We start from the raw sequence: 115,343 nt of genomic DNA, 5'->3' as shown, positions 1-115,343 counted from the left end.
AAGGCGAAGTGGCCTTCGAGAACGTGACCTTCGCTTATAAGAAAGAAGAGAATGTGTTGAAAAACATTTCATTTCAAGCAGCGCAGGGGGATACGGTAGCACTGGTCGGGCATACCGGTTCCGGTAAAAGCTCCATTCTCAATCTGCTGTTTCGGTTCTATGATATTCAGCATGGGCGGATTACGGTCGATGGCAAGGATATTAAGGAAATTCCAAAGCAGCAGCTGCGCCAGCATATGGGCATTGTGCTGCAGGATCCGTTCCTGTTCACGGGCACCATCGCCTCGAATATCAGCTTGAATAATCCGGCAATCAGCCGGCAGCAGGTGGAGCAGGCGCTGCGTGATGTGGGCGCGTATAACATGTTCATGAGCATGCCGGACGGCATCGATGCGCCGGTCATTGAGAAAGGAAGCACGCTGTCGTCAGGGCAGCGGCAGTTAATCTCATTTGCGCGGGCGCTCGCGTATGATCCGGCCATTCTCATTCTTGACGAGGCAACGGCGAGCATTGATACGGAGACGGAAGCGATCATTCAGGCGGCGCTTGATGTGCTGAAGCAAGGGCGCACGACATTTGTCATTGCGCACCGGCTGTCGACGATCCGCCAGGCGGATCAGATTCTTGTGCTCGACCGCGGACAAATTGTAGAGCGGGGCAACCATGAGCAGCTGATGGAGCTGCGCGGCAAATATTTCGGGATGTATCAGCTGCAGCAGGGGACGATGCAGACGGTCTCCTGATGAAGGGAAATGGCCCGCTTGGCAGACGTGATGTCCGCCAGGCGGGTTTTTATAATTATTATGTAATAATACCTGACATAATTATTGACAACTTTCCTTTATTCACACTATACTACGATTAACGTTAGATTACTTGACAGGAAAATAGGGGTTCTCATCAGCAATCGATTGAGAACAATAAAAGCTGTCTAGGGTTCCGTTGACGGCAGTGAGGCGAGTTGTAACAGGAGGCTTGCCCATTGCAATCAGGTCTGGTCCAAGAGACGGCGTACAGGAGGCGTCAGCAGCAGCGGCGTGAACTGTATCACACGGAAGGATAAAAGCCTGGGAGATTACTCCCCGGCTTTTTGTTTTTTAAATTAGATTCGGGAGGGTTACATGATGAACAACATATGGAGTACAACGATCCGTCCAGGCGGCAAATGGTCAGGGCAGATTGGCAGGGGCAAGCTGCTTCGTTTTACAGCGCTCGGTGAAGGGGCCAATATCGCGATGCTGATGTACAACGCCAAGGATTTGACCGAGCGCTACAATATGCCGGATACGCTCAAGGCACAGCATACCTCGCATCTGACGAAAGGGAATGTGCTGATGAGCGACAACGGCCGTGCGCTCGCAAGTTTCGTAGAGGACAGCCTTGGCTGGCATGATCCGATCTGTGGCAGCACGACCCGCGCTGCCACAGACGCTAAATATGGCAAAACGAGCTATCAGGAGCTGCGGAACGATTGGCTGCACAGCGGCGAAGAAAATTTTACGGTGGAGCTCGTAAGGAACGGCTTGGGGAAACGTGATTTAATGCCAGCTGTTAATTTATTTTCCAAAGTGTTTTGCGATGATGCAGGGAATATGCATTTTGATCCGGCGCATTGCCCGGAGGGCGCAACCGTTACGCTGCGCACAGAGATGGATGTACTGCTGGTGTTGTCCAACACGCCGCATCCGCTTGATCCCAGGACAGTCTATCCATCGGTGCCGTTCAAGCTCGAGATACTGTCCGCAGCGCCAGTAGATGCGCTGGATTATTGCGTGAACTACCGGCCGGAGAACCGGCGCGCTTTCGAGAATACATGGGAGTACCACACTCTGTTGGGGATCTGAAAGAAAAGAATCAGTGAATGAGGGAAGATTTAATGCATTTCTTTGGTATTGCTTAGTATTACTTTATATTACCTTGAGGAGGGTGCATGATGGCTGTATTTAATCGGATTGAAAGTCCCCGCAGTATAGAGGATGCCATATATGACGTGATCATTCCCGCAGGAGACGGCTGGATCTATGATCTGGAGCCGGGCCAGGTGCTTCGCATTATCGATGTCGAAGGCAACCAAGCCGCGGACACGCTGTTCTACGATGCGGACAATCCGGAAGACCACTATAGCGCAGTTGCAACGATCACCGGCCAAAGCAACATTTACCTGACAACCGGATCGGTGCTGCGGTCTGAGTCGGGCAAAGAGCTGCTGACCATTGTTGCCGATACATGCGGACGCCATGATACAGTGGGCGGATCCTGCTCGGCGCAAAGCAATACCGTGCGGTATTCGCATGACAAGCTGCATATGCACAACTGCCGCGACACGTTCATGCTGCAGCTGGCCAAGCGAGAGGGCGTTTATTCGAAAAGAGACTTGGCGCCCAACATTAACTTTTTCATGAATGTGCCGGTCACATCTGACGGGGGGTTAACGTTTGCCGATGGGGTATCCGCGCCAGGCTGTTATGTGGAGCTGCAGTCGAAAGCCCGCACAACGGTGCTGATCAGCAACTGCCCACAGCTGAACAATCCTTGTAACGCTTATAACCCGACACCGATCCGGCTGCTTATTTGGGAGAAATAGATTCCGGAGAGATCACGAGACGAGGAGAGATTCGTATGTTTAACAAAGTACTGATCGCTAACCGGGGCGCAATCGCCGTCCGTATCGAGCGTACGCTGCGCAAGCTCGGCATCGCATCTGTAGCAGTCTATACACAAGCCGACCAAGACAGCCTCCATGTGGACCATGCGGATGAAGCGGTCCTGATCGGTGACGGCCCTGCTAAAGAAAGCTATCTCAATGCGGAATTAATCCTTCGGACGGCGATTGAGACCGGGGCGCAAGCGATTCATCCCGGTTACGGCTTCTTGAGCGAGAATGCGGATTTCGCGCGCGCCTGCCGCGAGAGCGGCATTGTGTTCATCGGGCCAACGCCGGAGCAGATGGAAATGTTCGGCTTGAAGCATGCGGCAAGGGAGCTTGCAGAGAAAGCGGGCGTGCCTCTGCTGCCGGGAACGGCTCTGATTACCGAGCTTGAGGAGGCCTTTAACGAGGCAGCCGCGATCGGCTATCCCGTCATTCTGAAAAGCACGGCAGGAGGCGGCGGCATCGGCATGCGTGTCTGTGAAGACGAGCGCACGCTGCGTTCCGCCTATGACGGCGTACGCCATCTTGCCGAGACGAACTTCAAGAACGGCAGTCTGTTCCTAGAGAAATACATCGCAAAGGCGCGCCATGTCGAGGTGCAGATCTTTGGTAACGGATATGGTGAAGTGGTTGCTTTAGGAGAGCGGGATTGTTCGATCCAACGCCGCAATCAGAAGGTCATTGAAGAGAGCCCTGCGCCTAACCTGCCCGCTGAAGTGCGTGCGGAAATGCTGGAATCCGCGAAGCGGCTGGCTGCCGAGGCGGGCTACCGCAGCGCGGGCACGGTGGAATATTTGTATGACCCGGAATCCTGCGCATTTTATTTTCTGGAGGTCAATACGAGACTTCAAGTCGAGCACGGTGTAACCGAAGAGGTGCTGGGCATTGATCTCGTGGAATGGATGGTGCGCGAAGCGGCGGGTGAACTGCGCGGACTGGACGCGCTTGTGCGGGAGCCGAAGGGGCACAGCATCCAAGCGCGCATCTATGCGGAGGACTGCCTGCAGAACTTCCGTCCGAGCGCGGGGCAGCTGGACCGCGCGGTATTCTCGGATCAGGCGCGAATCGAAACCTGGGTGCGGGACGGCATTACGGTAACGACGCTCTATGATCCGATGCTCGCAAAAATTATCGTGCATGCGGACAACCGAACCGATGCCATAGATCAATTGATTCATGCGCTTGAGCAGACGCGTTTGTACGGGATTACAACGAACCTGCACTATTTGCAGGCGCTGCTTGATGGAGAGAATTGCCGGGAAGGCAATGTATATACGCAATTGTTAAACGGCTTCGAACCTGCTGAGCATGCGCTGGAGGTGCTTGACGGCGGCGTGCAGACAACGGTACAGGACTGGCCCGGCCGAATCGGACATTGGGATGTGGGCGTTCCGCCGTGCGGCCCGATGGATCCGCTGGCGTTCCGGACGGGCAACAAGCTGCTTGGCAACGAAGACAGCGCATCCGGCCTTGAGCTGACATTGCGCGGCGGCTCCTACCGTCTTCGCGATGATATGTGGATCTGCATCACCGGCGCGGATATGCAGGCCGCACTGGATGATGTCTTGGTCGACCGGTATACGCCGATCTTCGCAAGCAGGGGCCAGGTATTGAGCTTCGGCGAAGCGAAGGAAGGGATGCGCGCTTACCTGCTTGTGGCAGGCGGATTTGACATGCCGCATATTCTTGGGAGCTCGGCTACCTTTACGCTGGGCGGATTTGGCGGCCATGGCGGGCGTGCGCTGCGGACCGGTGATGTGCTTGCGGTAAACAAAGGGCGGGTTGCTCCCGGCGTGACCGGGCTGGCACAGGCACAGAGACCCGCAATGTCCCGTACATGGACAATCGGCGTCATTCCAGGCCCGCATTGTACAGAGGAGTTTTTACAGCCGGACTATTTAACCCAACTGACGGATACGAGCTGGGAAGTGCATTACAACAGCTCGCGTACGGGCGTTCGCTTGATTGGCCCTGCACCGCACTGGACGCGTGAGGATGGCGGGGAAGCGGGTTTGCATCCTTCAAATATCCATGACAATGCTTATGCCATCGGCACGCTTGACCTGACAGGAGATATGCCGATTCTGCTTGGACCGGACGGTCCGAGCCTGGGCGGATTCGTATGCCCGGTAACAACGGCATCTGCGGAGTTTTGGAAGCTCGGCCAGCTGCATTCCGGCGATACGGTGCGCTTCCAGCTGCTTACTCTGCAGGAAGCGGACGAATTGCGCCGTATGCAGGAACAATTTCTTTCCTCGCTTGGCGAAGCCGGGCAAGCGGAGCATGCAGCGATGCAGCTTCCGTCATCGGATACGAAGCTGACACCGGATTATCCTTTGCTCGTTCGAGAGGAGCATAATCGCAGATTTCCAATTACAATACGGTGCAGCGGAGATGAAAATTTATTGGTGGAGTACGGCGCCATGGAGCTGGACCTGCTTCTTCGCTTTCAGGTCCAAGCGCTCATGCAAGCGATTGAGGAGAAGGGTGACATTCCTGTCCTGGATTTAACGCCAGGTATCCGCTCTCTGCAGGTCCATATTGATCGAACGCAAATTGCGATGCAGGAGGCATGCCGGAGAATTCTGGCATTGGACAGCCAATTGCCGCCTTTGGAATCCATCCGGGTGCCTTCAAGGGTTGTCCGTCTGCCGCTGTCATGGGACGATCCGGCGACACAGCTAGCCATCGAGCGCTATCAGCAGAATGTCCGCCCAGACGCCCCGTGGTGCCCGAGCAATCTGGAGTTTATTAGAAGGGTCAACGGGCTGAGCAGTATTGATGACGTGCAGCAGATCGTATTCAATGCCAGCTACCTGGTGCTTGGCTTGGGCGATGTATATCTGGGTGCTCCTGTGGCGACTCCGATTGATCCAAGGCACCGGCTGGTGACGACAAAATACAATCCTGCCCGCACATGGACACCTGAGAATGCGGTCGGCATTGGCGGTGCCTATATGTGCATCTATGGAATGGAAGGGCCAGGCGGGTACCAGTTTGTCGGCCGCACGATCCAGATGTGGAATCGGCTGCGTTCGACGGAGAGTTTCAAACCCGGCCAACCATGGCTACTGCGCTTTTTCGACCAAATTCAGTTTTATCCGGTGGATGCGGACGAGCTGCTGAAGCTGCGCGAAGATTTCCTTAGGGGCCGATTCGAGGCCGATATTACGGAAACGACCTTCGACCTGGGCGAGTATTTGCAATTCCTTGCATCCATTGAAGACAGCGCGGAGGACTTCCGAAACCAGCAGCAGGAGGCATTCCGGGCTGAGCGGGATAGCTGGAAAAAGCTTGGGCTTGCCGAGTATGTATCGGAGCATGAAGCCGGAAAAGCGGCAGAAGAGGATGAACTGCCTGAGGGCGTGGATGCTGTGCGCTGTTCCATGCCGGGCAGCGTATGGAAAGTGCTTGTAAGCCCGGGTCAACAGGTGAAGAAGGGTGAGCCGCTTATTATTGTGGAGAGCATGAAGATGGAATTTTCAGAGCCGGCCCCATGCGAAGGCATCGTTGCTTCGGTGTATGTAAAACCAGGGGATGGCGTACACACAAGCCAGTTGATCGTCGGCATTACGAAATCACAAGAAAGGGAATTGTCACGCGTATGAGAACCGTCCATTATCCGAGAACCTTGCTGACAAAGCTCTGAAGTGACTTCTCATACAAGAAGCGAGAAGATCGCCTTACCCGGCCTGCTTGGCCGGGTGGTTGGCGATCTTCTTTCTGTTCTAACATACCCCGCCCCAAACAAGTTCCAATTCTCATCACTCGGGTTTATCGACAAGCTCTTATAGAGGGTTAGGATTCCTGCGGGAGAACCATCTGCTCCGGCCGCACGACCCGGTCGAACTGCTCCTCCGTCAGCAGACCGCTCTTAAGCGCAGCTTCCTTCAGCGTTATACCTTCCTTGTGGGCCGTTTTTGCAACTGCGGCGGCATTCTCATAGCCGATATGAGGATTTAATGCGGTCACAAGCATCAGGGAACGGTTCAGATTGTCCTGAATAACGGACAAATTCGGCTCAATGCCAACCGCACAGTTGTCATTGAAGGAATGAATCGCATCAGCGAGCAGCCTTGCCGAGTGCAGGAAGTTGTAGATGATGACGGGTTTGAACACATTCAGCTCAAAATTGCCCTGACTGGCGGCAAAGCCAATCGCCGCGTCATTGCCCATCACCTGACAGACCACCATCGTCAGTGCCTCGCTTTGCGTCGGGTTGACCTTGCCCGGCATGATCGAGCTGCCCGGTTCATTGGCCGGAATGGTGAGCTCGCCGATCCCGCAGCGCGGACCGCTGGCAAGCCAGCGGACGTCGTTGGCAATTTTCATCAGGTCTGCTGCGAGCGCTTTGAGTGCTCCATGCACGTATACGAGCTCATCATGGCTGGTCAGGGCGTGAAATTTGTTGGCGGCGGAGGTGAAGGGCTTTCCGGTCTGCGCAGTGATTTCTTCTGCGATCATCTCACCGAACCGCGGAGGGGCATTGATGCCTGTTCCGACAGCTGTTCCGCCGATGGCAAGCTCTCTTAATGCGTCCGAGCTGCTGCGAATCATCGTCTCCGTCTTCTCCAGCATCCGGTGCCAGCCGCTGATCTCCTGGCCCAGCGTTAACGGAGTGGCATCCTGCAGATGCGTTCTGCCGATCTTGATGATATCTTGAAAATGACTGCTCTTCTCCAGCAGCGTGCTCTTCAATACGGCTATCGCAGGGAGGAGCTGGTCTTCAACTGCGGTCAGGGCAGCCATGTGCATCGCCGTTGGAAACGTGTCGTTGGAGCTTTGCGATTTGTTTACATCGTCATTGGGGTGGACCCGCTCCTGGCTCCCCTGCTCTTCCAGCAGATGATTGGCACGCGAAGCGACCACCTCGTTGACATTCATATTCGATTGGGTGCCGCTTCCCGTTTGCCATACGACGAGCGGGAAGTGCGCATTCCATTTTCCGGTCATGATCTCGTCGCAGGCCTTGACGATGGCGCCTGTCTTGTCTTCACTGAGCTTTCCGAGCTTTTGATTCACAATAGCTGCGCTGCGTTTAAGCAGGGCGAACATGCGGATGACGGAGATTGGCATCCGGTCCTCGCCGATTCGGAAGTTTTCCAAGCTCCGCTGCGTTTGCGCGGCCCACAATTTATCTGCCGGTACCTTTATTTCGCCAAGCGTGTCTTTTTCGATCCGATAATCCATGACTCATTCCTCCTTTTCAGACCTTAATTATGCTTATGATAAGAGATTACCCTAACTTGCGGCGGGCACCCCATGTATTGAATTTTTTCCCTGTGAGCATGGGTTAAATTTCCCCGAAAGCATTCGTTTCATACGGAGTCATCTTCCATCATTTGGTATAAAGGTTTATACTTAAGCGTGGAGATTGCAATCATGCCACTATTCGGAGGCTTATTCATGCTAAAAGTATTTTCTTATCTCAAGTCCTATAAGCTGTCAATTGTAATAGCGCTTTCACTGATGCTGACTGAACTGGTCGTGGAGCTGTGGCATCCGCTTTTAATGGCTCATATCATTGATGATGGAATTATCGGGGAAGATCTTTCTGCCGTGCTGCGGTGGGGTGGTATCATGGTTGTGCTGGCGCTGATCGGATTTGCCGCAGGGATCGTCAACTCCTTTTTTGCCGCGCATGTTAGCCAGAGCTTTGGTTTTGACCTTCGCAAACATGTGTTCGGGAAGATCCAGACGTTTTCATTCGCTAACTTCAATAAATTTCCGGCTTCCACGCTTATTACGAGATTAACAAGCGACGTCAACCAGCTTCAGAACATTATCTTTATGGGCCTGCGCATCTTGATGAGAGCTCCATTGCTTATGCTTGGCGGGTTGGTCATGGCTTTGATTGTCAATGCGAAGCTGGCACTGGTATTGGTGCTGGTGACGCCGGTTTTGCTTGTATTTTTGCTGTGGATCATGAACAAAGGCTTCACCTTGTTCCGCCTCGTACAGGAGAGGCTGGATACAACTAACGGAGTACTTCGGGAAAGCCTGATCGGAATGAGGCTTATTAAGGCGTTTGTGCGTTTCGGGCATGAGGTCAGGCGATTTACAAAGGCTAACGACGATCTGATGGACCGCATGATCGCCGCCCTGCGGCTTGTCGAGCTGACGCTGCCTTTGCTGCTGCTTGTGATGAATTTAAGCATTTTATATATTCTATGGTCTGGCAATAGGGCGATCGGTTCAGACAGTGCGGAAGTTGGCGAGATCGTCGCGATCGTCAATTATACGCTGAGGATTACGGGGGCGTTCTCCGTTGTTTCATTAATCTTGACCAGCGTCTCCAGAGCCAAGGCTTCCGGCCAACGGCTCGCGGCCGTACTGGATACGAAGGTGGATATCGTCGACTCGGACGAAGTTAACGGGGACCTTTGCGTGAAAACAGGCAAATTATCATTTGAGAACGTATCGTTCTGCTATCCGGATACAGATACGCCTGTTCTGGGATCCGTCTCTTTTACGGTACAGCCAGGTGAGACATTGGCGATTATGGGGGCCACCGGCGCAGGAAAATCAACGCTGTTCCAGCTCATCCCCCGGCTATATGATGTGAACGGCGGTACTATTAAGCTGGATGATGCGGATATTCGTTATTTCCCGCTGGAGTCGCTGCGCATGGGTATCGGATTCGTGCCTCAGGAAGCGCTGCTGTTCACAGGTACAGTGCGAGAAAACATTCGCTGGGGAAATGAACGGGCTTCGGAGGACGAAATGATCGAGGCCGCAAGGCGTGCGCAAATCCACGAGACGATTATGAAGCTGCCGAAGCAGTACGATACGGTGATCGGGCAGAAGGGGGTCAACCTCTCGGGCGGACAAAAGCAGCGTCTCTCCGTGGCAAGGGCACTCATCCGTAAGCCGAATTTGCTTCTGCTTGACGATAGCACAAGCGCTCTGGATGCGAAGACGGAAGCAAACCTGCTGGCTGCGCTGAAAGAGCACCAATGCACGACCTTAATTATTACGCAAAAGATCAGCACCGCGATGGAGGCGGACAAAATCATTCTGCTGGAAGAGGGGCGTGTGCTGGCGGAGGGCGGCCATGAGCAGCTGCTGCACAGCTCCCCGCTGTACAGGCAGATTGTACAATCGCAGCTAGGAGAGGGGGTGGCTATCTGATGCGGGGATCAAAGGGAAAATCCTCGGTCAAGGATTGGAAGCGGACGCTCGTTAAACTGTGGGCTTATTTATCAGTTCACAAACGGCTGCTTACAGCCGTGCTCGTTATGGTGGTCATCAGCTCATCGTTGGGGCTGCTGGGGCCTTATTTGTTAGGCCGCGCCATTGATGTCTATTTAGTCCCCCGCAACAGCAGTGGGCTGCTCTCTTTTATTTTTCTTATTGCCGGGAGCTATCTGCTGTACTCGTTATCGACGTGGCTGCAGAGCTACTGGATGATCGGGGTGGCTCAGCGGACGGTAGCGACGATGCGGGAGGATCTGTTCCGTCAATTGCACAAGCTGCCGATCTCCTATTTCACCAAACGGCAGCATGGCGAGCTGATGAGCCGGCTGACCAATGATATGGACAATGTGAGCCAGACGCTGAACAGCTCATTCATTCAATTGTTCTCCAGTGTGCTGACATTTATCGGGATGCTGGCGATGATGATATGGCTCAGCCCTTGGTTGACGCTGATTACGCTATCGATCGTACCGCTCATGTACTTCGGCATGAAGTGGATTACCGCACGTACCGGCCGGTTCTTTAAGGAGCAGCAGCGGAATCTGGGCGATCTGAACGGCTTTGTCGAGGAGACGTTGTCCGGACAGCGGGTCGTGAAGACGTTCTCTCAGGAGAAGCGCGTGATTGCTGAATTCGAAGCCAAGAACGAGCGGCTCAAGACGGCCGGATATTGGGCGCAAACGTATACCGGATTTATTCCCAAGCTTATGAATGTGCTGAATAACATGTGCTTTGCCGTGATTGCAGGGGCAGGCGGGATCCTGGCGCTCAATGACATGGTGTCGATCGGCGTCATTGTTACCTTCTCCGAATATGCCAGACAATTCACACGCCCGCTCAATGACCTGGCGAACCAGTTCAATACGTTTCTATCCGCCGTTGCAGGTGCGGAGCGGGTATTCGAAGTGCTGGAGGAAGAGGAAGAGGCGGGGGATGAACAGCGCGCTGTCGAGCTGAAAACGGTAAAAGGGGAGATCGAGTTCTCGGGCGTCTTTTTCTCCTATGAACAGGATGTCCAGACGCTCTCCGGCATTGATCTGCGCGTGTCTCCGGGTCAGACGCTGGCGCTTGTCGGGCCGACCGGAGCAGGCAAATCTACGGTTGTCCAGCTGTTGTCGCGCTTCTACGAGCCGAGCGGCGGCCAGATTCGGGTTGATGGACAGGACATTTGCCGGATCAAACGGCACAGCCTCCGCCAGCATATGGGGTTTGTGCTGCAGGATACCTTTCTTTTTCAGGATACGATCCGGGAAAACATCCGGTACGGCAAGCTGGAGGCTTCGGACGAGGAAGTGGAACAAGCGGCCCGATTGGCCAACGCACATGCCTTTATTATGAAGCTGCCTAAACAGTACGACACCGTCCTTAGCCAGGACGGCGGCGGTATCAGCCAAGGGCAGAAGCAGCTTCTGTCAATCGCACGCGCGATTCTGGCGGACCCTTCCATTCTGATTCTCGATGAGGCGACGAGCAGTATCGATACGATTACTGAGATTAAAATTCAGGAGGCGCTGTACCGCTTGATGAAAGGCCGGACGAATATCGTTATTGCCCACCGGCTCAACACGATCCGGAGAGCTGACCAGATTATCGTGCTGGAGGACGGCAAAATCATTGAGCGCGGCACGCATGAATCGCTGCTTAGGCAGCGGGGCTTCTACCACGGATTGTATGATTCCAAGAGCAGCCGCAGCAAGAAAGGGCAGTTAGGTTAACGGAGCTCCTGCCGACTATTTTTGTTCCTTAAGCTTCTCCGAGGTTGTAAGCCGGGAATTAAATCAGTATAATAACAATGGCAAACATATGTTTGCTTTCCTGCTATTGCCTGATATGATTCCCAGTCACTCTCACTTACTACTTTAACAGTCATCGGAGGAGCTATGAAAGGTTCTACACATTTCGCCATTGGCGTTATCATCGGAGGAGCAGCAGCAGCCGTTTATCCATTCAGCCTCACGAATGCGGCCATGTATATGTCGGTAGCAGGCTTTTCTGCTCTGGCTGCGGATCTGGATGGCCCAAGCCTGCTAAGCAGCGGATTAGGAAAGGTTTCCAAGCTGCTTCGGGAGCTGGGGTTATGGATAGGCATCCTTATGCTTGCAAGTATCGGTTATTTTTATTTTACAGAGGGCAATGTATACCCTGAGCTCACAAGCATCGCAGTCATGATCGCGATCCTGGGCATGGTGACGAAAGAAGGCGTCGTCCGCAATGCGCTGGTCAGCGTGATCGGCATCGGTTTCCTATACACGGGACTGCAGTCGGGACTGAACTGGTTGATGGGCTTTGGGCTGTTTGTCGCTTGGGTCCCTTGGTTAAAGCACAGAGGAATGTCCCACACGATCTGGGCGGTTATATTATGGGGGGCCATCGGAGCGGGATTGGAGAATCATCTGCGAATCGAGGGGATTATGATGGTCGCAACCGCCGGTTACGCATCGCATCTCCTTGCCGATACCTTAACGCCAAGCGGGATCAAATGGTTCTACCCCTTGTATAAAAAGTCGATCAAGTTAAACTAATATCCCTTTCGCATGGTTTATTCTGTATTGGCATCCAACCGGGCAGCCACAGGAGAGCATCATGCACAATATGATGCTCGCTTGCCAGGAAATTCACAACTTCCGCTCCAGGCGGTATTACGGCAAATTACTGGCGGACCCTGATGAGGTGCTGCGATGGAAACCAAATTAAACGGGCTTTTATCCATAGTCGGTTGGAATCGGGACGTTGTCCGGATTTCGATCGATTTTTTATTTTTAGGTAAGTATTGACAAAGTAGAATAAACCTATTACACTATGTTTGTAACTATATAAATTAAAGAACATAATATTAAGTTAGTTAATGGGAGGACTTTATAATGTCTAAAGCAAAATGGGTAGTAGACCCAAGCCACAGCAGTGTTGATTTCACAATCAAACACATGATGATCGCAAAAGTAAAAGGTACGTTCCACAATTTCGAAGCAGAAATCGATGCAGATCCAACTGATCTGACAACTGCTGACATTTCGTTCAGCATTGATCTTGCAAGTGTTGACACGCGTAACAACGATCGTGACGGACATCTGAGATCCGCTGATTTCTTTGATGTAGAGAACAAACCAAAAATGACATTCAAATCCACCAGCATCTCCAAAAAAGGTGATGGCGAATATACCGTAACCGGCGATTTGAACCTGAACGGCGTTACGCGTTCCGAGTCGTTCTCTGTTTCCTTTGAAGGAGCAGGCAAAGACCCATGGGGTAATGAAAAAGTTGGATTCAGCGGTAACGGCGCGATCAAACGCAGCGATTACGGCTTGACATACAACGCTGTATTGGAAACTGGCGGCGTATTGATCGGAGACGAAGTAAAAGTGTCCATCGAGATCGAAGCATCCAAACAAGCCTAAGGCTTTAACATAAAATAAGCCGATGAGATCTATCCGCCACAAGCGGACTTATCTCATCGGCTTATTTTTTTCTTCATCTGCCGTATTAGATCTCCAATTCAGCGAATTTGCGCTGAAACTCTTGTCTCATTGCCTGTTTTCTCTGCTCATCGAGCAGGGCCGCATCCACTCCGTTTAGGATGATCGCAGCAATTTCCTGCAATGTGAAATTGAATTTCTCCATTAACACATGGTATTCCTTCGTAATCGTCGTACCGGATACTGTAGGGTTATCCGTATTCACGGTGATCAGATACCCTTGATCGTAATAATCCCGGATCGGGTAAGCGTCCCAGCTGCTGACCGCTTTCGTCTGGATATTGCTGATCGGACACATCTCCAGCACGATCCCTTGCCGGCGCACCAGCTCCATAACCTCAGCGCTTTCTCTCATGCGGACGCCATGGCCGATCCGAGTCGCTCCCAGTTTTGTTATGGCTTCTTGAATGTTGCCCGGTCCTGCTGCTTCACCCGCATGAATCGTGACCGGGATGCCCCGCTCCTGAGCCAATTCGAACACTTGGCGGAAAAGCTCTGCCGGATAATTGGCTTCATCCCCGGCCAGATCGACTGCAGCCAATCCCTTGCCTGTGAATTGCGATGCAGCTTCAATGACCTCCAGGTTTTCCTGGATGCCCTGATGCCGCATGCAGATGGCGATCGCTTGGGCAATGACACCGAAATCTTTTTCTCCCCGCTGCAGCCCTTTAATAACATGGGCAATGACCTCTGATGCGGATAAGCCGCCGATCCGATGCAGCTGGGGTCCAAACCGAACCTCAACGTATTTGCAATTCTGCTCCGCGCATTGCTCCACGACTTCATAAGCGACACGTTCAAGCGCTTCGGGCGTCTGCAGCAATGGCAGCACAAAATCGAATTTGCTCAAATACGTGACCAAGCTGTCACAATCGTCATCAACCTGCATATACGGCAGCAGTCCCTCCGGATCGGCGGCAGGCAGGGAGACGCCTTGCTCATTGGCAAGCTCCAGCAGCGTCCCCGGTTTGACGCAGCCGTCCAGATGCAGGTGAAGATCAACCTTCGGCAGCTGCAGCAGCAGCGCCTCCTCATTTCGATTTAAAGACATATCCGCGAATCACTCCTCTGTCCAGGTGGCATCTAACCTAACCTTCATGCCTGTTGTGATAAAGATAGCCTGCCGGGTACCCCGTGTCAATCATGGTGGAGGTATATCTTTCCTTCATTTTGTGGATATTACCATCGAGAATATTTCTAACGAGGTGACAGCGATGAAAGATGAAAAGATGAATCAGGTGTCTCAGGATGGCCGGGGCGTGAATGATAAGCGGATGACGCAGGGGGAACAGGCGGATACGCTGACGAACCGGCAGGGACATCCGGTTACAGACAACCAGAACCTTAGAACTGTAGGCAACCGGGGACCTTCGGTACTGGAGAATTATGATTTTCTGGAGAAAATTACTCATTTTGACAGAGAGCGGATTCCCGAACGGGTTGTTCATGCCCGCGGTGCCGGCGCTCATGGTTATTTCGAAGCGTATGGCAAGGTTGGAAATGATCCGGTGTCAAAGTATACACGTGCCAAGCTGTTCCAGGAAGCAGGCAAACGAACGCCGGTATTTACCCGTTTTTCTTCGGTTATTCACGGCAGCCATTCGCCGGAGACGCTGCGGGATCCGCGCGGTTTTGCCACTAAATTTTACACTGAGGATGGCAACTGGGATCTGGTAGGCAACAATCTGAAGATATTCTTCATCCGAGACGCATTGAAATTTCCGGATTTGATTCATGCCTTTAAGCCCGATCCGGTCACGAATATCCAAGATCCTGAGCGGATCTTTGATTTTGTCTCAAGCTCACCGGAAACGACGCATATGATCACGTTTTTGTTCTCCCCGTGGGGCATTCCGGCGAGCTACCGGCAAATGCAGGGCTCGGGCGTGAATACATACAAGTGGGTGAACCAGGACGGCGCGGCGGTATTGGTGAAGTATCACTGGCAGCCGAAGCAGGGCGTGAAGAATCTGACGCAGAAGGAAGCGGAAGAAGTTCAGGGCAAAAACTTCAACCATGCAACCCAGGATTTGTATGAAGCGATCGAGCGGGGAGAATATCCGGAATGGGAGTTGTGCGTCCAGATGATGAGCGATGATGACCATCCCGAGCTGGATTTTGATCCGCTGGACGCGACGAAGCTGTGGCCGGAGGAGCAGTTCCCATTTCTGCCTGTCGGCAAAATGGTGCTGAACCGCAATCCGCAAAATTATTATGCCGAGGTGGAGCAGGCGGCGTTCGGAACGGGTGTATTGGTAGACGGCTTGGATTTCTCCGATGACAAGCTGCTGCAGGGGCGTACTTTCTCCTATTCCGATACCCAGCGCTACCGCGTAGGGCCGAACTACCTGCAGCTGCCGATTAACGCTCCGCACAAACATGTGGCGACGAACCAGGAAGGCGGACAAATGCTGTACCAGGTAGACCGCATCAATGCGCACATCAACTACGAGCCTTCCACGATCGGCGGCCTGAGGGAAGCGAGCAATCCGGGCGTCGAGCATACGCCGCATGTAGAAGGAAATATCGTGCGGCAGTCGATCGACCGGACCAATGATTTCAAACAAGCCGGCGGCCGTTACCGCGCGCTGGAAGGCTGGGAGCGCGATGAGCTCATCTCCAACCTCGTCGGCGCACTGAGCCAGTGCCGCAAGCAAATCCAGGATATTATGATCGAGCGGTTCACCCAGTGCGATCCCGACTACGGGAAGCGGGTGGCGGAAGGCCTGAAAACGGCGGGAAGCAACGAAAATGGCCGGATCGGCAATCCGATCGGGTTCGACCGGGCAGGGGCTGCTGTGCGTGAGGCACAGCAGCAGGGGCATGAGTCCGAGCCTTATTGAGGCGAAACGGAAACAGAGAGGACAGGAAGCCAGCCTTATTACCTCGATCGCGATCTGGGTGATCGGGCAAATCTCATACAATGGATGATTTCGAGCTTCTTGTGGGATATTACCCTTGATAGAACTGTTTAGGGGTGATAGGTTTGAAACGATTTATGGGCAGTCTGCTCATTTTGACACTCGCAGCATTATTGCTATTCGCGGGTGTTGCCGTTGCCGGGGATACCCCGTTTCATTTCGGCTTCAAGAAAAGCCGCAACGGCGCGCCGGCGTCCATCGATGAGGAAGGCTTCAAATCGATTCTTGAGAAGCACGGCGGTATTTTCAAGGAGAGCACGGAACGGAAAGTGCTGTATCTAACCTTTGATAACGGCTATGAGAACGGATATACGACGCTGATTCTGGATGTGCTGCAGGAGCGGCAGGTACCGGCGACCTTTTTTGTAACCGGGCATTATATTAAGGACCAGCCTGAGCTGCTGCGGCGGATGACGCGCGAAGGGCATCTGATCGGCAACCATTCGTGGAGCCATCCGGATATGACGACGATTTCGAACGAACAAATCAAAGTGGAGCTCGACAAGGTAAAACAGGCGGTTACCCAGGTAACCGGCCAGCAGACGATGCCCTTCCTGCGCCCGCCGCGCGGCATTTTCAGCGAGCGTACATTAGCGGCCAGCCATGAGCTGGGCTATACGAACGTGTTCTGGTCGATCGCATACAAGGATTGGGAAACAAGCAGCCAGAAGGGCTGGAAGTATGCCTATGATAACGTCATTACCCAGTTGCATCCCGGCGCGGTGATCCTGCTTCATTCCGTGTCCAAGGACAATGCGGAGGCGCTGGGGCATATCATCGAGGAAGCCCGGAGGCAGGGTTACGAGTTCAAAAGCTTGACGCAATTCGGGAAAGCGCAATAAGACGCGGGTAGAGTGCGCGCCGGCGGAAAGCTGCAATAAGAGGCGTGAACGATGCGGGTTGGAAGGCTGCTTCCGCCGTCACATTTCAGTGACAGGCGGAGGCGGTCTTTTTTTTGCAGCGGTGGAAGAAGGAATACGCGCAGAGGAGAAGGAATGGATACAAGTCTAATCCATACTCGGTGCGGGGAGGGGCTTACTCTTGGCGAAGGAAAAGGAGCGGCAAAAGCTGGCAGAGGAGAATCTGCACAGGAGAAGGGAAAAAAAGGGGAAGCTGCTGCTGCTGACGATTGCAGGGGCGCTTCTTGCCGTTCAATTGGTTTCCATATTTATTTCGGGGCAAATGGTTTCGTTTGCGCTGCATTTAATATTGATCATCCTGATGCACCAAGGCTACGCATGGGCCAAGTATGTGCTTGCTTCCCTTATGGTGCTGTCGGTGTGGGTAGGCGTCCTTGGATTAACGGGCTATCTCCCTCTGTCGATGCCTTATCCAGCCGCGTCTTATGCGATTCTTGCCTTCTATGCGGCCATAGCCGCTGTACTGTTTTTTTCCAAAAGCGTATCGGCATATATGCGGTCGAAGCGAAATAAGACGAAGGAAGGCGCCCGCGCATAAAGCGGGCGTTTTTGTGCGCTTGGATAGTACTCTCTCCAAGCTTATTCATCCCGAAAGGACGCTGTCTCTCGATAGAGGGTGTCAGCCGTTTCTTCCTGCGGGAAGAGGCAGGCTGCCGGTGAGTATGCGTTCTTAATTTTGTGCAAACGTAGATTAGCATCGTGTATGTTGAAGAAAGCGCTTCTTTCATATAATGAGAACACAACACGTCATCATCACTTACCATCAATTACGAGGAGGCAAGGATAGACAATGCGTCAAAACGAGCCAATTTTGTTAACAGATGAACAGATGAGGACCTTCACTACACAGGGATTTCTGATTCTGAATACGGATTTTTCGGAAGAATTCCACCGCCAGCTCGTAGACCAGCTGAATGAGGTATACGAAAAGGAGGGCAATCCCGGCAACAATCTGCTGCCGCGCATTCGCGAGATCCAGCAAGTGTTCGACCATCCGGCGATAACCGGAGCGCTGACGAGCGTGCTCGGGCCCAACTATATGCTGCATGCGCACCGGCATGGACATTACAATGCGTCGCCCAAAGCGGGCGCCTGGCATAAAGACAGCTATTGGGGGTACAAGCGGATGCGCAATCATCACCCGTGGTGGGCGATGATCATGTATTTTCCGCAGGATACGCCTGTGGAGCTGGGGCCGACAGGGGTTTATCCGGGTACGCAAAATTATGAAACGCGCGTTTTCGAAGCCGAAGATCCGCAGGAGGAAGCGCTGGCCAGCGGCAAGGCGGGCACTTTTGCGCTCATTCATTATGATATCTGGCACCGTTCCACCCCGAATGTGCTGGGGCAGCACCGGTATATGCTGAAGTTTGAATTTATGCGCACCGAAGCGCCGCAATCGCCTTCCTGGAACATCCGGGAGCCGGAGTGGAAGCTGCCGGTCACGTGCAATACGCCGATTGCGCAGCATCCAATCCAGTGGGAGGAAACCTGGAACTGGCTGAGCGGCAAGCTTGGCAGTATCGCAGGGACGGCGCCGGCGGATCAGGAGAAGATCGCGGCGCTTGCAAGCGGCATGGCCGACTCCTTCGAGCCTTCCGCCCAGAATGCCGCGTATGAACTGGCGGCAATGGGAGCGCAGGGGGTAGAAGCGCTGCTGCAGGGACTTCATAGTGAGAACAAAGCTGTCTCGCGAGTGGCGGCTTACGGTTTATCGGTCAGCGGTGCGGATGCGGTAGCGGGCTTGGCCGCTGCGCTGGACAGTGAACGAGAGAAGACGGTTGTTCACGCCGTGTTTGCGCTGGGAGAGCTGCGACAGCTGGCAGCGGTGGCGGTGCCGAGACTTGTACAACTGCTTGACCATTCCTCTGCGGTGATCCGCCAAGCGGTTACAGAGTCGCTCTCCATGATTGCCACACCTGCTGAAGAGGTGGTGTCCGGTCTGATCCGCTGCCTGCAGGATGAGGATACACAGGTGCGGTTTATGGCAGGGCTCTCCTTGGCCCGCATGGGGGCTGCAGCCGATGCAGCTGTGCCGCAGCTGGAAGCGGCGCTGGAGGATGAGAACCGTTACGTGCGCGCGCATGCTGCCGAAGCACTGCATTATATCGGTACGGCGCGTGCCAAGGATGTGCTTATCGAGCACTTGCTCCGTACCCGCTGGTGTCCGACCACCACACCTGACAATGCTTTTTATCCATAATGTAAATAAAACCAGGCTGCCGGGGCAGCCTGGTTGCTGTATTTCATCCTAGCTATTCATGATGAATTACATTTTGCTCAGTGTTTCCGTCAATACAGGCACGATCTGCGATTTACGCGATACAACGCCTTTGAGGATCGCTTTGTTATCAGCGAGCTTCACGTTATAAGCTTGCTCTACCGCATTGGCAGCGCGACCCAGCGACAATGCAACGGAATCGTTGTTAAGAATATCAGTTACAACAAGCAAGAACAGATCCAGCCCTTTTTCAGAAATAATTGTAGAAAGTGCTGCCTCCAATTCTGCTTGACGGGAGATGACGTCGTTGGTATCCACCGCGTTTACTTGCGCGATTTCAACCTTGTAATTGCCCATTTGGAATTCTTTTGCATCCAGTGAGATCAATTGTGCGATGGTTTTGTCGCTCAGGTCCGCACCGGCTTTCAGCATCTCGAGGCCGTAAGTTTCGGCATTCACGCCTGCGATTTCAGCCAATTCGCGTGCTGCAGCTACGTCTTGTTCTGTGCAGGTAGGCGATTTGAACAGCAGGGAGTCGGAGATGATCGCGGAGAGCATCAATCCTGCAATGTTCTTTTCAATCGTTACGCCATTTTCTTTGTACATTTTATTAAGTATCGTTGCCGTGCAGCCAACTGGCTCCGCACGATAGTACAGCGGATGGGCAGTTTCAAAATTAGCGATCCGGTGGTGGTCGATAACTTCCAGCACGCGAACTTGATCGATATCCGATGCGCTTTGTTGGCGTTCATTGTGGTCAACCAGGATGACATTGTTTACTTCATTGGCAACTGTCTCAACCAAGCGGGGAGCTTCCACATTGAACTGGTTCAACGCGTACTGCGTCTCGCCGTTAACTTCGCCTAAACGGACAGCCTCAACGTTTGCGCCCAGCTTTGTTTTAAGGTCAGCATACACAATTGCGGAAGTGATTGTGTCGGTGTCGGGGTTTTTGTGCCCGAAAATCAGTGTTTTTTCCATCGTATTAACTCCTTAGTGTTTTTTTATTAGCGAGAAATTCGCCAGCAGATTTATATCCCTCTCCAGATTATATCGCTTAATGTGTCATATTCCAATCTCTTTACAGAGAATATTGAAACAGAATATCGAACATGCCGCTCCTTACCTCCGGAGCCCGCCAGCCTTGGGTACCATTTCCCGGTACGCGGTCGGCGAGAAGCCGGTATGTTCCTTGAACATACGCGAGAAATAGGGAAGCTCCATGCCTAAGGCGTCAGCGATAGCTGACATATTTAAATCCGTCATAATTACCAGGTGTTTGGCTTTTTCGAGCCGCATCCGGTTGATATATTGAATCGGGGAATATCCTGTAAATCCCTTGAACACCTGGATGAAATAATTAGGGTGAAAATGTGCAATTTGTGCAAGCTCATCAACCGATACATTATCGGATAAATGAGTCTCGATATAATGTAACACATGGCTCATTTTCTCAAAGGAGGCCGAGGCGGCCAGGTTGAATTTAACCGAAGCGCTCTCCTCCAGAAACACGGCGATCATGTCGAACAATATTGAATTGACGCGGAACTCGCTCGATAGTGAGTCGGTATTCGCATACCGGATCAACTGCTCGAACTTCTGTTTCATGCCATCGGGATCGGAGGGAACGACATGCACAGGCATCTCGATAAGCTGAAACAAGTTGAGCTCGCCGATCTTCGCCAAGAAATGGCACCAATATTTCCCGAACGTATGATCATTGATGGTGTCGTAGGATTGAAGCGCTCCAGATGGGATCAGATAAAGCTCGCCGGGCTTCGGATAATACTCCTTATCTTTGATCTTTAAGTATCCTTCACCCTCAATAATGTAATAGAACTTATTATAATCGGGAATAAAATTGAGATTCCGCCAGGTTGTTGGCACTTTGGTATAGGCCACCGACATGAGGTCAAGCTGGGCCTTGGCAACATACTTCCTCCAGAATGTGAAAGAATCGTCTTTCATTCTATTCTCCCCTCATTACAGTTACAGCTATTCTAACACAAGCCATGGATGAGCAGCATATCGCTTTTAGTTGACAGCGCATAGGCACGGTCATATAATTAGGTTGCCTAACTAATTAATTATGTTGAGTTTAAATTTGCAGACTAGAGAAGCGGCATATGAGGTGATGGGAATGGCCGATAAAGAACAGCAAGAGGATCATGATAAGCAAGAAGAGCAAGGAAAACATGAGCACACAACTGCTCAGCAGCTGCTGCAGTCGTTTGTGCAATTTCGCAAGGTTAACTGGCGGCAGCATACGATCGAAGGATGCAGGCACAGTGATATCATGCTGATGCTCATGATCAAGAGGAACAGGAAGCCTGACTCCTCCGGGATGATGGTGTCGGAGATCAGCAGCCGTCTTAAGGTGACGAAGCCGACGATTACGCAGCAGATCAAGAATCTGGAGGCGGAGGGCCTCGTTGGGCGGACGATTGATCCGGCGGACCGAAGGGTCTATCGCATCCATCTGACGGAGAAGGGCGAGCGGATTACCCAGAGGTTCGAGGATGAGATTCTCGACTCCTTTAACGGATTGATCGGGTACTTGGGGGAAGAGGACAGCAAGCAGCTTGTGGAGCTGTTGACGAGAGCCTATCAATATTTTAAAAAGCAGCATGAAGAGCAGGAGTAAATCCCGATTATGGCAGAGGTGATGAAGGATGTTGAAGCTGTTCCGATTTTTAAATGTCTATAAGCTTGCGATTGCCATCGTATTACTGTTCACGTTCCTGCAGACGCTCTCGGAGCTGTACCTGCCTACCTTAATGGCGGATATCGTAGATATCGGGATCATACAGGGGGATGTGACGTATATATGGAAAATTGGCGGATTCATGCTGCTTGTAGCAGCAGGTGGCACGTTGGCCTCAGTGCTGGCGAGTTATCTGTCTTCAAAGGTTTCCGCAGGGTTCGGTCAGACCGTTCGCAAAAAAGTATTCGTTCATGTCGGGAACTTCTCGCTGCAGGAGTTCGACAAGATCGGCACGGCGTCGCTGATTAACCGGACAACAAACGATATTACGCAGGTACAGCAAGTATTGAACATGATGCTGCGGATGATGGTCATGGCGCCGATGATGTGTATCGGCGGGATCATCATGGCGATCTCTAAGGATGCCCAGCTCTCGTGGGTGATCGTTGGGGTCATTCCGGTTCTGAGCTTGGCGATTTTCGCCATTGTTGCAAAAGGCATGCCTTATTTCAAAGTTATGCAGGCTAAGTTGGATCGGTTAAACCTTGTCCTTCGGGAAGGCCTGAGCGGCATTCGCGTCATCCGTTCCTTTAACCGGACCGATCATGAAAGCAAACGTTTCGAGCAGGCCAATGAGGATCTGACCAATACGGCGATCAAAGTGAATAAAATCATGGCGGCGATGATGCCGGTTATGATGCTTGTGATGAATCTGGCTACGGTGGCGATCATTTGGTTCGGCGGCATTCGCATTGATAATGGCGACATGCAGGTGGGCTCGCTGATGGCTTTCATTCAATATGCCATGCAAATTATGTTCTCCCTGATCATGGTATCGTTTATGATCGTGATGATTCCCCGCGCCCAAGCCTCGGCTGTTCGGATTAATGAAGTGCTGGACATGGAGCCGGTCATCGAGGATCCTGCGGCGCCAAGAACGTCCGCTTCCGCCCGGGGAAAAGGGGTAGTCGAATTCGATCATGTCACCTTCAGTTATCCCGGTGCGGAAAAGCCGGCGCTTTCCTCGATCACCTTCAAAGCATCTCCCGGGGAAGTAACAGCTATTATCGGCGGAACCGGGTCGGGTAAGTCGGCGCTTGTCAGTTTGATTCCGCGCTTCTATGACATTGAGAGCGGAAGCGTCCGAATTGATGGTGTGGACGTGCGGGAGATGACACAGGAGCAGCTCCGGGCCAAGATCGGCTTCGTGCCGCAGAAGGCAGTGCTCTTTTCCGGTACGATTACCGACAATATTAAGTATGGTAAGGAAGACGCCACGGAGCAGGAAGTACGGCATGCGGCTGAGATCGCGCAGGCGACCGAATTTATTAGCGGAATGAAGGATGGCTTCGAGTCGATGATCGAGCAGGGCGGCAATAACGTCTCCGGAGGTCAAAAGCAGCGGTTGTCGATTGCCCGGGCTTTGGTACGAAGGCCGGAGATTTATATTTTTGACGACAGCTTCTCGGCGCTTGATTTCAAGACCGATGCGAAGCTGCGGGCGGCATTAAAGCAGGAAACAACGGCATCCACAGTGATCATCGTTGCCCAGCGTGTGAGCACGATTATGGATGCTGATCGGATCATCGTACTGGATGAGGGAGAAATTGCGGGTATTGGCACTCATCACGAGTTGATGGCGTCCAATCAAGTGTACCGCGAAATCGTATCCTCACAGCTCTCGGAGGAGGAGATCGCATGAGTCAGGAACGTACATCATCGCCGCGCTCCGGACAAGCATCGGGAGGGCCGGGTCCGATGGGCCGGGGCTTCGGACCGGGGCCCGGAATGGGCATGCCGGTGCAGAAGGCCAAAAATTTTAAAGTCACGTTAAAAAGGCTTACGGCGTATCTAAAGCCGTTCAGCGTGCAGTTAATTGCGGTATTTATCACTGCGGTGCTCAGCACGATCTTTATGATCGTCAGCCCAAAGCTGCTCGGTAATGCGACGACGGCTCTATTTGAAGGAATGATGACCAAGATGCCGGGCGGAACCGGTGCCGGCATCGATTTTGATTATATTTTGCATATCTTGATCGTATTAATCGGGTTATATGTGTTTAGTGCGGCGTTTGGTTATGTGCAGCAATATTTGATGGCAGGGGTCGCGCAGAAGACGGTCTATAAGCTCCGCGAGGAAGTGAACGCCAAGCTGGCGAAGCTGCCGCTCAAATTTTTCGACTCCCGAAGCAATGGTGATATATTAAGCCGCGCGGTGAACGACGTCGATAATATCAGCAACACTCTGCAGCAGAGCCTCACGCAGCTTATTACTTCGATTGTCACGCTCCTCGGGGTAACCATCATGATGCTGACGATCAGCCCGTTAATGACGCTGATTCTGATCTTGACGCTGCCGCTCAGCTTCGTCGTCATCAAGGCGATTGCCGGACGCTCGCAGCGATATTTCAAGGATCAGCAGAAATCGCTCGGCGAGTTGAACGGCCATGTCGAAGAAATGTATACCGGACACCGGATTGTGAAGGTATTCGGCCGTGAGAAGCAATCCGTCGACACCTTCAGCGGCATTAATGAGAAATTATATGAAGCCGGCTGGAGAGCGCAGTTTATCTCGGGCATTATCATGCCGCTTATGATGTTCATCGGCAATATTGGTTATGTGCTCATTTGTGTGGTTGGCGGTATTTTGGTAACACAGAATGCGATCCGCATCGGGGATATTCAAGCCTTTATCCAGTATGCGAGACAGTTCTCCCAGCCCATCACCCAGACCGCGAACATTGCCAACATCATTCAGTCCACGATCGCATCGGCCGAACGGGTCTTTGAGCTGCTGGATGAAGAGGAGGAGCAACCTGAGACTGCGGATGCAGCAGTTTTGGCATCACCGAGGGGCGTAGTCAAGTTCGAGCATGTGAAGTTTGGTTATAAGGAAGGCGAAACCTTAATTCAGGACATGAATATCGAAGTGAAAGCCGGACAAACGATTGCGATCGTTGGACCGACAGGCGCCGGCAAAACGACGTTGACCAATCTGTTGATGCGCTTCTATGAACTGAGCAGCGGCAAAATAACGATTGACGGCGTTGATATTACCGATATGCAGCGGGGCAGCCTGCGGGGGATGTTCGGCATGGTGCTGCAGGACACCTGGTTGTTTAACGGAACAATCCGGGACAATATTGGTTATGGCCGGGAAGACGCAACCGAAGAAGAGATCGTGCAAGCTGCGCAGGCAGCCCATGCCGATCATTTCATCCGTACGCTTCCTGACGGCTACGATACCGTATTGAACGAAGAGGCATCGAATATTTCCCAAGGACAGAAGCAGCTGCTTACGATTGCCCGTGCTATTCTAGCCAATCCTTCCATTCTCATTTTGGATGAAGCGACGAGCAGCGTGGATACGCGGACCGAGGTGAACATCCAAAACGCGATGAATGCACTGATGGAAGGCCGAACGAGCTTTGTCATTGCGCACCGGCTGTCTACGATTCGGGATGCCGACCTGATCCTGGTCATGAACAAAGGCGATGTCATTGAGAAGGGCAGCCACGAGGAACTGCTTGCGCAAAATGGCTTCTACGCCGATTTGTACAACAGCCAGTTTGCGATGGAAAGTACAAAAGCTGGATAGAAGCGGGGGAGTCTTCTCTCCCGCTTCACTAATGTTAGGGCGCCGTTATCGATGATAAACATCGCAAAGAAGGAGAATTGACATTGATAATCATTTTCACATAAACTTGAATAAGTAGAAGAATCATCTCAGCCTGTGGATCGCCCTGCTGCTGCCATATTGCGTGGCAACACGCGCGCATTGCGAAAATATGTACGGAATACTGGACAAAAAAGGAGAGAGAAGAAATGGAGTTAGCGCAGCTGCTGAAAGAAAGACGTTCCGTTCAACTGTTTGAAGACCGGCCTGTGTCTGTTAAACTGATCACGCAATTATTAGATACGTCCGTATGGGTGCCGAACCACAGAATGACTCAGCCCTGGCGTTTTGTGCTTGTCCATGGAGATGGCGTCAAACGAATCGCGCAGACGTGCCGCAGCATTGCAGGCAGGACGGGTGCGCTGGACGGCGAGAAGGCGTATAACAAAATGATCGGCGTTCCGGCACTTCTGACCGTTGCTATGCGGGAAAACCCGAATCTGGCGATCCGCGAGGAAGACTATGCTTCCACAAGCTGCATCATCCACAATTTTAGCCTGCTGGCCTGGGAGAAGGGGATCGGAACCGTATGGAAGACGCCGGGCCTGATGCATCAGCCGGAATACCGTGAAGCGTTCGGCATTCAGCCGGGCGAGAAGCTAGTCGGCACGCTGCATATCGGCTATCCCGCGAAAATTCCCGCCGCACAGCCGCGCATTCCCGCAGAGCAGCTTCTGACCATAATGGACAGCTGATTTTTCATTCTTCTCCTTTTAGGGTAATAGAGATTATGCTTGGATAAGCTGATGTCATATCTTGAAAAAGGAGTGGAATAATATGGAGCAAATGAAGAAGAAGGTGGCATTCTTGCTGGCGGATGAGTTCGAGGATTCCGAGATGTCCAATCCTTATGATGCGATAACGAAAAATGGCAACGAGGCCGTTATTATCAGCTTGGAGAAAGGCGAGGAACTGAAAGGCAAGAAGGGAACCATTTCGTACATCTCTCATTTGTCTGCGACAGAAGCCAATGCGGAGGATTATGCGGCGGTCATCATTCCCGGCGGAAAGTCGCCCTCCCACTTGAGGGAGAACAAACGGATGGTCGAATTTGTTCAGCAAGCGGATCGGGCCGGAATTACCATCTCGGCTATCTGCCATGGTCCGCAATTACTGGCCGAAGCGGGATTGCTGAAAGGACGGACGCTAACCTCTTACCCGGCTATTTCCGATGAAGTGGAAGCGGCGGGCGGGAAGTTTGTGGACGAGGAAGTCGTGGTGGACAATAATCTCATTACCTCGCGTACGCCGGACGATGAGCCCGCATTCATTGCAGAAACCATCAAGAAATTAGGCGTAAGCGCCTATTAATTCGCCTATAAAATAACGCCGGCCCGGGAAGTCGTTAGGACTTATCCGGGCCGGCGTTATTCATGGCTGGCTTCTGCGCCTGACAGCAAGAAGCATCAGAAATGAAACGATGATAATGGCAATGGTCCAAGCCCAGGCCATTGCCATATTACCTGAATCAACCGCGACATAGATAGCCGTCGGAATCGTCTGCGTGCGGCCTGGAATATTGCCGGCGATCATAAGCGTAGCGCCGAATTCACCCAAGCTGCGTGCGAACCCGAGGATATAAGCCGATGCAAGCGAATGAGCGGTCAGGGGGAGGGAAATATACCGGAATACCTGCCATTCGCTGGCGCCCTCCGATCTTCCCGCATCCTCCAGAGAACGGTCCACGCTATCAAACCCGACCCTCATTGTCTGATACACAAGCGGAAAAGCGACTACGATTGAAGCGATAACTGCCGCCCACCAAGTAAAAATAATCGGCGCGTCAAACAGCCACTCGATACCTTTTCCCGCCCAGCCCTGCCGCCCGAACAGCACCAGCAGCAGAAAACCGACGACCGTCGGAGGCAGTACGATAGGCAGCATGAAAACGGTCTCCAGTACAACTTTTCCCTTGAACTTCTTGGCGGACATGTATCGGGCGATCCATACGCCAAGCAAAGTAACGAAAATACTGGATACAAGGGACACTTGAATAGATAATCGAATAGGCGGCCAGAACGTTTCCCAATCCATATTCAGCATCATTATTCAGGCAGGGAGAAGCCGTAATCTTTGAATATACTCAAGGCCTCTTCACTCTGGAGATAGGTATAAAATAGCTCCGCTTCCTCTTGTTGCTTCGAGGCTTTGGTGATTGCTATAGGGTACTCGATCGGTTGGTAGCTGCCCGGGTCCACGGTGAAGGCGACTTTTGCCGATTTCGTAGAGAGCGCATCCGTTTGATAGACGAAGCCCGCGTCCGAATTGCCGGTCTCCACATAGTGGAGCACCTGCCGGACGTCTTTGGCTTGTACCAGCTTAGGCTGCAGCTTATCCCACAGTGCGGTGTAAATCATTGCTTCCTTCGCATATCCTCCGGCCGGCACGCTTTCCGGAATGCCGATCGCCACGCTCTTTACATCCTCTTTGAGCAAATCGGCCATAACTGCAATCACTGCTTGTCCGTCATTGGGAACGACCACAACCAGGCGGTTCATAAGCAGCGTTGTTTTCATCGCGGGATCGACGAGCCCTTTATCAACAAGTGCTTCCATATTGCTGACCCCGGCCGAGAGAAAGACGTCCACCGGCGCCCCCTGCTCGATTTGCTGCTGCAAAGCCCCGGATGAGCCAAAGTTGAAGGTAAGTTGCACAGAGGGATGTTTTGCTTCAAAGCCCGTTTGTATGTCCTTAAGCGCGCCTGTCAAACTCGCCGCAGCAGAAATGATAAGCTCGGCAGGGTCGTCGCCGGTTTGGATCTGTGAGCTTGCATTGCTTGGCGTGCCGCAGCCGCTGAGTAAGACCGTTAATAGGGCAATGATAATCAACAATGCCGCATGGAACCGAGTTGGTTTTAACATAACTTCACTCCTGGAAGTAGTGACTTAGGTTCAATTCATGATTACATATAATTATACAAATTTCCTATTGAAATTGTAACCCTTGTCAGCTGGCAATGACACTTGATTTGATGTGAATGATGACCGCTCTCATCCGCGCTACTGATGACGATGATGAGCCGGAATATTCAGATTTGAGCTGGATTGCAATGCTGTGTTATGCATTATTGCGGGTAGAGCTCAAATGCTCCGCCGTTCATTGCGCGCAGAACCCAAACTATAGTACATTATTGTCAGACTAGTCATAGGAGGCGCGATCATGAACTATAGAAAGCTTGGAAGCAGCGATTTATCCGTCAGTGAAATCAGCTTTGGCACTTGGGCGATTGGCGGATCATGGGGAACTGTAAATGACAAGGATTCATTGTATGCGCTTGAGCAGGCGATGGAAGCGGGCGTTAATTTCTTCGATACAGCCGATGTATATGGGGCAGGACATAGTGAAGAGCTGTTAGCGCAAGCGACCAAGGGGAAAGAGGATCAGATTCATATCGCGACGAAGTTTTGCCGCTCGGCAGATATTCACGATCCGGCTGTCTACTCGATGGACTCGGTTCGTGCATTCTGTGAAGCAAGTTTAAAGCGCTTGCAGCGTGAGCGGATTGACCTGTACCAGATTCACTGCCCGCCGATAGAGATTTTGCGTGATGGTGCGGTATTCGAGGTATTGGATAAACTGAAGGAAGAGGGTAAAATCCGGGAATACGGCGTCAGCGTGGAGTCGGTGCAGGAAGGCTTGCTCTGCTTGCAGTATCCGAATGTGAGGGCGCTGCAGGTCATCTATAATCTGTTCCGGCAGAAGCCGGCAGAGGAGCTGTTCCCGAAAGCGCATGCCCAGGGCGTGGGCATTCTCGTGCGGCTGCCGCTGGCGAGCGGCTTGCTGACGGGCAAGTTTACGGAGCAGTCCGCCTTTGAAGCCGAAGATCATCGTAACTTTAACCAGAACGGGGAAAGCTTCAACGTGGGCGAGACGTTCGCCGGCCTGCCGTTCAACAAAGGCGTCGAGCTGAGCCGCAGCCTGGGCTGGATTGCCGAAGGACGCACGAACATGACCCGCGCATCGCTGCGCTGGATTCTGGACAACCCGAATCTGACCTGCGTCATCCCGGGCTTCAAGAATGCGGCGCAAGTCGAGGACAACCTCGGTGCGCTGGCCGTCTCATCGTTTACGGACGAGGAGCATGCACGTTTGCGGAAGTTTTATGAGGACGAGGTGTTGGAACATATTCGCGGGTCTTATTAAGATTCGCCGGTTCAATTCTTAAGCCTTTCTCTATAGTTACTGAGGCTGTCCCAAAAGGGAACTTCAATGCGATATTGAAGCTTGATAGGTACCTCTAAAACGGTAAAAATGGCGTCACAGGTCTCTATCTGTGGCGCCATTTCTCGTCTTCGGTCAACTGCGGCCTTCTTCAGCAAATTGATAGTTCTCTTCACTACCATAGCCGGCATCCGCGATAATCGTGCTTGGCAGTATGCCCAGCGCGTGCTTTACTTTCTCCAGATGCGGCTTCAGGCATCTGGTGTCGGTTGGACGCTGGTGTAGTGTTTGGTTTTATGACAGAAACGGTTACGCCTAAACGAAGCAGTTCGAATGATTCTGGAGAAGCATCAGCGGTCGCCTTTGTTCCCGGATCCCCACTTCGGCCTATTCATTCAAGGGAATCCGGGAACAACAGCGATCGGAAGAACATTCGACTGCGCAGTGAATGCGGTACAACCAAAGTATCGCACACTCCCTTTTGTAAACAATTGACAAAGGCTAACGCCCCTGATATAGTTCCATTATAAAACTATTCAACTATAGAACGTTTTTACTGACGAACTATTTTTGCGAAGGAGGTTCTTATGGACAAGGTACTGCTCATAGACATCATCAGACGTTACGAACAGGCGAACTTTACGGTGAACCGCAGATTGAATGCGCTGATCCGTGAGTTGATGCAGGAAGAGCTGACAATCGATCAATACTCCACCATCCGTTATATCCGTGAACATGAGCGTGCGACCTCATCGGAGCTGGCGGATATTTTCTGCGTGGGCAAAAGCTCCATCACCGCGATTATTACCCGGTTATCGGATAAGGAATTAATTCGGCGGGTACCGGATGAAAAGGATCGCCGGGTTACGTATTTGATGCTGACGGAAGAGGGGAAGCGGCTCTCCGACACGATGGAAGAGAAAATGCAGGAGCTTCTGGCGAAGTATATCCGGCATTTTAGCGAGCAGGAGGGGCTGGCATTTATTGAGACGTATGAGAAATTGGCAAGAGTGCTTATGGAACCCGGAGAGGAGTAACAAAGAGAGATGAAGACCGTATTGAAATTCAAATGGGTGATATTGGCCTTGTGGCTGGTTGCTGTTGTCGGCTTGGTGTTTACTGCGCCCAATATGGCGGAGCTCGTGCGGGAGAAGGGGCAGATTAATGTTCCGGACGGCTATTCCTCGACGATTGCTGCGGAGTTATTAAATGAAATGAATGGACAGTCTGAGGAAGGAACCAATGAGGTGTCCTCGGTGCTTGTTTTTCACAATGAGAACGGATTAAGCGCCGCGGATCTGGCTGAGGCAGAGCGCGGCATCAATCTGTTGAAGAATGGGGAGGAAGCCTATGGCATTACCTCCGTTATGACCCATTTTGACATGAAGGAATTAGAGCATCAGATGGTGTCTGAGGACGGCAAAACGGTGCTTGCTCTGGTCAATATGGATGCAAACGGGCGCGAGCCGTCAGAAATGAGCGATTCGTTATACGAAGCGCTGTCTGACGTCCAAGTCGAGCATTACTATACCGGCAATTGGCTGATTAACGAGGATGTAATCAAGAGCTCGGAGGAAGGGCTAAAGAAGACCGAACTGATCACGCTCGTGTTTATTCTGGCCATCCTATTTATCGTATTCCGCTCGGCCGTTGCGCCGTTTATCCCGCTGCTGGCGGTGGGGATCAGTTATATTGCTTCACAGTCGGTGGTTGCTTATCTGGTTGAATATGCGGACTTCCCGTTATCGAACTTTACGCAAATCTTCATGGTGGCGATTATGTTCGGGATTGGTACGGACTACTGTATTCTGTTGATCAGCCGTTTCAAGGAAGAGCTTGTTCACAGCGGAGGCAATAAGACAGAAGCGGTGCTTGCCACCTACAGAACCGCAGGAAGGACGGTATTCTTCTCCGGACTTGCGGTGTTGGTAGGATTCGCGTCGATCGGTTTTTCGACCTTTGTGTTGTACCGTTCCGCGGTCGCCGTAGCCGTCGGCGTAGCGGTGCTGATGATCGCATTAGTAACCCTTGTTCCATTCTTCATGGCGGTGCTGGGTAAAGCGATCTTCTGGCCTGCGAAGGGTTCCTTGGAGCATAAACAGAGCAGGCTGTGGGGAGCGGTCGGCGAGTTCTCCTTAAGAAAGCCGATCTGGGCGCTTGTTATTCTGGCTGTTCTGATCGTGCCTTTCTTATCGGCTTACAAAGGCGCGATATCATTCAACTCATTGGATGAGATCGGAGATAAATACAATTCGGTTAAAGCGTTCCAGGTCATCTCAGACAGCTTCGGGCCAGGCGAATCGCTGCCATCCACGGTCGTCGTGAAGACCGACCAGCCGCTGGATACGCCTGAAGGCTTGGCTGCAATGGAACAGATCAGCCGGGAACTAGCCAATGTTGATGGCGTGAAAACTGTCCGCAGCGCTACGCGCCCTACCGGTGATGCGATGGAGGATTTCCAGGTGGCGCAGCAGGTGGAAACGCTGGGCAGCGGACTTGGAGAAGGGGAGGACGGTCTGGGCCAAATCGGACAGGGTCTCTCGGAAGCGAGCACCGCGCTCAGTCAGAACGCACCGAAGCTCAGTGAGGCTGTTAGCGGTGCAGATCAACTCATTGGCGGCACGAACGAACTGAAAGCGGGCGTTGTACAGCTGGGTGATGGATTGAAGCATATCGAGCAGGGGCTTCGGGACGGTTCAGTCGGCGCAAGTGAGCTCAGAGAAGGGCTGGAGCAGGCAAAAGCCAGTGCAGACCGGCTCGCCGCGGCATCGCAGGAGCTGCTGGCCGGCTACGAGCAGATGGGAACGGGCGTTGATGGCTTGATAGCAGGGTATAAAGACGTCGCTGACAGTCAATCCCAGCTGGCGGAGGGATTGTCAGGTGTTCAGCAAGGACTGGGCGATTTATCGGAGAAATATCCGGAGCTGCAAAATGATGAACAGTTCGCGGAGTTGCAAAATACCGTTTCCTTACTTCAAGGTCAGGCGGCTGGGCTGAGCGCGGGGCTGAAGCAATTGAACGGCCAGCTAGCCGGACTTGGCGAGGGGTTGGACCGGGCGAATACAGGACTTGAGCAAGCGGTGGGGGGCCAGAGGGCGCTGGCACAAGGCCTCGCATCCATCGCAGACGGCATCGGGCAGCTGCAAGCGGGCATCGAGCAGGCTGCTGACGGACAGGGGCAAATTGTGGGCCGTCTGCCTGAGCTAACCGGCGGCCTCGACCAATTAACGAGCGGCCAGCAGGCGTTGAAGGATGGCTTCTCACAGCTGAATGGCCAGTTGGGCGAGTTAACAGACGGCCTGAACCAGAGTGTTGACGGGTTGTCCGACTTGTCCGGCGGGCTTCAATCGGCGCAAGGTTACCTGACGGAATTATCGGATGCACCGAATCGCCAAATCAGCGGCTGGTTTATTCCGGAGGAGGCGATCCACAGCGAAGAGTTCCAATCGGCGCTCGATGTCTATATGTCTGATGATCGCCAGATTGCCAAATTCGATGTTGTCTTCGAAGGCAACCCGTATGAAGTGGAGACACTGGAGAAAACCGATGATCTGAAATCGGCCGTCGGACGCGCGTTGAAGGGTACCGAATTCGAAAATGCGACCTTCGCAGTAGATGGTGTATCGAGTATGAATAATGATCTGCGGACAATCTCGGCAGAGGATTACTCACGTACCGTGATGCTTATGATTATCGGTATCGCCCTTATCCTGATCGTGCTGTTCCGTTCGTTCGTGATGCCGATCTATCTGATCTTATCGCTGTTATTAACTTACTATACTTCTATGGCGATTACAGAGGTGCTGTTCGTACGCATTCTCGGCTACTCCGGGATTAGCTGGGCGGTTCCGTTCTTCGGCTTCGTCATCCTGGTTGCCCTGGGCATTGACTATAGTATTTTCCTTATGGACCGATTCAAGGAATACCGTCATTTGCGCCCTGCCGAGGCGATTCTATTATCGATGAAGAACATGGGTACCGTCATTATATCAGCGGCGGTGATCCTCGGTGGAACTTTCGCGGCGATGCTGCCATCAGGCGTCATGTCGCTGCTGCAGATTGCTACCATCGTACTCTGCGGGCTGTTCTTATACGCACTCTTTATGCTGCCGCTCTTCATCCCGGTAATGGTGCGCATATTCGGCGAGGCGAATTGGTGGCCGTTCATGCGTAAGGAGGAGGAGGAAGTGCCTGCGGCGGCATCTCCAGCGGACGCGCATTCGACTCCACGCAGCACAACCATGTAATAATAAAGATGAGAAGGCTCCTTTCGTGCTTGCAGGCACAGAAGGAGCCTTCTTTTTCCATCGGCAGGGGATAACTGGAATACCCGAGGATAGGTGAACCAGGCTGGACGGCCCTGCACTTCCCTAACCCTACTTCGTATCGTGATAGAAAGTAACGCGGTTTTTGCCATTATTTTTGGAGATATAAAGTGCGCTGTCCGCGAGGCGGATGACCCTCACAGGATCAGTTGCATCATCGGGCCATACGGCGCCGCCAATGCTGCAGCTGATCCGGATTTTTGTTTCGTCAATATAGAACGGCTGATTTATAGTTTCAATGATCCTTTCGGAGATTGCGTTGGCCTCGTCCGTAGGTTCGGCAGTGGACGCAGATAACACCAGGATAAACTCATCCCCGCCCAACCTGAAGATGGATTCCCCTTCGCACAGCCTTGTTTGCAAGCGCAGCGCAGCTTCTTTCAACAATAGGTCTCCCGCATGGTGGCCTAACGTATCGTTTACGCTCTTAAAACCGTCTAAGTCAAAATATAAGAAAACAAAGGTCTCGTTATGTTGTTCCGCCCTTTGCGTGATATCCATCAGAAAGTGATCCAGCGCAGTCCGGTTAGAGAGTCCGGTTAGTTTATCATGATGCGCGAGATCTTCCATCCTGCCCAGCCGGGTCTCCGTCTTGATAAGGGTTGCAAGCAGGTCGCGCAGCGACGTGGAGAGCACCTCGATATCTTTGATACCCTTAAAATAAGGCACTTCAACCTTTTCGCCGTTACGAAGGCGATCGGCCGTTATCGCGAATTGATGCAGCGGCTTGGCGATCTTCCCTGCTAACAGCCAGCCCAAGAAAGCAAAGATAAGGCTGGAGACGATTCCCAAGCAAAGGATGTACTGCCGCAATTCAACGGAAGAGGAAAATGCGGTCGCAGTCGGTTCCCGTACGAGAACGGTCCAGCCCAGTCCCGGGTAATCCGCATATCCTTTGCCGTAGGCATAACCGGTTAAATATTGCAGTCCGTCCGGCCACTGCTCAATTTCCCAGCCGTTTTTTTTCTCTCTAGCTTCAGAAATACTGTTCAAATTCAGCGATGCCCCGATCATATGATGCGGTCCAAGCAGCACGCGATTATCCTCAGCGCTAATGATGAAAATTTCAATTTGGTTCCTGTTTTTAATTTTCAAAGGTTTAATAATCGAATCCCGGATTCCCTGCGACCATTCCCAGCTTAAATGGGCGGCAAGTACCCCGATGAAGGCACCGTCGGCATTATGGATCGGTGTGCCGATGTCAACGAATTTCAGGGTTTCTCCGCTAGGATTAGGAAGAAGCTTGGCTAAAAGAACGGCGTCGTGCACGTCGCCAATAAAGGTGCTGTATTGGGCTTCCTTAAATACGGGGCGTTCAGAGATGTCGAAGCCTTCCAAGATGGTGCCGGTACCCGCTTCCACGATGCCGTCAGCATTGGTTAGGCCTATCCAGGAGAATGCGGGAAAGCTCGTTTTCAATTGCTCGAGCAGGTTTTGAATATCGGCCGGATCATGGGGATCGCGCAGAATTTCCAGCTTGCTCAGCACTTTGAGTTCACCGGAACGCGACCACATATAATGATCTAATTTATCGGCCATTTGATAAGCCAGGGCAGCATGGGAATTGCCGATTTCACTTTCGACTTTAGCCGTGGCCTGATTGCTGATATTAAAGCTTAAAAATGTAGTCAATATAATGATTAACAGCGCACTGGTGACAGCATAGTAGGTTCTCAGATGAATGGACATTGATGTGTACCCCTTCACATTTGTGAATGTTCTTACCGTGATTATACTTATTATTTCGACATTAAACGACAAAAAATTATGGTTTTTCGAAAATTTTGTCGAAAAATATATATAGATTCGGTAAACTCGCAGATAATGTGTAAGAACGAGAACATAGTTGGATTGAATTGGCGAATGGGAAGGGGTATACTGGGGTCACTTATGGATACGGAGGGGATACATATGACGATTCACATAGGCATTATCGGTTATGGGTTGTCCGGTTCTGTGTTTCATGCGCCGCTTATTGACAGTGTGGAGGAATTGCAGCTTAGGGCCATCGTTTCATCGAGTGCAGACAAGGTGCATCAGGATTATCCGCACACGGAAGTGATACCGGATGTGGATTCCCTGCTCGTCAAGCAGGACATCGATGTTGTCGTCGTAACCAGTCCGAACGCAACGCATTATGAGTATGCCAAGCAGGCGATTCTGGCTGGCAAGCATGTAGTCGTCGAGAAACCATTCACGGTCACGACAGCGGAAGCGGAGGACCTGATCGGATTGGCTGACCAGCAGGGCGTGGTGCTGTCGGTGTATCAGAATCGCCGTTGGGACGGGGATTTCTTGACGGTGCAGAGCCTGCTGGAAACGGGGATGCTGGGCAGGCTTTCCCTTTATGAATCCCATTTTGAACGCTATCGTCCACAGCTGCAGAATCGCTGGAAGGAGCATCAGCTCCCGGGCTCAGGCATTTTATATGATCTTGGTTCGCATCTGATTGACCAGGCTTTGACGTTGTTTGGAAAACCGGAATCGGTGTGGGCGGATTTGAGGATGGAGCGGGAAGGCACGCAGATTGTCGATTATTATCATCTTGTTCTCGGATTTGCGGGCGGCATGCGGGCCATACTTCACTCGGGTTCATTAGTTAAACAGCCCGGACCTCGGTTTCAACTGCACGGGGATCAAGGCAGCTTCATCAAATTCGGTCTGGATCCGCAGGAAGAGCAGCTTAAGCGGGGCGTTCGTCCTGGCGACCATGGCTATGGTGAGGACCAGCCTGCCGGGTTCGGGCAAATGACAACAGAAGCAGGCGGGCTGACCATGCGTTCTACAATTGAAACGCGGCGGGGCTGTTATGAGATGTACTACGGGCAGTTGGCCAAGGCGATCTCAGCAGGCGGCGAGGTGCCGGTCCCCGCAACCGATGCGCTTCATACGATGCGGATCATTGAAGCTGCCATCGAAAGCAGCCGGGAGCAGCGGACCATTACATTAGCTCTTTCTTAATCCATCTCATAGATCGTTCCGGAACGGCCGGCGAACAACTCGGTATAGACTTTCTCTGAGTAGGCATCGGTCATGCCCGATATATAATCGGCGACAAAACGGGGCCAGCTCCACTTGTTTTTGTGAAGCTCATAGTTCTCAATCCAATCGGGAGGAATGATGAGCCGTCCGTAATCCGGAACGATAAAGCTATCCCATAATCGGCGAATTCGAATCTCGCTGCGCATCTGCAGCCGTTGAACGCGGAAATCTTTAATCAGTGTGACCCATGCAAGCTTCTTTATGATCTCCATCGTCCGCAGCAGCTCATAGTCCTGTACGCCGTCGCGGACGAAGGTCACCCGCTTCCAATTCTTCCCCTTATCATCGATAATGCCGACCCTGCTGGCAAACAGGCTGACCCAGCGGGCTTTCATCTCCCTGCGTGTACGGGAGGCTTCTCTTTCGCAGGCCAGATATATTTCTTCCCATTGTTCATAATACGCCGCCAGTACACGCCGTACCATCGACGGAATATCGATCTCATCCCAATTCACATCGGAGTTGCCCTCATCGTTGATAATCTCCTGGACCAAATGCTCCACCAGACGGCTGTCCTCGAAGAAAGCCCGGTCCATGCGGATCTTCCCTGCCCGGATGCCATCTTCAATGTCGTGGGTCGAATAAGCGATATCATCACATAAATCCATGAGTTGGGTTTCCAGCGTTCCGCAGTCAGCCGGCATCTGCCATTTGAAGCGGAGCTGCTCGATATCTTCCCATTCCGACGGATAGACGCCTTTGAGCCGGCCGGGTTCGCCTAACCGGAACGGATATTTATTAATCGCCAGCAGTACGGCGGCGGTGAGATCCAGGCCGCTGCCGCTCCCGGCACGCTTCTCGAGAAACATCAGAATCCGGAAATTTTGGGCATTGCCCTCGTAAGGCAAGCCGCTGTGCTCAAGCAGCAGTCGATTCAACACTTCTTCGCCCTTATGTCCAAAAGGCGGATGCCCCAAATCGTGAGCCAGGGCTGCGCATTCCACCACGGCGGGGTCCATCATTAAACCGGGGTGCTCCCGTTTATTCAGAAACGGGTATTGGCGCGGCAGCTTACGTGCGACTTCGCGCGCAATTTGCGACACCTCGATCGAGTGGGTCAAGCGCGTCCGGTAATAGTCGCCGGTTCCGGCGCCGAATACCTGCGATTTGCCCTGCAGCCGGCGAAAGGCCGGAGACTGGATCAGACGCGCGTAGTCCCGTTCATATTCATCGCGTTCTTCACTATAGGTATGGCTGGAGGGCTCATCCAACCGCAGCTTTCGCAAGTCCATTATCCCTGGCCTCCTTCTATCGATAGTTTATGCTCATCCTGCTCCCGCGGGACTATGCTTCCTTGTAATTACTGCCAAGAATAACCTCTACTGTCGTGCCTTCACCCAATTGACTATAAAAATTCAGCTTCCCTTTATGATTAGCGACGATCTGCTGGCAGACCATAAGACCCAGCCCGGTTCCCGTTTCCTTATTCGTAAAGAACGGCTCGCCGATCCGCTGCAGCTCTTCCTCAGTCATGCCGACGCCTTGGTCGATGAATCGAATGACCACCTGTCCCTTGTCATCGCCCTTGGCAATCTCAATTCGGATCGTGCCGCCATCCTGCATGGCTTCCATTGCATTTTTCATGATGTTGAGGAATACCTGCTTAAGCTGGTTCGGCTCGCCCATCACCTGCGGCAGCTCAGCTTCAAAGGCTGTTTCAAATTCAATGCTGTTCAGATGGGCCTGTGAATCCAGCAAGACGATTAAGCTGTTCACCGTCTCCCGGATATCGATCGGCTGAATCGAGGTAACCTGCGGCTTGGCAAGGACAAGAAACTCACTGACGATGAAATTAATCCGGTCCAGCTCGGACAGCATGATATCCAGATGGCCCTCATTTAGTGTGCCCTTCGATTTGTTAAGCTGCACGAAGCCTTTCAATGTCTGCAGCGGATTTCGTATTTCATGGGCGACTCCGGCAGCCAATTGGCCCACGACTGAAAGCTTCTCCGAGCGGCGGAGCACCTCCTCGGTCTGCTTGCGCGCCGTTATATTCCGCGAGATGGAAGCGATGGCGATGATTTTCCCGCGACCGTCACGAATCGGGGAAATGGTAAGGCTGACGTCTATCATCCGGCCGTCCTTGGTCAGCCGTACGGTCTCGTAATCAGCTATCGCCTCACCCTCAAGCACCTGTTTTAACAGCTTGATGTAATCCGCTTCATATCCGGAAGGAATGTTATAGTATGGCGCACCGTCCAGCTCTTCCGCGGTCCACCCGTATATATCCTCAAATGCTTTGTTCGCCTGCGTAACATTGCCTTCCAGATCCGATACATGGATGGCATCGGAGGTGTGATTGATGAAGGACTCCAAATATTCCTTCGTGCTTCGCAGCTCCTCTGCGGAATCCTTCAGCCGGTTCATATAATGATCAAGATTGTCGGACATCGAGTTGACGCTTGTAGCGAGCAGGCCGAGTTCATCCTTTTTACCGCTGATGGGAATGTGAGTGCCGAAGTTGCCGGCAGCAATCTGATTGACGGTTACCAGCACCTGATTCAAGGAACGCATCAGAAAGCCGGATATAAAATAGCTGGCGACAAGTGTGACGGCAATCAAGCCTAACGAGATGAGCGTGTGAATAAGGAGCTGCCGGTTTAATCCCTGCTCCATGGCATCTTGGTCGATGGTGATGCCGATCACATAGTCACTGTTATTGCTTCCGCTCATCGGAATGAAGCTTTTCAGCACGTTCTGGCCGCTGATCGTCGCTTTTACCGTCGTCATTTCGCCTGTTCGCAGCGCATTGTTCATTTGCTCCAAGTCCGCTTCTTGATTCACATAGACATATTGGCCGAAGATGACGCCCCGTACATCCAAATTATGCACAACCATGCCCTGTTTTATCTTAAGAATCGGATCCTTGCCAAAAAAACGGGGATCAAAGCCCGTAATCTCCAGAACACCATCGTTATCTTTAATCATCTTGCTGAGCATGGCATTCGTTCCGATCTTTTGCTCAAATTGCAGCAGCATATCGGCATTAATATAAGGATTGATCATGTAATCCGTTGTTCCGTCGTAATAGTTGCCCCATTTGTTAATAATGTTCGGATTGGAAGTGGCAAAGTTGTAGGGACCGGACCAATAATTTGGGAGCTTCTGGCCTTGGGGGATTGTAACGGGAACGCCGTCGAACAATTGATTAAAGGCAGTGTACCAATAGTCCCATGATTTGGAGCTCATGTTAAGCTCATTCGGATCGGATGATTTTAAGACGATGATGTCGTTATCGATTCGTTTCCAGAGCGAGATATGGTCGATCGTCAGCTGTTTGCTGATTTGAGTAAGCTGATCGTTTGTCACATCCGCGATTTTTGGCGGGAGCTGTTCCGCGGTGGCGATTGCCGCCATGCGAAGCATGCTTCCGATCGAGTCCTCGATTAATTGCTTGGCCTGTTCGGAAACCTCGACGGTTGCTCCGATTTGCTTGGCAATGATTCGGGTTTGCTGCTCGGCATTCTCTAACAGTTCTTCTCTGGTCGTTATATAGTAAATGGATATATTTAGTGTTAGAACAACCGTTACGATGAGAGAGATGAACAGTGAAAGTTTCATTTTGATCGACATAAACCGGACCTCCGTTTTGTGCAAAGGCTACTATTGAATATTACACGCTACCATCCGAACCTGCAATTATAAGATAAAAATGCAATTTTTTATCTTTCTTTAAGGTTTTATTCTAGGCAGTCTGTTATAGTAAAAAAGTCGTTTCATAAAGATAGACAACAGGGAACAGAGAATATGAAGGGAAATTTGAAAGGGGTATAGAAATGAAGGATTCTGAAAACAATGGTACACATGATCAAATTGCTCAAGGGGAGCCGGTTAACGGGAACGGGACAACCGCAGGGGCTGCAGCTTCCACACCGTCAGGCCTCTTGAATACGAAAATATGGATCGGGATATCCTTTGTGCTGTGTGCGCTGCTCGTCGCGATGATCGCATTTGGCCCGGAGGGCAAAAAGGCTGAATCCAGCGAGGCGGTCGCCACCGTAAATGGTGTCGCGATCGGCAAAGACAAGCTGTATGACGCATTGGTCGGACAAGGCGGTACAGCCGCCCTGGAGAACCTGATAACAGAAGAGTTAATCCGCCAGGAAGCGGAGAAGGCGAACGTAACGGTCAGCGAAAGCGATATTGACGGCGAGATCGGGAAGATTAGGGTGGACTACCCAAGCGATGAAGAGTTCCAATCGGTTCTGCAGCAGAATGGGCTGACCGAAGAGGTGCTCCGGAAGCAGATCAAGATTCAGCTGGAAATGCGCAAAGTGCTGGAGCCGCAAATCCAAGTGACGGATGAAGAATTACAGCAGTATTACGATCAGCACAAAGATTCGCTCGGAACGCCTGAACAGGTGCAGGCCTCCCATATTCTCGTAGGGACACAGGAGGAAGCCGAGCAGATTTTGGAAGAGCTTAAGCAGGGCGCTGATTTTGCAGCATTGGCAAAAGAAAAATCGACAGATCCCGGCACCAAGGACAACGGCGGCGATCTCGGATACTTCGGGCGCGGTGCCATGGATCCGGCTTTCGAGGAAGCGGCGTTTGCGCTTGATAATAACGAGATAAGTGGAGTCGTCCAATCCAGCTTCGGTTATCATATTATTAAAACGGTGGACCATAAGGCCGCGGTCACGCCGACTTTTGAAGAGAAGAAGGATGAGATCCGCGAGGATCTGATCAATGAGAAGCTGTATAACCTATCCGGCACATGGCTGCAAGAGATTCGCACGGCAGCTAAGATCGATAATAAACTGCAGCCGGAACAAGATAACACAGAAGAAGCAGTCACGAACAATACAGTTCAATAATCTGCTTGATGCGGTTAAACGGCATTCATTTCGATAAGAAATGGATGCCGTTTTTTTTATTGTTGTTCCCAAGATTGGTTTACGGGTATAGTGTTAGAAAGAGACTAAAGAACTGGGGTGCTCCTTGCGTGATGGGTATGCTGCAGAATACGGTCATTATCCTCTATGTACTTAACATTTTCCTTGCAGGGACGGTCATTTTTCTGGAACGCCGCAATGTGGCGGCTACATGGGCTTGGCTGCTCGTATTGTTTTTCCTGCCCAGCGTAGGCTTTATCCTTTATCTCATCATTGGACAAAACCTGAGCAGGCGCAAAATCTATAAAATCAGAGTCGACAGGCTCAAGCATGTCCAGGATATTTTGCAAAATCAGTTCCAACTGATGGAGCAGCGCAAAATCGAGTTTAAGGATCCGGCCATCACGGAATACCACAATATGATCTTCATGAATCTGGTGGGCAGCAGCGCTCTGTATACGCAGGATAACGGGGTGGAGATTTTTACCGATGGAAACAGCAAGTTCGATTCGCTGCTGCAGGCGATTGAGGAGGCGGAGGATCATATTCATCTGCTCTATTTCATAGTGCGCAATGATACGCTTGGCAAGCGGTTGACCCAGGCGCTCACGAAAAAAGCCCGGGAAGGGGTAAAGGTGCGGTTTCTGTACGATCACGTTGGATCACGGGCGCTGCCTACGCGGTTCTTCCAGGAGCTGACCGCTGCAGGCGGGCAGGTAGCTGCCTTTTTCCCTTCACGGATCCCGCTGCTTAACCTTCGGCTAAATTACCGGAACCATCGGAAGCTTGCCATTATTGACGGCAGGTACGGGTACATTGGGGGATTTAATATTGGGGACGAATATCTAGGCTTGGCAGAGCGCTTCGGCGCATGGCGCGATACGCATCTAAAGCTGGAAGGCAGCGCGGTGCAGCAGATCCAGGTCCAATTCATCCTCGATTGGAACCTGTCATCGACTGCCGAGATTCCGCTGGATTTTAACTATTTTCCGATGGTGACCGGTTCCGGCAGCGTAGGCATGCAGATCGTATCCAGCGGCCCTGATTCGGAGTGGGAGCAGATTAAGAACGGATATCTGAAGATGATCTATGCGGCCAAGGAAAGCATCTATCTGCAGACGCCATATTTCATTCCCGATGAGAGCTTGTTAACCGCACTGAAGCTGGCTGCGGTGTCAGGGGTTGATGTCAAAGTCATGATGCCGAGCAGTCCGGATCATAAGCTGGTGTATTGGGCTTCCTCTTCTTATTTGGGCGAGCTGCTGGAAAGCGGGGCACAGGTGTTTCTTTACAATAAGGGATTCCTGCACGCAAAGACCATTGTTGTGGACGGTACGTTGGCATCGGTCGGCACATCGAATATCGACATCCGCAGCTTTCGCTTGAATTTTGAGATGAACGCTTTCGTATATGACACGGAGACGTCGACAAGATTGAAACGGATCTTTGAGCAGGATATTCAGGTCAGCACCGAGCTGACCCTGGAAGGCTACCTGAACCGACCGCTTCTGCTCAAATTCAAAGAATCGCTGGCACGGCTGCTGTCCCCGATCTTGTAGCGGGGTGCAGTAAAAAGACCTTTATTGCGCATAATCGCCTGAATAGTTGACGAGTACAGCATCGGCCACGCCTTCGAGCTCTGCCAGCTCGTTGACAAACGCCGTATTGTCATCGCGAAGGCGAAGCTCAACCGTCATTTCAATGTAACCTTTGCGGACTGTTTTGGACTTTAGCCGGTGCGGGGTTTTGCGCAGACGCTTCGCAACCTCTTCTTGAGCGGATTCGTTATAACGAATAATGAGCAAAAACGGCTGGTCTTTAATCTTGCGCCGCGATAACCAGACGAGCGCCAGTCCGACGGCAAGCGCTCCGATCAGCGCAACCGGATACAGCTTTGCGCCTACGGCAATACCGGATGAAATTGCCCAGAACATATACACAATATCGAGCGGATCCTTCACCGCGGTCCGGAACCGGACGATACTGAGCGCCCCGACCATCCCGAGGGATAAGACAATATTGGTGCTGATCGTCATAATCACGATCGTGGTGATCATTGTCATCAAAACGAACGTGACATTGTAATTGTAGCTGTATACCACACCGCGGAATGTATATTGATAGATATAGTAAATGAACATGCCGATAAAGAAGGATGTGGTTACACCGATAATCACATCAATATAAGATACATTCCGGAACGCTTCAAGATGGAGCACGCTCTGTTTGAACAAATCCTGAAAACTTAATGACAATTCCATCGGACTTCCCCTTTGCGATTATGGCTTGTGCTGCCGGATCGTTACTTCCCTACATAACAGATATTTGGAAATGGCCGCCCGGTTGTGTGCATCCGGGCGTATAATGCTTCTTATGAGATCAGGCAAAAACCGGTCGAACTTGATTTCCATAATGGTGACCGGCGTTTCAAGCGCTTCGACGAACACCAGTCCGGGATCAAATAATTGAAAGGTGTTAATGCCTGCCGACAAATATTTATCGAACGTGATCCGTACATTGCCAGGCTCATACACATAGGCTTCCCGCTGGTAGTCCACGATGACGGCAGGGCGAAAGTATCGCAGGGAAAGGGCATGATGAAAGTCGGCGATCAACTCCGACGGGTGGCCCTTCATCCAATCGTAATCGCCTGAGAGTATGCTTTCGTATTCCTCCCGGGTCAGCTTCGCATTGTCTTTGCACACATATTCCCCGAACTTGCTCTTGCGCTCGAGATTAATGACCCTGTCGCTGCCGTTATAACAGCGGATCCTGTATTTTTCCCTGCTGAATATACCATCGGCCTTATCGTGCAGGGCGTGATTATGGAGACCGTCAAAGTAGAGGCTGCGGATGCCGTAGCCGTTGTGGTCTATAGAATAGCTGTCTAATGTTAGGAGCGTCGAAACAACCTGCCTTAGTGCGGCATAATCATGCACATGCAGGTAATATTTCAACTCATGTCGAAGCTTGTTTCCTAAAAATTCCATACTATTCCACCTTAAAGCGGCTCACACCGTGGTAGTGATCGCCGGATTCATCCTCGTAAGAATCAAACGGAATCTGTTCATTGCCTTTGCTGTCTCTGATGAGAATTCGCCAGAAATAATCGCCGGGAGGCAGCGGATCGATATCATATGTCGTCCCCGTCAACCCTTCAGCCGACTGCAGGATATTCAGAAAAGCGGGGTCGCTGGCAATCGCCCAGTCATAATAGAGATCGTCCTTCTGAAAGTCATAGGATAGATCCCATTGAAATTGCAGGCGGCCGGAGGCGGCGGAAGGGACGCCAAGATAGATCGGCATCGGTTTCTCCAGCTGTTCGAAGAAGGACGCTTTGCGCGCGGCAGGAATACTCGCGAATGAGTCAAGCTCCTCGTCCAGCTGCGCAACCGGTTCGGTCAGGAAGTTGATGTCCGGCGCACGATTGAGGAACGGCGTTATGACTGCACGGTAGGAATCGACCATCCCTCGAATCCGCTCTTCATTTAATTGTTCGGCCAGCTCCACAATCTTGTTTCCGAGCAGCTCCACATTGTCTGGATTGCGTAAAAACCGTTTGTGCAGTGTAACTCCCCAGTAATTGCTAACCCCGTATTGCCATGGAGCGGTTCCCCGATCGATAAAAGGTACATCATCGTAAAAGCCCCAGCCTCCATCATAATCCCAAGGAAGAAAGAACCATTTCTCCGCATTAAGCGGGGAGTACAGAATGAAATTTTGGCTGTTGGTATCCATGTTATCCATCAATATGTTGCTGGCCAGCCACGTCAAATAGTTATCCAGATCGAAGTGCCGTTTGAATACCTCATCAAATGAGATCGTCTCATCGTTCACGTCATCCAGCATGCGCAGCAGCTTCTCATGGTCTTCGCGGCCGTCAATTTCGAGTACCGTCTCAAACGCTGCTTTGTCATAATCCGGATCGGATTGCAGCTTTAATTCATCCGGATAACGTAAAAATTCGAATTGGGCGGCTTTGTACATTTGTCCGTTCGGATCGAGCCAATGCGTCCTCAAGAACATTTTGTTCGGCTGTTCGACATGCGTATACAATCCGTAATCTTCGAAGGGTGCGGCATCATTGCCGCCTTCGGATAAGTCCCTGACATATAAATGGACAAACTGGGTGCGCAAGCTGGTCATATCAGACATGTTTTTGAATAGATCAAAGCTTATTTTGTTGCGGATCCGCGAGAAGTCATAAGGGTGTTTGTTCAAATTTAGAACCTGTTGGTCGCGCCATAGACCAGCTTGATCATCCAGTCTGATTTTGTAGGATTTCTGGGCAGCATACCGCGATGTATTGCCGCGCAGGCCGATCTTTGCATTGGGTGAGGTTGTGCCGTAGCCGAACTGTCCGTCCGCTGGTCCGCTTCCGTCTGGGACGCCTTCTTGTACGATCGCCCGCAGTTCATCGGAATTGCTGCGCTCTGTAATGCGGTTCAATGAATACCAGGTGACCCGCTCATTGGAGTCATTCTTATCCGGCAGCACGGTCACGTACAGCGTGATAAGCGAGTCATTGGTATCCCGTTCGTACAACCGTTTATCCTCGACCAGCTTGACTTCCGAGGACGGATCGGCTTCAGTTCCGATTTGCTCCTCCGGCCTCACCATTTCCAAGGGTGCATTTTCCTCCGCCTGGCAGGCGGTTAACAGCATAAACACAGCAAGAACCGAAGCCGATTTGGGCAGCCAGCGGCGCCAAAACCGTCTTTTCGGTTGAAGGGTGATCGGCTGCGCGCAAAAGGTGTAATAATCGATATTGCGTACGTAATAGAGCAGTCTGCCCAGCGCGCAAGCAAGAGTAATGAATCCGGCGATAAAGATTCCTAAGCCATGGTAGCCCGCATTCATCGTCCAGAGGGTAAGTCCGGCATTCAAGCCGACAAACAAGCCGCTGATCAGAATGACCCCCTTTCTGTCGTCGAAATACAGCATTAGCAGCAGCACGACAAATTGGATAATAAACAAATAATAGCCCAGCACAAGAATGTTAAACGTATCAAGCTGAGTCGGGGTAAAACCGATCGCAGGCAGCGCTTTGATGCCGATTGCAAGGGAGATTAAGCTGAACAACAGCTGCAGCTCCATGATAAAGCTGATTTCCTGCATGAGTGTACGCTGCATGTTCTGCTTGGCATTCATCACATCCTGCAGGGTGCCGTTGTTAAGAATATGGGCGTAGTAGTCACGGAATTTCTCGTAAAAGCTCGTTTCCACCGAGACAACAAACGTCACCAAGGTAGGGATAACGGTCAAATAAGCGTAAAACACCGGCAGATCATAGAAGGGCGAGATCGCATACCGGTCTGCAACAATGAAATCCAGCGGGCCGAACCAATAGATAAAGCTATGAATATAGACGCCGGCATAAAAGAACGTGCCGATAAAGAACAAGGCCGGGTACTTGCGGAAATAAGCGAAAAATTGAAAATATAATCGGGAATCCTTCGGCGGAAACATCTGCTCGAAATGCCTGCCTGACATGACAAGAATGAAGAAGAAGCCGATATTCATCGCCACAAGCACTGCGGTTGTTCCCTGGAGCGGCGAGTAATGGAGCAAGCCCCAGGCGCAGGTAAATGTAATGGTAATCCCAATCGTGAAATGCCTTACGATCCGCATATAATCCTTCAATGCGGACAGATAAACCGCTTGAATCCAGATGATAATCAGCTCGGCAAAAAACAGATATGCGGAAAGCTTGTAGCCAAGCCCGGCGGAAACCCCGCGTAAAAACAACCAAGCGACGAGCAATCCCATCGGGAGGCAGACAGAAAGAGCGCCGTAATAGGAGGATAGCAAGTGCTCATACTTCTTCAGAAACATCATGTCGGCAATAAAACGGGTCAGCACCATCGATAATCCTCCGGTCAACAGCACGGAGAAGATAAAGCTGTAAACGGCCGTGGCAAGGAACAATTCCCTCTCCAGAAAGGAAGAGCCGGCTGCGCTCATCATCCACTGCATTGCAACAATCAAAACCATGCATAACACCATCGGGCCAATTGTCGTAATCGAGGAATAGGCATAGGCTTTTGCTTGGCTGATCAGCCCTTGATCACGGAATAGCTTGCGAAGCTCAAATCCTACTCCTGCCATGCGTCTCCTCCTCATACGATTGATAAAGCCGACGATAGGCGGCGATGAACCCTTGTTTTGTATAATGCCGGCGCACACGAAGCCAACCGTTGCGTCCCATTTCTTGGCGCATGCTGCTGCTTTGGCACAATCGGATGACAGCGTCGGCAAGCTGATCGTAATGCATCACCGGAACGACAAAACCTGCGGGTCCGATCCCATCGTCAAGTCCATACAGCAGTTCACGGCAGCTTCCGACATCAGTGGTGACAAATGGCTTGCCGTATGCCATCCCTTCGAGGACGGCAAGCGGCTGCCCTTCGCTGATACTCGTCAGCATCATAATATCCATTCGTCCCAAGTAGTCGGCGGTCCGCACTTCCCCTGTAAAGATCACGTCATCGACCTGCAGCGAAGTAACAAGCTGCTGGCATTCCGCGGAATAATCAGCATCTTCTTCGGAAGGGCCCATAATATACATTTCTGCGTTGGGCACCTCTCTCTTGACGAGGGCGAAGGCATGAATCATCGTTTTAATATCCTTAATCGGGACGAGCCGGATAATTGCGCCTACTCTAATTTTACCATCGTCAGCGGGCGGCTGGGGCGGCTCTATTTCGTTCGCAACTTCGACCCCATTGGGGATAATGCTGATTTTATCCGGATCGCAGCCCAGCTCGATCTGAATCTCCCGATTACGGTTGAATAACGTGATGATCTGATCTGAAGCATCATAAGCACAGCCCGACAGCCGGTAAAAATACTCAATCCACAGGTCTTTGAAATAACCTTTCACCCATTCGGCTTTGATCAGCTCTTCCTCCCGTTCACGGGAATAGATCCCGTGCTCGGTCAGAATAAGCGGCTTTCCATACAGGTGCTTGGCAAGCGCTCCGATGACCCCCGCATAACCGGTCGTGACACAGTGGTATAAGTCTGCCTCCGGCACCTCGTGGCGAATAGAAAGGAAGAGCGGGAGGATCATCGAGCGCACTGTCCAGAACATCTCGGTAAACGGGACAAGCGTATATCGCTGCTTGCACAATTCGGTGAGGATATCGAAATAATCTTTACTCATCAAAAAGTCCGAGGCCACCCGGAATTTCTTCGTGCGGAGCAGGGCAAAGATTCCTTCCCAGTTCACTTTGCCGCCGTCACCGCCCAGCAGGGAGAAGAAAGCCCGCCTCTGTTCGGCAGTCAGGCGGAAGCGGGTGCCCCAATCTCCGGACTCGCGCAAATAAGCGTCGAGAAACGTTTCTTTCACGCCTGCGACATTGTCCGGAAGCTTATATTTGTATTGTCCACGCTGTTTCTCGTAAGCGCCGATTGTATACAGAATAAATTCGTGCTCCGGAAAACTGGTGATGATCGAATGAATCCAGCTGGATACGCCCCCCGTGATATAGGGATAGGAGCCTTCCGCAATCATGCATATTCGCATAGGTTTACCTGCCTAATCTGATTTCAAAACCAGCTTTGTGTACTTTTACGAGATAGGTGTCTTTATCTATTTTTTTGGCCTCACTATTTTTAGTCAAGCCGATTTTGCGTGATGTCCGGAGGATAAAATGAGCCTCCTCCTTGAACGGGGTAATCTGTCCGGTGATCGCATTGCCGTCCCGATTCAAATCCACGCGGCTTGTCAGAACGCTTTCGACCGCAATGGCCGCCTCGGCGGATGTAGAAGCCCGAAGCCATGGATACATCCTGTCTATACGTTTAAGCAATTGTAAAAAGCTGTCGTACAGCTGATCCCAGCTCAAATGGTTGCTTCGGATCTCATCCATAATGTCATCGGGATGAATGAAGTGGGAGAACACGCCGATTGAAGTAATCGTATTGGCTTCCGCCCAACGGTCAAACGGGCGCTCGAAATACCCGGACGTAATGCGGGGCATCTCCAGAATGCCGTCAGGAGCCACTTCAAACTCCTGTATATACGACATTCCGCTCTGATCTTCCCCGTAAAGCGAGGATATGACCGCAAGCGATGGCCAGCTCTTCTTTAGCGCCTCCCGTCCGACCTCGTCCAGCATATTGGAAGGAGGGACATAAGATAGAAGCTGATATCCTGATAAAGCTTCTCCGACATAACTGACGACCTCTTCGATGGAGGCGGCCATCGCTTCCATGCTGCTCCAAGTGTTATATCCGTAGTTGTCTGCAATATCCGGATTCGTCTGGAGGGATTGATGGTTGTAGCCGTGAATTCCGATTTCTCCGCCGCTCTTTAACACTTCGCGTCCATAAATGATTAATCCGTTTTGATCTTGATCGATCGGTTGGTCAAAGGGCGGTTCAACATGATCCGTATACGTCTGGATGACAACGGCGGTATATTTCAAGTCGGCTTGCCGGGCCAGCTTAATCATATCCGGCCACCAGATATCCCGGAAAAACCGTGAAATATCGCGTTTATACGTACGGTAGATGGATGGGTTCAAGCCCGTTGGAACCGGTGCAGGGAAATCATCAATGTACATCAGCTTTGCATTAAAGACCGGATAGATAAAATCAGGCTCCAGCAGACTGATCGCGCCGGCTACAATGCCGCGGTTATACTTTTCCGCCAGCATGGAGCCGTTAAATACCATAAACTTGCCGCCTCCATAAGCGTATTCCCACAGCAGAGGCGTCCTGTTGGCCGTTGAAGCGAGAAGCCGCGCCGTATTGTCCAGCTGTACATGATTGACGAAATTATTCATGAATGTTTCATCCAAGGCAAGCCCCGATTCGCCGATTAACACATTATCGTGGAGCATGATTCCCTGTTGAGCGGAGGCGTCCCCAATATCGTTGATCCCCAGCTTTCGATAGATGCGGTAGAACGCGTCCTCCAATTCGGGCCGGGACATCAGAAAGGCATAACCGCCGCTCTCCACATAGCGGGCCAGCTCGTCGATATTGCCCAGCTTGTTCAGCTCGCTCAGCGCAATAATGGCGGCCTGGCATCCCGGGAGTTCGATCCCTCTTGCGCTCATATCAAATACCCGGACAGGCTTCTTCATATATTGCAGCACACGCTCGGCATTATTTTTCAGGCGTGCGCTCTCTTCATTCGAGCTGTCAAAAGCGATGCAATAGGGGGCGCCTGATGGCTGTAGAGCCGCGGGCTCCACAAAGGCCGGCTTCCATCCGCTTTCGCGCTTGGCGCTTGCTGTACTGCCGTCTATTCTGAGAATCGATTGGGAGTGTGTAATCTGGATGGCGATGGCCAGCAACAGCACGCCGCTGAGAATAATATACACATTGTGTTTTAACCGTATTTTTGAAGCGGACTGCAGCTTTGAGTTTCGTTTCATATCGCTAAGTTCTCCTAAGACCAGAAGCGAAGAAGGGCTAGTGCCCGATGGGAGAGCCGGATTGGCGAGCGCTTTAACGCCTCCAGTGTGGCCTGAAGCTGGGCGTAGGAACGTATCGTGAAATATAATTTCATCAAAGCCAAGTAAGCCTCTTCCTGTCCGGGGAACCGCTCCAGATATAACCTGCCGGTCTGCTCAGCGCTCGCGTAATCTCCAAGTTCAAGATCGGTGTCCATTTTTTCTAAATAGGCACTCTCCCGCTCTGGTTCAACTTCGATTAATCGTTTCAAAACATTCGCGTACGTATGTTTGTGCTTGGTAAGCGTCCGCTCGTCAATAAAGCCGCTGCCCATATAAGCCTTCAGCACATCCGCATAAGCAAGCAATAAGTGGGGATTCATGGCATCCTCTTCGTATTTGACGGAGAGCTCCTGCATCGACAAAGTAAGCTTGCGTTTGATCTCCATGATGGCACTGACGGCATAATGCGATGTTTCCGTGTCTTCATTGCGGACAGCCTGCTGCAGCACCCCGATATATTCCATCGTATTCTGCTTCAGCAAATCAATGATCACTCTTCGCCTTGTTAAATAATCGTTAACAATAAGCGCTTCTTCCAGCGGTACGATATTCATTTCCTTCTCCGCCTCGGGAAGCTGGTAGATGCGGGTGAGCTTGACATTATACAGGTTGTGCTCGCCATAAACATCCAGAAGCTCGGAATCCGCTTTGGAATTCTTGCCGTACAGCCATTTCGGCCAGAATTGCGGCAGCAGCCAACCGGCGCCAGGCAAACAAATGACGAGCATGAGCCGCATGAACCATTCACGGCGATCACGGCGATGCCGTATCCAAAGAAGAATGGCACAGAGTACGCAGTAACCAAGGAAAATGAGCTCAAGCATATGAGACATCTTCTTTCATCACCTGCAAATGAATGCCAACCTTGGCGAATCTCTCGAGTACGAAGGACGCATCATTAATCGATGAATTGGACAGAAGGACTGTAATGTTTCCGTTATTATCCAGCCCGACATAGTCCGTCTCGCGCAAGGATCGTGAAACCACCTCGGACAGTTGCCCGGCTGCGGCATTCATGCCCGATCCTTGAAGCAGGACATAATCGATATCATGTTTTGCTTTGGCGACTTTTTTGCCGGCAAGAATGTGGGTGAATACATCGGTTGTCAGAATGGAGGTACCCTGGATGTAACGTTGACTGCTTGAAGCCTCAACATAGGAATAAGCGCGAGAGAGGGCAGATGAGACCAGATCGACGGTAACCTTGAACAGGTTCTGATAATAAAGAGTGAAATGCTCAAAGCTCATATCGTGCAGCGAGATCATTGCGACGGTCTCGCCGTTGCTGACTACAGGAGCGCATAAAAGAGGCGCGCCATGTTGCAGATTTTTATTGACAAACAGCTTTTTTTCATGCAGTACGGAATGCAGGTAAGGGGTGTCTTCGACCTTGATGGACTTAAAAGCCTCCAATTGTTCCCCCTTCGAATGGGCCACCAGCCTCAGGTAACTGTGGTAGCTGTTCACCGTGTAGATCGTGACTGAGGATGATTTCATAATCGACTCGACGACACTGACCGTTGCCGTAAATATATGATCGGGTTCCAGACTCTCCAGTTCCTTGGTCACGGCATAAATCTTGCCAAAGCTGTCGCCATTATTCATGATTTGCTGTTGGAGCTCATTCTTGATGAGCCGGGTTTCTTGATACACCTCACTGAGGAAGGAATGCTTCTCCTCGAGGGTGGCAAGCTGCGTCTCCCTGGTTCGAATGAGAGCTGTCTTGCGCTCGATGGTGTAGCCGACGATCAATGCGATAAACAAGTAGATCGACACTTGGAAGAAAAAGTCGGTATCATATAACAGTGAAACAACATCGCTTCCGTTGTGGAGTTGATAATATACATACAGCCCGGTAGACAGTGCAAAAGCGATGATGGCTTGGCGGTTGCCGTATAACATGCCGAGAATAATGATATAGATCAGCTTAAAATCCAGATAAGCGTAACTTGCGTCATATTCATTCATCGTGAGCCAAGCGACGAGCAGAAAGAGAATGAGATTCTCGAGATAAGGAACAATCGTCTTTATATATTTATGGATGGATGAAGTTCGTTTCGGTTGAACGGACGGAGCGGCGGCGTTAAGCGTCTCGCGCTGTTCGTGCCATTGGACCGTCCGCTGCAATCCTTCTTTGAGGTCAAACATAGGGACCCAATCCAGATGCTTTTTAATCAGGGTATTATCCAGCATAGAACGGTTGATATCGCCTGGTCTTTTTTCCTGGTATTGAATCGTTGGAGAGAAATTCAAATCGCTTAGATGTTGAACAAGGTCATTAATGCTGCTTTCTTTACCGGTCGACAGGTTATAGATTCCGGTTATGGTCGAATAGGAAGCGCGGTAGATCGCATCGGCTACATCCTGCACATAAATAAAATCGCGGGTTTGATTGCCGTCTCCATGGATTGTAAGGGGCTCTTTGCGCACAATCTTCTCCATGAAGGCGGACACGACGCCGCCATCGCCTCCCGTGCCTTGCCGGGGGCCATACACATTGGAGAAGCGGAAGATGATCGATTCCAGACCGTAGATTTCTTCCCATTTGCGGCAGTAGATTTCTCCTACCCACTTATTCATTCCATAAGGAGAGATTGGATTGCAGGGGGCTGTTTCCGGCAAAGGGCATTGATCAATCGGGCCGTAGACTGCCGCAGAGGATGCAAATATGAATTTTTTGACGCCGTATTTTCCGGACATGGATAACATATTAGACAAGCCAAGCACGTTGGATTCGGTATCTAACCGGGGATTTTCCATAGACGTGTGCACACTCACCTGGGCGGCAAGATGGATCACCGCATCAAACTGATTGGTTCGAAAGATTTCTTCGCATTTGCGGTCTTCAACAGAAAGGTTATAAGCCTTGTGCTTGAAGTCAATATATTCGGGTTTACCGGAAGGGCGATTATCGATAATATAAACATCGTAACCTTCTTTGAAAAACCGTTCAGCTACGAATGATCCTATGAAACCATAACCTCCTGTTACAAGCACTTTCATCTTTCTCAACCCCTGCCCGCTTGTATACTCTACTAGTAATGAGTATCGAATATAATCAATTATATAACTAATGTATATAAGTCTAAATACCTATTGTTTTTCGACAAAATACAACTTAGAACCGCTAAATATATTACAGAAGATTTATAATTTTGAATGGGGGTGTAATCATTGCTTAGACTAAATGTTATGCAGTCCTTCATCTTAATCATCATTCTGATTATCATGTCGATTGCTGTCTGGTTGTTCTATGAGAAATGGATGGATACCCCGGTTAATCGGGTCGTCTATACACCGGGCTATGTGGACGAAGTGTTGAATAATCCTTATATGGGATTTTCGGTGGATGCCCGTTATGACGACCCGGCCCAGCCGTTCAGGCTTGCACATGCCAATATGACTTGGCGGGAATTGGAGCCTCGTAAGGGAGAGTATGCATTCGATGAAGTGGAGGCCAAAAACCGGTTTGATCATTGGGAGCGGCAGGGCGTAAATCTGGTTCTTCGAATCATTTTGGATGATCCTGGTGATGAGGATCATACGGATATCCCTGATTGGTTATTTGATGAAATAGATGGACAAGGATACCGGTACGACATGGCCTATGGCAAAGGTTTTAGTCCCGATTACACGAACCCCGTATTGATCGAGCGGCATCAGAAGCTTATCGAAGCGTTAGCCGGGCGTTACGCCAATGATCCGTTCATTGCTTTCATCCAGCTCGGAAGCGTCGGACACTGGGGAGAGTGGCATACCTGGGATCGTGATCCGGACCGCATTCCGTTCCCCGGCCGCGTGATTACCGATCAATACGTCGAGCCATATCTCCGTTATTTCCCGGACACATTTTTGCTTATGCGCAGGCCTCATGATATTGCCCTGGAGCATGGGATGGGACTGTTCAATGATGCGTTCGGGGATGCTGAGCAAACGGTTGATGGATTCCTTGACTGGATCAACAACGGATATGCCTCTTGGCTTACTGACGAGGAGCAGCCAGCGATGCCGGATTATTGGGTGAAAGCACCCGGGGGCGGCGAGTTTGCGCATGAAACCAAATATGTCGAGAATGGTTACATAGATGAAACACTGCGTATGGCAGAGTTGACACACATCAGCTGGATCGGTCCCCAAGGGCCTTATCGCATGCCCGTCGATTCGGAGCTGCAGCCCAATATCGATCGGCTTTTGAAGACGATTGGGTATCGGTATGTTGTGTTGTCCGAATCGCATGAAATGCAAAGGCGTCCGGGCGATGTCATGTCGGTGGATCTTCGCATCGATAACCAAGGCGTCGCTCCGTTCTACTTCTCGTGGCCGGTGGAGCTCTCCTTAATTGATGGAGCTGGAAAGGTCGCCGGCAGCGCGAACGCAAACTTGGATATTCGCGAGTGGCTGCCCGGCAGCCATCAAGTGAATATTAAGGTCAAGGTGCCAGCCGATTTGACTCCGGGCGACTACCGGGTAGCGGTAGCGATTATCGATCCGGAAACCGGTATGCCCGGCATTGAATTTGCCAATGAAGGCAAGAGGCTGGACGGGAGATATGCCCTCGGAACCGTGCAGATTATCCTGTGATTTAACAGTTGAGCGCCTGATTACACATTATACATCTCCGCTCTGAAAAATTTCTGAATTAAAGGATTGCGAGCCCAGGGACAGATAGTGACCCGTTTAGTTCCGGATGGCATGGGGTAAGTAAGAACAGTGGCGCCCTAATGAAAATTCCAGAAATAAACAGCCTGTCTAGGAGGGATATCAATGGAACACGAAAAGAAAATTATCGGCGTTTTTCATACGGAGCAAGAAGCGGTAGATGCGATAGAAGGGTTGAAACGGCAAGGATACAACACCGAGGATATTTCGGTGATCGCAAAGGATAAAGAGGATGTCTCTTATGTAGAAGATGCGACAGGAACCAAAGCGCCGCAGGGTCTTGCGACAGGCGCAACCGCAGGCGGCGTGTTAGGCGGGATGACGGGTCTGCTGGCAAGCGTTGGCGCGCTCGCTATTCCCGCGATCGGTCCGATTCTTGCCGCGGGCCCGATTGTAGCGACGCTTACAGGCGTGGCAGTCGGAGCGGGAGCGGGAGGTCTTGTGGGCGGCCTGATCGGGGTAGGCATTCCCGAGGACGAAGCCAAACGGTATGGCGATTATGTCAATGAGGGCCGAATTCTTGTCATGGTAGATCCGAAGCTGGAGGGCCGCGCCCTGGTCTACGATACATTCCGTTCTAATAATTCGTTGAATGCCTCCTCATATGGAGATGATTACAGCACAGTAGCCGGACCAGAGAGAACGAAGTAAGGAGGGGATCGCGATGCCATGGAGCAAGCGGGACTATCCTGATTCGTTGAAAAACTTCGAGCCAAGGGTGCGGAATAAAGCGATTGAAATTGCCAATGCTTTATTGGACGATGGATCCGAGGAGGGTCGTGCTATTGCAATAGCGACTGCGCAAGCCAAGGAGTGGGCGGCTGACCACCCACAGCACACCAATGAAGATTCTTCCGGGTCTGGGCATGCCAATCTGCATGTCGTGCCGCATGAGAAGGAATGGGCAATCAAGGTGGAGGGCAAAACGGAGCCTGAGCAGATCTTGTCGACGAAAGCGGAAGCGGTAGAGCAAGCGCGCGCGCTTGCTTCAGACCGTAATTGCGCAGCGATCATTCACCGGCAGGATGGCACGGTCGAAGACGCACATAATTACCGGTAGTCGTTTCGTTTGGCATACGTTTAGGGGTGGACTTCCCGCTTGGGTCGGCTGCCCCTTTTTAGATGAGCGTGCCTAATTAAATATCGCATAAAACGAATAGTAGGAATTCCGCTTATCCAAGATAACCGGAATTCCTACTCTATCGTAAATGGACTATTCAATTGAGTACTGCACACTCCGATCCTTCGATGACATGCGTTGTTATTCAACACGCTTTGTTAAATCAACATCTTACATACCCGTCAAATCAACAAACTTTGTTAAATCAACATTCGCAAATGCTCTCTTATTTTCATGGCTCAGATTTTTCACCAAACCTGCCGACGATCAACTTGGGGTCCCCGCATATCTTATGTTAATAGGAGATTCAAGATATGCTTCGCTTACCTAGTCCAATGGTCTATCCCCTCTCCGTATTAGCTTGAGTTCATAATAACCTAATATTTAAATATTGTAAATATTCAGAATATTTAAATTTAACGGATTGTCCAGAGGTTTTCGCCTATTTTCTTCCTCTTTCCCGTTATTTCTCTCTATTCTTTGTTTTCTCGTTTATTATGCCAGCTTATTTGCATCAGCAGTTGTATTTCGGGGGCAAGCACGGCATACAAGGCAGTCGGCTGATGCAAAACGGTTTATATGAAATTGTTCGATATTTACAATGTTTTTCTATGTTTATACGAAATAATTTGCTGTGTTTTCGTTACAAAGACGAACAATTATAGTTTTTCCATTGACAATGTAATGAAATTGGCATAGTATTTTTAATGGAATAACAATTCATTTCGATCATTTGCCTATTCGTATATCCTTGGCGATAAGGGTCAAGGGTTTCTACTAAGGAACCGATAATTCCTGGCTACGAGAGGTGCGGGTTTGCCGCATCTTCGCACAGCCGGGGATTTTTTTTGCATAACATTCACCGCGAATGAATCTCCCGCCCCAAAGACGGCGTCAGCCGTTTCTGCTTGTGCGTAATGTGCGTGCCTGACTCGAACATTACATTTTGGAGGGACAACCAAAAATGAGTTCACGTTATGATGTCATTATTGTCGGAGCCGGTCCTGCAGGGATTTTCAGCGCATATGAATTAAGCAGGATGGCGCCTCATCTTAAGGTGCTGCTGGTAGATAAAGGACATGATATCCGCAGCCGCAGATGCCCCATTTTGGAAGAGAAAATCAAGCTTTGCCCGCCTCCCGCAGGCAAGAAAGACTTCGCGGGCTGCCTTCCCGCCTGCTCGATCACGAGCGGCTTCGGAGGCGCTGGGGCATACAGCGACGGGAAATTCAATATTACGACCGAGTTCGGCGGATGGCTGACGGATTATTTGCAGCCTTCGCAGGTGCTTGAACTGATCCGGTACGTGGACGACATCAACCTGCAGCACGGTGCCACGGACACGATCACAGATCCAACGACGCAAGCGGTTCGGAAGATTGAGAAAAATGCTTACGCAGCCGGGTTGAAGCTGCTTCGCGCACAGGTTCGTCATTTGGGGACGGAGCAGAACCTGGAAATTTTGAAATCGATTAACGACGAGCTTAGCACGCGTATCGATATGATGTATAAAACCGAGGTTGCGGATCTGCTGACGGTAAAAACGGACGGAGGCCACCGCGTCCAAGGCATCGAATTGAAAAACGGCGACCGGATCGAAGCCGGTCACGTGATCGTTGCGCCGGGCCGCGACGGTTCTGCTTGGCTATCCGATATTTTGCGCAAACGCCGCTTAAAAATGTACAATAACCAAGTTGACGTCGGGGTGCGCGTGGAAACATCCGATGTCGTCATGCGTGAAATTAACGAGCATCTGTATGAAGGCAAGTTTATCTATAACACTTCTGTCGGTACGCGCGTGCGGACCTTCTGCAGCAATCCGTCCGGACATGTGGTCGTTGAAAATCACAGCGGCGTTATGGCGGCGAACGGCCATGCGTACAAGGATCCGGCGCTCGGCTCGACGAACACGAACTTTGCGCTGCTTGTCTCGCACCGCTTTACCGAGCCGTTCGACAAGCCGAACGAGTATGCCCGCGAGGTATGCAGAAGGGCCAATGACCTTTCAAACGGCGGCGTTATCGTGCAGAAGTACGGCGATATTCTGCGCGGCCGGCGTTCCACGGACGCCCGGATCCGCGAGGGTTTTCTGGAACCGACGCTCAAGGAGGCGGTTCCGGGCGATCTGGGGCTGGTGCTGCCGTACAACACGATGAAAAGCCTGATCGAAATGGTGGAGGCGCTCGATCAGGTCACGCCGGGCATCGCTTCGGAGCACACGCTGTTCTACGGCGTGGAGGCCAAGTTCTACTCGGCCCGTCCAAAGCTGACCGAGCGTCTGGAAACAGAGATCGAAGGCTTGTACTGCGGCGGGGACGGCGCAGGGGTGACACGCGGCCTGGCACAGGCCGGAGCGGCCGGCGTCTGGATGGCCCGCGGCATTATGGAGCGAATCGGAATGAAGTAAGCTTGACTGGAATCACAGCAGGCAGAATGCGAGAAGCTCACCAGGCAGGAAGCAATCACCAGGGAAGAAGGGATCAATGGATGAAGCGATATCATTATCCTGGCGTTGAAGTATTTCAAAGCGCACTATTTCAGACGAATGCGACTATCGTGGAAACCGATGATCTTCTGCTCCTTGTGGATCCCACGTGGCTGCCGCATGAGATCACGGAAATAAAAGAATATGTCAAAGCGGCAAGAGGACAGCGTCAGCTGTACCTCTTGTTTACACATAGCGACTTTGACCATCTGATCGGGTACAGCGCTTTTCAGGATGCGGTTACGATCGGCAGCAGAGCGCTCGCCGAAGAGACGGACAAGCAGAGGAAGCTGGACCAGATTCATGCTTTCGATGCTGAGTATTACATTGAACGAGATGTACCAGTGGCTTACCCGGCAATTGACCATGTGATCGAGCGCGACGGACAGATATTGACGATTGGGCAGACGAAGCTCACTTTTTATCTGGCACCTGGGCACACCGCATGCGGTGTGTTCACCTTGGTCGAGCCGACGGGCGTCTGGCTGGCCGGAGATTACTTGTCTGATTTTGAGCTGCCGCTTATCGAGCACAGCGCCGCGGCGTATGAAGAGACGCTGGGCAAAGCGCAGCGGATGATAAGCCTTCATCAGGTGGGAAGCCTTGTGCCGGGGCACGGCGCGCCAACCGGTGATACGGAAGAAATGGAGCGGCGGATCGCGATGGCATCGGAGCATCTGCAGCAGCTGCGGCAGGCGGTGCGAGACGGAGACGAACAGGCGTTGGTGCGCCTTGAGGCGCAGCATGCGTTCCCGTCCGCTTTTACAAGGGAAGGCCATTTGGGCAATATTCGGATGATCCGCGAGGAAGAGCAGGGATTGGAAAGCCAAGAGTAGAATACACAATATATGCTAATCCTGCGCAGGATTGTAATATTCGAAGGAGGCGATCGAAATGGCAACGACAGGCAAGCCGGCAGCGCTGCTGCTTGGAGATATGGAGCTGGCGCCGTACCACCCGCTTGAGGCGGTGCAGGACGAGATCCGCGGGGTAGTGGAGGCGGAGGGCTATACCCTGCAGATCTCGACGGATTATGATCAGTTACGCGCGGATTCGATTCAAGCGTACGACCTGATTCTCTCTTATACCGATTGCTGGAATGAACACCCGCCTGTAACGCGGGAGCAGGCAGCCGGTCTGCTGGCTTATGTGAGCGGGGGCGGATCGCTGCTCGTGCTGCATACGGGCATTTCCTTGCAGAGCCGCCATGAAATGAGCGCTTTATTCGGAGCGAAGTTTACCGGACATCCGCCGTTCCGCGAGCTTTCATTCCGCGTGGAGGATCAAGACCATCCGATCATGCAGGGGATTGATCCCTTCAGCCTCGCTGATGAGCCGTACGAGTTCGATTTCAGCCCGTTCGTCGATACGCAGGTGCTGTTAAGCTACGAGGATGGAGAGAAGCGCCGGCCAGCAGCCTGGGCGCATGAATTCGGGCTTGGGCATGTCGTGTACCTGATGCCGGGACACCAGAAGGAAGCCTTTCAGCATCCGATGGTTCGCAAGCTTATCGCCAATGCGGTGAAGGTTCTCAGCAGCGGCGAATAGAATAAACCAGCAAGCGCAAAAGGGACTTCCGGCGGGTCATGCTCCATGACTGAGGGAAGGCCCTTTTTTTCGTTGCTGCGTGCGGATGAGATGCGGGCAAGGGAGTTCCAAGGCAGGGGGACGGCGCCGCATATCCGGCGGCGCGGAGATATTTGCTTGGGACAAGCGGTCAGACTTTGGGTATTGGAGTATAACGGACGGATAATTACCGATGGGAGATGGGATCCGATGTATAAAAATGCGCTATTAATCTATAACGGCAATGCCGGCCAGGCGGAAATGGGTCAGCAGCTTGCCGTCCTTACGGAAATATTGGCGCCTGCCGTGGAAGAGCTGACCTTGCTGCAGACCAAAGAACAGGGGGATGCGGAGCGCTATTGCAGGGAGCGCGGGGAGTCTTACGAGCTGCTGCTCGTGCTGGGCGGAGACGGCACGGTCCATGAGTGTGTCAACGGGCTTGCGGATCTGGAGCGGCCGCCGCTGGTCGGCATATTGCCGGGCGGTACCTGCAATGATTTCTCCCGCGCCCTGCATATCCCGCAGCAGCTCGATGAAGCGGCGCGGGTTCTGCTGGGCAACAAGCGGCAGCAGGTCGATATCGGGGCGGCAAACGGCAGGTATTTCAGCAATTTCTTCGGCATCGGGCTGATCACTGACACCTCGGAAAATATCAATTCGGAGCTGAAGGGGAAATTCGGCAAGCTCAGTTATTTCCTGAGCACGCTGCAAAAGGTGCGTCAGGCGGAATCATTCGCGTTCAAGCTGGAGAGCGGCCAGGGTGAGCTTGAAGGGGAGGCGGTCATGATTCTGGTTGCCAACGGACGGTTCCTGGGCACCAACGCCCTGCCGGGCACGGATAAATCGCTAGCGGACGGTCTGCTGGATGTCTATATTATTTATGAGGCCGGCCTGCCGCTGCTGATCGAGCTTCTCACCCACAAGGCATCCCATGAATGGGATCCGCAAAACAGCGCGATCGGCTATCTGCAAACCTCAACGCTCAGCATCAACACGGCACAGCCGATGCGTGCGGATACCGACGGGGAGATCTATATGGAAACGCCTGCGGCGATCTCCGTCGTCCCGCGCAAATTAACCTTTCTCGCAGGGGAAGCAAAACTTTAATAAATTTGAGAATACCTGTTTCAGCGATATGGAATCGGGGTAATATCCGATGAATTCTTAATAACGGGCAATAACACACATTATCATGAATCTGCTGCCGCCGATCGTGAGGATGCATGATTGTTGGCCAGGAAATCGGCGGATCGGCGCGGCGAACGCAAGAAAATGCCCGGCGACCCCGTCCGATTAAGAGAAAGCGGCTGTTTACAGCTGCTATTTTTTTGAGCTTGCACTAAGACTTCGGAACTAGGCGGACATTGTTTTCTACTATTGCCGGGGTAAGCCTGAGTAATATTTAGGTCACATGCATTAATGGATAAGCGCAAGCACTGTGGAAGAAGGGATGGCGTGCGGGTATGAGTCACGAAGACAAATTATACAGCGGCTTGGAGGAAGCGGCGGAGCATATCATGAAAATGATAAGCGAACTCATTCATGTGAATACTTTTTTCGTTGCCAGTAACGATCGTGTATCCAATACGATCCTGAAGGTGTTCAACCGTCATGAGAATCTTGTTGAGGAAGGGGTTGTCCTGCCTTACGAGCAAACCTACTGCAGCCTTGTTATTGAAGGCACGACCGAGCCGCTTGTGATTGAAGACACCACGTCGCATCCGCTGACGAGTGAACTGGGTGTGACGAAGGCGCTGGGGAAATGTTCCTTTATCGGCGTTCCGATCTGGCATAAGAACGGCAATGTGTTCGGCACAATCTGTGCGATGGACCGGAAGCCTTACAATTATTCCGATCGCGACATTGCGCTTCTTAATTCGATGGCGACATTCCTTTCCTATGTCATTGAACTGGAGACGACAGTCGTGGATTTGCAAAGAGCGAAGACGGAAACGCTGGAAGCAAAGGAAGCGGCGGAGCGGGCGACCCAGGCCAAGGCTGATTTTCTGGCGATCATGAGCCACGAAATCCGGACGCCGATGAACGGCATTATGGGGATGACCGGCCTGCTGCATGAAACCGAGCTGACGGATGAGCAGCGGGAGTACACCGAGATCATCCGCAGCAGCAATGAATCGCTGCTTGCGATTCTGAATGATATTCTGGACTTCTCCAAAATCGAATCGGGCCACATGATGCTGGAGCATCAGCCCTTTGAATTAAAGCCATGCGTGGAAGATATACTCGACTTATTCTCCTCCCGGACCGTGGGCAAGGATATCGAGCTTGTCTCGTGTGTGGACCCGGAAATTCCGCAATTCGTGGTAGGCGATGTGACGCGGGTCCGCCAGGTGCTCGTCAACCTGATCGGAAATGCCATTAAATTCACGGAGAAGGGCGAAATCTTTGTTTCGGTGAGCAAACAGTCCACAGACGGACAGGATTTTGAGCTGTATTTTCAGGTGAAGGATACGGGAATCGGCATCCCAAAAGACAAGCATCACCGCCTTTTCCAATCGTTTTCGCAGGCGCATGATGTCACGGCATCCCGCAAGTATGGAGGCACCGGCCTTGGGCTGGCCATTTGCAAGCAGCTCGTTGAACTGATGGGCGGCCAAATCTGGGTGGAAAGCGACGAGGGAGAGGGAGCGACATTTCACTTCACCATCAGGGCCAAGAGAGCGGAGCTTTTCTCCGAGAACAAAAATAATGCGGCGCGGCTGCGCCAGAAGCGCGTTCTCATCGTGGACGACAACAGCACGAACCTGCGCATTTTGAAGAAGTCGGCGGAACGGTGGGGGATGTACGTCAAAGCCACCGTCTCCGCAAGTGAAGCTTTGAGCTGGATCGAGCAGGGCGAAATCTTCGATCTGGCGATTATCGATATGCTCATGGCGGAGATGGACGGGAACCAGCTTGGCGGCAAGATCCGCAAGCATCGTACGATTGAAAGCCTGCCGATGATTATGCTCACTTCAGTGGGAAGCAATCCGTCCAGGGTGGATTTGGAGTCGGTGTTTTCCGCCGTAGTCAGCAAGCCCGTCAGGGATGACCATCTGCTGGAAGTGATGCTGTCGAGCCTGTTTGATCGCCAGGCCAAGCCATCCCGCAATAAACCGACGGTTCTTCTTGATGCCAATATGGGTGCGAAGCTGCCTCTGCGGATTTTGGTGGCGGAAGACAACGCCATTAATCAGAAGCTGTTTCTGCGGATTCTGGAGAAAATGGGATATACCGCCGATGTGGCCGCCAACGGCCTGGAGGCGCTGCAATCGGTGACCCGGCTGCATTACGATCTGGTGTTCATGGATGTGCAAATGCCGGTCATGGACGGATTGGATGCGGCGAGGAATATAACGAACAGCTTGGGGGATACCAAACGGCCGGTCATTATTGCGGTCACCGCGAATGCGCGCCAGGAAGACCGGGAGCAGTGTCTGGCAGCAGGGATGCACGATTATATCAGCAAACCGCTGCGGATCGAGGAAGTGCAGCGGCTGCTGGAGCATTGGGCCAAAGAAATTCGTCTGCCAAAGAAGCCGGAGCATCAAGAGGAGAACCGGCCGGACGTAATTGTGGATTATTCCATCATTGAGGAAATTCGCAGCCTGGACGATACCTCCGCCTTCTTTGAGGAGCTGTACCGGATGTTTGATCATGAGGGGGCCGCATATATTGAGCAAATCAATGAGCTGTGGCGCCAAAAGGATATGGCTCGTCTTCATGAGACGATTCATCTGCTCAAAGGCGTGAGCCTCAATATAGGCGCGGCCGAGCTGGCGAACATGTGCAGCCGGCTTGAGGCGGAAATCAAGCATGCCGAACAGATCGAAATACTGATCTCCAGCCTGCGTGAAGTGTTTGAGCACACGCGAATTCAGCTGGGCAAAGTACAGACGCTGACGAAGAATGAATGATTTAAGGCGCCTTTCCCACTGCGGGAAGGCGCCTTTGTTTGTGCCGGATATTCAGCTCGGACGTTCAGCTTGGACGTAGATGAGCTCATAGGTCGCGGGGATGCCGGCCGCGCATGCGTAATGCCTCTCGTAACAGGCGGTCATTTCCGCCATAAGACTTCGCATCCCAAGCCCTTGGGCGGGAGAGGCCTGCGAGGCGTTCGCGCCGATGGATTTCACGGACTGCAAAAACGTGCGCACGGCAGGAAAATACTGCGCAGCTGTTTTGTGACGAAGGACGTGCACGCGCCACCCGGCTGACTCCAGCATGTCCGTCCACTGCTGCAAGGAACGGAAGGATAATCCATGCCGCTGCGGCTGTTTGCCCAATGCAAGATAAGCCTTGAGAAAGGCGCTGTGCAGCTCTTGGAACGTATCCGGGCCGAAGGTCGAGAACAGCAGGCGGCCGCCGGGTCTGGTTACCCTCAGCAGCTGCCGCAGTGTCTGTTCCGGCCGTTCCAGCCACTGAAAGCAGGCGCCGGAAACGATCAGGTCGAACCGGCGGTCCGCGGAAGCGGCCGCCCACTGTTCGATATCGGCCTCGATGAAGGTGCAGCGGGAAGCATCGCCGTTCAGACGCCGGCTCGCCAGCTGAAGCATCGACGGCGAAAGATCGACGGCGGACACATAGGCGCTCGGCAGCAGCTGAAGCAGCCGTTCCGTCAGACGTCCGGTTCCGCAGCCAATCTCCAGTACCGATACAGGCCCGGAAGCGGTCATGGCGTGACGGGCGAGTTGAAGCGGCCGCAGCAGCTCGGCTGTCATCTCCTGCTGGACAACGGCATGGGCATCATAGGTTTCCGCTTTACGGTCAAACCGCTGCTTAACCAAGTTTTTGCTTACAGGCATCTATCATTCTCCTTGCTGCGGCGGCGAGCTCGTTCTCCCGGCCAAGGAAAGGGACATGCCCCGCGCCGTAGACCGCGACTAGCTCCGAGCCGGGTATCATTGCGTGTAATTCTTCAGCAGCGCCCCAGGGAATCACCCGGTCGGCTGTGCCGTGCATAATGAGGATGGGGCATGCGGTATGCGCCAGCCGGCCGCGCATATCCTCCTCGCGCAGGTAGTGAAGTCCGGCAAGCAGCGCTTCGATGGACCATCCGCCGTCTGCGGGAAAACCTGCGGCGGCTATACAGCCGCGCTCCTCATCCGTGAAGAGCAGCCGATGGAACTGCTGCAGCACCTGTGTCCGGCCGCCGCTGCGCTCAAGCGCGGCGATCATCTGCCTGATATGGCGGTCGGACCAGCCGAGCGCCGCGTCCTCGCGTCCGCGCGCAAAGCGCCCCGTGGTGCCGAGCAGCAGGGCGGCATCGGCATGTCCGGAGGCGGCCAGCCGCTGCGCCACGAGACCGCCAAGCGACCAGCCTGCTGCGATGAGCGTCCGGCTGCGGGGCCACCCGGGATCGGGGGGAGCGGGCATAGCGGCCGCGGCAAGCGAGCGCGCGCGTTGGACGAACTCCCCGGGAGCCCGGACATCATCGTAGCGCACCGCCAAATGATCATATTCCTGCAGCTCTTTCCGCAGCCCGTTCCATACGGTATCCGGCATACTCCAGCCTCCAATCCACAATATGGTGGCTTTGCTTCCGTATGCAGCGCTGTTCATTGGATAACCCCCAGTTCCCGGCCGTTCCGGATGATCTGACGGCATGCTTCATCGAGCTGCGCTTCCGTATGCAGGGCAGTCAGCGAGAGCCGGAGCCGCGCCGATCCGGCGGGAACGGTCGGCGGGCGGATCGTTCCGGCGAGAATTCCCGCCTCCTCCAGGCGCGCGCCGAAAGCGAGCGCGGTCGCATTGGAGCCGGCGATCACCGGTAGGATCGGGGAATCCCCTTCGCCGACATCAAGGCCGGCTGCCCGGAGCCGGCTGCGCAAGCTGCGGGCGGCTTCGAGCACGCGTGTGCGCCGCCAGCCTTCAGTGCGGACAATATTCAGCGCCTCTTGGATTCCGGCGATAACCGCAGGCGGCAATCCGGTGGAATAAATCAGCGTCCGGGATTTATTGGTCAAATAACGGATTAGCGTGCTGCTGCCGCAGACATAAGCGCCGTAGACGCCGAATGCTTTGCTGAAGGTACCCATCAGGACATCGACCTGCCGGTGAATGCCCAGCGCATGGCATAATCCTTCGCCTTGTCGGCCATAGATCCCGCCGGAATGCGCCTCGTCCACCATAAGCATCGCGCCGAACTCGTCCCGCAGCCGCAGCAGCTCACGAAGCGGGGCGGTATCTCCGTCCATGGAAAACACGGCATCGGTAATGATCAGCTTTCTGCGGGCGTCTTGATGCCGCTCCAGCAGCTGCCGCAGATGACCGGTGTCGTTATGGCGGTAGCGGTAATGCCCGGCCCGGCTCAGCACAATCCCATCGACGATGCTGGCGTGATTCAGACGGTCGCTGAATACAGCGTCGCCGCGTCCGACGAGGGCGGCGATGGTCCCGGTATTGGCCATGTAGCCGCTGGCATATACGAGCGCCGCCTCCCGCTCCTTCCAGGCGGCAATGTCCTGCTCCAACCGGGTGTAGGCGGCGTAATTGCCGGTGATCAGGCGGGATGCGCCCGCCCCTGCCGCAGGAGAGGGGCGGGCGCCGCGCAGGGCCTGAATCATTGCTTGATGGATGCGCTTGTCACCGGCCAGGCCCAAGTAATTGTTGGAAGCCAGATTCATTAGCAGCTTGCCGTCCCTTCTGGTGTACGCGCCGGCGGTTTCGACTTCATCCGCGCGGGCGGTTTCCGACTGGCGCAGCTTGCGCTCCTGCACTCGCCGGGCCAAGTCCGCCAGCTCCTCCTCCATCCAGGCCAGAGGGTTGCATGCAGGCATTTGCCGTCCCGGTGTTTCGGGGTGATTTCCGTTCATTGAGAATCACCGCCTTTTACAAAGCGTTGAGCTCAATCTCGAATCCGAGATCCTCGATCATTTGGTAGTCGGCATTCATCTCTTGTCCCGGCGTCGTCAGGTAATCGCCTACGAATACGGAGTTGGCGGCATACAGGGCGAGCGGCTGCAGTGTCCGCAGATTCACTTCTCGTCCGCCGGCGACGCGGATTTCCTTCTCCGGGCAGAGGAAGCGAAACAGCGCCAGCACTTTCAGGGCGAACAGCGCCGGCGTGCGTCCCGCATTCTCCAGCGGTGTGCCGGGAATGGCGTTGAGAAAGTTGACGGGAATCGAGTCGGCATCCAGCTCCCGCAGCGCGAGGCCGATTTCGACAATCTCCCGGCGGCTTTCGCCCATGCCGATAATGACGCCGGAGCAGGGGGACATCCCGGACTGCTTGACGGATTGGACGGTTTCCACCCTTTGATCATAGGTATGGGTCGTTGTAATGGCCGGATAATTGGTACGGCTCGTATTGAGATTGTGATTGTAGCGGTGAACGCCGGCCTCGGCCAGCCGTTCTGCCTGGTCGCCTTTCAGGATGCCGAGGCAGGCGCAGATTTTGAGCGGCATGGTCTCCCGGATTTCCCGGACCGCTTCGATCACCTGCTCCAGCTCCTTTTCCGTCGGGCCTTTGCCGGCGGCAACGATGCAGTAGGTGCCGGCCTTGCGCGCCAACGCTTCACGGGCGCCGTCCAGCAGGGTGTCTTTGTCGAGCAGCGTGTACTTTTTGACAGGGGCCGTCGAGACGATGGATTGCGAGCAGTAGCCGCAGTCCTCCGGGCAGAGCCCGCTTTTGGCATTGATGATCATGTTCAGTTTGACCTTCTTGCCGTAATAGTGTTTGCGTACCTGAAACGCCGCGTGCAGGATCGGAAGCGTCTCGTCGTCCGGGGCATCCAGTATCGAGAGCCCTTCTTCAAGCGTGAGGCAGTCGCCGCTCAGCGCTTTGCGCGCCAGCTCGTTCCAATTCGTTGTGATTGTGGTCGTCATCTTTTTATCCTCCTGGTATAGGTATGGTTGACATGGCGTTTATTAGACAGGCGCTGCCCATAAGCTTTAATCGCGTTGGTGCCGCAGCGCGGCGCGAATCGAAGCGAGGTCAATATGCCGCGCGGCTTCATGCAGCAGCTGATTGCCGTCAGGTCTGCCCGCCAGATAAGGAAAGCGGCCGAGTACCGGAATATTCCCATAGCGGGCAATCAGCTCGCCGTTAACCGGCCGGCTGGGGTCGAGCCCGGGGGAGGTGGGTATGACGTCGTTCAGCACAACGCCGACCACGGGGATCCGCCGCTGCCGCAGCATGGCCAGCGTCAGCAGCGTATGGTTCACCGTGCCGAGTCCGGGTCTTGCCACGATCAGGACAGGCATCCCCAGCTCGTTGATCATGTCGACGACGAGCTCCTGCGCGGTGAGCGGCGCGGCGAGTCCGCCCGCGCCTTCCACAAGCAGCGCGTCGTGCCGCTCCATGAGCGGCCGACCGCCGGCGATGAGCCGCTCGAGCGTCAGCTCGACCCCTGCTTCGCGCGCAGCGAGGCAGGGGGCCAGCGGCGCCTCGAACGAGAACGGCGCTATCCGCTCCGGGGGATCATCGACCCCGGACCAGCGCTGGAGCCGGTGCGCATCGCTATCGGCGCTGCCGTGCGGCGCCCCCGACTGCACCGGCTTCCACAGGCCGACGTCGAGCCCGTCCTGCCGAAGCGCCGCGGCGATAGCCGCAGTAACAAATGTCTTGCCGACCTCAGTATCGGTACCGGTAACGAACAGGCCGCGCCACCCGCGGGAGCTGTGATGTTCGTGTGTGCCGGCAGCGGCCTTACGGAGATCACTCATCCCAGACCACCGTTCCTCTTAGCAAATGTCGATTCTAACATGCCCCCGCATCCCCCTCTTCGCCAGTCAAATCGCAGATCGCTTCGGACAGGATATCCACCATTGCGGACAGCTCTTCATCCGTGCTGACAAGGGGCGGCATAAATACGATGACGTTGCCCAGCGGCCTCGTCAGCATGCCCAGCTCCCGCGCCCTCCGGCAGACGTGCACGCCGATGCGGCGCTCCCAGGCATACGGCGTCTTGTCCGCTTGATCCGTGACCAGCTCGATGCCGATCATCAGCCCCTGCTGGCGGACATCTCCCACATGGGGGAGCTTGGTGAGCCGTGCCAGCTGGGGCTTCAAGGCATCGGCTTTGCGGCGAACCTCTGCCACGAGATTCTTTTCCTCAAATAATCGCAGGTTTTCCAGCGCAACGGCGCATGCCAGCGGATTGCCTGTGTACGAGTGACCGTGAAAGAATGTCTTCCGCTCTTCAAAATCCGCGTAGAACGCCGCATAAATCTCATCGGTAGCCAGTGTCGCTGCTAGCGGCAGGTAACCGCCGGTCAGCCCTTTTCCAACCACCATCAGATCAGGGGAGACGCCCTCGAGATCGCAGGCGAACATCGCGCCGGTGCGGGCGAAGCCGGTTGCCACTTCATCGGCGATGAGCAGCACGCCGTATCGCTCCGTCAGGCGGGCGATTTCGCGCAGGCAGCCCTGCGGCATCACGACAATGCCGCTTGCTCCCTGAACGACCGGCTCGACAATCAACGCGGCAATCTCATCGGCACGCTGCTGCAGCAATTGCTCCAAAGCGGTGAGCGTCGCCTCCATTGCTCCAGCTTCGGCATCTGAGTTCGGTCCGTCATACCGGTACGGATGGGGATAAGGTACGGTATAAGAAGGGAACAGCAGCGGCTTATAGACTTCATGATACAGCGGGATCGCTCCGACGCTGACGGCGCCGATGGTATCGCCATGGTAAGCCTCTTTCATCGTCACGAATGCTTGTTTGCTTGTGTGCCCAAGGTTGTGCCAATACTGAAATGCCATCTTCAGCGCAATCTCTACCCCGGTCGCTCCGGCATCCGAGTAGAATACCCGATTCAAACCGGCTGGAGCGATCGATGCCAGCTTTGCAGCCAGTTCGATTGCCGGAACATTAGACATGCCGAGCAGCGTTGCATGGGCGACCTGCCCGAGCTGGTTCACAACGGCTTCGTTCAGCTCGGGCACATTGTGCCCATGCACATTTAACCAGACGGAGGAGAAGCCGTCGTAATACTCCCGTCCTTGTATATCGATCAGTTTGATGCCTTGTCCACGTGCGACTATCAGCGGATCGTCGGCATCATAATCCTTCATTTGTGTAAAAGGATGCCAGACATGACGTTTGTCCAGCATCGATAATTCATCATAACTGCGTGTCTGAACGCTTTGTCCTGCAGAAGAGGTCATTAGCACACCTTCCGATATATGTATTGTTAACCTTAAATAATATTGAAGGTTAACAATTAAGACTTTAACAAATTGGCTCGCAGCTGTAAAGGGAAAGGTTGCTATAAAAGGTTTCTATAAAAGGTTGCTATATTCGATTATACTAACTATGCCCGAATTCCTTATCTATCCCTAAGATCACTTCTTCTCAATGAATTTTTGTTAGGTTATGATAGGGGGAAGTTGAAGACAATAGGAGGGAAATGGCAAATGAACTACCGTCGTTTGGGGCAAAGCGGCCTGAAGGTGAGTGAGATCAGCCTCGGAAGCTGGTTAACCTATGGAACCGCCACGGAGAAAGAAACCGCGCTGGCTTGTGTGGACAAAGCTTATGAGCTGGGCATTAATTTTTTCGATACGTCGAATGCTTATAATCGGGGAGAGGCCGAGATCGTACTTGGTGAGGCGCTCAGCCGATATTCGCGGGACAGCTATGTGGTTGCCACCAAAGCCTTCTTTCCGATGGGAACGGGGCCTAATGATAAGGGATTGTCGCGCAAGCACCTGATCGAGCAATGTGATGCAAGCCTGAAGAGGCTGGGTGTGGATTATATCGATCTGTACCAATGTCACCGTTTCGATCCGGAATCGCCGGTGGAAGAGACGCTGCGGGCGCTTGACGATCTGACGGCGCAGGGCAAAATTTTGTACGCTGGCGTTAGTGAATGGACCGCTGCCCAAATCGCCGATGCAGTGCGTATCGGCGAACGTCTGCGCCTGCGCCCGCTTATCTCGAATCAGCCGATCTATAATATGTTCGAGCGGTATATCGAAAAAGAAGTAATACCGGTAAGCAGCCGGAACGGGATCGGCCAGATCGTATTTTCCCCGCTTGCGCAGGGCGTCCTTACCGGCAAGTACAAGCCGGGTGCCGCAGTTCCTGAAGGAAGCCGCGCCGCGAACAGCTCGACGAACCAAATCATCAACAGCTATATTCGCGAGGAAGTGCTGTTATGTGTGCAAAAGCTCGAACAGCTTGCTTCGGAGCATGGCATCAAGCTGTCCCAGATGGCACTGGCCTGGGTGCTGCGCCGGCCGGGGGTCAGCTCTGCGATTATCGGGGCAAGCCGCCCGTCGCAAATCGAAGAAAACGTACAAGCCTCAGCAATCACCCTGACGGAGGATACATTGGCAGCGATCGATGCTATCCTCGAAGATGTAAATGGCTTCCGCCCGGTGAGATAAACTTGCCGATAAAATAAAACCTAAAAAAGGCAAAACATCAAAAAAGAGACGCTCCTCCACCTCATTAGAATCATGAGGCAGGGACGTCTCTTTGTCATGAATAGGATTGAAGCAGGCTAGCTGGAGCGATCGGTTGGTGCAGAAGGATCGGTCGCTGTGGATTCTTTCGGTACTGTTTCCTGCGACGCATCACCGGCAGCATTGGTATATGCGGCTGGAGCGTCTGCAGCCATCGTATAGGCGGCCAGTTGTTTTTCCAGCTGGCGAACTTGCCGCTGCAGCTTGTACTGCCTCAGGATGCCAAACAGAAATACCGTTAATCCTCCCAGCAGCGTGGACGCCAGAATGACGAGGATGAGAGGCGTTTGGGTCTGTGTGAATAAGAAATTAACCTCTACCGATTCTACATTAATGACAGCGAAGATGGCTGTAATCAGAGCAAACAACAAGGCGGATATAATCATCCATTGGGTTTTCATACGGATCCCTCTTTTCTGTTTGAATATGATCTTATCCATCTTGATTTTTCAACTCCTGGTAGCATTATACAACGATCTGAGGATAAAGTCATGATTGAAAGCGCCGCGGCACAACAATTTTCGGCATAATACAACGCCGTCCTGCTGCGTAGATCGGGAATGTCGGTAAGCGAAACAGGGCAATGGGATAAACATGCGGATGCCGGATGGCGAATATATATCGGGACTAAAGGACTATTTATATGACGAAAAATGTCGATAAATAGTAATTAAAGCTTATTGAACGTTGAATTGCCGCTCGTTACCATGGGTAATACTACTGTACATGCATTTATTTAGTTCAACTACATGAAATGAGGGGTTAACCATGCATACGAACCAGTCAAAAGAACAGCACAGCGCATCGGCGATTGACCCGAAGCAAGGCATGACAGAGCGGTTCTCGCAATACGGCTTTATTTTAGCGGCGATAGGCAGCTCAGTGGGTCTAGGAAATATGTGGAAGTTTCCGTATATTACCGGGCAATATGGGGGAGCAGCTTTTTTTCTGCTGTTTACGATTTGTTTGATTATTATCGGCCTGCCTGTTCTGCTCGCAGAGCTGGCCATTGGACGTGCAGGAAGGGGAAGTGCCTCGACTTCGCTCGTTCGTTTGAGCGGTAAGAAGATATGGGGCGGTTTTGGTTTTATATCGATCGCAGGGGCTTTTATTATTCTGTCCTACTATGCGGTCGTGGCCGGCTGGACAATGCACTATGCATTTCTGTCATTTAGCGGCCAGCTATTCAGCAGCTCGGATTACGGAGGCCATTTCGGGTCCTTTATCGGCAGCTACTGGCCGATCGTGTGGCAGGCGGTAGTCATGCTGCTAACGGGTTGGATCGTCGCCCGCGGAGTATCGTCGGGCATAGAAAAATACAACCGTATTCTAATTCCTGGGCTTGTCGTACTGTTGATCCTGCTCGCTGTTCGGGCATTGACGCTCGAAGGGGCGGGAGAAGGTGTCTCGTTCTTCCTGCAGCCGGATTTCTCCAAGCTGACAGCGGAATCCGCGCTGGTTGCGCTTGGCCATGCGTTTTTCTCACTTTCGCTCGGTATGGGGGCGATCATGACATACGGCGCTTATGTGGACCGGAAGCAATCGCTTGGCAAGGCAACGTTGGCGGTCGGCTCAGGTGACCTCCTGTATGCGCTGCTTGCAGGCTTGATTATTTTCCCGACGACATTTGTATTCGGCCTAGAGCCAGCGCAGGGACCAGGGCTCGTCTTCGTGGCATTGCCTGCCGCGTTCTCGGCGATGCCTCTGGGCGCTTGGTTCGGCGGACTGTTCTTTGTATTGCTGGCGATCGCGGCACTCACTTCGGCCGTATCGATTCTTGAAGTGCCGGTCGCATGGGTGCGCGAGAAATTCGGCTGGGGACGCGCGGGGGCGGCTGCATTCACGGCATTTCTGTGTTTCCTTGTCGGCCTGCCGTCGGCCGTTTCCGTAGGTGGAGCGGTTCCGGGAATCGAGTTTATGGGGAAAACATTCTTTGATTGGATGGATTTCCTGTCATCGAATATTATTTTGCCGCTCGGCGGATTGATCGTGACCCTGTTTGCAGGTTATTTCTGGAAAGGGGCTGCCAAGGAGGCAGGACTTTCTACATGGTGGTTTAACCTCTGGCTGTTCATGATGCGCTGGGTCGCGCCGGTGCTTGTAGGGCTGGTCTTCTTGTATTATGCAGGCGTAATAAGATTTTAATAAGGGCGGCCCTTCTCTTTGTCAGGAGGGCCGGACAAAGTTCATAAAAAATCTGAAAATTCAGTTATTAAATGATCCAAAAATTGGGTATACTATAAGAAAGCGCTTCATTACACATGTAGTCCAGCGGAGAAGAAGCGATAAGGGAGGCGTATGGCATGATTATACGAGAAGGAAGTCTGAGGACGGGAATATTCAACGGGCTGCTGCTAGCGCTGCCATTTTGGTATTGTGTTGCTTGGCTGTTAATGAAAATATAAGCAGTTGCAAGAAGGGCTATTCTAACGAGGTATATTCGATGTACAAAAGAAGCCTCTCCTTTGTTCATGTTTGGTCGTACTTACATGTTAACAAGGAAAGGCTTCTTTTTGTTTGTTTTTAGGAAAGAAACGGTTACGCCTAAACGAAGCAGATCGAATGATTCTGGAGTAGCGTCAGCGGTCGGAAGAACATTCGACTGCGCAGTGAATGCGGTACAACCAAAGCCAGCAATTTACAACTGCCGTTTCTGGACGGCCTCCCGCCAGCGCCCCCATTCGATTAGTTGCTGTATGGATTTTAATGCAGCATCATCTCTTATATTCCTGCTCAAAATTGTGTATTATAAGAGGATATAGAAATTACGACGTGGGAAAGGTTGGTCGCGTGTGGAGAACAAGACATCATCCTCAAATTTTATTAAAACGATTGTTACTGAAGATTTGAAGAATGGCAAAGTAAACGAGATCGTGACCCGGTTTCCGCCGGAACCGAACGGTTACCTGCATATCGGGCACGCCAAGTCGATCTGCCTTAATTTTGAGCTTGCAGATGAATTCAATGGCAAAACGAACCTGAGGTTCGATGATACCAATCCGTTAAAGGAAGAAACCGAGTATGTGGAGTCCATCCAAGAGGACGTTCGCTGGCTTGGCTTTGAATGGGATAACCTGCGCTTTGCATCGGATTATTTCGAAGAGATGTATGCACGGGCCGTGCTGCTGATCAAGAAAGGTAAAGCGTACGTGTGCGATCTGAATGCGGAGCAAATCCGCGAGACGCGCGGCACATTGACGCAGCCTGGACAAGAAAGTCCATACCGCGGCCGCAGTATCGAGGAGAACCTGGCCTTATTCGAGCAAATGCGGTTAGGCAAATTTATCGATGGCGCGAAGGTGCTGCGGGCCAAGATCGATATGAGCTCGCCTAACATAAATATGCGGGATCCGGTCTTGTATCGGATTGCACATGCACATCATCACCGTACAGGTGACGTTTGGTGCATCTACCCGATGTATGATTTCGCTCATCCGCTCGGCGATGCTATTGAGGGTGTGACGCATTCGATCTGTACGCTGGAGTTCGAGGACCATCGTCCGCTGTACGATTGGGTTGTTCAGGAGTGCGAGATGGAAGCCACACCGCAGCAGTATGAATTTGCCCGTTTGAATGTGACCAATACCGTGATGAGCAAGAGAAAGCTCAAGCAGCTTGTCGATGAGCAGGTTGTGGACGGCTGGGACGATCCGCGGATGCCGACGATTTCCGGCTTGCGCCGCAAAGGGTTTACTCCGGAAGCCATTCGTGCATTCTGCCGCGAGATTGGCGTGGCCAGAGCGGTCAGCACAGTTGATGAGCGAATGCTGGAGCATTTTATCCGGGAGGATCTGAAGCTGAAAGCACTGCGCACGATGGCAGTCATCCGTCCGCTTAAAGTGGTTATTACGAATTATCCGGAAGGGCAAACGGAATGGCTGGAAGCGGAAAACAATGCTGAGAATGAGGAGATGGGTACGCGCCAAATTCCATTCTCCCGAGAGATTTATATTGAGCAGGACGATTTCATGGAAAATCCGCCGAGCAAATATTTCCGTCTGTTCCCCGGCAATGAAGTGCGGCTCAAGCACGCTTATTTCATTGTTTGCCAGGAAGTGATCAAGGATGCGGAAGGCAATGTAGTAGAGCTGCGCTGCACCTATGATCCGGAGACAAAGAGCGGTTCCGGCTTTACCGGACGCAAAGTGAAGGGCACGATCCACTGGGTGGATGCTTCCCAGGCGCTGCCGGCTGAGTTCCGGTTGTACGAGCCGCTCATTACGGATGAAGCGGAAGAGGATGGGAAGGCGTTCCTCGATTACATCAACCCGCGTTCGCTGGAAGTATTGAACGGATATGTCGAGCCGAACATGAAGGAAGCGCAAGGGCAGGATAAATTCCAGTTCTTCCGTCATGGTTACTTTAACGTCGATCCGAAGCTCACAACAACAAAGAAGCTCGTCTTTAACCGGATTGTATCGCTGAAGAGCTCGTTTGATCCAGCGAAGGCATAGTACAGCTCACGTATCAACATGATTAGATAAGAAACCCGCATGGCGTATTTCAACGCCTGCGGGTTGTTTTTTTGTCGAACTCTAACGAAGAATGACTTATGCTGTCTCAATGCCCCGGCAGAGCTAGTCATGACTTATTATGGACGTTATACTACATATTAGCAAAGAGTGATGACAGAAATGAGGGAGATCTTGTTGAAGAATTACGCAAGGCTATTCGTTGTTGTGCTCGCCTTCCTGCTCTCCATACCTTTAACCTCTTTATCGGCTGCTGCACAGGCAGCGACAGTGAAGGCGCAATCCGTTGCATTTCAGATGGTTTTTGACGGCAAGACCGTCAAACTGCCGGAAGGACAGTACGTGCTCGTGCTGAAGGGCACATCTTATGTGCCGATTCGATTCGTTTCCTACGCGCTGCAGAAAAACGTGATTTGGGATGGGAAACAATCAGCGGTAACGGTCGAAAATCCTTCGGCACAGCAAGCCGTGATGCTGAAGGAGTATCTGATGAACTTGACGGCCAAACCGGGTGAGATCGCTTCTAAAGGCGGCGAGAGCGTGGTGCTGATTCCGCGTGAAGCGACATTTATTTTTGACGGTGAACAAAAGAAGCTTCCGGAAGGACAATCAGGCTACATCCTGAAGGGCATTTTGTACGTGCCGGTCAGGTTCATGTCGGAGTCCGTAGGCATCCAAATCGGCTGGGATCAGGAGAATAAGAGAATTACCGCAGAATCACCGGCGTACAAAGAGCTGCAGAACGTGCAAGAGCCGGTGGAGACAAGTGAGGGCACTGACTCGGGATCGGGAGCAGCAGGGGGAGGAGCTGTGGGGGCGCCCGGTTCACCCGGCCCATCCAGCTCATCCAGCTATGCAACCATTACTGCTAATGCAGAGGCTCGATTAGCTGCTCTAAAGAGCAGTTGTGAAAGCTCGCTTATGAATTTGGCGCTGCAGTATGTAGATGAATCCGATGCGGATAAGAAGCAGCAGTTGATCGCTCAAGGGCAGGCCGAGCTGACGGAGTGTACCAACCGCTTTAACCAGATCTTGGATGAAGCTGAGGCGGAGTTGGTCAGCGGAGGTCACAGCACGGCGATAATTGCTGAATATCGCGTAGAGTTTGAGCGGCAGTTGGATCTCGGGCGTCAAATCTTGTCGTCGATGTAACCGACATCAAGCAGCACAATTCAACACAAAAAGATCCCTCGTCATGAGGGATCTTTTGCTTATCGATAAATGAGAATGAGAGGGAACGGAGTACCACAATCTCATTTCATTTTCTCTGATTCTAGGATGAGACGATCCAGCTCGCTTTTCTCTTGTTCATTTGCTTGAAACAATAGATTGCTTATATTTTCATTGCTTTTTCCAACTGCATGTAAAGCGGCAAGATAGTAACGGATGCCGTTGCGAATATAAGCATCTTGAAAGTCCATCTCTTTTAATGGCTCCAACATAGCAATTGCTTCTTGGTACATCTGTTTATTGAAGTAGATTTGCCCCAGTGCCTGCCGCATAAAAGGCGTTACATCAAAATCCCGCCCCTGAAGCTGCTCTTCCGGAAGCTCCTCAAGCTGTTTCTTACGCTTGTTGATGCGATCCAACAGTTCCAAGCCCCGATCCCAATACCTTGCGGCTTGGGTTGGATCGGTGTCTTTGAGTGTTTGTCCGTTGGCCGCATATTCCATAATAGCCGTTTCGTAGAAATTAATATCCCACTGAAATTTAGAGATTCCTTCCTCCAAAGAGGCGATTGCTTTTTTATGTTCTTCCAAATTCTTGAAGTTACGATATTCAGCTAACAATAACTGCCGTTCATAAGGCTCATTTTGTTTCAAATTATCCAATATTACGGCTGCTTCATTAAGATAATTTTTATCGCCGGTTTGTCTGTAAGCCTGAGCGTACCAATCCGCTTTCAATAAATTGTAGGAAGGGTGATTAGGCGATAGTCTGATCGCTTTATCCAGGGCGGGCATAATTTCGTTCATTGGCTTTTTCTCTTGAATAGCCAGATACAACGAATGATCAAAGCTCTTTTGGGCTTCGTATTCACGGAAAGATACGACGAACAGGATGATTGAAAGCAATGCAATAACAGAGGGAAATACATATCGGCTTGCATGATCTTTTATAGTCTCCCAGCGGGGAATCAGCATCTGCTCATGGTAAACGGCTATCAAGACGCCCAAAGATAAGAACACTAGTGATCCCAGATAGACAAAGCTCATGTCGAAATCGATCAAACTATGCGTCAACATGGCGATGGAAAAGATAAAGAAAATGACATGGCTCCCTTGACGTTCCTGATCAGCGAAATAATTTCTACAATAACGATAATAAATAAACAAAATTAAGCTGATCAGAATGAGAAAGCCAACCCAGCCAACCTCAACTAAAGACTGTATGAAGTAGCTGTGAGCTTGTCTGCTGACGTAAGGGTTATTCTGATATTGCTCAAACAATGCGGACCATCCGCCTCCGCCTGCGCCAAGCAATGGATAATCCTTGACAACCTTCATGGCATCAACGTAGAAAGTTTGACGTTCCAATACGCTGTGCTGATTGAAGTTGATATTTTCGAGCCTATCGGCAATGCTTTGCGGCAGCAGGCTGTTGAAAACACCGGAAATCAGCAATACAACAGAAAAGATGCCCAACACGGTTACCGCTGCCGGAACGGCAACAACCGACCATTTTTTTCCTGCCAGTGCTGTTAATTTATTCTCAAGCCAGGCAGAACGAAAATGGATTATGTACATCATAATGACTGTTACAAATGATGCGGCAAGCAGTACAAGCCACCCTTCCAATGCAAGTGGAGACACTATACTGATGGGCTTGGCTGTGTCGCCGTCAAACTGAGGGAGTACGATCTGGGCGATTTGGATGGAATTATCACTAACTTTTTCCAGAATAACAAATGATGAAACAACGGTAATTATCAATGCGGCGATGTATTGCATTTGTTTGTATAAACGCATAAACGGCAAAACGAGCAAAATCAGGATCGGCAGAAGTACCAAAGCGCCCCTGGAATAGGTGAGCATAAGGGAAATCCAGATCGGAACGAGCATGAATGCGTGCAGGGCAAACGTATAGATGCGGGATGAATGAATGGCGCTGTACAATGCAATCAATAATAGTGCCACCAGGTAGCCTGCATAAGTGTTCGAATATTGAAAGACGGAGGTTAAACGATAATTACCGCTTGTAAACCATAATGCATCCGGGAAATACCGCTGGCCAAACAAGTTAAGCAAGCCATAGAAAACGACGAAGTATCCCGAAAGCATAAGAGCATATTCCAATACTTTGCGTGCACGGAACGTTGCTGCCAGATACATGCCGAAGATAAAGAAGCCGGCTAACAAGCAATAAATCAGTGTCATTAGCTTTGCGTTATGCGCAGCGACGGCATGGAAAGAGGATATGTAATAAATAGCCGGGAGCAGCAGGATAGCTATTGACAATATGGATCGAATGCTGTCGATTTTCCACACGCGGAATAAATAAAAAGCGACGAGGAGAAGCAATGCGAATACGAACAGCATGGCCTCATAGAGCGGGAGCTCAGCATTGTAAATCAGGCTGTTAAATAAAGCGGTTTGATAAGGAAAAAAGAAAATAAAGATGGATAATCCAATGACCCCCAGCCATTGGAGAAGCGAGAAATCGGGCGTTTTCATCGTGCTAGCCTTGGATTTTGCTGATTTTTTCATCGTCTTACTCCTTTGATGTACCTGTTCGGATAGTTTCATGTCGAGGTTAATTCTATCAAAATGTGATCTGCAAATCTATCGGATAACACATTTTAATATCCATTTATAGGTAAATTTACTATAGATTATGGTTAGGGTAGTATTTAAAAGTGAACTTTGCTAATATAAATCAATAAAACAAAATTCGGCATTTTACATCATAAATCGAGGTTGGCGGTGTTATTATTAAAACGTTTATATTTCAGTTACTATATAAAACGGCAGTTTCATTAAAAAATGTTATATCTCCATTCGTACCAAAATCTGTGATGCAAAAAACAAAAAAGACTTTGTTAAGGTTGGCTTTTCCAATTCATAACACTGTAAAACCCAACGGCGGCAAGCTTTCTAGCAGGGTCGACGGGGTTAATATCATTGGGTACTCTCGAGCCGAGATGGGGATCGGCGAATCATGCCGCATAGCTGCGAAATGCTTCTCAACGACCGAGACACCATTTGGAATTGTTAATTTTACCGGCACGAACAGTGCCAGGATGATGGATACGACTTGGATACATAAAGAAATAGAAAAGCCGATCTATAATGTTAATGTGTTTCATATCAATGCAGAGCAAATGACTGAAATCTATGCAAAATATGGGAATGATATCTTTGATAATCGATATAACATCGGATATTGGCACTGGGAATTGCAAGATTTCCCCGATGGCTGGAAAGAAAGCTTCAGTCTTGTCAATGAAGTATGGGTGCCGTCCACTTTTGTTGCGGATGCGATTGCGATGAAAAGTCCTGTACCGGTTGTGAAAATTCCACACGGAATCGAAGTGCGAATCGAAGAGGAAAGAAACCGTTCCTATTTTGGACTGCCGGAGCAAGCCTTTTTGTTCTTAACAATGTATGACCTGAAGAGCTATCAAGAGCGTAAAAATCCTAAGGCCTCGATCGAAGCTTTTAAACAAGCATTTTCTCCTGATAATGAGAGCGTCGGGCTTGTTATTAAGGTGAACAGCGCTAAAGGTGATTCAGAGGAAATGAGGATATTAAGCGATTTGATAGCTAACTACAAGAACATTTATTTAATTCGCGAGACGCTGACCAGAAATGATACGAACAGCTTGCTATCGGTGACGGATTGTTATGTGTCGCTTCATCGCAGCGAAGGATTCGGGCTGGGATTAGCAGAAGCGATGTATCTTGGCAAGCCGGTGATCGGGACGAATTGGTCTTCGAATACAGACTTCATGGATCACAACAACTCGTGTCCTGTTAACTATAAGTTAATCCGGCTGGGCGTGAATCATGGGCCGTATGAATCGCACCAATATTGGGCAGATCCCGATGTGGAGCATGCCAGTCAATATATGACCAGGCTTGTCAACGATGAGAACTATCGCGCGCTCATCGCCCATAATGGCCAAGTGACAATTAGGCAGGATTATTCACCTGGTGCAATCGGCCGACTGATTGAGAAGAGGCTGCATCATATCAATAGGTGGAATTATGGAGGATAGGGATGACAATTACATGCGTTATTATGGCTGGGGGCAAGGGTGAACGATTCTGGCCGAAAAGCCGTACGAACCTGCCGAAGCAATTCCTGAATATATCAGGAAATAAATCGATGATTCAGCAATCCATTGAACGGCTGGAACTGTTGATTGACATCAGTCAGATCTTCATTGTAACGAATGAACTCTATGCAGAGCTGCTTAAAGCGCAGATCCCTCATCTGCCGCATGATAACATAATAATAGAACCTATTGGAAGGAACACGGCTCCTTGCATTGGGCTTGCCTCCATTATTATTGAAGAAAGATTCCCGAACAGTACGATGGTCGTCATCCCTTCAGATCATATCATTCAAAATGACGAGGGCTTCATTAATATCCTCAAAACCGCAGCACAAGTGGCGGGGACGAACTGTAATCTCGTGACATTAGGGATACAGCCTACATACCCCGAAACGGGTTATGGCTATATCGAAAGTGCGGGGGACCCACAGTTAGTGAATGAGCTTAACGTATATAAAGTAAGTACATTTGTGGAAAAGCCCGATTATGAGACCGCCGAGGCTTACCTGACTGCCGGCAATTTTTATTGGAACAGCGGGATCTTTGTATGGCGTACGGAAGTCATTAGAGCTTATATTAAAGAGCTTATGCCCGAGATGCATGATATCCTGGAGACGATGAAGCATGCATTTGCCGATGCGGACCGGAATGAAATCATTGCAGCAGAGTTCGGGAAAATGCCGGACCAATCCATTGATTACGGGATCATGGAAAAGGCGAGAGATATTTATGTCATTCCCTGCTTGTTTGGATGGGATGATGTTGGAAGCTGGACAGCATTAGAGCGGATCAATGAGTTGGACGAGCATGGCAATGTCATTAAAGGGAACATCCTTAACATAGATACAAAAAGGTGCATTATAGAAAGTAACGGCAAGCTGATTGCAACGTTAGGCATTGAAGATCTGATTGTTGTGGATACCGAAGATGTTACCCTGATCTGCACAAAGGACAAAGCGCAGGAGGTTAAGCTGCTGCTGAAGGAATTAAGAATGCAAAAACGTGAGGAGTACTTATAAACTATACATTAGACAGATCTATAAAAGGAGAAAATTAAAGTCATGACTAAGAAGGCGCTCGTTACAGGCATTACCGGACAAGATGGATCGTATTTGGCAGAATTATTATTGTCGAAAGGATATAAAGTATACGGACTGCGCAGAAGAACAAGTGTGCCTATTATGGAGAACATTGAGCATATCAAAAATGAAATAGAGTTTGTTGACGGCGATTTATTGGATCAAGGGTCTTTAATCAATGCCGTACGGACCGCTAATCCGGATGAAGTGTACAATCTGGCGGCCCAATCATTCGTAGGCACTTCATGGGATCAGCCGGTATTAACAGGGCAGTCGACGGGAATCGGCGTAACGAACATGCTGGAGGCGGTTCGTCTGACCAAACCGGAGGCTCGATTTTATCAAGCTTCGAGCAGTGAGATGTTCGGGAAGGTTGTTGAAACCCCGCAAAAGGAAACGACTCCCTTCTACCCTCGCAGCCCTTATGGCGTAGCGAAGGTGTATGGCCACTGGATCACAGTGAATTATAGAGAGAGCTATGATATGTATGCTTGCTCGGGTATTCTTTTTAACCATGAATCTCCGCGCCGCGGCGTTGAATTTGTGACCAGAAAGGTAACCGATGCGGCTGCCAGAATAAAGCTTGGATTGCAGAATGAACTGCGGATGGGCAATCTGGATGCTAAGCGCGATTGGGGATTTGCCGGGGACTATGTGAAGGCCATGTGGCTCATGCTGCAGCAGGATACACCTGATGATTTTGTGATCTCGACAGGTGAAACACATACGGTTGAAGAACTGGTAGAAATAGCATTTGGTCATGTGGGGTTAAGCTGGAGAGATTATGTCGTTGTGGATCCTAAGTTTGTACGTCCAGCTGAAGTCGACCTTCTGCTTGGCGACTGCACAAAAGCAAAAGAAAAATTAGGCTGGAAGCTGGAAGTTGATTTTGAGCAGTTAGTAACGATGATGGTTGAAAGTGACTTGCGGAAATATTCCTCCTCAAATAATGCTTAAAGGAGTTTGTAAATGAAGGCACTGATCACAGGAGTGAGTGGCTTTGTAGGGCGTTATTTAGCTCAAAATTTATTGGACAATGGATATGAGGTGTGGGGTGGATCGCGTAATTGTCCGCCCTCCTTTATGGATGGCGTAAAGCTTGTTGAGCTGAATTTTACAAGTCAGGAATCCGTTATGGAAGTATTGGAAGATGTAATGCCTGACGTCGTGTTCCATTTATCGGGCCAAAGCTCAGTGAGATACTCTTGGGATCACATTGAGGAGACCTTTGAATCCAATTTGATGGACTCCATAGCATTGTTGGAAGCCATCAAAAATTCTTCTTTAAAAGACAAGATAAGAGTGATCTCTATAGGCTCTTCTGAAGAATACGGTCTGGGTGCGGAGCTGCCGATCAAGGAAGATGCAGTCACTAATCCGATAAACCCATATGGACTTTCAAAACTTTCTATAGGCAAGATCGCTCTTTTATATCATACACTGCATGGAATGGATATCATTCATGTCAGAGCATTCAATCACATCGGGCCGGGTCAAATGCTAGGCTTCGTTACCAGTGATTTTGCTAAACAAGTTGTGGATATCGAGAACGGAGATGTTGAACCGACGATCTATGTTGGGGATTTAAGCAGCAAGCGTGATTTTACCGATGTAAGAGATATCGTGGAAGCCTATCGTTTGCTGTACGAAAAGGGCATCGCTGGTCAAATATATAATATATGCTCCGGTGTTTGTATTTCGATTGAAGATATATTGGGCATATTGTTATCTTTTTCTTCCAAACCGATCAAAGTCATCATAGATGAAAACAAGTTTAGGCCGAATAATGTAAAAGAATACTATGGTTCCAATGAGAAGCTGAGAACGGCAACTGGATGGGAGCCTTCAATTTCAATTAAACAAAGCCTATTTGATATTTATCACTATTGGAAACAAAGTAGTCATAAATAGAATTTTTAGAACGGTGGTTTGGAAGCAGTGATATTACATATGTTTAAAGAGATCATTAGTTATAGGCAGATGCTGATTAGTATTGTACGCAGAGATTTGCGTTCCAGATATAAGGGATCTTTTCTGGGTTTCTTATGGACATTTATTAATCCGCTGCTGCAGTTAATTGTATATTCGATCGTATTTCCATATCTGTTGAGAATGAATCAGGAAAACTATCCGATGTTCCTTTTCGTGGCTCTGCTGCCGTGGATTTTTTTTGTTACGTCTGTCCAAAGCGCGACTACCAGTATAGTCGGTGGAGCAAACTTAGTGAAGAAAATTTATTTCCCCAGAGTGATATTGCCGCTTTCAGTCGTTTGCACGAACTTAATGAACTATATTTACGGGTTAGTTATCGTATTCTCGGCTCTTCTATTGACAGGCGTCCATTTGACATTAAATGTCCTATGGCTTCCTGTCGTTTTGTTGACTCTATTTCTATTCGCATTAGGTTTGGCGCTGAATTTGTCCGCGCTGTACGTGAGATTCAGGGATTTGGAACACATTGTCGGAGTTGTAACCTTTGTCTGGTTTTATGTAACGCCAATTGTATTTCCGATTACAATCTTCCCGCAGAAAATGGCTGATATTATAGGCTATAATCCAATGGTTCCTATTATAAACTCATTCAGAAATATACTGCTTTATGGAAAACAACCGGAGTGGGGGGCATTGATGTACTCGCTGGTTGTGGGAATCATACTTTTGACCATCGGCACCTGGGTATTTCGAAAAAGTGAGAAGACCTTTGCGGAGGATCTATAGACATGAGCGAACAAACAGTAATATCGATAAAAAATGTCAGTAAGGCATTCAAAATATATCGTGATAAGCCGTTAACGATAAAGGAAAAGTTTTTAAAGCTAAGAAGCAATGAATACAGTAATTTTTATGCGCTTAATGATGTCAGCCTGGATATTAAAAAAGGCGAAACGGTCGGTTTGATCGGGCACAATGGATGCGGGAAAAGCACGTTATTGAAGCTAATTACAAAAATTTTATACCCGGACAGCGGGGAAATAGAGGTAAACGGAAGAATTTCGAGCCTTATCGAGCTTGGCGCAGGATTTCATCCGGATTTTACCGGGCGTGAGAATATATATATCAATGCTTCCATATTCGGATTATCGAGAAAAGAGATAGATGGAAAAGTGGATGAGATTATCCGGTTTTCCGAGCTTGGCGACTTTATTGAGAACCCGGTAAGAACCTATTCTTCAGGAATGTATATGCGGCTTGCGTTCTCAGTTGCCATTAATGTGAATCCGGAGATCCTTCTGATCGATGAAATATTATCTGTAGGCGACGCTAACTTCCAAAAGAAATGTTACGACAAGATTGAAGGGTTTAAAAACAACGGAGCTACAATTGTTATTGTAGCGCACGATCTCGGTACATTAGAAAAAATATGTGACAGGGTTATTTGGATGAATGCGGGCAAGATTGTAGAGCAAGGTGACGCAGATCGAGTAATCGATCTATATACTCAACATATGAATAAAAAGTTCGTAGAGCAGACGCAGAAAGAGTACATCAATGGAACGATGAAACAAGCTTCCGGGGATGAAAATCCTCAAATTGCAGCGCCAAAGCAAAGCGAACTGGAGTTTTCTGAGGACATCAGATGGGGCTCGAAGGAAGTTGAAATTATAGAGGCCAGAATCATTAATCGTAACGGTGAGAGTACCAATGCAATTTCTGCAGGAGAACCGGTAACGATAGAGATCGATTACAAAGTAAACAAACCTCAAAAAGAATATATATTCGGGGTGGGCTTTTATACATCGGAGAGAGTCCTTATATATGGAAATAATACTGAAATCGGTAAGCTAAAGCTGAGATCAATTCAGCCCAGAGGGACTGTCAAATTTCAAATTGATGAGTGTAATCTTCTATCTGGCCATTATAAACTCAATGTTGCTGTTGTAGACGGGGATCATAGAGCTCTTGATTTTATAAAATATTATATGGATTTCTCAGTGGTATCAAATGATAAGGCAGTTGGCGTGTTGTCAATAAAACATCATTGGGAAGTAGACTGAAAAATTTAAAAGGGGGGGTAGTAAAGTGAGTGAGATTACTAAGTCTATGAATAGAAATCAAGACGATTCAACTAAAACGAATGGGGCCAATCGTCATTTAGTTGAATTACAAAGCTATTTGGAGAAAATGCTGGAGAGCAAGGAAAATCATCCAAATAATAAAGCTTTGGGTTCACATCGAAAAATCGCAGGTCCTTTTGTTACCTTTATAAAAAGAATAATTAGAAAGGTACTGAAATGGTATATAGATCCAATCGTATTCCAACAAATCGAGTTTATTAATGCTGTCACTCCTGCAGTAGGCAAAAGCGCAGAATTGTTCAGCGATCTTATTAACAAGACCGATGACTTGTATAATCAACTCCAACAATCTCTTCAAATGCAACAGCAATATGAAAATCGTCTGACAAAAATGAAACAACAACAACAATCACTTTCAGGGGAAATAGATGCGCTCGTGATCCAGACCGATAAACCCGGTGTGTTTGATGGCATCGATCCATTTAGTATGAGTTCTTACTCACAGGCAGGCGAGGACAGCATAGTAGACTATATCATTCGTGTCCTTAGGATTCCATATACTGAGGTAACTTACATTGATTTAGGTGCGAACCACGCGAAAAATCTGAGCAATACCTATTTCTTTTACAGTAAGGGATCAAAAGGAGTTTTAGTTGAAGCGAACCCTAATCTTATACCCGAACTGAAATTCTTCCGTGACAGGGATGTTGTACTCAACAATTGTGTCGATGTTGAAACAGGTAAGAATGTTGAGTTTTTTATATTGAATATTGATGGTTTGAGCACTACAAGCTATGATGCGGCTGTGAAAATGTGCGAGACAAATCCTAATGTGGAAATTATTGATAAAATGGTCGTCAAAACGGTTTCATTCAATTATATTGCCGAGCATTATCTGGGAAAAGCTCCAACGATCTTGTCTATTGATTTAGAGGGGAAAGACATGGAGATCTTACATTCTATTGACTATACGAAATATAGACCCTTAGTTATGATTGTTGAAATGATCGATTATGATACAAAATTAGCTTACGGAACTAAAAATAAGGATATTAAGAGTTTTATGGAAAGCAACGACTATGATGAATATGCCTTTACAGGAATAAACTCCATATTCATAGATCGTAACTATTTGAACGGTCTTATAGATGATGATAAGGATGTTAATGACGAGTTATCTCATAAATAAGGGAGGAATTTATGATGGATATTGAATTTAATGACGAGACAATAAAAGTTGAAGATATTATACGTAAAATGAAAACAGAGTTAAGCAAAAATAATATAAATGAGGATATCGGTAATATAAAGTTGCCTAATCATTTTGATGAGAGCGACCGGCATGGCTCTGTGACACCTGAATTAAAGATTGCTCTGGAACAATTAAATCGGTCATGGAATAATTCGATTGAATATGAGATCTCATCACACCGGAGATATATTGGTCCCATGATTGTATTAGGTAAACGAGTTGTCCGGAAATTTCTGCGGTGGTACATTAACCCGATTACGCACTCACAGGCGGAATTTAATGCGTCGGTAACAAGAGCGATGAGTGCAATGGTGAAACAAATTGAATTAAATGAGAAATCGTATAGTGAGTTGAGAAATGAAATGAAAGAATTAGTGCGAACGAACGAAGAACTGGTTAAGCAGATTAATAAAATGTATATCAAAGAAAATAGATAGGGGCGGTGAGACGATTGATTATCAATCAATTGCTGCCCGCCATGAGTTACGGTGATGCAGTAAGCAATTCAGCCATTAATATGCAAAAGTATTTAAGAGATAGTGGCCACACCGCGAATATCTATGCGGAACATATTCATCCCAAGCTGACTCATCTAGTAAAGCCAGCTTCAAAAATTCCTAAAAATGAAGCTGTTATCTATCATATGGCTATCGGGTGCGACCTGGCTTATGAAATTCCGAAGTTTACAAGCAAGCGAATGCTTCTCTATCATAATGTCACCCCGGATCACTTCTTCAGAGGATATGATGATCAATCTGCTGATCTATGTGTGAGAGCGAGAAAGGAACTTATATATCTCAAAGATTATATGGATGCAGCCTTTGCTGATTCGTCTTATAACAAGAGTGAGCTTGATGAATTAGGGTATCGAAATACGGCTGTAACTCCTATTATTATTAATTTTGAAGATTATGATGCGCCTGTTCATCATCAGCTGATGACTCGATTACAAAGGAGTAAGAAAGGAACGGACCTATTGTTCGTTGGACGTATTGCTCCCAATAAAAAACAGGAAGACATTATTAAAACATTTTATTTTTACAAAAAATATTTCGATAAAAATGCGAGACTTTTTCTAGTGGGATCTTACACTCGAATGGAAAGATATCATTGGGAGCTTAAAGAGCTTGCCAGGCAATTAGAGTTAACTGATGTCTATATCACCGGACATGTGCCTTTCAATGAGATTCTAACCTATTATAAGAATGCGGATATTTTTATTAATATGAGTGAGCATGAAGGATTCTGTGTTCCTCTATTAGAGGCTATGAAATTTGAATTGCCGATTATATCATTTAAAAAAAGTGCGGTCCCTGAAACCCTCGGAAATGGCGGCTTACTCGTTGTAGAGAAAGATTATAAATCCATTGCTGCTTTAATAAAGGTAGTGATCGATGATCAGGAACTAAAAAACAGGTTGTTAGAAAACCAGAAGCAGCGATTATCATATTTTTCGAAAAAGAATACAAGTGAAATTTTTATTAGTAAGATACAAGAAATATTAACTTTAAAGTGATGAGGATTTATTTAATAAGCAAGCGGAGGAATCATGAAAAAAAAGATTGCATTCGTAGTACAAAGATATGGGTTGGAAGTTAATGGAGGATCTGAATTAAGCTGCAGATTAATTGCCGAGAAATTAAAAGAGAAATACGACATTGACATTCTGACAACTAAAGCACTGGATTATGTAACATGGGGAAATCATTACGAAGCCGGAATCGAAGACATAAATGGGGTCACAGTACGCAGATTTGAGACTGAATTTCCAAGAAATCAGAAACAATTTTCAAAATGTACGGAAGAGATTTTTCGAAAAGCCAACAGAACCATATATGATGAGCTGGAGTGGATGAAGGCTCAAGGTCCGGCATCTTTTACATTAATTGATTATTTGAAAAATCACAATGATCAATACGATAAAGTGATTTTCTTCACATATCTTTACTTTACTACCTATTTCGGCCTGCAGCAGCTTCCGGAAAAGAGCATTCTTGTGCCTACAGCACATGATGAGCCATATATATACTTCTCGCTGTTCAAACCTTTTTTCCATCTGCCCAGAAACATTGTATTCCTGACAGAAGAAGAAAAAAACTTTGTACATCGTACATTTCATAATCAGTACATACCTAATGAAGTCGCTGGACTAGGTATAGATGTGCCTGAAAGTTATTTTTCTGAGGAAGAGTTCAGAGAAAAGTTTAATGTTCATGATCCCTTCATTATATATGTAGGCAGAATTGATGAATCAAAAGGATGCAAGGAATTATTTGAATACTTCCTGAACTATAAAAAACAGAGTGATAACAATATTAAACTGGTATTAATAGGGAAAAACGTAATGGATATCCCGAAACATTCCGATATTATACACCTAGGGTTTGTTTCGGACGAAGAAAAATTCGGAGCGATTGCAGCTTCAGAATTGTTAGTTATGCCCTCTAAATATGAAAGTTTTTCAATGGCAGTTTTGGAAGGAATGTATCTAAATAAACCGGTGCTGGTCAATGGAGACTGTGAAGTACTGGTTGGCCATTGCAACAGAGGGAATGCAGGATTATATTATACTGATTTTGACGAGTTTCACTATTGTCTGGACCTTATCGTTAACAATACAAACATTGCACATGCTTTGGGAACGAATGGCCATCAGTATGTAATTAATAATTATAGCTGGAATAAGATTGAGGAATTATTTATTAAGGCGATTGAATCAATATAATTTGAAAGGAAGGCACCTATGTGGAGACATTATTATCATTAGGCTTTTGGATATCCATTCCATTTGCCGGGTTGATTGTGCTTAAAACATTGTTCTCATCTCTTCTATTAAGTTTACAGGAGAAAAATAGAAGTGCTCGAATAGTAATCAGTGTAGTAATAGGGCTTGCTTGTTGGTCCATTCCTTTATTGGTACTACTGCTTCTTGGCCTGTTCAATGGCAGCTTTATCGGACTTTTTGGTTGGATGATTACAATCTTCAGTCTGTTTTTTATGAAAGATACTTTAAAGATGATTTATTTAAACAAGAGCAAAGAAAAATTCGGAAAATTGGACGTGCTCTTCATCCTTTTGTTTATTGTGCTGGCATTTTTTTATCTAGGTTTTCCGCATGAAAGTATTTTTGGTGGAAGGGATCAAGGGATTTACTCCAACAGTGCAGTTTATATTGAAGAAAACGGCAGTTTGAAAGTTGACTACCCTGTATTTGATGAAACTGATTTTAAAACCTTCATGCCGGGATTATATAAAACGGAAAACACAATTACGGTTCAATTCTCACATCTCTTCACGGTCTTGTTAGCAATGGCATTAGGCACGGCTGGAGTCTACGGTTTATTTGGACTAAACGCTCTGTTCGGATTGCTGGCTGTATTATTATTTCGAATATTGTTAAGTCAGTTTCTTAGTCAGAAAGTATATGTCATTGCAGGAGCTTTATATTTCGGATTCAATGTGACTCAAATTTGGAATTCAAGAATTACGATGACTGAAATATTTACACAGGTACTTATTTTGGGCGCATTTATTATGCTTGTTTGGGGTTTTAAGGAAGATAACCCTAAATGGGCAGGCTGGAGCGGGTTTTTCTTCGGATTAGCAGTATTATGTCGAATTGATTCTCTGCTACTAATGCCATTGTTAATTTTTAGTGGAATACTCTTTTCTATATTTAAAGATTCTTTAGGAGATATAGGGAAGGTACAGAATAAAGTATGGTTAGGGATGTATTCTATTTTTATCCCTTTATCAATAATTTCCTTTGGTTATTATTATTACACTACACAACCGTATTATCTGGATTTATTTCCCAGATTATTACCTATCATATGGTTATCATTAATATTAACTATTTTAACTCCTTTTAGTAGTTACTTTAAAAAGATACGAGAAAGAACTTATCTATATATCTATTACATCGTATCGGTTGTTATTGTGCTAGTATTCATTTATGCACATGTTGGTCGGCCCGATTTAGTGAATTACACAACAATTTCTGGTACTTATCGAGAGTTTTCAATTATAAATTTATCTTATTATTTGTCGGTACCCATAGTTTATTTGGGTTTGTTTGGATGGTTAATAGTACTAAGAAAGATAATGATACAAAAAGAAACGAAGTGGATCATTGGGTTTACAATAGTTGGAGGATTCTCAGCTTTATATTTATATAACATTAATATTTCTCCAGATCAATATTGGGCCAGCCGTAGATTTGTTCCAGTAGTCATACCCGGATTTATTTGGTTCTCCTTTGTTGCGTTGGAAGCTGTCGGAGGCTATTTAAGAGAAAAAAGATATTTGAGAAGAACCCTCTCGATCTCATTATGTCTGTTTTTAGTCGGTCATACTGTTTATAATTTGTATCCGATTGCTTTATATAAGGAACAAGGAAATGTTTGGGCCAACATAAAAAGTATTGCTGACTCTATTCCAGATGATGCATTACTTGTAACTTCGGGTGCGGACATGAGTAGATATAGTACTCCTTTGTTCATGTCGTTTTCTAAAAATGTTATTCCTATAGGTTCGTTAAAGGACAGCGCTATAACAAAACTTAATAATATGGTAAATGAAAATGAAGAAGCCAAAGTTTTATTGTTAAGTAGAAATGAGGAGAATCCCTTTATTGGACTTAATACTAACTTAATTGCAACTTTTGACCTAAAAACAACGCAAACTGAAAAGATAGCTATTGGACTACCGAGAGCTATCCAAGAAATTGATGACACACTGTACTTGTTTGAGGTTACAGACAGCCAAGACTTAACATTAGAAGCGTACACGGTACAGGGAATAAATGAGCAAGGATTTTATATTACTGAGAAGGATCCGCATGGAAATCCGTTTCGTTGGACGGAAAGTCATGCTTCTGTTGAAATCCCGGGCATATATCTAAAAAATCCCACACAGCTGGCGATTTCCTTAGCTCACACTGGACCCGATGGTCGGGAACTGATCGTAAAGGCCAATGATCAGATTGTTTATACGGGTCAGACTCTTAGAGACACAAGAACTCTAATTATTTCCCTGGATGATGTTAACATAGAACAGGACCATTTAGTAATTGAAATCATAACAGAGCCTTGGAGTCCAGTTGATTCTGGTGCAACCGACAGCAGGCAGCTGGGGGTGGCCGTAGGTAAAATTCAAGTTTTAAACCGGTAACTCAAGGGCTCTCTTATCTTCTAAATTTTTAATAATGAATGATCACATATGTATACGGGGCTGTTTTGAATTTTAGGGGTGTACGTTGAGTGATTTTTTTAAAAATTACGAAGTAAATAAACAAAATATCTCATAGGGTGCGCAGCACTAATATGTACACAGTTCATATGCAACGAAAATCGACGAAAAGCAGAGGTGGGAACCAAATAAATACCATACAAGAAATCCGATTGCAAGATATTTAATGAATGGCTTTTTTTCCAGCTTTAATGAGTGCTTGGATCAAGTGAAAGTAACAAGGGTTCTTGATGCAGGATGCGGGGAAGGGGAGATGACCAATTTTATTCATAATAAGTTTCCAAACCTTCGGTCCCTTAATGGTATAGAAACTTGAAGCTGTAACGGTTGAATCGCTCGTTATAGCCGATGGTATACAAATAAGTTTTACGTCATCATCAAATCAAAGTAATTTTCAGGTACACAAATTAATATGTCGCAGTCTTGAATTTTAGGGCCGAACCTTTTAAAAATCCTTAATATACTCACCGCTTTGCTATCTTAATTTATGAAAAAGGAGTTAGCGATGTTCAATTGTAAAATTTGTGGATCAGATAGATATGATGTGAAATTCAGTAAAGTAGACAAATATTCAAAAGAATCCTTCGATATTGTTAATTGTTATGCATGTGGTTTTTCTTTGGTATACCCTGAACCATTGAATCAAGAATTAATAAATTATTACCCTAGCGAGTATACACCTTACAATATAAAGAAGAATAATATTATATCGTGGATAAAAACAGTATTAATAAAACGTGAAATAAAAAAAATAAAGAAGTTGTTTGGCGGCAAAAAACAGATCTCCGTATTAGAAGTCGGTTGTGGTAATGGAGAGTTCTTGTACCATTTGAAAGAAAATACCGGTTGGAATGTGTTGGGTTTAGAATTTAACGAAAACGCAGTGAATGTTGCTAGAAAGAACTTTGGATTAGATGTAAGAGTGAGTACTCTAGAAGAGTCGAATATTAGTAAAGAGAGTGTAGATTTGGTTATTTTACGGCACGTTATAGAACATATTCACGATCTTAAAGGGTTCATGGACACTCTTAATTCAACCCTGACAAAAGGAGGAATTCTTTATCAATTAACGCCTAATCAAAAAAGTCTAGATGAGAAACTATTCCAGAAAAATTGGTATTCTTATGATCCGCCCAGACATTTAAGTTACTTTACGGAAAAATCTCTTATAGATTTATTAAATCAATATAACCATGAAATTGTTGACGTTGGGCATTCTATTGACCCGACCAATTGGATTTATAGCTTAAGGGATATGACAACCAACCAAAAGTTGAAAAGACTCCTCAATATTAATCCAATTACATTGTTAATTTTCACACCTATTAATGCGGTTACAAGATTATTTAAAAGCAGTGGAATTATCAAAGTCATTTCTCGAAAAAGGTAGGTATCAAGTTGAATAAAAAGCAGCTTTTTGTAATCATCTTTTTTTTACTTGGACTTTCTCTTTTTGTATATATACTAACAGATGCTTACAACCAATATAATTTGGTTAAAGATTCCATCCAAATTAATTATTTTTACTTAATTGTGTCAGCTTTTTTCTGTATTTGTTTTTATTTAATTGGTGCCTATACTTGGTTGCGAATACTGAAAAAGCTGGGTTCTTCAATCTCATCTTTTCGTGTATTCTACGTATATTTATTCAGTCAGTTTTTGAAATACCTCCCTGGTGGTATCTGGAATTTGCCAGGGAGAGCACTATTAATTCGATCACACGAAAAAAATAATAGACTTGTAATCACGAGTATAATAACAGAAATAATTTATGTATTGATAACAGGCTTCATATTATCAATGCTGGTGTTGAATGCATTTATCGGGCATTTGTGGTTGACTGCTATTTTCATCTTAACAATTGGCTTGTTATTTCTTAAGATCAACAAACTGTCCGGACTTTTTTTGAAGTTAATAAATAAAATTAAAAAAGTTGAGATTGACTCATTGAAAGACAGTAGAGATATTGTGATGCTTTATTTAATCTCCTGGTTATCTTTAGGGTTTGGTTTTTATTTTTTGGTATTATCGTTAAATCCAACTATAGGATTTCACATAGAGCTGATCGGCATGTTTCCATTCTCGTGGATAGTCGGATTCCTAAGTCCAATACCCGGTGGTCTTGGGATAAGAGAACAAGTATTGGAACAATTATTAGCGGTAATAACCCTGGGGAATTTTTCGTTAATTATAATCATATCTAGGATTTGGCTCATGGCAATAGAAATCATACTTTTTCTTGCTATATTCATTAAAAAAATAACTACATCTACTAACGATAAAAGTCCAAATGACAAAAACAAACCAACTATTTGCTATTTTGGTTCCCACAAACCAGGTTATTCACGGAATAGTATCATTAAACAAGGTCTTATAATCGAAGGTTATGAAATTGTTGAGTGTAATAGCAGGGTGAATGTTTTATTGAGGAGTTTCATTTTATTTGCAAAGTTTTTAAAAATTAAAGATAGAGTTGATATTATTATCGTTTCGGAAATGGGACATGCATCAATGCCTATTGCTAAACTAATATCCAAAATATTCAAAATAAAGATTATTTTTGACCCGCTTATTTCAGCGTATGATACAATTGTTGAAGATAGAAAATTAGTTTCTAGTAACAGATTATTAGTTTCTATGGTTTTATATTTAGATAAAGTAAGTTTTAAACTTGCCGATTATATATTAGCGGATACAAATGAACATAAAAAATATTTTTCTCAAATGTTTGACATCAATAAAGAAAAAATTAACAAGGTTATCGTAGGCGCCGATACGAATTATTACTTCCCTTCCGTTCCAGCTGATTTCATTGACAAAAAGGAAAAATTTAATGTTCTATTTCAAGGGACTTACATACCATTGCATGGAATCAAATACATTGTTGATGCGGCTAACCTATTAAAACATGATAAGGAGATAACCTTCACTTTTATAGGGAATGGGCAAATGTATGATGACATTGTCGATTACAGCAGCAGCATAGGCCTAGATAATATTGAATTTGTACCACTATTGCCCCAGGAAGAATTAAGAAACAGGATAATAAATAGCGACCTTTGCTTAGGTATTTTTGGCGACACTGAAAAAACCAAGAGAGTTATCCCTAATAAAGTATATCAGTATTTGGCATGTGCTAAACCGATCATAACGGGGGATAGCTTAGCAATTAAGGAGTTATTGGAACACAACAAAAATGTGTATTTATGTGAACTAGCAAACGTTAAATCGTTGGCAGACTCTATTCTTAGATTAAAAGAAGACACTCCCTTGAGAGAGAGCCTTTCCGCAAATGCATATAAACTATTCACTGAAGAATGCACACCGTCAACTATTGGAAAACAAGTTTCAGATGTAATAAAAAAATGTAGGGTACACCTGCAATGAAGTAGTTTAGTAGTTTAATAGGCAAACTTTTATTTAAGTGGAAAGGAATGAGATGAAGTGAAACTAATCATACAGATTCCATGTCTCAATGAAGAGGATAGCTTACCGGTTACCTTAAAGGACATACCCAGGAAAATCAAAGGTATCAGCAAGGTTGAAATCCTGATCATTGATGACGGAAGTACCGACAGAACAATTGAGGTCGCGAAGGCGCTGGGGGTTGATCACATCGTCAGCTTCTCTAAGAACAAAGGACTTGCAGAAGCATTCAAAGCTGGGATTGATGCTTCTATTAAGCTTGGTGCCGATATCATTGTGAATACGGATGCGGATAATCAGTACAAGGGCTCGGATATTCCCAAACTGATCGAACCGATCCTTGCCGGACATTACGACATGGTCATAGGAGACCGAAAAACCGACACAATAACACATTTTTCTCCAATCAAAAAATTCTTCCAGAAGTTTGGCAGCAGTGTAGTGCGAAAATTGTCGCAAACTGACGTACCGGATACGACAAGCGGCTTCAGAGCTTATTCACGCGATGCGGCGCTTAGGCTAAATATTGTTTCTGAATTCACGTATACACTGGAGACGATTATTCAAGCCGGGCATAAGAAGCTTGCGGTTGGCCATGTAGAAATTGGCACAAATGGTAAACTAAGAGAATCGCGCTTATTTAAAAGCATTTCCGGTTATATGAAACGTTCCGCCAAAACAATTGTTCGGATGTATACGATGTATCGACCGATGAGAGTGTTTGTTACCGCAGGTATTATCTCTTCTATTATCGGGGTCTTAATCGGAATGCGATATTTATATTTTTTCCTTACAGGAAGCGGAGATGGCCATATTCAATCCCTTATTCTGGCCGCTGTTATGATGATTGTCGGGTTTCAATTAGGAACTTTGGGACTTGTTGCAGACTTGATCTCCAATAATAGAAAGCTTCTTGAGGAAACGTTGTATCGGGTTAAAAAAGTAGAGCTTAGCCAACCGGTAACGATGGATGATACCTACGAGCATAATAAGAAAGAAAAAGGCAAACAGATCTCATAAAAAGTGGTGAACGTTGATGAATATTGCAGTGATCGGAACAGGATATGTCGGGCTCACTTCAGGGGTTTGTTTTGCTGAATTGGGAAATCAGGTAATCTGTGCAGACATAGATGAGGACAAAGTTAATCGGCTGAATCAAGGGATCATCCCGATCTATGAGCCTGGTTTAAGTGAATTGGTCGTAAAAAATAAATGTCTTAACCGGATTGTTTTCACAACGGATGCCCATTATGCAATCATACAATCAGATGTTATTATTATTGCGGTCGGTACCCCGTCGCTGCCTGACGGGAATGTTGATCTCTCGGGTGTGCATGCAGTTGCTAAAGCGATTGGTCAATCGATTAACAGTTATAAAGTAATCGTGAATAAGAGCACTGTGCCGGTAGGCACTGCTGATGAAGTTAAACGAATCATTAAACAGAATATGACTGATAAAAGCATTGAATTTGATGTGGCTTCCGTTCCGGAGTTTTTAAAAGAGGGCTCGGCAATAGAAGATTTTTTTCATACGGACCGCGTCATTATTGGCATAGATTCGCCCAGAGCGGAACAGATTCTGCAGGAGTTGCATAAGCCATTAAAAACGACTGTGCAAACAACCGATATTAGAAGTGCGGAGTTAATTAAATATGCTTCAAATTCATTCCTCGCAATGAAGATTTCGTTCATTAATGAAATCGCCAATATTGCGGAATTAGTCGGTGCAGACATTAATGAAATTGCAGCGGGAGTGGGGCTGGATACCCGAATAGGGAGCAAATTTTTAAAGGCTGGTATTGGTTTTGGGGGTGCCTGCTTCCCAAAAGATACAAAAGGGCTGCTAAAAATAGCAGAGAACAAAGGCATTACATTCAAGCTGCTGCAGGAAGTAATTAATGTAAACAAGAACCAATATCAAAAGGTGATTTCAAAGCTGGAAGAGGCGGTAGATGATTTGAATGCGGCTACGATCGCCATGTTGGGCATAAGCTTTAAGCCGAACACGGATGATATTAGAGAAGCGCCTTCATTGAATATCATTAAAAAGCTGATCGCTAAATATCCTGCAATGAAGCTGAAAGTCTATGATCCTGCAGCTATGGAATTGGCTAGAAAGGTACTCGGGGATAGCGTTAGCTACTGTCAATCCATTGAAGAGGCAGTTACAAAAAGCGATGCTATGATGATTGTAACGGAATGGGAAGAGATTGTGTCATTTGGTTTAGAGAAATATAAAGAACTGTTGAAACGTCCGATCATCGTGGATGGAAGAAATTGCTTTATCCCTGATGAAGCGGAGCAATTGGGCATTTCTTACTATAGCATCGGTAGAATAAGCGGTGTGACGCAGTAAATAACTATCATGCTGTACATAGCGATTAAAGGGGTGGGTCGATTTGAAAGCCATTATCCTTGCCGGGGGGACAGGTTCCCGTCTCTATCCGTTAACTAAGGTGACAAATAAGCACCTTCTTCCGATTGGCAAATACCCGATGGTTTTTCATTCTGTTCACAAGCTGAAGCAGGCGGGGCTATCCGATATCCTGATCGTCACAGGCAAAGAACATATGGGCGATGTCGTGAATCTGCTTGGAAGCGGCCGTGAATTTGGATTGAACTTCACTTATAAGGTACAGGATGAAGCAGGCGGGATTGCACAAGCGCTGGGGTTGGCGGAGCATTTCGTCAATGGTGATCAAATGGTCGTTATCTTAGGAGATAATGTGTTTGAGGGCAGCATCAGCCCATTTGTCCAAAATTTCAAGAATCAGGGCCGCGGGGCTAAAATTCTTATTCAAGAGGTTCATGACCCGCAGCGCTATGGTGTACCGGAGCTGTCTAATGACCGGATTATGTCCATTGAAGAAAAACCACAACAGCCTAAGAGTAAATTTGCGGTAACCGGCATATATATGTATGATAGCCGTGTGTTTGATATCATCCGAACATTAAAGCCTTCAGGCCGCGGAGAATTGGAAATTACGGATGTTAATAATGCCTATATTAAAGCCGATGAACTATCATATGATATTCTTCAGGGCTGGTGGACCGATGCAGGAACTCACGCTTCACTGGCTCGTGCGAATGAGCTTGCCAAAGATATTGTTTTTGGCGAGGAATTCGGAACGCTGAAATATTAAGGGGGAGTAGGCAGCAGTGATTATCCTCGAAACCCATCTTCCTGATTTGAAATTAATCGAACCTGCCGTGTTTGGAGATCATCGCGGCTTCTTTATGGAAAGTTATAATGAAAAAACGTATCAAAAGCATGGGATCATGCAAACCTTTATCCAGGATAATCATTCCCTATCCGTAGAAGCCGGCGTCCTGCGCGGGCTTCACTATCAACTGCATCCACAGGCACAGACGAAGCTGGTTCGCTGTACAGCAGGGTCCATCTACGATGTTGTAGTGGATATCCGGAAAGGCTCGCCTACTTACGGTCAGTGGCAAGGATTTATATTAAGCGCAGCGAATAAAAGGCAATTGCTTGTTCCCCAAGGGTTTGCTCATGGCTTTTGCACGCTTGTTCCGAACTGTGAAGTGATGTATAAAGTCGATGCGCTGTATTCGCCAGATCATGATCGCGGGATTGCGTGGAACGACCCAACACTCGGAATTGATTGGCCTACTTCTGCCCCAATATTGTCTGATAAGGACACAAAACATCCAATGTTGACAGATGCGGAGCACAATTTCATTTACAAAGGGTGAGTTACGCGTGAAAGTGCTAATTACCGGCGGGGCCGGGTTTATCGGCAGCAATTTTGTGCTGTATATGATCAAGAATTACCCGGACTATCAAATTATTAACGTGGATGCACTGACTTATGCCGGGAACCTGGAAAATCTGCGCTCGATTGAACACCATCCAAATTACCGTTTTGTGAAGGCGGATATTGCCGACAGGACGGCGCTCGAGCCGCTGTTTGCAGAAGGACTGGATGCTGTTATCAACTTCGCGGCGGAATCGCATGTCGATCGCAGCATTTTGCAGCCGGATATTTTTGTCCGCACAAATATTTTAGGTACTCAAACGCTGCTCGAGCTGTCGAAGCAGGCTGGACTGAAAAAGTTCGTCCAAGTGTCTACGGATGAAGTGTACGGGACGCTTGGAGAAACGGGTCTATTCACGGAAGAGACACCGCTTGCTCCGAACAGCCCATACTCGGCAAGCAAAGCAGGGGCTGATCTGCTTGTCCGCGCCTATCATGAAACGTTCGGGCTTCCGGTAAAGATCACACGCTGCTCCAATAACTATGGACCGTTTCAATTCCCGGAGAAGTTGATCCCACTGATGATTCAAAATGCGCTTCAGGACAAAGCGCTGCCTGTATATGGCGACGGGCTGAATGTGCGGGATTGGCTCTATGTGGAAGACCACTGCAGTGCAATTGATCTGGTGCTTCACAAAGGACGCGATGGCGAGGTATATAATGTGGGCGGCAGCAATGAGCGAAACAACATTCAGGTTGTGCAGACGATCCTGCGTGAGCTGGGCAAGCCGGAGACCCTCATTACTTATGTAAAAGATCGCCTCGGCCATGACCGCCGTTATGCAATTGATGCGGACAAAATTCGCCGCGAGCTGGGATGGAGCCCGAAATATGTCTATGAGAGCGGCATGAAGGAAACGATTCAGTGGTATCTGAACAATAAAGAGTGGATGGATCAGGTCGTATCCGGATCATATCAGCACTATTATACCGTACAATACAAGGATCGGTTGGGGACTGGGCAATGACGGCTTCGATAAGAAAAATTCTCGTTACCGGCGCGGGCGGCCAGCTTGGCCGTGAACTGGTGTTATGGAAATCGGAAAGCGATATGGAAATCATCGGCTGCGGCCGCGAGGATTTGGATATCACCGACTTGGAAGACTGCCGACGCGCGCTGCTTCTCAACAAACCGGATGCTGTCATTCATTGCGCTGCTTATACCACAGTTGATCAAGCCGAATCCGAACCGGACGAGGCTTTTCGAGTAAACGCTGCCGGAACACGAAATATCGCGGTTGCGGCTCGCGAGGTTGGCGCGAAGCTATGTTATATTAGCACGGATTATGTGTTCGATGGGGCGGCTTCCATACCCTACAATGAGTATGATGCGACCAATCCGCAAACGGTGTACGGCAAATCGAAGCTGGCAGGCGAACAGCTGGTTCAAACGCTGCATGACCGTTATTTTATTGTTCGTACTTCCTGGTTATATGGACGGTATGGGAATAATTTTGTGAAAACGATGCTGAAGCTGGCGCAGGAGCGAGATCATCTCAAGGTGGTGCAAGATCAGGTCGGTTCTCCGACCTTCACTTATGATCTGGCGCAGTTCATCATTGAGCTGATACATACGGATAAATTCGGCTTGTACCATGCTTCCAATACGGGTGTATGCTCATGGTATGAATTCGCCAAAGAGATCTTCGAAGCAAGCGGACAATCGGTTCAGGTAGAGCCATGTTCGACGGCGGATTTCCCTCGCCCGGCCCCTCGTCCTGCGTATTCCGTTATGGATCACTGCGGGATACGCAGTAATGATCTGAGCCCGCTAAGACATTGGAGAGAAGCGCTGGTGTGTTATCTTAAAGATTGTGAGTGATCGGATCGATGAGTACAGTCAGTGTATGTATTGTAACCTATAACAGCGCATCTGATATTAAGGACTGCTTGCAGGCTGTTTTAAAGCAGTCCTTTCCCATAACATCCATCATCGTCGTTGACAATGCGTCTTCTGATGAAACCTGCCGGATTGTGCACCAGTTTGGCGAACAAGTCCGGTTAACGGCCAATAAGGTGAATAACGGCTTCGCAGGCGGGCAAAACCAGGCAATGGCGCAGACGGACAGCGATTATGTCATTGTGCTGAATCCGGATGTGACGCTCCATCCCGATTATGTGTCGGAGATTGTCGGTTATATGGATCAAAGGCCAGAGGTCGGAAGCGCCACGGGACAGCTCGTATCGGCGGAACAGCCGGATACGATGGACAGCGCCGGACTGGCGATGCGGAGAAACCGTCAGGCCTACGACTTGGGGGCGGGGGAACCCGCTGTCGCGTGGCAATCAGAGCAGGAGGTATTCGGCGTATCAGGCGCCGCTGCTGTCTATCGAAAGACGATGATGCTTGATGTCTCGTATGATGGCCAGTTCTTCGATGAGGTGTTCTTCGCTTATAAAGAAGATGTCGACGCTGCATGGCGGGCACAGCACTTCGGGTGGAAAGCGATCTATGTCCCCTCAGCCAAGGCTTATCATCGCAGAGGTTGGAAGAAGGGCGGCCGCCGGTCAATCCCGCTGTTTGTTCGCCGGCATTCCTATCAGAACCGGTTCTTCACGCTGATTAAAAATGAGCCTGCGGGTTGGCATTGGTTCTGGCTGCTGCCGCTACTGCTTGTTTCTGAATTGGCCAAGCTAGGTTATATCGCGGTATTAGAACCCGGTCTGTTGAGATGCTGGCCGTTTATCCTGCGCAAGTTTCCCCATTTCTTGCGGAAACGACGTTCGATATTAGGTAGAAAATGAAGGGAAATGTAGAAGAATGGAGAATTTTAGGTTGGTTCTCTATTCTTTTTTTGTTAAAATTAAGAGAGTATTGATTAATAGAATCGAGAATTTATAAGGTAAGGGTGGGGTGCCGATGCTTCGGCAGAACCAACGGTTTCTGACACAACTCTATATATTAGCTGATCTATCCGTCATGCTGATCGTTTTTCTGGCTGCATATTGGGTGAAGTTCTACAGCGGCTGGGTGGATTCGTTCAACTCCCTTCCTTTCAAGAACTATTTGCTCTGGGGAACGATCTATTCGTTTGCCGCGATCCTGATCGGATTTTACGTCAGCTTTTATGCGCCAAAGCGAAGAAAGAGCTTTTCTTTTGATATATTAAAGATTTTCCAGGTGCACGCGTTCAGCTTCCTCGGCTTGTTAAGCATGCTGTATGCAGCCAAAGAAGTACATATTTCGAGGGAATTCCTCCTTATCTTCTTTGTTATGAATATTTCCGCATTGATTCTATACCGGTTCATTGTGAAAAGCTCGCTGTCCAGACTCCGCCGCAAAGGCTACAACAAGAAGTTTGTCCTGATCCTGGGAGCCGGCGCTGTCGGGCGCAGCTTCTATGAAGGCCTGCAGCAGCATCCGGAGCTGGGATATGATGTGTTCGGATTTTTGGATGACCATCACGCCGAGCACGCTCCCGAACACCGCCATCTCAAACCGATCATTGGGACAATTGATCAACTGGAGGATGTGCTTGCCAATCCGCTGATCGATGAAGTGATTATAGCGCTGCCGCTCGGAGCACATAGCAAATATGCCAGCATTATTAAACAGTGCGAGAAGGCCGGCGTAAAAACGTTGATTATCCCCGATTATTTCGATCTGCTGCCGGCGCGGCCGTTTTTCGACAATTTTGCCGGTATGCCGCTCATTAATGTGAGGGATATTCCGCTTGATGAACTGAACAATCGCATATTGAAGCGGGCTTTTGATATTGTGTTCTCGCTCGCTGCAATTATGATTACGCTGCCGGTCATACTATTTGCCGTTATAGGCATCAAGCTGACCTCTCCGGGACCGGTGCTTTTCAAACAGGAGCGTATGGGGCTGAACCGCCGGACGTTCCTTATGTATAAGTTCCGTTCCATGCATCTATCCGATGGCAAAACATCGGATACGCAGTGGACTGTAGAGAATGATCCAAGGCGGACGAAATTCGGCGCATTTCTTAGAAGCACCAGCATTGACGAGCTGCCCCAATTTTTCAATGTATTGATCGGTCATATGAGCGTCGTGGGTCCGCGTCCGGAACGCCCGTACTTCGTAGAGCAATTTAAAGAAGAGATTCCCAAATATATGATCAAACATCATATTCGTCCGGGCATTACCGGGTGGGCGCAGACGAACGGACTGCGCGGCGACACCTCCATTGAAGAGCGGATCGTGCATGATCTTTTCTACATCGAGAACTGGTCGTTCTTCTTTGATTTGAAGATCATTATGAAGACGGTAACGAAAGGTTTAATGAATAAAAATGCCTATTGATGAGCAGGGCTCAAATCGGATATCGGTTATCATTCCTACTTATAATGCAGGCCCGTCGCTTGAAGAGCTGTTAACCCGTTTACAAGGGCAGACGCTGCCTCCATTGGAAATCATTGTGGTCGATTCCTCTTCGTCCGATGGTACAGCAGAGCTTGCACAGCGCGGCGGTGCCAGGGTATTCACAATACTGCAAAGCGAATTCGACCACGGCGGAACGCGTAATTATGCGGCTGCCCAGGCAAAGGGCGATATTCTTGTGTTTATGACCCAAGATGCAATGCCCCAGGAGGGTCAGCTTCTGGAAGCATTGGCCCGGCCCCTGGCAGACAAGAAGGTGGCCTGCGTGTATGGCAGGCAGCTGGCAAGGCCTGATGCGGCGGTTTTAGAGAGGCTCGCCCGCAGCTTCAATTACCCGGAACAATCCATGATGAAGGATCAGTCTGATCTGCCGCGAATGGGGATCAAAACCTTTTTCTGCTCCAATGTATGCTCAGCGATCCGCAAGGATATGTTTATGGAGATGGGCCGTTTTCCGGAGCCGGTCATTTTTAACGAGGATCTGTTTATGGCGGCGAAGTGCGTACTTGCAGGGTACGGCATCTACTACAGTGCTGAAGCTAAGGTGATCCATTCCCATGATTATTCACTGCAGCAGCAGTTCCGGCGGTTTTTTGACAACGGCGTCTCGATGAGGAACAACGACTGGATCTACGCCTACTCGAAAGTTGGCAATGAAGGGAAACGAATGCTGCTGAACCAACTGAAAGCTTTGCATCATGAGCGGAAATGGCACTGGATACCGGTGATGATCGCAGAATCCTTTGCTAAAATTGCGGGTTATCAGCTCGGAAAGCATCACCGCAAGCTGCCGAATGCTCTATGTGTGCGCTTCAGTATGCATCGTAAAATATGGGATAAGCTGCAGCAAACGGGCAAAGGTCTCCCGATGTAATCTGTATGCAGCAGTGGAGTGACGTATGGACAAGCTTCCGATACACGGATTAATTATTGCCGGCGGCAACAGCACACGCATGGGCAGCGACAAAGCGCTGCTTCCCATCGGGGGCCGGCCGCTGCTTGCGCATATGGTGACCGGGCTTCATCGACTCTGTCAATCGGTGACGATCTCCGCTGGAAGTGAGGAACGGATCGAGTTGTACCGCAAAAGGCTCGCGGAATGCGATACGGAGGGATGGCAGGATGTAAGCTTTGCTTCGGATGTTTATCCGGGCTGCGGACCGCTGGCCGGGCTGCAGGCGGGTCTTGCTCAGATGCCGGAAGGTTATGCCTTCATAATCGCTTGTGATATGCCGCAGATCAGCAAATCGCTGCTGAAGCGAATGCTTGAGCGTGCGGATGGGGAGGTCGATGCCGTACATGCGGCCGGACAGCCGTTCCATGCGCTGGTTCACACACGCGCTGCCGCTGCTGCCGGGCAGCTGCTTGAGCAGGGCGATTACCGTTTCATGCGGCTGATGTCACAGCTGAAGACGGTCACTGTCGAGCCAAGGACAGAGGCGGAATCCCAGGCTTTCGAGAATTTGAATACGCCTGAAGCGTATGCGCGTTATCTGCGTGAATGAGGCGCTGCTAGCGGGGCTTCATGGCATGATAATAAAGACTCCTCCATAAATTGATAAATTGGGGAGTCTTTTTTGATAAGTGCTTCATTTAATCGAGTATCGCAATCAGCTTCTTTTGGTCATTTGTGAGCTCCTTGTAACGGATGAATTCCTGTGGACGTCTTTAAAAATAAAGTCGAGCTTAGGCTGGGCCATCCAGGCGAATAAGGTTTGAACCCTATTCAGCGACAATGCAGCAGCCAGGGAGAAGCCAAGCGGAATGAGCAAAAATCTGTCGGATGGTGTGGTCATCTGACCATAGAAACCGGCATGGAACAGATACCGTATGATGAATCCGTGAAGCAAGAAAGCATAGAGCGTGTTCCTGCCCATATCTGTGAAGAAAGCGACTTTGTTCCTTGGAATTAACAGGATGGCGCAGAAGCCCATGACAACAGATAATAAAAACAAAGCGAAGCGGTACATACCGGCATACCACTCATGTAGACCAAGCGCTGCGTAGGACACACTGCCGTAGAACCATTGTACATTTATTTCAGACCCATAATAGTAGAATGCAAGAAATAGGATGATAAAGCCTGCAGCCGATGAAAACCGGAAAACAGGTGCATAAAGCTTATCCAAATATCGTTTGTCGAAGTAATATCCCGCAAGAAAAAACGGGAAGAAGACAAAGGTCCGGGAGATGCTCGCGTAATAACCAACATCTTCGGCATAACCGATCAGGATGGCTAAGATGATCGATAAGGGCAGCGCAAAGCGAAACTTGATCACGTAGGGAAGAATAATCTTCCATAGAATTAAACTGAATAAGAACCACATGATCCAGTACGGAGTAAAAAATGAAACAACAAATTGTTCCCGTTTGAACAAAAAATAATCAAACAGAGAATACGCGAGCTCAAGCAGCACATAGGGAACGGCTAATCTGCTGATGATCTTTTCCGTATAATCGCCGGCCTCTATCTTTTTGGAGAAGTAACCGGATATAAAGGCGAATAGCGGGATATGGAAGGTATAGATCACGAAATAAATAGACTTCATATATTGATCATCGATTAATGGTTCAATCGTATGGCCGATGACAACCAGAGCGATAAGAAAAAACTTTATATTGTCAAAGTGATGATCTCTTGAGCACATGATAAAAACCCCTTACCTGCAATAAGCATCATACGATTACTTCACTTCTAGCAGCCGTTTTGAAACAAGTAAATCGCACCAGCGCTGGAAGGTACAGAAATAAAGGGTTTACATGTTAACAAGGAAAGGCTTCTGTTTGTTTGTTTTTAGAAAAGAAACGGTTACGCCTAAACGAAGCAGATCGAATGATTCTGGAGAAGCGTCAGCGGTCGCCTTTGTTCCCGGATTCCGACCTCGGCCTGTTCATGCAAGGGAATCCGGGAACAACAGCGATCGGAAGAACATTCGACTGCGCAGTGCATGCGGTACAACCAATGCTTTTAAGAGAAAGGGGCTATCCCATCGTCATCATCGATGACTTATGGGACACCCCCTTCTTCTTATCTAATATTCATCGGCTAACTTAAGTCTTGAATTTCTCCATCAATTCAATCAATTCCTGAACCATAGCGGATAAGGAGGTGGCTGCGGCGTTGATCTCTTCCATCGTGGCGAGCTGTTCCTCGGATGCGGAGGCGACGCTTTGGGCGTTGTCCGCCGACGTATCCGCGATATGTTCCAGCTGGGTGATCGTCGCGGAGACCTGCTCGCTGCTTGCCGACATCTGTTCTGCGGCGGCGGAAACCTCGCTGATTTGCGTGCTGACAGTTTCCATCTCGTGCAGAATGGAGGCGAAGATCTGGCCGCTTTCTTGCACGCTGCGGACGCCTTGAGCAACGTCAACGCTGCCTTGCTGCATGGCTTCCACAGCCTGCTTCGTCTCAAGCTGGATGCTTTCGACGAGCTCGGCAATCTGTATGGCAGCCTCATTCGATTGAACGGCCAGCTTGCGGACTTCCTCCGCCACAACGGCAAAGCCGCGTCCATGCTCGCCCACCCGTGAGGCTTCGATCGCTGCGTTCAGGGCAAGAATATTCGTCTGGGAGCTGATGCCTGTGATCACCTGAACGAATTTCCCGATCGTATCCGATTGCTCGCTGAGCCGTTTGATGACCTCGGATGACGATTCCACTGAGGCGGCTACAACCGATATTTGCTGAACTGCGGATTGGATATGTGAATGTCCTTCACGCGTTTTCCCCGATACAGCCGATGTCGAATCGGAAACGCTTGAAGCGGATTCCGCGATTCGCTGGATGCCGACAGCCATCTCCGTCATCGCGCGCGAGCTCTCCTGCGCGTTCTGGCGCTGTGTTTCCGCGCCGGAAGCGACTTCCTGAATCGAAGAAGCGATCGTCTCGGCGGCTTGGCTTGTCTGCTCTGCGCTGGCCATCAACTGCTCCGATGTGGCGCCAACGGACAGCGAATGCTCGCTTACTTTTCGCACCGTTTGGCGCAGATTTTCAATCATGTCATTCAAATGCCCGGCCATTAATCCGAATTCATCGCGATGCTTGACCGTGAGCTTATTCGTAAAATCGCCTTCGGACAATCGCTGCGACATCGCATTAACTGCTCTTAGCTGCTTCACAATAGATTGAATGCTGAAATAGAGAAGTGCGGCAAGCAGCAGCAAAGCGACGACTGCGATAATAATAGAGTTCGTTAATTCATTATAAAAGCCTTCCAGAATGACGGATCTGTTAATGACCGTAGACAGCATCCAAGGGTTTTCCACTTCATCTATGAAGACGGGAGTGAAGAGGCGGATGACTTCAGCCCCTGAACGATCCAGCGAATAGTGCGTCAGATCTCCCTGCTGCACACTCGACCATATAAGGCTGCGTTCCTCGCTATGCTCGCCGTAATGGGTCATGATTTCGTCGGGATATCTTCCATTTGCAACCATCATGCCATCGCTTGAGATGATCGAGGTGAATCCGCCAAAAGGATCCAATTCGATGGCTGTCTGCTGCAGCTGCTCCAGGGATAACATGATGCCAATGATGCCTTGAAATGTTTCCTGTTCATCAAGAATGGGCAGGACGATTGAAGTCATTACCTTTTCTGCGCCATTGATTGAAAACGGAAAAGGCTCCCCCCAATAAGGCTGCTTGGTCGATTTCGGAATGAGGTAGTAATCGCCGCTTCCCTCTGTTTCGTAACCTGACAGCGGCGCGACGGCAACGGTATCGCCGCTGCGCGTAATAAATGGCGAGAATCGGCCGCTCTCATCGCCGTATCCTTGATTGTTTTTATTCGCTGCATCCTGTCCGTCAAATGTATTTGGCTCCCAAATGGTGAATATGCCTTGGGCATGCGGATGGCGCAGCAGCTCTGCAGTGAGGATCTGCACGGCATCTTCGCGGCTGAGCAACTGCTCCTTACTTGCGTCGATGAGCAGCTGCTCCAAGGTATGGAGCGATGACGAATAGGCATTCAATTGCTTCTCGAAGCCCGCGGCTCCTTTCATTGCTTCTTCCCTGGCGGCGTACTCTCCATTTGCAATGCTTACATTATAAAGCTGAATCACATTCGTACCGATCAATGCGCCAAATGCAAGCAGCATGACCAGTCCAAGCGTGGCAATCAATTTTGTCTTTACACTGCGGTTATGATACCATCCCATCATCGTTTCCTCCATCATATTATCTGTCAATGATATATTCTACCTATTTATCGGTAAATCGGCAAATTACATTATATTCGACAAGTCCTACTATATAAAATAGGCTGAATGAACCACTTTCAAGTCATCCATAATAACTGGACATAAATGGCAGGAGCGGCTATGATGAAGGAATTACTAAAGCCACTTTAAATTAAGAGAGAATCAGAAGCCATGAAAAAGCGATATTCTTCCCTTTTGCGGCGTTCTTCATATGTTGTATGGGTGGCTGTAATGCTTGCCGCGCTGCTTCTCCCCCTGCTAATCTATCAGAAGGATTCATGTTCCCAAGTTTCGCCTGGATGGATTGACCTGAGCGGCTGCGAATTTGATTCGCTTACAACGGCCGAGCTCGATGGACAGTGGGAATTTTATTGGAACCGGCTGCTTCTCCCGAGTCATTTCCCGCTGCCGGTTTCAGCCATCGGACCGGAATATATCGATGTACCTTCGCAATGGAGCGTACCGTTGTTAAGTGATACACATTGGGAAAGGCACGGTTATGCGACATACCGGGTTCAATTGCGATTGCCTGAGCATGACGGCACCACAGTCTACGGCCTGAAAATGACCAATCTGCGCACGTCCAGCAAATTGTACGTTAACGGTGAGCTGCTGGGGTCCAGCGGATCGCCCGCAACGACGAAGGGGGACGCGATTCCCCGCAATAAACCGTATACCGTTTATTTCCAAGCAAGCACCGGCGAAGCTGATATTGTGGTTCAGATGGCCAATTTCCATTACCTCTCCAGCGGCATCACATCTTCTCTTTTATTAGGCAAATACGATGCGATCAACGATATGGAACAGCGCAACAAAAGCTATGACACCGCTCTGGCCTCTTCGTTGGCGCTGCTCGGCATCTATTTTTTAGGTTTAAGCTTTCAGCGCAGGTGGGACAAAGCTTCCTCGTTTTTCGCGATGTTATGCTTTTGCGGGGCGGCATTTATCGTTACCCATAGTGAAAAATTGCTGTTCACGATGTATCCGGCTATCTCCTATGAATGGTTCACTAGAATTCAGATGGTTTCTTCCATCTTTACTTATTGGGCGCTGATTGGCTATCTTTATCACGTGTTAGACCAGCCCTTTTCGAAAAAGCTGCTGATCTGGTCCAAGTGGTTCAGTATAGGGCTGGCACTTTTTACTTTAGTAACGGGTGTGGCTATTTTTTCATTCGTGGCCTATATTTTTTTCATTCTCGTCTTTCTGCATTTGATCCTCATAACAATCATACTGGTGCGTGTCCTGGCGCGGAAAATTCCAGGCTCCTTTTATCTCTATGTCGGTATTGTAGCGGCATTGCAGTTCATTCTGAATCTGTTTGTCAGTATGGAAATGGGCGTGGACTTATATGAAATGCCGCCGATTGCCATTCCAATTTTTGTGCTTACGCAAGGATTATTTCTGTCGAGGCGGCATTCTCAAGCTTATATAACGATTAAGGAGCTATCCCGCCAATTAAAGCAAAAGGACAGGGACAAGGATGAATTTCTGGTCAAAACCTCCCACGAGTTCAAGACGCCGCTCAATGCCATCATGAATATCGCTCAGTCGATATTGGAAGGAGGCGGTCAATCGATACAGGAAAGACAGCAAGAAGACCTGCGGTTAATTGCCTTAACGGCTCGAAGGCTCTCCTTTCTCGTGAAGGATATCCTTGACTATGAGCAGCTTAAGCAGGGCAGAATCAAGCTCTTAAGGGTGCCGGTAGATCTAGCCCGCGCAGTCGATGTCGTGCTTGAAGTGTTCCGGCATCTATACAGGAAAACAAATGTGAAGGTTATGAACAGCCTTCCGCTTAATCATTATATCTTGCAGGCAGACGAGAACCGGCTGATGCAAATTTTGTATAATTTGATCGATAACGCTTATAAGCATACCAATACAGGCGAGATTAGAATTAGCGGTGAGCGTATGGGAAATGAGGTATGGATTACCGTTGCGGATACCGGGAGAGGCATATCTCCGAACAAGCTAAGCGTCATTTTCCAAGATTATGAGCAGGATGTTCATAGGCCGGGCGGTTACAGCGAAGGCCTTGGCCTTGGGCTGTCCATTACAAAGCAACTGGTCGAACTCCATGGGGGACGGATCGAGGTCCAGTCTGTTGTTGGGGAGGGCAGCCGTTTCCGGTTTTCGATGCCTTATTCGCTGGATAATCAGCTTCAAACCGATGAGGTCAGTGTGGAACCAGTGGCTGCAGGCGGTGGTGATAAAACGAAGAGGAGCAAAGAGGAAGCCGCGCGGTTCGAAGGAAAGAATGAGTTCCGGATCCTACTTGTCGATGATGATTATGTCAGCCTGAAAATTTTATGCAATATGCTGGATGGCGAAGGTTTCGGTTATGTGAGTGCCGAAAGCGGCGAAGAGGCATTGGAGGCGCTCAAGGGAGGAAACCGCTTTGATCTGTGTATCATGGATGTCATGATGCCGAGCATGTCCGGATTTGAGCTGTGCAGGGTGATTAGGAAAAGCTACAGTCAAGTCGAGCTGCCGATTCTGATTGTTACGGCGGGTACGGAGTATCACTTTCACGAGGCTGGATTTGCCGCAGGGGCGAATGATTTTATTCTGAAGCCTTACGATTGGAATGAATTGAGGGCAAGGGTCCGGACGCTTGTCCAGTTGAAACGGAGCGTTTCGATGCTCGTGCAATCGGAGGTTTCCATGCTGCGTGCCCAGATCAAGCCTCATTTTCTGTATAATGCGATAAATACAATCATATGGATGAGTAAACGGGATGTCGAACAAACGCAAAGCTTGCTTCGCGAGCTCAGCAATTTTCTGAGAGGAAGCTTTGATTTTGAAAATCGCGAGCAAATGATAACCTTTGACAAAGAAATTCAGCTTGTCAGAGCGTATCTTGCGCTGGAGAGGGCGCGCTTTGGGGATCGGTTGTCCGTTCATTATGAACTGCAAGCCGCAGATTTCATGCTGCCGCCGCTTGTCATCCAGCCGTTAGTCGAGAATGCCGTGCGGCATGGATTAATGGAGAAGCCCGCCGGAGGGAATGTATGGATTCGTACAATGATCGAACGGGACCAAGTGGTGATCACGATCGCCGATGACGGGAAAGGAATGGAACCGGAACGGATAGCTGAAGTAATGACGGGCTCCTCCTATTCACAGGATGCGGACCGGACCGGTATCGGGCTGCAAAATATAAATCGCCGCCTGCTCCATACCTATGGTCAGTCATTCCGCATCAAACAGCGCGAAGGCGGGGGCACGATCGTAAGCTTCAGCATTCCTTGGAAGGGGAGGGACATCCGTAATGAGCATTAACATTGTTATCGTAGATGACGAGCTTCCGGCGCTTGATGAAATGCAAGAGCTTACGGGAAAGCTGCCGGATATTGGATCTATCGACGTTTATTCCGATCCGACAGAGGCGCTGCAGGCGATCATCACAACACGGCCGGAGATTGTTTTTCTCGATATTCAGATGCCTGGAATTACCGGGCTTAAAATGGCGGAACAGCTTCTTTCTGTACGGCCGGAGATCGAGGTGGTGTTTGTCACCGCGTATGAGCAATATGCGCTGGCCGCTTTCGATGTAAGCGCGACAGACTATTTGCTGAAGCCGGTCATTCCTGAACGGCTGCTCAAGGCATGGAACCGTGTCCGCAGCCGAAGAGAGGCGGCTATCGGGCGGGGGCGAAGCGAGCAGGCGGCAGACGCTGTTATGCAGTGCTTCGGTCGGTTTGCGCTGCAAGGGCCTCTGGGCTTGGCCAGATGGAGTACTGTGAAAGTGGAAGAGCTGTTCATTTATTTATATCTCCATGGAGCGGTCAGCCTGGATCAATTAATGGAAGACATATTCCCCGATTCGAATTATGATAAGGCCAAAAAATATATTCATACCTGTGTATATCAAATCCGGAAAAGTTTGACTAACGCAGCGCTGGCTGACCGGATCTCGGTTGTATTCGATCAGAAAATGTACCGGCTGGAGCTGGCAGGCGTAAAGAGCGATCTGCAGCGGTTCGAGCAATTGGCGGCGCAAGGGGAGAAGGACGAATCGGCATTGAACGAAGCGGTTGCTTTGTATGAAGGGGAGCTGCTTGGCGGGTATGACGCATTGTGGGTGCTGGATCGAAGAGAGCGGTGCCGGCAGCGCTTCTTATGGATGATATCGGACCTGATCGACCTGCATAAGCAAAGGCGGGAGTATCGCAAAGCTCTTGAGCTCGCGAAGAGACGCCAGGCGCATGATCCGCTGAATGAGCAGTATGGCCTGGAAGTCGCCGAAATCTACACGCTGGATGGACAGGTCGTGAAGGCGGTAGAATTTATGCAAGCATTTCAACTCCAATACAGGAATGAGCTCGGTATTGAGGTGCCGTCGAAGGTGCTTAAAAAGTTTGAACATTATATTAACGGATGAAAACAAGAAAAGAACTGCCCGGA

At 49.4% G+C, this 115,343-nt stretch carries 86 protein-coding genes and 2 riboswitches (1 of these 88 running past the window's edge); of the genes, 60 read left to right on the top strand and 26 right to left on the bottom strand.

Annotation, left to right across the window (positions count from 1 at the left end; all coding sequences use genetic code 11):
- From IEW11_RS03845 to uca, 4 genes are all read left to right on the top strand, one after another.
- Nucleotides 1–743: the end of an ABC transporter ATP-binding protein gene (locus IEW11_RS03845; RefSeq protein WP_188529500.1), read on the top strand. 1,279 nt of this gene lie to the left of the window's left edge; 743 of the gene's 2,022 nt are visible here — the last part of the coding sequence; its start codon lies beyond the left edge, outside the window; the stop codon is at nt 741–743.
- A gap of 177 nt (nt 744–920) precedes the next feature.
- Nucleotides 921–1,076: riboswitch (guanidine-I (ykkC/yxkD leader) on the top strand.
- Between the two features lie 48 nt (nt 1,077–1,124).
- The gene (locus tag IEW11_RS03840; protein ID WP_188529194.1) at nt 1,125–1,844 is read left to right on the top strand and encodes an urea amidolyase associated protein UAAP1; all 720 of its coding nucleotides are present in this window, start codon (nt 1,125–1,127) and stop codon (nt 1,842–1,844) included.
- Nucleotides 1,845–1,933: 89 nt separating this feature from the next.
- Nucleotides 1,934–2,584 carry an urea amidolyase associated protein UAAP2 gene (locus IEW11_RS03835; RefSeq protein WP_188529192.1) on the top strand — a complete coding sequence of 217 codons (651 nt, stop codon included), beginning with the start codon at nt 1,934–1,936 and terminating at the stop codon, nt 2,582–2,584.
- Between the two features lie 35 nt (nt 2,585–2,619).
- Entirely contained in the window at nt 2,620–6,258 is a 3,639-nt protein-coding gene (gene uca, locus IEW11_RS03830; RefSeq protein ID WP_188529190.1) for an urea carboxylase, read from the top strand.
- 190 nt (nt 6,259–6,448) lie between these two features.
- On the opposite strand, the gene fumC is transcribed toward uca, so the two are convergent.
- On the bottom strand, nt 6,449–7,840 hold the full coding sequence (gene fumC, locus IEW11_RS03825) for a class II fumarate hydratase (RefSeq protein WP_188529188.1): 1,392 nt from the start codon (nt 7,838–7,840) through the stop codon (nt 6,449–6,451).
- Nucleotides 7,841–8,056: 216 nt separating this feature from the next.
- Here fumC and IEW11_RS03820 point away from each other — a divergent pair, with 216 nt between their 5' ends.
- The 4 genes from IEW11_RS03820 (at nt 8,057) to IEW11_RS03805 (ending at nt 13,242) form a co-directional block, all read left to right on the top strand.
- Nucleotides 8,057–9,781, top strand: a complete 1,725-nt coding sequence (locus IEW11_RS03820) for an ABC transporter ATP-binding protein (protein ID WP_188529186.1) — start codon at nt 8,057–8,059, stop codon at nt 9,779–9,781.
- Nucleotides 9,781–11,562 carry an ABC transporter ATP-binding protein gene (locus IEW11_RS03815; RefSeq protein WP_188529184.1) on the top strand — a complete coding sequence of 594 codons (1,782 nt, stop codon included), beginning with the start codon at nt 9,781–9,783 and terminating at the stop codon, nt 11,560–11,562. The genes IEW11_RS03820 and IEW11_RS03815 overlap by 1 nt, the downstream gene beginning before the upstream one ends.
- Nucleotides 11,563–11,727: 165 nt before the next feature.
- The gene (locus tag IEW11_RS03810; protein ID WP_188529182.1) at nt 11,728–12,369 is read left to right on the top strand and encodes a metal-dependent hydrolase; all 642 of its coding nucleotides are present in this window, start codon (nt 11,728–11,730) and stop codon (nt 12,367–12,369) included.
- Nucleotides 12,370–12,708: 339 nt separating this feature from the next.
- Nucleotides 12,709–13,242 (top strand): YceI family protein, encoded by a 534-nt coding sequence (locus IEW11_RS03805; protein WP_188529180.1) that lies wholly within the window; start codon nt 12,709–12,711, stop codon nt 13,240–13,242.
- An 85-nt stretch (nt 13,243–13,327) separates the two neighbouring features.
- Here the strand turns inward: IEW11_RS03805 and add are convergent, their stop codons facing one another.
- Nucleotides 13,328–14,371, bottom strand: a complete 1,044-nt coding sequence (add, locus tag IEW11_RS03800; RefSeq protein WP_188529178.1) for an adenosine deaminase — start codon at nt 14,369–14,371, stop codon at nt 13,328–13,330.
- 178 nt (nt 14,372–14,549) lie between these two features.
- Here add and IEW11_RS03795 point away from each other — a divergent pair, with 178 nt between their 5' ends.
- From IEW11_RS03795 to IEW11_RS03780, 4 genes are all read left to right on the top strand, one after another.
- Nucleotides 14,550–16,163: a catalase gene (locus IEW11_RS03795; RefSeq protein ID WP_373289299.1), complete on the top strand. Its 1,614-nt coding sequence runs from the start codon at nt 14,550–14,552 to the stop codon at nt 16,161–16,163.
- A 155-nt stretch (nt 16,164–16,318) separates the two neighbouring features.
- Nucleotides 16,319–17,083, top strand: a complete 765-nt coding sequence (gene pdaA / locus IEW11_RS03790) for a delta-lactam-biosynthetic de-N-acetylase (protein ID WP_188529498.1) — start codon at nt 16,319–16,321, stop codon at nt 17,081–17,083.
- A gap of 199 nt (nt 17,084–17,282) precedes the next feature.
- The gene (locus IEW11_RS03785; RefSeq protein ID WP_188529174.1) at nt 17,283–17,699 is read left to right on the top strand and encodes a hypothetical protein; all 417 of its coding nucleotides are present in this window, start codon (nt 17,283–17,285) and stop codon (nt 17,697–17,699) included.
- A gap of 252 nt (nt 17,700–17,951) precedes the next feature.
- Nucleotides 17,952–19,364 carry a HEAT repeat domain-containing protein gene (locus tag IEW11_RS03780; protein ID WP_188529172.1) on the top strand — a complete coding sequence of 471 codons (1,413 nt, stop codon included), beginning with the start codon at nt 17,952–17,954 and terminating at the stop codon, nt 19,362–19,364.
- Between the two features lie 66 nt (nt 19,365–19,430).
- Here the strand turns inward: IEW11_RS03780 and IEW11_RS03775 are convergent, their stop codons facing one another.
- Nucleotides 19,431–20,363, bottom strand: a complete 933-nt coding sequence (locus IEW11_RS03775; RefSeq protein ID WP_188529170.1) for a manganese-dependent inorganic pyrophosphatase — start codon at nt 20,361–20,363, stop codon at nt 19,431–19,433.
- Between the two features lie 141 nt (nt 20,364–20,504).
- Complete coding sequence (locus IEW11_RS03770; RefSeq protein WP_188529168.1) at nt 20,505–21,350, bottom strand: AraC family transcriptional regulator; 846 nt, start codon at nt 21,348–21,350, stop codon at nt 20,505–20,507.
- A gap of 172 nt (nt 21,351–21,522) precedes the next feature.
- Here IEW11_RS03770 and IEW11_RS03765 point away from each other — a divergent pair, with 172 nt between their 5' ends.
- The 5 genes from IEW11_RS03765 (at nt 21,523) to IEW11_RS03745 (ending at nt 27,072) form a co-directional block, all read left to right on the top strand.
- On the top strand, nt 21,523–22,026 hold the full coding sequence (locus IEW11_RS03765; protein ID WP_188529166.1) for a MarR family winged helix-turn-helix transcriptional regulator: 504 nt from the start codon (nt 21,523–21,525) through the stop codon (nt 22,024–22,026).
- 28 nt (nt 22,027–22,054) lie between these two features.
- Nucleotides 22,055–23,788: an ABC transporter ATP-binding protein gene (locus IEW11_RS03760; RefSeq protein WP_188529164.1), complete on the top strand. Its 1,734-nt coding sequence runs from the start codon at nt 22,055–22,057 to the stop codon at nt 23,786–23,788.
- The gene (locus tag IEW11_RS03755) at nt 23,785–25,683 is read left to right on the top strand and encodes an ABC transporter ATP-binding protein (protein ID WP_188529162.1); all 1,899 of its coding nucleotides are present in this window, start codon (nt 23,785–23,787) and stop codon (nt 25,681–25,683) included. Before IEW11_RS03760 ends, IEW11_RS03755 begins: the two co-directional genes overlap by 4 nt.
- A 227-nt stretch (nt 25,684–25,910) precedes the next feature.
- A complete protein-coding gene (locus tag IEW11_RS03750; RefSeq protein ID WP_188529160.1) occupies nt 25,911–26,456 on the top strand; it encodes a nitroreductase family protein in 546 nt (181 codons plus the stop codon).
- An 82-nt stretch (nt 26,457–26,538) separates the two neighbouring features.
- On the top strand, nt 26,539–27,072 hold the full coding sequence (locus IEW11_RS03745; RefSeq protein WP_188529158.1) for a type 1 glutamine amidotransferase domain-containing protein: 534 nt from the start codon (nt 26,539–26,541) through the stop codon (nt 27,070–27,072).
- A 60-nt stretch (nt 27,073–27,132) separates the two neighbouring features.
- Here the strand turns inward: IEW11_RS03745 and modB are convergent, their stop codons facing one another.
- Together modB and modA are read right to left on the bottom strand one after the other, a co-directional pair.
- Nucleotides 27,133–27,804 carry a molybdate ABC transporter permease subunit gene (gene modB, locus IEW11_RS03740; protein WP_188529156.1) on the bottom strand — a complete coding sequence of 224 codons (672 nt, stop codon included), beginning with the start codon at nt 27,802–27,804 and terminating at the stop codon, nt 27,133–27,135.
- 2 nt (nt 27,805–27,806) lie between these two features.
- Entirely contained in the window at nt 27,807–28,622 is an 816-nt protein-coding gene (gene modA, locus IEW11_RS03735) for a molybdate ABC transporter substrate-binding protein (RefSeq protein ID WP_188529154.1), read from the bottom strand.
- A 298-nt stretch (nt 28,623–28,920) separates the two neighbouring features.
- Here modA and IEW11_RS03730 point away from each other — a divergent pair, with 298 nt between their 5' ends.
- The 3 genes from IEW11_RS03730 (at nt 28,921) to IEW11_RS03720 (ending at nt 34,169) form a co-directional block, all read left to right on the top strand.
- Nucleotides 28,921–29,904 carry an aldo/keto reductase gene (locus IEW11_RS03730; protein ID WP_188529152.1) on the top strand — a complete coding sequence of 328 codons (984 nt, stop codon included), beginning with the start codon at nt 28,921–28,923 and terminating at the stop codon, nt 29,902–29,904.
- Nucleotides 29,905–30,509: 605 nt separating this feature from the next.
- Nucleotides 30,510–30,959: a MarR family winged helix-turn-helix transcriptional regulator gene (locus IEW11_RS03725; RefSeq protein ID WP_188529150.1), complete on the top strand. Its 450-nt coding sequence runs from the start codon at nt 30,510–30,512 to the stop codon at nt 30,957–30,959.
- A gap of 9 nt (nt 30,960–30,968) precedes the next feature.
- A complete protein-coding gene (locus tag IEW11_RS03720; RefSeq protein WP_188529148.1) occupies nt 30,969–34,169 on the top strand; it encodes an MMPL family transporter in 3,201 nt (1,066 codons plus the stop codon).
- A gap of 129 nt (nt 34,170–34,298) precedes the next feature.
- Here the strand turns inward: IEW11_RS03720 and IEW11_RS03715 are convergent, their stop codons facing one another.
- Nucleotides 34,299–35,936: a diguanylate cyclase domain-containing protein gene (locus IEW11_RS03715; protein WP_188529146.1), complete on the bottom strand. Its 1,638-nt coding sequence runs from the start codon at nt 35,934–35,936 to the stop codon at nt 34,299–34,301.
- 222 nt (nt 35,937–36,158) lie between these two features.
- Between IEW11_RS03715 and IEW11_RS03710 the strand changes: the two genes are divergently transcribed.
- Nucleotides 36,159–37,208, top strand: coding sequence for an oxidoreductase (locus IEW11_RS03710; protein WP_188529144.1), 1,050 nt, complete (start codon nt 36,159–36,161; stop codon nt 37,206–37,208).
- Here the strand turns inward: IEW11_RS03710 and IEW11_RS03705 are convergent.
- Nucleotides 37,205–38,521: a deoxyguanosinetriphosphate triphosphohydrolase family protein gene (locus IEW11_RS03705; RefSeq protein ID WP_188529142.1), complete on the bottom strand. Its 1,317-nt coding sequence runs from the start codon at nt 38,519–38,521 to the stop codon at nt 37,205–37,207. The two genes, IEW11_RS03710 and IEW11_RS03705, sit on opposite strands and share 4 nt — an antisense overlap.
- A 52-nt stretch (nt 38,522–38,573) precedes the next feature.
- Complete coding sequence (locus IEW11_RS03700; RefSeq protein ID WP_188529140.1) at nt 38,574–40,862, bottom strand: ATP-binding protein; 2,289 nt, start codon at nt 40,860–40,862, stop codon at nt 38,574–38,576.
- A gap of 203 nt (nt 40,863–41,065) precedes the next feature.
- Here IEW11_RS03700 and IEW11_RS03695 point away from each other — a divergent pair, with 203 nt between their 5' ends.
- Both IEW11_RS03695 and cls read left to right on the top strand, forming a co-directional pair.
- On the top strand, nt 41,066–42,106 hold the full coding sequence (locus IEW11_RS03695; protein ID WP_188529138.1) for a peptidylprolyl isomerase: 1,041 nt from the start codon (nt 41,066–41,068) through the stop codon (nt 42,104–42,106).
- Nucleotides 42,107–42,237: 131 nt separating this feature from the next.
- Nucleotides 42,238–43,683, top strand: coding sequence for a cardiolipin synthase (gene cls, locus IEW11_RS03690; protein WP_188529496.1), 1,446 nt, complete (start codon nt 42,238–42,240; stop codon nt 43,681–43,683).
- Nucleotides 43,684–43,704: 21 nt separating this feature from the next.
- Here the strand turns inward: cls and IEW11_RS03685 are convergent, their stop codons facing one another.
- The 7 genes from IEW11_RS03685 to IEW11_RS03655 are packed head-to-tail and all read right to left on the bottom strand — an operon-like array spanning nt 43,705 to nt 54,597.
- Nucleotides 43,705–44,385 (bottom strand): DUF4956 domain-containing protein, encoded by a 681-nt coding sequence (locus IEW11_RS03685; RefSeq protein ID WP_188529136.1) that lies wholly within the window; start codon nt 44,383–44,385, stop codon nt 43,705–43,707.
- Between the two features lie 18 nt (nt 44,386–44,403).
- Nucleotides 44,404–45,114, bottom strand: a complete 711-nt coding sequence (locus IEW11_RS03680; RefSeq protein WP_188529134.1) for a polyphosphate polymerase domain-containing protein — start codon at nt 45,112–45,114, stop codon at nt 44,404–44,406.
- Nucleotide 45,115: 1 nt separating this feature from the next.
- Nucleotides 45,116–48,232, bottom strand: coding sequence for an exopolysaccharide Pel transporter PelG (gene pelG, locus IEW11_RS03675; RefSeq protein WP_188529132.1), 3,117 nt, complete (start codon nt 48,230–48,232; stop codon nt 45,116–45,118).
- Nucleotides 48,213–49,652: a GT4 family glycosyltransferase PelF gene (gene pelF / locus IEW11_RS03670; RefSeq protein ID WP_188529130.1), complete on the bottom strand. Its 1,440-nt coding sequence runs from the start codon at nt 49,650–49,652 to the stop codon at nt 48,213–48,215. The genes pelG and pelF overlap by 20 nt, the downstream gene beginning before the upstream one ends.
- A gap of 4 nt (nt 49,653–49,656) precedes the next feature.
- Nucleotides 49,657–51,513: a DUF2194 domain-containing protein gene (locus IEW11_RS03665; RefSeq protein WP_188529128.1), complete on the bottom strand. Its 1,857-nt coding sequence runs from the start codon at nt 51,511–51,513 to the stop codon at nt 49,657–49,659.
- 14 nt (nt 51,514–51,527) lie between these two features.
- On the bottom strand, nt 51,528–52,427 hold the full coding sequence (locus IEW11_RS03660; protein WP_188529126.1) for a tetratricopeptide repeat protein: 900 nt from the start codon (nt 52,425–52,427) through the stop codon (nt 51,528–51,530).
- Nucleotides 52,411–54,597 (bottom strand): NAD-dependent epimerase/dehydratase family protein, encoded by a 2,187-nt coding sequence (locus IEW11_RS03655; protein WP_188529124.1) that lies wholly within the window; start codon nt 54,595–54,597, stop codon nt 52,411–52,413. The genes IEW11_RS03660 and IEW11_RS03655 overlap by 17 nt, the downstream gene beginning before the upstream one ends.
- A 171-nt stretch (nt 54,598–54,768) precedes the next feature.
- Between IEW11_RS03655 and IEW11_RS03650 the strand changes: the two genes are divergently transcribed.
- The 8 genes from IEW11_RS03650 (at nt 54,769) to IEW11_RS03615 (ending at nt 65,341) form a co-directional block, all read left to right on the top strand.
- Nucleotides 54,769–56,175: a DUF4832 domain-containing protein gene (locus IEW11_RS03650; RefSeq protein WP_188529122.1), complete on the top strand. Its 1,407-nt coding sequence runs from the start codon at nt 54,769–54,771 to the stop codon at nt 56,173–56,175.
- Between the two features lie 183 nt (nt 56,176–56,358).
- Nucleotides 56,359–56,904, top strand: coding sequence for a general stress protein (locus IEW11_RS03645; RefSeq protein ID WP_188529120.1), 546 nt, complete (start codon nt 56,359–56,361; stop codon nt 56,902–56,904).
- 13 nt (nt 56,905–56,917) lie between these two features.
- Complete coding sequence (locus IEW11_RS03640) at nt 56,918–57,313, top strand: DUF2188 domain-containing protein (protein WP_188529118.1); 396 nt, start codon at nt 56,918–56,920, stop codon at nt 57,311–57,313.
- A 781-nt stretch (nt 57,314–58,094) separates the two neighbouring features.
- Nucleotides 58,095–58,195, top strand: a riboswitch (purine riboswitch).
- A 142-nt stretch (nt 58,196–58,337) separates the two neighbouring features.
- Nucleotides 58,338–59,780 carry an NAD(P)/FAD-dependent oxidoreductase gene (locus IEW11_RS03635; RefSeq protein ID WP_188529116.1) on the top strand — a complete coding sequence of 481 codons (1,443 nt, stop codon included), beginning with the start codon at nt 58,338–58,340 and terminating at the stop codon, nt 59,778–59,780.
- Nucleotides 59,781–59,860: 80 nt separating this feature from the next.
- Entirely contained in the window at nt 59,861–60,694 is an 834-nt protein-coding gene (locus IEW11_RS03630; protein ID WP_188529114.1) for an MBL fold metallo-hydrolase, read from the top strand.
- A 58-nt stretch (nt 60,695–60,752) separates the two neighbouring features.
- Complete coding sequence (locus tag IEW11_RS03625; RefSeq protein ID WP_188529112.1) at nt 60,753–61,406, top strand: ThuA domain-containing protein; 654 nt, start codon at nt 60,753–60,755, stop codon at nt 61,404–61,406.
- Nucleotides 61,407–61,478: 72 nt separating this feature from the next.
- Nucleotides 61,479–62,531 carry a diacylglycerol/lipid kinase family protein gene (locus tag IEW11_RS03620; RefSeq protein ID WP_308422693.1) on the top strand — a complete coding sequence of 351 codons (1,053 nt, stop codon included), beginning with the start codon at nt 61,479–61,481 and terminating at the stop codon, nt 62,529–62,531.
- 356 nt (nt 62,532–62,887) lie between these two features.
- On the top strand, nt 62,888–65,341 hold the full coding sequence (locus tag IEW11_RS03615; protein WP_188529110.1) for a response regulator: 2,454 nt from the start codon (nt 62,888–62,890) through the stop codon (nt 65,339–65,341).
- Between the two features lie 51 nt (nt 65,342–65,392).
- Here IEW11_RS03615 and bioC read toward each other — a convergent pair whose 3' ends face one another.
- The 6 genes from bioC to bioA all read right to left on the bottom strand — a co-directional run bounded on the left by bioC (nt 65,393) and on the right by bioA (nt 71,535).
- Complete coding sequence (bioC, locus tag IEW11_RS03610; protein WP_188529108.1) at nt 65,393–66,229, bottom strand: malonyl-ACP O-methyltransferase BioC; 837 nt, start codon at nt 66,227–66,229, stop codon at nt 65,393–65,395.
- Nucleotides 66,204–66,986, bottom strand: a complete 783-nt coding sequence (locus IEW11_RS03605; RefSeq protein WP_188529107.1) for an alpha/beta fold hydrolase — start codon at nt 66,984–66,986, stop codon at nt 66,204–66,206. The genes bioC and IEW11_RS03605 overlap by 26 nt, the downstream gene beginning before the upstream one ends.
- Nucleotides 66,983–68,239, bottom strand: a complete 1,257-nt coding sequence (bioF, locus tag IEW11_RS03600) for an 8-amino-7-oxononanoate synthase (protein WP_229724941.1) — start codon at nt 68,237–68,239, stop codon at nt 66,983–66,985. The genes IEW11_RS03605 and bioF overlap by 4 nt, the downstream gene beginning before the upstream one ends.
- A 16-nt stretch (nt 68,240–68,255) precedes the next feature.
- Nucleotides 68,256–69,251, bottom strand: coding sequence for a biotin synthase BioB (gene bioB / locus IEW11_RS03595; protein WP_188529105.1), 996 nt, complete (start codon nt 69,249–69,251; stop codon nt 68,256–68,258).
- A 66-nt stretch (nt 69,252–69,317) separates the two neighbouring features.
- Nucleotides 69,318–70,091 carry a dethiobiotin synthase gene (gene bioD, locus IEW11_RS03590; RefSeq protein WP_188529104.1) on the bottom strand — a complete coding sequence of 258 codons (774 nt, stop codon included), beginning with the start codon at nt 70,089–70,091 and terminating at the stop codon, nt 69,318–69,320.
- A 34-nt stretch (nt 70,092–70,125) separates the two neighbouring features.
- Nucleotides 70,126–71,535 (bottom strand): adenosylmethionine--8-amino-7-oxononanoate transaminase, encoded by a 1,410-nt coding sequence (gene bioA, locus IEW11_RS03585; protein ID WP_188529103.1) that lies wholly within the window; start codon nt 71,533–71,535, stop codon nt 70,126–70,128.
- Between the two features lie 249 nt (nt 71,536–71,784).
- Here bioA and IEW11_RS03580 point away from each other — a divergent pair, with 249 nt between their 5' ends.
- Nucleotides 71,785–72,759: an aldo/keto reductase family protein gene (locus tag IEW11_RS03580; protein WP_188529102.1), complete on the top strand. Its 975-nt coding sequence runs from the start codon at nt 71,785–71,787 to the stop codon at nt 72,757–72,759.
- 116 nt (nt 72,760–72,875) lie between these two features.
- Here IEW11_RS03580 and IEW11_RS03575 read toward each other — a convergent pair whose 3' ends face one another.
- A complete protein-coding gene (locus tag IEW11_RS03575) occupies nt 72,876–73,238 on the bottom strand; it encodes a LapA family protein (protein ID WP_188529101.1) in 363 nt (120 codons plus the stop codon).
- A gap of 367 nt (nt 73,239–73,605) precedes the next feature.
- Between IEW11_RS03575 and IEW11_RS03570 the strand changes: the two genes are divergently transcribed.
- The 3 genes from IEW11_RS03570 (at nt 73,606) to IEW11_RS03560 (ending at nt 78,461) form a co-directional block, all read left to right on the top strand.
- Entirely contained in the window at nt 73,606–74,982 is a 1,377-nt protein-coding gene (locus tag IEW11_RS03570) for a sodium-dependent transporter (RefSeq protein WP_373289295.1), read from the top strand.
- A gap of 647 nt (nt 74,983–75,629) precedes the next feature.
- Nucleotides 75,630–77,291 (top strand): glutamine--tRNA ligase/YqeY domain fusion protein, encoded by a 1,662-nt coding sequence (locus IEW11_RS03565; RefSeq protein WP_188529100.1) that lies wholly within the window; start codon nt 75,630–75,632, stop codon nt 77,289–77,291.
- 195 nt (nt 77,292–77,486) lie between these two features.
- Complete coding sequence (locus IEW11_RS03560) at nt 77,487–78,461, top strand: copper amine oxidase N-terminal domain-containing protein (RefSeq protein ID WP_188529099.1); 975 nt, start codon at nt 77,487–77,489, stop codon at nt 78,459–78,461.
- Between the two features lie 101 nt (nt 78,462–78,562).
- Here IEW11_RS03560 and IEW11_RS03555 read toward each other — a convergent pair whose 3' ends face one another.
- Nucleotides 78,563–81,016 carry an O-antigen ligase family protein gene (locus IEW11_RS03555; protein WP_188529097.1) on the bottom strand — a complete coding sequence of 818 codons (2,454 nt, stop codon included), beginning with the start codon at nt 81,014–81,016 and terminating at the stop codon, nt 78,563–78,565.
- 338 nt (nt 81,017–81,354) lie between these two features.
- Here IEW11_RS03555 and IEW11_RS03550 point away from each other — a divergent pair, with 338 nt between their 5' ends.
- The 23 genes from IEW11_RS03550 (at nt 81,355) to mobA (ending at nt 107,239) form a co-directional block, all read left to right on the top strand.
- Nucleotides 81,355–82,527 carry a glycosyltransferase family 4 protein gene (locus tag IEW11_RS03550; protein ID WP_229724940.1) on the top strand — a complete coding sequence of 391 codons (1,173 nt, stop codon included), beginning with the start codon at nt 81,355–81,357 and terminating at the stop codon, nt 82,525–82,527.
- Nucleotides 82,528–82,529: 2 nt separating this feature from the next.
- Nucleotides 82,530–83,606, top strand: a complete 1,077-nt coding sequence (locus tag IEW11_RS03545; protein WP_188529093.1) for a mannose-1-phosphate guanylyltransferase — start codon at nt 82,530–82,532, stop codon at nt 83,604–83,606.
- 42 nt (nt 83,607–83,648) lie between these two features.
- The gene (gene gmd, locus IEW11_RS03540; RefSeq protein WP_188529091.1) at nt 83,649–84,623 is read left to right on the top strand and encodes a GDP-mannose 4,6-dehydratase; all 975 of its coding nucleotides are present in this window, start codon (nt 83,649–83,651) and stop codon (nt 84,621–84,623) included.
- 12 nt (nt 84,624–84,635) lie between these two features.
- A complete protein-coding gene (locus tag IEW11_RS03535; RefSeq protein ID WP_188529089.1) occupies nt 84,636–85,577 on the top strand; it encodes a GDP-mannose 4,6-dehydratase in 942 nt (313 codons plus the stop codon).
- A gap of 27 nt (nt 85,578–85,604) precedes the next feature.
- Nucleotides 85,605–86,384 carry an ABC transporter permease gene (locus IEW11_RS03530; protein WP_188529087.1) on the top strand — a complete coding sequence of 260 codons (780 nt, stop codon included), beginning with the start codon at nt 85,605–85,607 and terminating at the stop codon, nt 86,382–86,384.
- Between the two features lie 2 nt (nt 86,385–86,386).
- Nucleotides 86,387–87,661, top strand: a complete 1,275-nt coding sequence (locus tag IEW11_RS03525; protein ID WP_188529085.1) for an ABC transporter ATP-binding protein — start codon at nt 86,387–86,389, stop codon at nt 87,659–87,661.
- Nucleotides 87,662–87,686: 25 nt separating this feature from the next.
- Nucleotides 87,687–88,871, top strand: a complete 1,185-nt coding sequence (locus IEW11_RS03520) for an FkbM family methyltransferase (protein WP_188529083.1) — start codon at nt 87,687–87,689, stop codon at nt 88,869–88,871.
- 14 nt (nt 88,872–88,885) lie between these two features.
- Entirely contained in the window at nt 88,886–89,371 is a 486-nt protein-coding gene (locus IEW11_RS03515) for a hypothetical protein (protein ID WP_188529081.1), read from the top strand.
- A 14-nt stretch (nt 89,372–89,385) separates the two neighbouring features.
- On the top strand, nt 89,386–90,450 hold the full coding sequence (locus IEW11_RS03510; protein ID WP_188529079.1) for a glycosyltransferase family 4 protein: 1,065 nt from the start codon (nt 89,386–89,388) through the stop codon (nt 90,448–90,450).
- 33 nt (nt 90,451–90,483) lie between these two features.
- Complete coding sequence (locus IEW11_RS03505) at nt 90,484–91,659, top strand: glycosyltransferase family 4 protein (RefSeq protein WP_188529077.1); 1,176 nt, start codon at nt 90,484–90,486, stop codon at nt 91,657–91,659.
- A gap of 20 nt (nt 91,660–91,679) precedes the next feature.
- Nucleotides 91,680–94,106 carry an ArnT family glycosyltransferase gene (locus tag IEW11_RS03500; protein ID WP_188529075.1) on the top strand — a complete coding sequence of 809 codons (2,427 nt, stop codon included), beginning with the start codon at nt 91,680–91,682 and terminating at the stop codon, nt 94,104–94,106.
- A 583-nt stretch (nt 94,107–94,689) separates the two neighbouring features.
- Nucleotides 94,690–95,574, top strand: coding sequence for a class I SAM-dependent methyltransferase (locus IEW11_RS03495; protein WP_188529073.1), 885 nt, complete (start codon nt 94,690–94,692; stop codon nt 95,572–95,574).
- Nucleotides 95,575–95,582: 8 nt separating this feature from the next.
- Complete coding sequence (locus IEW11_RS03490; protein ID WP_188529071.1) at nt 95,583–97,571, top strand: glycosyltransferase; 1,989 nt, start codon at nt 95,583–95,585, stop codon at nt 97,569–97,571.
- A 57-nt stretch (nt 97,572–97,628) separates the two neighbouring features.
- Nucleotides 97,629–98,630, top strand: coding sequence for a glycosyltransferase family 2 protein (locus IEW11_RS03485; RefSeq protein ID WP_188529069.1), 1,002 nt, complete (start codon nt 97,629–97,631; stop codon nt 98,628–98,630).
- A gap of 16 nt (nt 98,631–98,646) precedes the next feature.
- Nucleotides 98,647–99,966 (top strand): UDP-glucose dehydrogenase family protein, encoded by a 1,320-nt coding sequence (locus IEW11_RS03480; protein WP_188529067.1) that lies wholly within the window; start codon nt 98,647–98,649, stop codon nt 99,964–99,966.
- 43 nt (nt 99,967–100,009) lie between these two features.
- Entirely contained in the window at nt 100,010–100,753 is a 744-nt protein-coding gene (locus IEW11_RS03475; RefSeq protein ID WP_188529065.1) for a sugar phosphate nucleotidyltransferase, read from the top strand.
- A 16-nt stretch (nt 100,754–100,769) separates the two neighbouring features.
- Complete coding sequence (gene rfbC, locus IEW11_RS03470; RefSeq protein WP_188529063.1) at nt 100,770–101,327, top strand: dTDP-4-dehydrorhamnose 3,5-epimerase; 558 nt, start codon at nt 100,770–100,772, stop codon at nt 101,325–101,327.
- Nucleotides 101,328–101,334: 7 nt separating this feature from the next.
- Complete coding sequence (gene rfbB, locus IEW11_RS03465; protein ID WP_188529061.1) at nt 101,335–102,357, top strand: dTDP-glucose 4,6-dehydratase; 1,023 nt, start codon at nt 101,335–101,337, stop codon at nt 102,355–102,357.
- Complete coding sequence (gene rfbD, locus IEW11_RS03460; RefSeq protein ID WP_188529059.1) at nt 102,354–103,211, top strand: dTDP-4-dehydrorhamnose reductase; 858 nt, start codon at nt 102,354–102,356, stop codon at nt 103,209–103,211. Before rfbB ends, rfbD begins: the two co-directional genes overlap by 4 nt.
- An 8-nt stretch (nt 103,212–103,219) precedes the next feature.
- Nucleotides 103,220–104,134, top strand: a complete 915-nt coding sequence (locus tag IEW11_RS03455; RefSeq protein ID WP_188529057.1) for a glycosyltransferase family 2 protein — start codon at nt 103,220–103,222, stop codon at nt 104,132–104,134.
- Between the two features lie 115 nt (nt 104,135–104,249).
- On the top strand, nt 104,250–105,656 hold the full coding sequence (locus tag IEW11_RS03450; protein WP_188529054.1) for an undecaprenyl-phosphate glucose phosphotransferase: 1,407 nt from the start codon (nt 104,250–104,252) through the stop codon (nt 105,654–105,656).
- Nucleotides 105,646–106,608 carry a glycosyltransferase family 2 protein gene (locus tag IEW11_RS03445; protein ID WP_229724939.1) on the top strand — a complete coding sequence of 321 codons (963 nt, stop codon included), beginning with the start codon at nt 105,646–105,648 and terminating at the stop codon, nt 106,606–106,608. Before IEW11_RS03450 ends, IEW11_RS03445 begins: the two co-directional genes overlap by 11 nt.
- Nucleotides 106,609–106,633: 25 nt before the next feature.
- Entirely contained in the window at nt 106,634–107,239 is a 606-nt protein-coding gene (gene mobA, locus IEW11_RS03440) for a molybdenum cofactor guanylyltransferase (protein ID WP_188529052.1), read from the top strand.
- Between the two features lie 105 nt (nt 107,240–107,344).
- On the opposite strand, the gene IEW11_RS03435 is transcribed toward mobA, so the two are convergent.
- Together IEW11_RS03435 and IEW11_RS03430 are read right to left on the bottom strand one after the other, a co-directional pair.
- Complete coding sequence (locus IEW11_RS03435; RefSeq protein WP_188529050.1) at nt 107,345–108,382, bottom strand: acyltransferase family protein; 1,038 nt, start codon at nt 108,380–108,382, stop codon at nt 107,345–107,347.
- A 403-nt stretch (nt 108,383–108,785) separates the two neighbouring features.
- Entirely contained in the window at nt 108,786–110,894 is a 2,109-nt protein-coding gene (locus tag IEW11_RS03430) for a methyl-accepting chemotaxis protein (RefSeq protein WP_229724938.1), read from the bottom strand.
- Nucleotides 110,895–111,104: 210 nt separating this feature from the next.
- On the opposite strand from IEW11_RS03430, the gene IEW11_RS03425 reads away from it, so the two are divergent.
- Together IEW11_RS03425 and IEW11_RS03420 are read left to right on the top strand one after the other, a co-directional pair.
- Nucleotides 111,105–114,218 (top strand): hybrid sensor histidine kinase/response regulator, encoded by a 3,114-nt coding sequence (locus tag IEW11_RS03425; protein WP_188529046.1) that lies wholly within the window; start codon nt 111,105–111,107, stop codon nt 114,216–114,218.
- Nucleotides 114,208–115,320, top strand: a complete 1,113-nt coding sequence (locus tag IEW11_RS03420) for a response regulator (protein WP_188529044.1) — start codon at nt 114,208–114,210, stop codon at nt 115,318–115,320. Before IEW11_RS03425 ends, IEW11_RS03420 begins: the two co-directional genes overlap by 11 nt.
- Nucleotides 115,321–115,343: the final 23 nt, after the last annotated feature.

Origin of the sequence: Paenibacillus abyssi, from assembly GCF_014640295.1 — a bacterium.
In the GTDB taxonomy this organism is placed as follows: domain Bacteria; phylum Bacillota; class Bacilli; order Paenibacillales; family Paenibacillaceae; genus Paenibacillus_D; species Paenibacillus_D abyssi.
This window is presented reverse-complemented; position numbering and strand designations above follow the sequence as displayed.

Excerpts from the sequence above, each read along its gene's own strand:
- IEW11_RS03840 (WP_188529194.1), top strand. The coding sequence starts at position 1,125 with ATGAACAACATATGGAGTACAACGATCCGTCCAGGCGGCAAATGGTCA.
- IEW11_RS03835 (WP_188529192.1), top strand. The coding sequence starts at position 1,934 with ATGGCTGTATTTAATCGGATTGAAAGTCCCCGCAGTATAGAGGATGCC.
- uca (WP_188529190.1), top strand. The coding sequence starts at position 2,620 with ATGTTTAACAAAGTACTGATCGCTAACCGGGGCGCAATCGCCGTCCGT.
- fumC (WP_188529188.1), bottom strand. The coding sequence starts at position 7,840 with ATGGATTATCGGATCGAAAAAGACACGCTTGGCGAAATAAAGGTACCG.
- IEW11_RS03820 (WP_188529186.1), top strand. The coding sequence starts at position 8,057 with ATGCTAAAAGTATTTTCTTATCTCAAGTCCTATAAGCTGTCAATTGTA.
- IEW11_RS03815 (WP_188529184.1), top strand. The coding sequence starts at position 9,781 with ATGCGGGGATCAAAGGGAAAATCCTCGGTCAAGGATTGGAAGCGGACG.
- IEW11_RS03810 (WP_188529182.1), top strand. The coding sequence starts at position 11,728 with ATGAAAGGTTCTACACATTTCGCCATTGGCGTTATCATCGGAGGAGCA.
- IEW11_RS03805 (WP_188529180.1), top strand. The coding sequence starts at position 12,709 with ATGTCTAAAGCAAAATGGGTAGTAGACCCAAGCCACAGCAGTGTTGAT.
- add (WP_188529178.1), bottom strand. The coding sequence starts at position 14,371 with ATGTCTTTAAATCGAAATGAGGAGGCGCTGCTGCTGCAGCTGCCGAAG.
- IEW11_RS03795 (WP_373289299.1), top strand. The coding sequence starts at position 14,550 with ATGAATCAGGTGTCTCAGGATGGCCGGGGCGTGAATGATAAGCGGATG.
- pdaA (WP_188529498.1), top strand. The coding sequence starts at position 16,319 with ATGGGCAGTCTGCTCATTTTGACACTCGCAGCATTATTGCTATTCGCG.
- IEW11_RS03780 (WP_188529172.1), top strand. The coding sequence starts at position 17,952 with ATGCGTCAAAACGAGCCAATTTTGTTAACAGATGAACAGATGAGGACC.
- IEW11_RS03775 (WP_188529170.1), bottom strand. The coding sequence starts at position 20,363 with ATGGAAAAAACACTGATTTTCGGGCACAAAAACCCCGACACCGACACA.
- IEW11_RS03770 (WP_188529168.1), bottom strand. The coding sequence starts at position 21,350 with ATGAAAGACGATTCTTTCACATTCTGGAGGAAGTATGTTGCCAAGGCC.
- IEW11_RS03765 (WP_188529166.1), top strand. The coding sequence starts at position 21,523 with ATGGCCGATAAAGAACAGCAAGAGGATCATGATAAGCAAGAAGAGCAA.
- IEW11_RS03760 (WP_188529164.1), top strand. The coding sequence starts at position 22,055 with ATGTTGAAGCTGTTCCGATTTTTAAATGTCTATAAGCTTGCGATTGCC.
- IEW11_RS03755 (WP_188529162.1), top strand. The coding sequence starts at position 23,785 with ATGAGTCAGGAACGTACATCATCGCCGCGCTCCGGACAAGCATCGGGA.
- IEW11_RS03750 (WP_188529160.1), top strand. The coding sequence starts at position 25,911 with ATGGAGTTAGCGCAGCTGCTGAAAGAAAGACGTTCCGTTCAACTGTTT.
- IEW11_RS03745 (WP_188529158.1), top strand. The coding sequence starts at position 26,539 with ATGGAGCAAATGAAGAAGAAGGTGGCATTCTTGCTGGCGGATGAGTTC.
- modB (WP_188529156.1), bottom strand. The coding sequence starts at position 27,804 with ATGCTGAATATGGATTGGGAAACGTTCTGGCCGCCTATTCGATTATCT.
- modA (WP_188529154.1), bottom strand. The coding sequence starts at position 28,622 with ATGTTAAAACCAACTCGGTTCCATGCGGCATTGTTGATTATCATTGCC.
- IEW11_RS03730 (WP_188529152.1), top strand. The coding sequence starts at position 28,921 with ATGAACTATAGAAAGCTTGGAAGCAGCGATTTATCCGTCAGTGAAATC.
- IEW11_RS03725 (WP_188529150.1), top strand. The coding sequence starts at position 30,510 with ATGGACAAGGTACTGCTCATAGACATCATCAGACGTTACGAACAGGCG.
- IEW11_RS03720 (WP_188529148.1), top strand. The coding sequence starts at position 30,969 with ATGAAGACCGTATTGAAATTCAAATGGGTGATATTGGCCTTGTGGCTG.
- IEW11_RS03715 (WP_188529146.1), bottom strand. The coding sequence starts at position 35,936 with ATGTCCATTCATCTGAGAACCTACTATGCTGTCACCAGTGCGCTGTTA.
- IEW11_RS03710 (WP_188529144.1), top strand. The coding sequence starts at position 36,159 with ATGACGATTCACATAGGCATTATCGGTTATGGGTTGTCCGGTTCTGTG.
- IEW11_RS03705 (WP_188529142.1), bottom strand. The coding sequence starts at position 38,521 with ATGGACTTGCGAAAGCTGCGGTTGGATGAGCCCTCCAGCCATACCTAT.
- IEW11_RS03700 (WP_188529140.1), bottom strand. The coding sequence starts at position 40,862 with ATGTCGATCAAAATGAAACTTTCACTGTTCATCTCTCTCATCGTAACG.
- IEW11_RS03695 (WP_188529138.1), top strand. The coding sequence starts at position 41,066 with ATGAAGGATTCTGAAAACAATGGTACACATGATCAAATTGCTCAAGGG.
- cls (WP_188529496.1), top strand. The coding sequence starts at position 42,238 with ATGGGTATGCTGCAGAATACGGTCATTATCCTCTATGTACTTAACATT.
- IEW11_RS03685 (WP_188529136.1), bottom strand. The coding sequence starts at position 44,385 with ATGGAATTGTCATTAAGTTTTCAGGATTTGTTCAAACAGAGCGTGCTC.
- IEW11_RS03680 (WP_188529134.1), bottom strand. The coding sequence starts at position 45,114 with ATGGAATTTTTAGGAAACAAGCTTCGACATGAGTTGAAATATTACCTG.
- pelG (WP_188529132.1), bottom strand. The coding sequence starts at position 48,232 with ATGGCAGGAGTAGGATTTGAGCTTCGCAAGCTATTCCGTGATCAAGGG.
- pelF (WP_188529130.1), bottom strand. The coding sequence starts at position 49,652 with ATGCGAATATGCATGATTGCGGAAGGCTCCTATCCCTATATCACGGGG.
- IEW11_RS03665 (WP_188529128.1), bottom strand. The coding sequence starts at position 51,513 with ATGAAACGAAACTCAAAGCTGCAGTCCGCTTCAAAAATACGGTTAAAA.
- IEW11_RS03660 (WP_188529126.1), bottom strand. The coding sequence starts at position 52,427 with ATGTCTCATATGCTTGAGCTCATTTTCCTTGGTTACTGCGTACTCTGT.
- IEW11_RS03655 (WP_188529124.1), bottom strand. The coding sequence starts at position 54,597 with ATGAAAGTGCTTGTAACAGGAGGTTATGGTTTCATAGGATCATTCGTA.
- IEW11_RS03645 (WP_188529120.1), top strand. The coding sequence starts at position 56,359 with ATGGAACACGAAAAGAAAATTATCGGCGTTTTTCATACGGAGCAAGAA.
- IEW11_RS03640 (WP_188529118.1), top strand. The coding sequence starts at position 56,918 with ATGCCATGGAGCAAGCGGGACTATCCTGATTCGTTGAAAAACTTCGAG.
- IEW11_RS03635 (WP_188529116.1), top strand. The coding sequence starts at position 58,338 with ATGAGTTCACGTTATGATGTCATTATTGTCGGAGCCGGTCCTGCAGGG.
- IEW11_RS03630 (WP_188529114.1), top strand. The coding sequence starts at position 59,861 with ATGAAGCGATATCATTATCCTGGCGTTGAAGTATTTCAAAGCGCACTA.
- IEW11_RS03625 (WP_188529112.1), top strand. The coding sequence starts at position 60,753 with ATGGCAACGACAGGCAAGCCGGCAGCGCTGCTGCTTGGAGATATGGAG.
- IEW11_RS03615 (WP_188529110.1), top strand. The coding sequence starts at position 62,888 with ATGAGTCACGAAGACAAATTATACAGCGGCTTGGAGGAAGCGGCGGAG.
- bioC (WP_188529108.1), bottom strand. The coding sequence starts at position 66,229 with ATGCCTGTAAGCAAAAACTTGGTTAAGCAGCGGTTTGACCGTAAAGCG.
- IEW11_RS03605 (WP_188529107.1), bottom strand. The coding sequence starts at position 66,986 with ATGAACAGCGCTGCATACGGAAGCAAAGCCACCATATTGTGGATTGGA.
- bioF (WP_229724941.1), bottom strand. The coding sequence starts at position 68,239 with ATGAACGGAAATCACCCCGAAACACCGGGACGGCAAATGCCTGCATGC.
- bioB (WP_188529105.1), bottom strand. The coding sequence starts at position 69,251 with ATGACGACCACAATCACAACGAATTGGAACGAGCTGGCGCGCAAAGCG.
- bioD (WP_188529104.1), bottom strand. The coding sequence starts at position 70,091 with ATGAGTGATCTCCGTAAGGCCGCTGCCGGCACACACGAACATCACAGC.
- bioA (WP_188529103.1), bottom strand. The coding sequence starts at position 71,535 with ATGACCTCTTCTGCAGGACAAAGCGTTCAGACACGCAGTTATGATGAA.
- IEW11_RS03580 (WP_188529102.1), top strand. The coding sequence starts at position 71,785 with ATGAACTACCGTCGTTTGGGGCAAAGCGGCCTGAAGGTGAGTGAGATC.
- IEW11_RS03575 (WP_188529101.1), bottom strand. The coding sequence starts at position 73,238 with ATGAAAACCCAATGGATGATTATATCCGCCTTGTTGTTTGCTCTGATT.
- IEW11_RS03570 (WP_373289295.1), top strand. The coding sequence starts at position 73,606 with ATGCATACGAACCAGTCAAAAGAACAGCACAGCGCATCGGCGATTGAC.
- IEW11_RS03555 (WP_188529097.1), bottom strand. The coding sequence starts at position 81,016 with ATGAAAAAATCAGCAAAATCCAAGGCTAGCACGATGAAAACGCCCGAT.
- IEW11_RS03545 (WP_188529093.1), top strand. The coding sequence starts at position 82,530 with ATGACAATTACATGCGTTATTATGGCTGGGGGCAAGGGTGAACGATTC.
- gmd (WP_188529091.1), top strand. The coding sequence starts at position 83,649 with ATGACTAAGAAGGCGCTCGTTACAGGCATTACCGGACAAGATGGATCG.
- IEW11_RS03535 (WP_188529089.1), top strand. The coding sequence starts at position 84,636 with ATGAAGGCACTGATCACAGGAGTGAGTGGCTTTGTAGGGCGTTATTTA.
- IEW11_RS03525 (WP_188529085.1), top strand. The coding sequence starts at position 86,387 with ATGAGCGAACAAACAGTAATATCGATAAAAAATGTCAGTAAGGCATTC.
- IEW11_RS03515 (WP_188529081.1), top strand. The coding sequence starts at position 88,886 with ATGGATATTGAATTTAATGACGAGACAATAAAAGTTGAAGATATTATA.
- IEW11_RS03505 (WP_188529077.1), top strand. The coding sequence starts at position 90,484 with ATGAAAAAAAAGATTGCATTCGTAGTACAAAGATATGGGTTGGAAGTT.
- IEW11_RS03495 (WP_188529073.1), top strand. The coding sequence starts at position 94,690 with ATGTTCAATTGTAAAATTTGTGGATCAGATAGATATGATGTGAAATTC.
- IEW11_RS03480 (WP_188529067.1), top strand. The coding sequence starts at position 98,647 with ATGAATATTGCAGTGATCGGAACAGGATATGTCGGGCTCACTTCAGGG.
- rfbD (WP_188529059.1), top strand. The coding sequence starts at position 102,354 with ATGACGGCTTCGATAAGAAAAATTCTCGTTACCGGCGCGGGCGGCCAG.
- IEW11_RS03455 (WP_188529057.1), top strand. The coding sequence starts at position 103,220 with ATGAGTACAGTCAGTGTATGTATTGTAACCTATAACAGCGCATCTGAT.
- IEW11_RS03450 (WP_188529054.1), top strand. The coding sequence starts at position 104,250 with ATGCTTCGGCAGAACCAACGGTTTCTGACACAACTCTATATATTAGCT.
- IEW11_RS03445 (WP_229724939.1), top strand. The coding sequence starts at position 105,646 with ATGCCTATTGATGAGCAGGGCTCAAATCGGATATCGGTTATCATTCCT.
- mobA (WP_188529052.1), top strand. The coding sequence starts at position 106,634 with ATGGACAAGCTTCCGATACACGGATTAATTATTGCCGGCGGCAACAGC.
- IEW11_RS03435 (WP_188529050.1), bottom strand. The coding sequence starts at position 108,382 with ATGTGCTCAAGAGATCATCACTTTGACAATATAAAGTTTTTTCTTATC.
- IEW11_RS03430 (WP_229724938.1), bottom strand. The coding sequence starts at position 110,894 with ATGATGGGATGGTATCATAACCGCAGTGTAAAGACAAAATTGATTGCC.
- IEW11_RS03425 (WP_188529046.1), top strand. The coding sequence starts at position 111,105 with ATGAAAAAGCGATATTCTTCCCTTTTGCGGCGTTCTTCATATGTTGTA.
- IEW11_RS03420 (WP_188529044.1), top strand. The coding sequence starts at position 114,208 with ATGAGCATTAACATTGTTATCGTAGATGACGAGCTTCCGGCGCTTGAT.